Raw genomic sequence first — 107,754 nt, 5'->3', positions numbered from 1 at the left:
CCATGTCCTCCGGCAGGATCATCTCGTTCTCCATGTCGAAGGGCGTGGAGAAGTCGATGTACTTGGGGTCCAGCGGGTCCCAGAAGTGGTCGTGGGTGGCGCTGATGATCTTGTCGAAGGCCGTGGAGCGCGCGTTGTAGCGGTCCAGCTCCAGCATCGACTCGAAGTCGTCGGGGGCGACGGCGTCGTAGATGATGTCCTTGGTGATGTTGCCGTCCGCGGCCATGGCTTCTCCTCCGTCGGGCGCTCTGATGCCGCCCCGTCTGTCAGCCGGCAAGGATGGCGGCTGAACGGCGATCAGTCAATTAAAATGACGGCGGCGTCACTTTCCTTTCCTCCCCCTTCATGGGGGAGGGGGACCGCGAAGCGGTGGAGGGGGGCGGCCGCTATTCCGCCGCCTCGATGGCGTCGATGTCGCCGTCCGAGAGGCCGAAGTGGTGGCCGATCTCGTGGACCAGCACGTGGGTCACCAGCTCCTCCAGGGTCACGTCGCCCCGCTCGGCCCATTCGTCCAGGATCGGGCGGCGGTAGAGGAACACCCGGCTGGGCTGGGGCGCGTCGAACACCGACCGGCGCGTCAGGTCGACGCCCTGGTACAGGCCCGTCAGGCCGAAGGCGTCCTCGATCCCCAGCTCGTCCAGCACCTCGTCGGGCGGGAAGTCGTCCACGCGGAACACCACCTCGCCGGCCAGCCGGCGGAAGCCCTCGGGCAGCTCGGCGAAGGCCCGCTCGGCGATGAGGGCCAGGTCGTCCAGGCTGGGCGCGCGGCCGAAGGAGCCTTCACTCATCGGGCATCACGATGTGCGGCGCCTCGGGCGGGCGGGTCTCGAAGAGGCCGGTGTCCAGCGGCTGCTGCGGCTTCACGGGCCGCAAGGGCGCCCGCGCGATGGCCCGGAGCGTCTCGGTCTCCAGCGCCTGTTTCGCCCGCCTCGCCTGGCGGGCCTGCGGCGGGTCGAGCGGCCGCTCGGCCGTGGGGATGCGCCAGTACGACACCGTGAGGCGCCACACCGTCTTGGGCCTGGGCGGCGGGGCGGGCCAGCGGCGGCCGTTCTCGCAGGTGGCCTCGGCCGGGGCCGGGACGCGGCCGGCTTCCGCCGCCACCTGCTCCACGAGCTGGCAGTAGCGGTCCTCCGGCCCGGCGTCCTCCAGCCGCTCGCCATAGGCCGCCAGCGCCGCCTCGCGGGTCGGGAAGGCCGGGCCCGCCGGATCGGTCGTGAACGCCACCGCCCCGCCGGCCCGGCGGCGCGCCTCGCTCTCGCGCGCGGCCCGGCCCAGGGGCCGCGACAGGGCCTGCTCGGCGTTTACGGCGACGGGGTAGAGGATGGTCATGCGGCCGCCATCCTAGCCGCCCCGGCCCCGGCGGAACACCTCCTCCGCCCCCCGCCCGTCATGCCGTAAGCTCCGGCAGGAGTGATTCGCCGGGGCGTCGATGAGCGCGGACCAACTGATCCTGGCGGCGGCGGCCGGCGCGGTGTCCCTGGCCATCTCCGCGGTGCTGTGGGCGCTGGCGCAGCGGCGCCAGAACCAGGCGCGGGTCGACGACCTCGCCGCCCAGGTCCGCGCCCTGGAGGCCCGCGCCGAGGCCGCCACCGCCTCGGCCGAGGCCTTCGATTCCGCCCTGCTCGCCGTCGAGGACGGCCACGCCCTGCTGGCCTCGGGCGAGGAAAGCCTGGCCGCCTGCGCCGAGGCGCTCGGCGTGCCCCTGGAGGGTCCCGAATCCGGGTCCCCGAACGCTCCCCAGAACGCCCCCCCGAACGCCCCCCAGGCCCTGCTCAACGCCCTCATGCGGGCCGACCCGGACCACACGCGCCGCCTGCGCGCCCTCTTCGAGCGCGGCGAGCCCTGCGCCTTCGAGGTCCAGGGCCCGGGCGGGGCGGTCACCGTCGAGGGCCGGGCGGCGGGCGCGCTCGCCTGGCTGCGCCTCTCGGCCGTGCTGGGCGAGGACGCGGGCCTGCCCACCGCGCCCCGCTTCGCCGCCTTCCTGCACGCGCGCGCCTGCCCGGCCTGGATCGCCGCCGCCGACGGCTCGCCCATCTGGGTCAACGCCGCCTGGCTGAAGGCGGTGGACGCCGCCAGCCTCGACGAGGCGGCCCAGCGGGGGCTTTCCTTCGACCGCGGCGCCGACGCCCTGGCCAGCGAGGCCGCCAACCTGGGCCAGCGGCGCGAGGCCCTGCGCTGGCTCAGCCTGGAGGGCCGCCGGCGCGCCTTCCAGATCGCCGCCCAGCCCATCGAGGGCGGCGGCGTCGCCGTCTGGACCGACGACGTCACCGAGGTCGAGGAGCTGCGCGAACAGCTCCGCCGCAACATCGAGGCCCACGACCAGACGCTGAACCGCCTGGACGACGCCGTGGCCATCTTCGGCGAGGGCAAGCGGCTGATCTTCCACAACACCGCCTTCGCCGACCTCTGGGGCCTGGAGCCCGCCTGGCTGGAGGAGCGGCCCACCCACGGCGAGGTGCTGGACCGCCTGCGCCAGCGCCGCCGCCTGCCCGAGACCGCCGACTACGCCAGATGGAAGGCCGCCGAGCTCGACCGCTACGAGAAGCTCGGCGCCGAGCCGGACGACCTCTGGAGCCTGCCCGACGGCCGCACCCTGCGCGTGGTGCGCCAGCCGCACCCCATGGGCGGCATGCTGGTGCTGTTCGCCGACATCACCGGCGAGCTGAAGCTGAAGGCCCAGTACAACGCCCTCATCCAGGTCCAGCAGGCCACCCTCGACAAGCTGTCCGACGCCGTGGCCGTGTTCGGCTCGGATGGCCGGCTTCGCCTGCACAACGAGAGCTTCGAGCGCTTCTGGGGCATCGGCCCCGACGCCCTGGAGGCGGCCGGCGGCTTCGAGGGCGTGGTCGAGCTCTGCGTGCCCAAGCTGCACGACATGGGCTTCTGGCGCGAGCTGAAGGGCCGCGTCGCCGACCCCGACCCCAAGGCCCGCACGCCCATGACCGGCGAGACCCGGACCTCGGACGACCGCATCGTCGAGTACCGCTCGCGCCCCCTGCCCGACGGGGCGACCCTGATCGCCTTCACCGACGTCACCGACACCCGCCGGCTGGAGACGGCCCTGGCCGACCGCGAGGCCGCGCTCTCCGAGGCCGAGCGGCTGAAGCGCGACTTCGTGGGCAACGTCTCCTACGAGCTGCGCACCCCGCTCACCACCATCATCGGCTACTCCGAGCTGCTGGAGCATTCCGGCGACGCCCTGCCCGACCGGGCCAAGGGCCACGCCGCCGCGGTCAAGGCCGCCGCCACCCAGCTCGCCCGCTCGATCGACGACGTGCTCGACATGGCCCAGATCGACGCCGAGGAGATGGCCCTGGACCTGGCCGACGTGAACGTGGCCGACCTCCTGATCGGGGTCGCCGGCCGCTGGATGAAGCAGGCCGAGGCCGCCAAGGTCTCCATCGTCGTCGAGCGCCCCGACGACCTGGGCCTGATCCGCGGCGACGCCAGGCGCCTGGCCCAGGTGCTGGACCATCTCGTCGAGAACGCCATGGCCCAGACCCCGCCCGGCGGCACGATCACGCTGGCCGCCCGCAAGGCCCTGGGCGAGATCCAGCTCCAGGTGTCCGACACCGGGCGCGGCATCCCCTTCCACGTCCAGGCCCACATCTTCGACCGCTTCATCGGCCGCGAGCGCGGCGGCCCGGGCCTGGGCCTGGCGCTCGTCAAGGCGCTGACCGAGCTGCACGGCGGCTGGGTCGCCCTCGAAAGCGAACCCGGCGCCGGCGCCACCTTCACCTGCCACCTGCCCGAAGGCGCCGAACCCGTCGCCGCCCAGCGGGAGCTGGCGCTGTAGGGCGCTTGCGCCGACCTTCGCCGGAACATATCATGAACACCCATTTCCCTCCCCCTCCGTGGGGAGGGCGACTCGCCAAAGGCGAGCGGGGTGGGGGAAAGGGCGAGCGAGGGCAAACGGCCAATGACCTCCCAAGTCCAACGCGCCCGCGCGTTCCGCCAGGCGATGAGCGAACCCGAGGTGATGCTGTGGGCGCGGCTCAAGCAGCTCCGGGCCCAGGGCCACCACATCCGCCGCCAGGCGCCCTTCCGCGGCTACTACCTGGACTTCGTCTGCTACGCGCGGCGGCTCGCCATCGAGGTGGACGGCGGCCAGCACGGCCATGACGGCCAGGCGCGGCACGACGCCGTCCGCGACCAGGTCCTCGCCCGCCACGGCTTCCGCGTGCTCCGCTTCGCGACCAGCGATGTGCGCCGGGACATCGGCTGGGTGATGGACACGATCGTCCAGGCGCTGGAGGCGGCCCCACCCGTCTCGCGCCAGCGGCGCGATCCACCCTCCCCATGAAGGGGAGGGAAAAAATCGGCCCCGCCCCTTTCCCACCCCCTCGTGGGGAGGGCGACTCGCCAAAGGCGAGCGGGGTGGGGGGAGGAATATCTCGCCCGCTTCCGTGGTCAGGCCTGCCCCTTCACGCCGGCATAAGCTCCCGCGCCTCCTCCACCTCCGTTTCCGCCGGCCCCACCCCTGAGGCCACCTCCCACCCCAGACAGGCCAGCAGCACATGGCGGGGGACCGGTTTCTCGCCGCTCGAATAGTAGGCGACTATCCGGCGGGAGAGGCCTAGCGCCTTGGCCGCCTCGGTGAGCGACAGGCCATGGCGCTGACGCCAGTCCAGGAACGTCCGCGCGTCCTCATGTCCCGTGGCCGACAACGTCTCCAGCCATAGACTATCGGCGCCCGCCTCGACGCCGGACGGCCATTCGACGCTGTGCCCCCAGTCGCCGACACGGACCTGCTCGAACGCCCGCTCGTCCGCCAGCGCCCGGAAGGCGCGTCGGCGGAGGAAGGGCCGGAAGTCGATCTCGGCCTCGGGCCCGTCCGTCCAGCGGACGCGGAGCCGGTGGCCGGCCTCCGCCCTCACCGCCTCGATCCGCCGCAGCCGCTCGCCGAACTTCCGGTCCGCCGTCATGGGTTCAACTCCTTCCACGTCGCGCGAAGCTCGTCCTGGTGCGCCGCCGCCCAGGCCAGGGCTTCCTTCAGGACGCCCTTCGGCACGCCGCCGGCGATCTCGGACAGGCCCTCGATCGTCACGCTGCTGCGGTGCTCCGGGCATTCGATGTGGAAGTGCGGCAGCGCGTGGTTCTGCTCGGCATAGACCGCGATCTTCCACTTCGCACCCCGGTGAAGGGTCACCATGGAACACCCATATTAGTGCAATAGTTGCATCATAACAAACACCCCCTCACCCCTCCCACATCCGCCGGAGCTGCCGCGGCGTCGGCTCCTTCCCCTGCAGGAAGTCCCGCTGCTCGCAGGCCCAGCGGACCTCGGCGGCGAACGTGGGGTCGCGCTTCATCCAGCCGTAGAGCGTGGGGTGGCGGGGCATGCCGGGCCGCAGGGACAGGCTGTGCAGGGTCTCCCCGCAGAAGAGCGCCTTCAGGACCGCCTCGCGCCGGTCCGTCAGTTCCCCGCGCCGCCGCTTCATGCGCACCCGGTGGCCCCAGCGGATGGCGGTGCGCACCGCGTGGTCGAACTCGGGATGCGCGCGCCGCCAGGCCCTCAGCACCGGCTTGCTGGGCAGGCCGGCCACGCGATGCAGGTCGGGCAGGGGCGTCCCCTTCACCAGGGCCAGGATCACCTTGTCGGCGACCTCCTCCGAATAGGTGGAGACGGGCCGGCGCCCGAACCGCGCCCGGCGCGCGGCCTCGGCCAGGGCCTGGGCGAACTCGGGATGCTCGGCCTTCCAGCGGTTCAGGGCGTCCCGGTGGGGCATCCCTTCCGTCCGCACCAGGTCGCGCACCGTCTCCCCGGCCCGCACGCGGGCCAGGAACGCCTCGGCCTGGGCCGGATGCCAGGCGTGGCCCCGGCGGTAGGCGCGCCGCACCACCTTGCCTTCCATCTGGGCCTGCACGAGGTGGAAGCGGAAGTTCTCGTCGGCCCGGCCCCAGCGGAAGATGGTCTGGCGCGAGGGGAACTCGGGATCCGCGTCGAGCCGGGCCATGGTCGAGCCCTTCGACAGGCGGTCCAGGATGCGCGCCTTCAGGCGCGGCCGGTCGGCATAGGCGGGGCGCATCGCCCGAACCTAGCCCGGAAACTAGCACAAAGCAAGAACAATGAGCTCCGCGCGGCCTTGAGCCATGTCATGGTCCCGCCCCCGCCGCCGGGCCAGGATGGCGCCGTTCAGACGCGGGGACCGCCGATGCTGGAATACGAGGTCACGGCCCGGCGGATCGACGCCCATGGCGGCGTCGCCGCCTGCAAGGCGGCCGAGGTCGTGCTCGACACCGACGTGAAGGGCCGCCCCGACGCCTTCAACCCGGCCGAGCTGTTCCTGGCCAGCGTCGCCGCCTGCATGATCAAGGGCATCGAGCGCGTGGCCCCGATGCTGGACTTCCGGTTCCGCGGCGTCGGCGTGCGCCTGAAGGCGGTGCGCCAGGACGCCCCGCCGCTGATCCTCACCATCGACTACGAGCTGACGGTCGACACCGACGAGCCCGACCGCCGGCTGGAGCTGCTGCACACCAACGTGCGCAAGTACGGCACCATCTCGAACACGGTCGCCAAGGCTGTGACCCTGACCGGCGTGATCCGCCGCGGAGCCTGAGCTGGTCCGGAAAGGCCGCGATGCGGCTCTAGGAAACCGCGGATTTCACCGATTTCACGGATGATCGAGCCCAGCGCCCATCCGTGCAATCCGTGTCATCCGTGGTTCTCTCGAAAGCACGCCGCCGCTCGCGCGGCGGCCGGAGCCCTACGGCCCTTTCGTGCCTTTCGTGGTTCCCGAGAACCTAGTGCTGGCTTTCCGGCATGGTCACGACCAGGCCGTCCAGCTCGTCGGTCACCTTGATCTGGCACGACAGGCGGCTGTTCTCCTCGACGCCCTCGGCGAAGTCGAGCATCGACTCCTCCATGGCCGAGCGCGTGCCGGTCTTGGCCAGCCAGGCGGGGTCCACATAGACGTGGCAGGTGGCGCAGGCGCAGGCGCCGCCGCAGTCGGCGTCGATGCCCGGGATGTTGTTCTTCACCGCGCCTTCCATGACCGACAGGCCCGGCTTCACGTCGATGACGTGCTCGGTGCCGTTGTGCTCGACGTACGTAATCTTGGCCATGGCGCTCCTCGTGAGCCGCGCTTAAGCGGCGACCTCTTTCATTGAAACGGCGGGGTCGGCAAGCTTGGCCTTGTCGACCGGCTTGCGGTTCAGGATGAGCTGCTTGCCCATCATGAATTCGGGCGGGGCGTTGATCGCCTCGACGGCCTGCACCTGGTTCCCCTTCAGGTGGAACACGGCGAACCTGGCCGTGGCCGGGTCGCCCCGCACCACGATCTGGTCGGCGTCGAAGGGATAGCCCGCGATCTGGAGCTTCAGGTCGTACTGGTCCGACCATTGCCAGGGGCACTCGCCCGGCGGGCGGGGCCGGCCGGTGATGGCGGCGGCGGCCTGCTTGGCCTGCTCCAGCGCGTTCGGCACGCTCTCCATGCGGAACATGCGCTCGTAGATCGGCATGGGCCTGTGCGCCACGTCGCCGATGGCGAAGATGCTGGGGTCCGAGGTGCGGGCGTCCAGGTCCACCACCACGCCCCGGGCGCACTCCAGGCCCGCGTCCTTGGCGATCTCGTCGTTGGGCGCCGCGCCCACGCCCACCACCGCGGCGTCGCAGGGCAGGGTCCGGCCGTCGGCCAGGGTGACGCCGGTGACGTGGCCGCCTTCGCCCGTGAAGCCCGTCACCGTGCAGCCCAGCTCGAAGGCGACGCCGTGCTTCTCGTGGTAGTCGCGGAAGAAGGTCGAGAGCTGTTCGCAGGCCACCCGGGCGAGCAGGCGGGCCTCGCGCTCCAGCACCGTCACCTCGGCGCCCAGGGCCCGGCCCGAGGCGGCCACCTCCAGCCCGATGTAGCCGCCGCCCACCACGGCGAGCTTCTTGCCGGGACTCACGGCGGCCTTGAGCTGTTCGGCGTCGGCCGCCGTGCGCAGCGCCATGACGCCCTTCAGGTCCGCGCCGGGGATCGGGAGCGCGATGGCGCGCGCGCCGGTCGCCAGGATCAGGATGTCGTAGGAAAGCGTCGAGCCGTCCGACAGCGCCACCGTCTTGTCGCCGCGCTTCAGCGAGAGCGCCTTCACGCCGGGCCGGAAGTCGATGCCGTTCTCGGCGTAGAACTCCAGCGGCTTCAGGGCCAGCGAGTCGGCGTCGGCCTCGCCCTTCAGCCAGGCCTTGGAAAGCGGGGGCCGCTGGTAGGGCGGGATCGGCTCCTCGCCCACCAGGGTGATCGGGCCCTCATGGCCGTACTGGCGCAGCAGCGCGGCGGCCGTGCCGCCGGCATGGCCCGCGCCCAGGATCACGACATGCGCCGCCGGGTTGCTCATACCTACCCCCGATGCCGAAAAGTGACGGCGGCGTCAACTTATCAAAGCGCCGCTAGAGAACCCGGTCCGCCAGCATCTTCTTCACCTCGGCGATGGCCTTGGCGGGGTTGAGCCCCTTCGGGCACACCTGGGCGCAGTTCATGATGGTGTGGCAGCGGTAGAGCTTGAAGGGGTCTTCCAGGTCGTCCAGGCGCTCGCCGGTGGCCTCGTCGCGGGAATCGATGATCCAGCGGTAGGCGTGCAGCAGGGCGGCCGGGCCCAGGTACTTTTCCTGGTTCCACCAGTAGCTCGGGCAGCTCGTCGAGCAGCAGGCGCAGAGGATGCACTCGTAGAGGCCGTCCAGCTTCTCGCGGTCCTCGGGGCTCTGGCGCCACTCGGTCTGCGGCTCGGGCGTCTCGGTGTGCAGCCAGGGCTCGATCGAGGCGTACTGGGCGTAGAACAGGGTCAGGTCCGGGACCAGGTCCTTGACCACCGGCATGTGCGGCAGGGGGCTGATCTGCACCTGCTGGCCGGGAACCTCCTCCCAGCCGTGGGTGCAGGCCAGGGTGTTGCGGCCGCCGATGTTCATGGCGCACGAGCCGCAGACGCCCTCCCGGCACGAGCGCCGGAAGGTCAGCGTCGGGTCCATGGTGTTCTTGATGTGGATGAGGACGTCCAGGACCATCGGGCCGCAGGCGTCCACGTCCACCTCGTAGGTGTCCCAACGCGGGTTGGCGGAGTCCTCGGGGTCGTAGCGGTAGACCTTGAAGGTCTTCGTGCGCCCCGCGCCCTCGGGGGCCGGGTGGTGCCGGCCGCCGGTGATGCGGGAGTTCTTGGGGAGCCGGAATTCGGCCATGTGAGCAGCTCCTTCCGGTCCTAGTACACCCGCGCCTTCGGCGGGATGTAGGCGATGTCGTTGGTCATGGTGAAGCTGTGCACCGGCCGGTAGTCGATCTTCACCTTCCCGGTCGCGTCGTCAAACCAGCTGAGGGTGTGCTTCATCCACTTCGAGTCCAGGCGGTCCGGGAAATCCTCGCGGGCGTGGGCGCCGCGGCTCTCGGTGCGGTTGGCCGCGCTGTTCACCGTGACCGCCGCCTGGCCGACCAGGTTCTCCAGCTCCAGCGTCTCCATGAGGTCGCTGTTCCAGATCATCGTGCGGTCGGTGACCTTCAGGTCCTTGCGGCCCTCGTGGACCTTCTGCAGGCGCTTGACGCCCGACTTGAGGCTCTCGCCGGTGCGGAAGACCGCGGCGTCCTCCTGCATGGCGCGCTGCATCTCGAGACGCAGCTCGGCCGTCGGGGTGCCGCCGTTCGCGTTTCGCAGGCGGTCGAAACGGGCCAGGTGGCCCTCGGTCATGTGCGGCTTCAGCTCGGGCTGGCTCGCGCCCGGCGTCAGGATCTCGGCCGCCCGCAGCGCCGCCGAGCGGCCGAACACCACGAGGTCGATCAGGCTGTTGGAGCCCAGGCGGTTGGCGCCGTGCACGCTCACGCACGCCGCCTCGCCCACGGCCATCAGCCCCGGCACCACCTTGTCCGGGTCCTTGCCGGCCTTGGTGACGACCTCCGAATAGAAGTTCGTCGGGATCCCGCCCATGTTATAGTGAACCGTCGGGAGCACCGGTATCGGCTCTTTAGTGACGTCGACGCCCGCGAACACCTTGGCGCTTTCCGAGATGCCGGGCAGGCGCTCGGCCAGAATCTTGGGATCCAGGTGGTCGAGGTGCAGGAAGATGTGGTCCTTCTTGGGCCCGACGCCGCGGCCTTCGCGGATCTCGATGGTCATGGCCCGGCTGACCATGTCGCGCGGCGCGAGGTCCTTCACGGACGGGGCGTAGCGCTCCATGAAGCGCTCGCCCTCGGAATTGGTCAGATAGCCGCCCTCGCCGCGGGCGCCCTCGGTGATCAGGCAGCCGGCGCCGTAGATGCCGGTGGGGTGGAACTGCACGAACTCCATGTCCTGCAGGGGCAGGCCGGCGCGCAGCGCCATGCCGCCGCCGTCGCCGGTGCAGGTGTGGGCGCTGGTGCAGGAGAAGTAGGCGCGGCCGTAGCCGCCGGTGGCCAGGATCACCATCTGGGCCTGGAACCGGTGCAGGGTGCCGTCGTCCAGCTTCCAGGCGGTGACGCCCCGGCAGACGCCCTCGTCGTCCATGATCAGGTCGAGGGCGAAGTACTCGATGAAGAACTCGGTGTCGTGCGCCAGGCTCTGCCCGTACATGGTGTGCAGCATGGCGTGGCCGGTCCGGTCGGCCGCGGCGCAGGTGCGCTGGATCGGAGCCTCGCCGTAGTTGCGGGTCATGCCGCCGAAGGCGCGCTGGTAGATCTTGCCGTCGGCCGTGCGGCTGAACGGCACGCCCCAATGCTCAAGCTCGTATACCGCCGCCGGCGCGTTGCGGCAGAGGTATTCGATGGCGTCCTGGTCGCCCAGCCAGTCCGACCCCTTGACGGTGTCGTACATGTGCCAGCGCCAGTCGTCCTCGCCCATGTTGCCCAGGGAGGCGGAGATTCCGCCTTGAGCAGCAACCGTGTGCGAGCGGGTCGGGAAGACCTTGGTCACGCAGGCCGTCTTCAGCCCCGCCTGGGCGCAGCCCAGGGCGGCCCGGAGGCCCGAACCGCCGGCGCCGACGACGACGACGTCGAACTTGTGGTCGATGAATTCGTAAGCCGCCATGGGGTCTCTCACGCGCCTCCCAGCGCGACCTTGAGGACGGAGAGGACGGCGAGCGCGCCGGCCAGTCCGCAGACGAAGAGGTTGAGCAGCAGCAGCGCCGTCTTGGAGAGGGTCTTGTGGATGTAGTCCTCCACCACGACCCGCAGGCCGGCGTGCATGTGCCAGAAGCTGATGGCGATGGTCAGGACCATCAGCGTCATGTTGAGCGGGCTCGCGATCCAGGCGACCGCGCCGTAGTAGTCGAGCGCCGCCAGGCGGATCACGGCGTAGATGGCCCAGAGCGTCAGCGGGATCAGGGCGACGGCGCCGACGCGCTCGCCGATCCAGTGGCCGACGCCGTGCTTGGCGGCGCCGAGGCCGCGGGCGCGGGAGAGGGGCGTGCGGTAGCTGGCCATCAGAGCGCTCCCGTCATGCCGGCGATGACCCAGACGGCCAGGGTGGCCGCCACGGTGAAGGCGAAGACGCCGACCGCCGAGGCGTTGGCGCTCTTCACGTCCAGGCCGTGGCCCAGATCCCAAGTCAGGTGCCGGACGCCGTTGCCCAGGTGGTAGAAGGCCGAGACCGTCAGGCCGAACAGCACGAACTTGCCGAGCGGCGAGCCCATCAGCGCCTTGAAGCCGGCGTAGGCCTCGGGCCCGCCGGCCAGCGACAGCGCCCAGGCCGCGGCGATCAGCGCGCCGACGTAGAGCGCCACGCCGGTGGCGCGGTGGAGGATGGAGGTGGCCATGGTGATGTGCCATCGCCAGACCTGAAGGTGCGGCGACATCGGCCGCTCTCTAAGACCCTTCGATACCTCAGCCATCAGCCCTGCCCGCTCGTGCGTCGTGTCGGAAGAGAAGGCCGCTTGTAAGCCTGCCCCGCCGGGTGTCAACGAAGGCTGCGGCCCCGCGGGACCTTCCTTCGCAGCCGCCGAAGTTCAAGCTCCACGAGCTTACGCGCAAGTCGTCTTTCCTGTAGTCTTCCTTCGTGAAAGGCGAAGGATGCGGTTTGACCTGACGGATCTGCGGCTGTTCTGCGAGGTGGTTGACGCGGGGTCCATCACCGCCGGCGCCGAGCGCTGCGCCCTCGCCCTGGCCGCCGCCTCCACCCGTATCCGCAACATGGAGGCCGCCCTGGGCGCGGGCCTGCTGTCGCGCTCGCGCCAGGGCGTCACGCCGACGCCGGCCGGCCGAATGCTGCTGAAGCACGCCCGGGCGATCATCGCCCAGTCGGCCCGCATGCGGGAGGACCTCTCGGCCTACGCCGGGGGCCTGTCGGGCGAGGTGAAGCTGCTCGCCAACACCAACGCCCTCACCGAGTTCCTGCCCGAGGCGCTCTCCAGCTTCCTGGCCGACCATCCGCACGTCAGCGTCGACCTCGAGGAGCGCCTGTCGGACGAGATCGTGGGCCTGATCGCCGAGGGCGTGGGTGACATCGGCATCGTGGCCGGCACCGTCGAGGTGGGGGCCTTGCAGACCTATCCCTTCCGCTCGGACCGCTTCGTGGTGGTGACGGCGAAGGACCATCCGCTGGCGGCCCGCCGGGACGTGGCCTTCGGCGAGGTGCTGGACTTCGATTTCGTGGGCCTGGAGCGGTCGAGCTCGCTGCAGCGGTTCCTTACCGCCAAGGCGGCGCGCGAGGGCCGGCCGCTGAAGCTGCGCGTGCAACTGCGCAGCTTCGACGCCGTCTGCCGCCTGGTGGAATGCGGCGTCGGCGTCGGGGTGGTGCCGGAGACGACGGCGGCCCGGGCGGCGCGGACCATGGCGCTCTCGGTCGTGGCGCTCGCCGACGACTGGGCGCTGCGCGAGCTGAAGATCGTGATCCGGGCCGAAGACGAACTGCGCCCCTATGCCCGCGAACTGGTCGAGACATTGCGGGCGTCGCAGGCCGGCAAAACCACATCGGCGAGCGTGGGGGATATTCACAACCTTGACGCGAATACGTCCTAGTGTTCGGTATCGTCGGGTTCAGACGGCCTGCGACGCGACCGCGACATCGGTCGCGGCGTTCGCCCCAGGATGAGGAGGAAGACTCCATGACTCCGAGAGACCTGACCGCCATGGCGGTCTTCGCGGTGTTCGCCGCCGGCCCGGCGGCGGCCCAGACTGTAGTTTCGACCGGCGTCGTCGTGCGCGGCGTGACGGTGCCCGGCGCCGGGGTGCCGGGGATGAAGGTGCCCGGCCGGACCTGCGACTTCAGCGGCGAGGAAACCTATCCGAACGGGCGAATGACGGGCGCCAGCGTGCAGTGCCGCGCCGGCGGGAACCTCGCCAACACCATTCCGGGCCTGCCCCAGCGATTCAACGCCTACTGCGTCATCGACGCCAGCACGCTGAAGGGCGCGCCGCGGCTGATCACGGCCCCGATCCCCGGCGACGCCAACCATTGCGACCTCTCCGGCATCACCCCGAAGGACGCGACGGGGCGGTTCGGCGGCGCCATCTGGCGCTAGGCCGAGATCGGCGGACTGGCCGGAGGCTTCACCCTCGCTGTTCCAGCCAGTCCGCCGAGCGCATCTCCTGGAGGCGCGAGGCGGTGCGCTCGAACTCGAAGGCGCCCTCCCCCTCCGGATAGAGCTTCACGGGCTCGGCCTCCGCCAGCACGATCAGCTTGGTGCGGGCCTCGTAGAGAGCGTCGACCAGGATCACGAGCCGCCTGGCCTCCTCCCGTCGCGCGGGCGTCAGCTTCGGCACGTGTTCCAGGAAGACCGTGTGGAAGCGCTCGGCCAGCGCCAGGTAGTCGTTGGGGCCCAGCGCCACCGCGCACAGGCTGGCGAAACTGGCCCGCAGCAGGCCGCCGCAGGCGTGCGGGAAGGTGATCCGGCGGCCCAGCACCTCCAGGGTCTCGCCGCTCTCCTCCCCGTCCGGCCCCAGCATTTCGCGCCACAGGGCGTCGAAGGACCGCTCGTTGTCGGGATCGACGGGGGAGAACCAGGTCCCCGTCGCGCGCAGGCGATCGAGGCGATAGTCGTGCGGTCCCGCCACCGAGATCACTTCCACCTTCGACTTCAGGAGGTCGATGAAGGGCAGGAAGAGCTGGCGGTTGATGCCGTCCTTGTAGAGCTCCTCCGGCCGCCGGTTCGACGTGGCGACCAGGGTCACGCCACGCGCGAACAGCGCCTCGAACAGCCGCCCCAGGATCATGGCGTCGGCGATGTCGGTGACCTGGAACTCGTCGAAGCACAGCAGCAGCGCCCGCTCGGCCACGACATCGGCCACGGGCGGGATGGGATCGTCGCCTTTCGCCTGACCGAAGCGGGCCTTGCGGGCCGCGGCGTCGCCCTTGCGCCAAGCGTCGATGAGGCGATGGACCTCACCCATGAAGACGTGGAAATGGGTCCGGCGCTTCTTCGCGACCGGCGCGGTCTCGAAGAAGAGGTCCATCAGCATGGACTTGCCCCGGCCCACCGGCCCCACGAGATAGACGCCGCGCCGGCCCTCGGGGGCCGTCTTGCGGAACAGGGCCTTCAGGCCGCCGTTGGCGGGCGCCGCGGCGAGGTCGCCCTCCAGCCGGACGAGGGCCGCGAGCGCCGCCGCCTGGGCCGGATCCGGACGGATGGCGCCTTCGGCCAGACGGGCGTCGTAGGCGGCTTGCAGGACGGACGGCATCGTTTCCGCCTAGCGGGCCGCACCGTCCGGCGCAAGAAACGGACGCCGCCAGGGACCGAGGCGGCTCACTTCATCGTCGGGATGACGAAGGCTGAGTCCTCGACGGCGCCTTCCGGCCAGCGGGCGGTGATGGTCTTCACCTTGGTGTAGAACTTCACGCCCTCCATGCCGTGCTGGTTGGTGTCGCCGAAGGCGCTGCGCTTCCAGCCGCCGAAGGTGTGGTAGGCCACCGGCACCGGGATCGGCACGTTGATGCCCACCATGCCGACGTTGACGCGGGCGGCGAACTCCCGCGCGGCGCGGCCGTTGCGGGTGAAGATGGCCACGCCGTTTCCGTACTGGTGGGAGGACGGCAGGTCGAGCGCCTCCTCGAAGGTCTCGGCCCGGACGATCTGCAGGACCGGCCCGAAGATCTCCTCGTTGTAGGTCTTCATGCCCTTCTTCACGCCGTCGAACAGCGAGGGGCCGATGAAGAAGCCCTTCTCGTAGCCCTGCATCTGGAAGCCACGACCGTCGACCACCAGCTCGGCGCCTTCGTCGACGCCGGCCTGGATGTAGCCGGCGACCTTCTCCTTGTGCGCCTGGCTGACCACCGGGCCGTACTGGGCGGCGGGGTCGGTGGAGAGGCCGACCTTCAGGGTGTCGATCTCGGCCAGCACGCGCTCGCGCAGCTCGTCGGCGGTCTTCTTGCCGACCGGCACGACCACCGGCAGCGCCATGCAGCGCTCGCCGGCCGAGCCGTAGGCGGCCCCGATCAGGTCCTTGGTCGCCTGCTCCAGATCGGCGTCGGGCAGGATGATCCCGTGGTTCTTGGCCCCGCCCATGGCCTGGACGCGCTTACCGTTCGCCGTGCCGCGCGAGTAGACGTAAGAGGCGATGTCGGACGAGCCCACGAAGCTGACCGCCTTGATGTCCGGGTGGTCGAGGATGGCGTCGACCGCGACCTTGTCGCCATGGACCACGTTCAGCACGCCCGAGGGCGCCCCGGCCTCCATCATCAGCTCGGCCAGGCGCACGGGAACGCTGGGGTCCTTCTCGGACGGCTTCAGGATGAAGCTGTTGCCCACCGCGATGGCGATGCCGAACATCCACATCGGGATCATGGCCGGGAAGTTGAACGGCGTGATGCCCGCGCAGACGCCCAGCGGCTGGCGCATGGAATAGACGTCGATGCCCGGGCCGGCACCCTCGGTGTATTCGCCCTTCAGGACGTGGGGGATGCCGCAGGCGAACTCGATCACCTCCAGGCCCCGCTGGATGTCGCCCTTGCTGTCGGCGATCACCTTGCCGTGCTCGGACGACAGGAGCTCGGCCAGCTCGTCCATGCGGGCCTCGACCAGCCGCTTGAACTCGAACATCACCCGCGCCCGTCGCTGGGGGTTCACCTGGGCCCAGCCCGCCTGCGCGCGCAGCGCGGACTGGACGGCCCGGTCGAGCTCGGCCTCGGTGGCGAGCTGCACGCGGGCCTGGACCTCGCCGGTGTTGGGATTGAACACGTCGCCGTAGCGGCCGGACGCGCCCTGGACGGCGGCGCCGTCGATGAAGTGGGTGATCTCACGCATGGGCCGGGTTTCTACGCCCAACCCCCGGGCGCGCCTAGCTCCCGTTGGGGCAGGGTCCGGGGTCGAGGGGGCGCTTGCCCGGACGGGGCGCAGCGTCGCATGTTCGGCCCCATGACCGCGCTGTCGCACGCCCAGGCCCTGGCCCCCGCGGGAGGCGCCGACCACATCGTGGACGTGCTGCTCGCCGAGCGCGCGCCCAAGCTGTCGGGCTCGTCCCTGTGGCCGCTGGCCCGGCCGCTGCTCTACGCCCTCCTGGACTACGCCAAGGCGCGCGCGATGGCCGACGCCATCGCCCCCCTGCCCGGGCGCGCGGCGCTGGAATTCGTCTCGGACCTCCTGTCGGTGAAGGTCGAGGCGCGCGGGCTGGAGCGCGTGCCGGCGTCGGGCAGGGCGATCGTGGTCTGCAACCACCCCACCGGCATCGCCGACGGCGTGGCGGTCTATGACGCGCTGAAGGGCCTTCGGCCCGACATCTGCTTCTACGCCAACGCCGACGCCCACCGGGTCTCGCCCCGCTTCGACGAGGTGCTGATCCCGGTGGAGTGGGTGGAGGCCAAGCGCACCCGCGAACGCACCCGACTCACCCTGCAGCTCACCAGGGAGGCCATGGAGGCCGAGCGCTGCCTGGTCGTCTTCCCGGCCGGCCGGCTGGCCAGGCGCGGCGCCGACGGCGTGCTGGCCGATCCGCCGTGGATGCCCACGGCCGTCTCCCTGGCCCGCAGGTACGAGGCGCCGGTGATCCCGATCCACGTGGCCGGGCCGTGGTCGACGCTGTTCCACTTCTTCAACAGCTTCTCGCAGGAACTTCGCGACATCACCCTCTTCCACGAGCTGCTCAACAAGCGCGGCCGGCGTTTCGACCTCATCGTGGGGCGGCCGATCGGCCCCGGGGCGCTGGCGGGCGACTCGGCCGAGGTCACCGGCCGGCTGAAGCACCATGTGGAACGCGTCCTGATGGACGATCCGGACCGGGCCTTCGCATGATCCTGGAGGCCGAGGGCGACTTCCGTCTCGACGACGAGGCGGCCACGCAGCGCCTGGGCGCGGCGATCGCGGCCGAGCTGAGGTCCGGCGAGGCGGTGTGCCTGACCGGCCCGCTCGGAGCGGGCAAGTCGAGCCTGGCGCGCGCCCTGGTCCGGGCCCTGACGACGCCCGACGAGGATGTGCCGTCGCCGACCTTCACCCTGGTGCAGTTCTACGAGGGGCCGCGACTGAAGGTCGCCCACTTCGACCTCTATCGCCTCTCGAACCCCGACGAGGCCTATGAGATCGGTCTGGACGAGGCGCTGGGCGAGGGCGCGGCGGTGATCGAGTGGCCGCAACGGCTGGAGGGCCGCCTGCCGCCGGACCGACTCGATATAGAGATCGCCTTTTTAGGTGACGACGCAGACGGCAGGCGCGTGCGGCTCACCCCCCACGGCGCCTGGGAAGGACGAGGGCTTGAGTTCCGCGCCTGAGATTTCCGAACGCGAGGCCCTGAAGGTGGGTTTCCTCGAGGCCGCCGGCTTCGGCGACGTGCGCCGCCAGCCGCTGGGCGGCGACGCCTCGACGCGCAGCTACGAGCGCCTGCATCGGGCCGATGGGACCAGCTTCATCTTCATGGACCAGCCGCCGTCGATGGAGAGCGTCGTCTGCCCGCCCAAGGCCACGCCCGAACAGCGGATCGCCCTGGGCTACAACGCCGCCGCCCGTCTGGCGGGGGGGTCGGTGGCCGCCTTCGTCACCACCGCCGCCTATCTGCGCGACCAGGGGCTTTCGGCGCCGCGCATCTTCGCCCACGACGTCGGCGCAGGCCTCGCCGTGCTGGAGGACCTGGGCGACGGGCTCTTCGCCACCCTGATCGCCGGGGGCCAGGACGAGGCGCCGCTCTACGAGGCCGCAATCGACGTGCAGGTCGCCATGCAGTCGCGGACGCCGCCGGACGTGCTGAAGGCCGAGGGCTGCGAGTGGCCGCTGCTGACCTACGACACCCTCGCCCTGAAGATCGCCACCGACACCTTCCTGGAGTTCTGGCCGAAGTTCGCGGGCCTGCCGGACTTCGGGGCGGAGGCCGTGGCCGAATGGGAGGCGCTTTGGGCGCCCGTGTGGGCCTGGGGCGAGGCGGGCGCCTCGGTGTTCACCCATCGCGACTACCACGCCCAGAATCTGCTGTGGCTGCCCGAGCGGGCTGGCGTGGCGCGGGTCGGATTGCTCGACTTCCAGGACGCCCTGAAGGCCCACCCGGCCTGGGACCTCCTGCACCTGCTGCAGGACGCCCGCCGAGACGTCTCGCCCGAACTCGAGGCCGCCATGCTGGACCGGTACCTGGGCGCGAAGCCCGAGATCGAGCGCGACCGCTTCACCTCCGAGTACCGGGCGCTGGCGGCCTCGAACGCCGCCCGCATCCTGGGCCGGGTGTTCGCCCGGCAGGCGCTGCTGGGCCGGCCTCAGTACAAGGCCTACATGCCGCGCACCTGGCGCTATCTGGAACGGAACCTCGCCGACCCGGAGCTCGCTCCGCTGAAGGCCTGGTTCGACCGCCACATGCCGCCGGAGGCGCGGGCGTGAGCGCCTCCCCCAAGACCGCGATGGTGCTGGCCGCAGGGCTCGGCACCCGCATGCGGCCGCTGACCGAGACCCTGCCCAAGGCCCTGGTGCCGGTCGCCGGCAAGCCCTTGATCGACCATGTGCTGGACCGCCTGCGCGAGGCCGGGATCGAGCGGGCCGTGGTCAACGTCCACCATCTGGCCGACCAGATGGAGGCCCACCTCGCCGGCCGGAAGGACCTGGAGATCCTGATCTCGGACGAACGCGCCGAGCTGCTGGACTCCGGCGGCGGCATCCGCCGCGCCCTGCCCAAGCTGGGCTCCGATCCGGTTATGCTGGCGAACATCGACTCCCTCTGGATCGAGGGCGAGCGCCCGGCGCTGGAGACGCTCAAGGCGGCCTGGAATCCCGACCTGATGGACATCCTGCTGCTGCTGGTGAAGCGGGGCCAGGGGCTCGGCTTCGAGGGGCCCCAGGGCTTCTTCATGGATGAGGCCGGCCGCCTCACCCATTCGGTCGCGCCCGACGTGGTGACGCCCTTCGCCAACATCGGCTTCGGAATCCTGAAACCGCAGGTGCTGGAGGGCGAGCCGGACGCGGCCTTCCCGATCCAGCCCATCTGGCGCCGGCTCCAGGCCCAGGGACGCCTGCACGGCGTGCTCATGGACGCCTTCTGGATGCACGTCGGCGATCCCGCCGCGCGCGAGGCGGCGGAAAAGAGGCTCTCGTGACCGCCTTCTTCGAACGGCCCGGACCCCGCTGGTTCAACATCCCGGCGCACCGGCCGTTCGCGGACGACCTGGCCCAGGGCCTCTACGACGCGTTATCGCCGCTCGGACCGGAGGCGCTCTCCGACGCCCTGGTGCTGGTGCCGACGCGGCGCGGCGCCCGGGCGCTGGCCGACGCCTTCGTGCGGGCCGCCGGAGGCCGGGCGGTCCTGCCGCCGCAGATGCGCCCCCTGGGGGACCTGGAGGCGGGCGAGCCGCCGTTCGAGCCGGGCGACCTCGCCCTGGATCTGCCCGCCGCCATCGAGCCGCTGCGCCGCCGCTTCGAGCTGGCCGGCGTGGTGGCCACGCAGGCGCACCTGCTGGACGGCCACAGCCTGACCGCCGCCTCGACCCTCGAACTGGCCGACGCGCTGGGCGGCTTCTTCGACAGCGTGCAGATCGAGGAGATCGAGATCGAGGGCCGCCTCGAAACCCTCGTCGAGGGCGAACTCGCCGAGCACTGGCAGGTCTCGCGCCGGTTCCTGGAGGCCGCCGCCGCGCGCTGGCGGCGGCGCCTGGACGAGCTGGGCGTCGTGGACGTCAGCGAGCGGCGGGTCCGGCTGCTGCGGCGCCTCGCCGAGGCCTGGACCCTGAAGCCGCCGCAAGGGGTGCTGGTGGCCGCCGGCTCCACCGGCACGGCGCCCGCCACCCGCGCCCTGCTGATCGCCGCGGCCCAGGCGCCGCGCGGCTGCGTCGTCCTGCCAGGGTTGGACGCCAATCTGGCGTTCGAAGCCTGGCAGGACGTGGACGTCCAGCATCCCCAAGGAGCCCTGAAGACGCTGCTGGCTCAGGCTGGGGTCGAGCACGCGGACGTCGCCGTATGGCCCGCATCGGGAGCCGTCGACATGCGGGGCCACTGGCGCCAGCGCGTGATCAACGAGGCCTTACGGCCAGCGGACAGAACCGCCGACTGGCTCCAGGTGATCAAGACCCTGCGCGGGCTGGATCCCGATGGCGATCCGGTGGCGGCGGGCCTCGAGGGCCTTTCCCTGGTCAGCGCGCGGACCGAGGAGGAGGCCGCCACCGTCGCGGCGCTGCTGCTGCGCGAGGCGCTGGAGACGCCCGAGCGCACGGCCGCCCTCGTCACGCCCGACCAGGCCCTGGCCCGGCGCGTCGTCGCCAAGCTCGCCCGCTGGGGGGTCATCCCGGATTCCTCGGCGGGCGAGAGCCTGGCCGGCAGTCCGTGCGGGGTGCTGGCGGGCCTCCTCGCGCAGCTCGCCGCCGACCCGCTGAACCCGGTGCTGCTGCTGGCCATCCTGAAGCACCCTCACGTCCGCCTGGGCCGCGAGCCGCAGGACCTGGCCGCCACTCGGGAGGCCCTGGAGCGCCACGGCCTGCGCGGCCCCCGGCCGCAGGACTGGAGCCGCCTGAAGGGCAAGCTCGGCAAGCATCCCGAGGCCGCCGCCCTGGCGAGCGAACTCGAAACGCTGGTCGATGGGCTGCGGGCGCCGTTCGCGGACGGGGAGGCCGCCCCCCCTCAGGCCGCCAGGGCGCTCACCGAGGCCATGGAGCGCCTGGCCGCCGATGCTGCGGGCGACCTGGGCGGCCTCTGGGCCGGGCACGGCGGCGAGGCGATGAGCCGCCTGCTCGCCGCCCTCGTCCACGAGGCCGACGGCCTGCCGCCCGCGACCCCGCGCGGCTTCGCCGACCTGCTGTCCCGGCTGGTCGAGGGCGAGACGGTCCGCTCGGGCGGGGCCACTCATCCGCGCCTGCGCATCCTGGGCGCCATCGAGGCCCGGCTGGTGCGCGCCGACCGGCTGGTGGTGGCGGGCCTGGAGGAGGGCGTCTGGCCGAGGGGCGCGCCGCTCGATCCCTTCCTTTCGCGGCCGATGCGCGAGCGCCTGGGCCTGCCCAGTCCCGAGCGCCGCATCGGTCTGGCCGCCCACGACTTCGCCCAGGCCGCCTGCGCCCCCGAGGTCGTCCTGCTGCACACCGAGCGCCGGGAGGGCGCGCCGTCGGTGAAATCCCGCTGGCTCTGGCGGCTGCAGACCCTGGCGCGCGGGGCGGACACCGAAGAAGCGCCGGTCACGATCGCGCGGCGCGATGACGTGCTGGCCTGGGCCCGCGCCCTGGATGAGCCCGGCGCGTCCGCCCCGGCCAAGCGCCCCGCCCCGGTCCCGCCGGTGGCCGACCGGCCCCGGGAGATGGCCGTCACCCGGGTCGAGACCCTGACCCGCGACCCCTACGCCGTCTGGGCCCGCGACATCCTGCGGCTCTATCCTCTGAACCCGCCGGACAAGGCAGTGGACGCCCGCGAGCGCGGCACGGCCATCCACGCCGCCTTCGAGGCCTTCGCCCGCGACCACGCCGATCCCCTGCCGCCCGACGCCGCCGAGGTCTTCCAGCGCCTCTACCTCGAGGCTCTGCACGAGGCGGGCCTGCCCGAGGCCGCCCTGGCGCGGGAGGCGGTCCTAGCCCGCGAGATGGGCGCCTGGGTGGTGGAGCTGGAGCGCGAGCGCCGCGCCGACGGCCGCAAGGTGCATGTGGAGCTGAAGGGCGAGCTTACGTTCTCGGCCCCCGCCGGGCCCTTCACCGTCACCGCGCGCGCGGACCGCATCGAGGCCACGCCCGACGGCTTCGGCCACATCCTCGACTACAAGACCGGCAAGGCGCCCTCGAAGAAGGAAGTCGACACCGGCTTCTCGCCCCAGCTCACCCTGACGGCGGCGATCCTGGAGGCGGGCGGCTTCAAGGACATCGGCCCCTTGAAGCCGGGCGACCTGACCTACCTGGAAGTCACCGGCCGCAGGCCCGCCGGCAAGGTCGAGATCCGCGCCGAGGCGGGTGAGGTGAGCGCGTTGGCCGCGTCCTGGGCGCTGGAGGGGCTGCAGACCCTGGTCGGGCGCTACGACCGTCCCGACCAGGCCTACGTCTCGCGCACGGCGCCGCAGTTCGTGAAGGCCCGGGTCTCGGACTACGACCACCTGGCCCGCGTCTTCGAATGGTCCACCAGCGGCGAGGAGGGCGACGAATGAGCATCGACCTCGACACCCGTCCGGTCGATCCGCAGCAACGCGCCGCCGACCCGCGCCTGTCGGCCTTCGTCACCGCCAACGCCGGCTCGGGCAAGACCAAGACTCTGATCGACCGGGTGGCGCGCCTGCTGCTGGCCGGCGCCAGCCCTGAGACCATCCTCTGCGTCACCTACACCAAGGCCGCCGCCGCCGAGATGCAGCGGCGGCTCTACGACCTGCTCGGCCGCTGGTCGGTGATGGGCGACGACGCCCTGCGCGCGGCCCTGGCCAGGCTGGAGGACCGGCGGCCCGCCGCCTACGACGGCGAGGGGCTGTCCAAGGCCCGCGCCCTCTTCGCCCGGGCGCTGGAGACGCCGGGCGGCCTGAAGATCCAGACCATCCATGCCTTTTGCGAAAAGCTCCTGCGGCGCTTCCCGCTGGAGGCGGGCGTGTCGCCCGGCTTTAGGGTCATCGACGACGCGGCCGCCGCCTTCCTGAGCGGCGAGGCCCGCGCGGCCGTGGCCCGCCACGCCATGGCCGGCGAGGGCGCCGTCGCCGAGGCCTACGCCCGCTTCTCGGTGGCGCTCGACCACCAGGGCTTCCAGGGCATGTTCGGCGACTTCGAGACGCGCCGCGGCGCCCTTCGGGCCTTCATCGATGGCGTCGGCGGATTCGAGGGCGCCCGCGCCTGGGTCTGGACCACCTGCGGCTTCGCGGCCGAGACCTCGCCCGAGGCCGAAGCGGCCGAGGCCATGGCGCGGCTGGACCGGGGGCTGTGGCGGGCCGCCGCCGCGGTCCTGGCCCAGGGCGGCAAGACCGACCAGGCCTGCGCGGCGCAGATGGCCGCCGTGGCCGCCGATCCCGAAGCGTCGTTCGACCAGGCGCTGGGCCCCTTCTTCACCAAGGCGGGCGATCCGGCGACGTGGGTCGGCCGCACCAGCGCGCTCAAGGCCCGCGAGGAGCTGAGGGTTCAGCTCCTGTCCGAGCAGGCCCGGCTGGCCGCCGCCCGCGACCGCGTGCGCGCCGCCCAGGTGGCCGCGGACACGGTGGGCGCGCTCGCGCTCGCCAACGCCTACCTCGCCGCCTACCGCCTGGAGAAGCAGGCCTCGGGCGCCCTCGACTTCGCCGACCTGATCGAGAAGACCTGCGCCCTGCTGCACAGCCGCCCGGCCGCCGCCTGGGTGCTCTACAAGCTGGACGGCGGCATCGACCACATCCTGGTGGACGAGGCCCAGGACACCGCGCCCGACCAGTGGCGCATCGTGCGCGCCCTGACCGAGGAGTTCTTCTCAGGCGAAGGCGTGGACCCCGGGGCCGCCCGCACCCGCAACATGTTCGTCGTGGGCGACCAGAAGCAGTCGATCTATTCGTTCCAGGGCGCCCAGCCCGAGCTGCTGAACCACGAGTTCGCCTTCCACCGCGACCGCGCGACCGGCGCGGGCTACCGCTTCGAGAAGGTGGACCTGCTGACTTCGTGGCGCTCCACGCCCCAGGTGCTGAGCTTCGTGGACGCCGTCTTCTCGTCGCCCGAGCTGGCCCAGGCCGTGCAGCCGGGCCTGGAAGGCGCCTCGGTCGAGCATGTGGTGGCCAAGGCCCGGGCCGGTCATGACGGCTGCGTGGACATCTGGCCCCTGGTGCTGGAGGCGAAGGGCGAGGAGCGCACCGCCTGGGACGCGCCGCTCGACGCAGAATCCGAACAGAGCGCCAACAAGCGCCTGGCCCGCGCCATCGCCCGGGAGGTCCGCGACCTCGTCGCGCGCGGCGAGGCGGTGTTCGACAAGGAACTGGGCGAGTCGGGCGCGTGGCGGCCGGCCGACCCCGGCGACGTGCTGATCCTGGTCCGCCGACGCGGCGCGCTGTTCGAGGAGATCCTGCGGGCGCTCAAGCACGAGGGCGTGCCGGTGGCCGGCGCCGACCGGCTGGCGCTGTCCGAGCACATCGTCTTCGACGACCTGCTGGCGCTGGCGCGCTTCGTCCTCTTCCCCGGCGATGAGCTCAATCTGGCGGCCCTGCTGAAGAGCCCCTTCTGCGGGCTGACGGACGACAGCCTCTACGCCCTGGCCTTCGGGCGCGGGAAGGAGCCGCTCTGGGACCGGCTGACGCGGCGCGCGTCCGAACAGGCCGACTGGACCTCGGCGCTGGCGATGCTGGAGCGGGCGCTGGAGGCGGCCGGCGGGCGGCCCTTCGAGTTCTACGCCCGGCTGCTGGGCCTGACCGACGGCGAGGGGCGCTCGCTGCGCTGGAAGCTGCTGAAGCGCCTGGGGGCGGAGGCGCAGGACGCCCTGGACGAGTTCCTGGCCCAGGTGCTCGCCGCCGAGGGCCGCGGGGTCCACGACCTGGAGAGCCTGGTCGCCGCCTTCGCCGGCCTCGACATCACCGTGAAGCGTGAGATGGAAGCGCCTGCCGGCCAGGTGCGGGTGATGACCGCCCACGGCGCCAAGGGCCTGGAGGCCCCGATCGTCTTCCTGCCCGAGACGACCATGACCCGCACGGCGCGGGGCTCGCCGCTGATGGAGACCGACGCCGATGCCAGGGGGATCAGCGGGTTCCTGTGGTGCGCGTCCAAGGATCGCGATTGCCCCGCCTCCGCCGCCGCCCGCGAGCGCCGCGCCCGGCGGGAGGATGAGGAGGCGCTCCGTCTGCTCTATGTGGCGCTCACCCGGGCGCGCGACCGGCTGGTGCTGTGCGGCCGGGCCAGGGCCGGCGCCGACGAGGCCAGGATCGAGGGTTGGTGGGGCGCCGTCTATCGCGCCTTCGCCCACGAAAGCATCGCCCCGCATGTGCGGCCCGCCGCCAGCGGCGAGCTGGAGATCCGCCGCTATGGGCCGGACCCGAAGCCGCTGGGCCGCGCCGCCGGGAAGGCCGCCGCCGCCGAGGTCCTGCCCGCCTGGGCGCGCGCGGTCGCGACCCCGGAAGCCTTCGCCCGCTACGCCTCGCCGTCGGACCTGGGCGAAGACGCCAAGGTCCCGGCCCCATCGCCGCTGGCCGCCGCGCAAGGGCTCGGCCGGTTCCGGCGCGGCGACCTGATCCACCGCCTGCTGCAGCTCCTGCCCGACCTGCCGCCCACCGAACGGGCCGAGGGCGCCAGGGCCCTGCTCTCCCGCGAGCGGGACCTGACCCCCGCCCAGGCCGCCGAGATGGCGACCGCCGCGCTCGCGGTGCTGGAGGACGCCCGCTTCGCCGAGGTGTTCGGGCCCGGCTCGCGCGCCGAGGTCGCCGTGGCCGGGACGGCGGCCGCCCTGCCGCCGTCCTTGCGCATCTCGGGCCGGATCGACCGGCTGGTGGTGCTTGAGGACCGGGTGCTGGTGGCCGACTTCAAGACCAACCGGCCCTCGCCGGACCGGATCGAGGACGCCGATCCCGCCTATCTGCGCCAGATGGCGCTCTACGCCGCTGTGCTGGGCGAGGTCTTCCCCGGCCGGCGCATCGAGGCGGCGCTGGTTTGGACCGACGGGCCGAAGCTGATGCCCGTTCCAGAAAACCTGGTGGCCCAGACCCTTGCCGAGCTCCGCCGTGGCGGTTGATACCAGGACAAGGCCCGCCTACATCGGCGGATCAGAGAGGCGCGCGGCGACGTTCTGATTCCCGTGCGCGAGAGGAGCTTCCTATGAGCACCGTGAAGGTCACCGACGAATCTTTCGAGGCCGACGTCCTGCAGGCCGAGCGCCCCGTGCTCGTCGACTTCTGGGCGGAATGGTGCGGCCCGTGCAAGCAGATCGCCCCCGCCCTGGAGCAGCTCTCGGACGAGCTGGCCGACAAGGTGACGATCGCCAAGCTGAACATCGAGGAGAGCCCGACCACGCCCTCCCGCTACGGCGTGCGCGGCATCCCCACCATGATGCTGTTCAAGGGCGGCCAGATGGCCTCGATGAAGGTCGGCGCCATGCCCAAGCAGAAGATCCTGGAGTGGCTGACCGAGGCCGGCGTCGCCGCCTGAGAAGTACTAGATCCGGGTTAGTTTTCAGGGCCGCCTTCGGGCGGCCCTTCTCTTTTGGGCCTGCGCCGCAGCACGAACCAGCGCACCACGCGGGTCGCGATCAGGAAGCCCGCGACCCAGCCGATCAGAACCACGTCGGTGCGGCCGAACACCTCCACCAGCCCCCACAGGACCACCAGCGCCACGGCAAGCGTGATCAGGTAATGGCGCGGCAGGGCGAAGCGCAGGCTGTAGGGTTTGGCGGGCATCTAGGTCGGCCAGGTCTCGCGGCTCATCGCCAGCACCTCGCCGGCGAAATGGAGGCCTCCACAGACCAGTACGTGCGGCGCGGGTCCCTCAGACGCAAGGGCGCGGCGCACGGCGTCCTCGACGTTGGGCGACATCTCGGCCGGCAGGCCCGCCTGGACGGCGGCCACGGCGATCTCCTCGGCGCTGGCGGCCTGGGGCGAGTCGAAGGTCGTGGCGATGACGCGGGGCCGCATTTCGGCGAAGGGGCGGAAGAAGCCCTCGGCGTCCTTGCGGGCGAACATGCCGGTGACCAGCGTCAGCGGCCGGGGATCGCGGTCCACCAGGCGCGAGGCGGCCTCGGCCAGGGCCCGGCCGGCATGGGGATTGTGGCCGCCGTCCAGCCAGATGTCGGACCCGCGCTTGCGGGCGAGCTCGGCCAGCGGCCCCGCCGTCAGCCGCTGCATCCGCGCCGGCCACACCGCCGAGGCGACGCCCTGGCCCAGCACCTCGTCGGACAGGCCGTGGTCGAAGGTGAGCGCCGCGGCCACCGCCAGGCCCGCATTGGCGAACTGGTAGCCCCCGAACAGGCTGGGCGCGGGCAGGTCCAGCAGGCGTTCAGGCATCTGGACCAGCAGCCGGCCGCGCTCCTCCCAGGCGTCGAAGTCGCGGCCCATCAGCAGCATGGGAGCCATGCGGTCGTCGGCCTCGCGCTCGATCATCTCCAGCGCCTCGTCGAGCTGCCGGGCGACCACCACCGGACGGCCGCGCTTGATGATCCCGGCCTTCTCCCAGGCGATCTTGGCGAGCCCGGGGCCCAGCATCTCCAGGTGGTCGTAGTCGACGGGCGTGATCACGCTGACCGCGGGCGCCTCGAAGACGTTGGTGGCGTCGAACCGACCCCCTAGGCCCACCTCCACGACGCACAGGTCGGCGGGCGTCTCGGCGAAGGCCAGCAGCGCCAGCACGGTGGTGATCTCGAAGAAGCTGATGTCCTGGCCGGCGTTGGCGGCCTCGACGCGCTCGGTCAGCGCCAGGAGCTGTTCGTCGCTGATCAGGCTCCCGGCCAGGCGGATGCGCTCGGCGAAGCGCACCAGGTGTGGCGAAGTCAGCGTGTGGACGCGCAGGCCCGCCGCCTCGGCGATGGCGCGCAGGTAGGCGACGGTCGAGCCCTTGCCGTTGGTGCCGGCCACGTGGATCACCGGGGGAAGGCGGCTCTCGGGATGGTCGAGCGCCGCCAGCAGGCGCTCCACCCGTCCCGTCGTCAGGTCGATCAGCGTCGGGTGGTTGGCGCGCAGCCGCTGGATCACCGCGTCGGAGGCGCGGATCGGGTCGAAGCCGGGATCAGACTTCAGATCAGGCGGCGGAGGAAAGGCGCTCACGCCCCATCATAAGCGTCTTCAGGATCGAACCCAGCACTTCCGGGATGTCGGCGCGGGCGACGACCTGATCGATCATCCCGCGCTCCACCAGGAACTCCGACTTCTGGAAGCCGGGGGGCAGGGTTTCGCGGATGGTCTGCTCGATCACGCGGCGGCCCGAGAAGCCGATGGTGGCGTTGGGCTCGGCCAGGTGCACGTCGCCCAGCATGGCGTAGGAGGCGAGCACCCCGCCGGTCGTGGGATCGGTCAGCACCACCACGTAGGGAAGGCCCGCGTCCTTGACCTCGTTCAGGGCCAGCGTCGTGCGGGCCATCTGCATGAGGGACAGCGTACCCTCCTGCATGCGCGCGCCGCCCGAGGCGGTGAAGATCACCAGGGGGACCCCACGCTTCACGGCTTCCTTGGCCGCGGCGATGAACGCCTCGCCGGCGCCCATGCCCAGCGAGCCGCCCATGAAATGGAAATCCTGGACCATGACCACCGCGGGCTGGCCCTTGATGTGGCCGTAGGCGGCGGCGATGGAATCCTGTTCGCCCGTCTGCTTGCGGGCCGCCTTCAGGCGGTCGGGATAAGAGCGGTCGTCCGGGAAGCCGTGCGGGTCCTCGACGACGGACGGCCAGTCGATCTTCTCGTACTTGCCCTCGTCGAAGGTGATCGCCAGCCGCTGGGCCGAGCCGATCCGCATGTGGTGGCCCGAAGGCGTGACCCACAGCGCCGCCTCGAGGTCGGGCCGGTAGATCATCTCGCCCGTCTCGGGGCATTTCACCCAGAGGTTCTCGGGCGTCTCGCGCTTGGCGAAGTTGCGCACGCCGGGCGCGATCCGGGACAGCCAGCCTCGGCGCTCCCGCGGGGCGGCCGGACGGCCGGCCTTGTCGTTACGCTGATCAGCCATAGCCATGGTTTTCAGACCGCCTCGCGGCTCCGCCGGGCAAGGCGCACAGCCTTAGCCAAGGATTCGACTTTGGAAAGAACCCGCGAGGTCACGTCTTCGTTCATCTCCACCGCTTCCGCCACTTCATCCACAAGCGCGGAACCCACCACGACCGCGTCGGCGACCTGGGCTATTTGAGTCGCCCTTTCCGGAGTCTTGATGCCGAAGCCCACTGCAACGGGCATGCCAGAGGCCTTGCGCACGCGCTCCACCTGGGGCGCGACGGCGGCCGCGTCGGCCTCCTTAACACCCGTCACGCCGGCGACGGAGACATAATAGACGAAGCCCGAGGTGCGGCGGACCACCACCTGCAGGCGGGCGTCGTCGGTGGTGGGCGTGGCCAGCCGGATCAGGGAGACGCCGGCGGCGTCCAGGGCGTCGGCCAGGGGTTCGGCCTCCTCGGGCGGGCAGTCCACGACGATCAGCCCGTCCACGCCGGCCTCGGCGCAGTCGCGGGCGAAGGCCTCGAAGCCCCAGGTGACCAGGGGGTTCATGTAGCCCATCAGGATCAGGGGCGTGGTCTGGTCGCCCTGACGGAAGGCCCGCACCAGGTCGAGCGTCCCATGCAGGGTCATCCCCTTGGCGAGCGCCCGCTGGGCGGCGCGCTGGATCGGCGGACCCTCGGCCATGGGGTCCGAGAACGGAAAGCCCAGTTCGATCAGGTCGGCGCCGGCCGCCGGCAGGCGCTTGAGGATCGCCAGCGCCGTCTCCCGGTCCGGATCGCCCGCCATGACATACGGAATGAAGGCCGCGCGGCCTTCCGCCTTCAGCGCTGCGAAACGGGCGTCGATACGGGCCGTGGTCAAATCTGGCGTCCCAGGAAGTTGGCGACGGTGTTCACGTCCTTGTCGCCGCGGCCCGAGAGGTTGAGCACCACCACCCCGTCCTTGCCGACCTCCTTGGCCACGTCGCCGATGCGGGCGATGGCGTGGGCGCTCTCGATGGCCGGCAGGATGCCTTCCAGCTTCGAGAGCAGCATGAAGGCGTCCAGCGACTCCCGGTCGGTCGCCGTAAGGTAGGTCGCCCGGCCCACGTCGTGCAGCCAGGCGTGCTCGGGCCCGATGCCGGGATAGTCGAGGCCGGCCGAGATGGAGTGGGCCTCCTCGATCTGGCCTTCGCGGTCCTGCAGCAGGTAGGTCATGTTCCCATGCAGCACGCCGGGGCGGCCGCCGTTGATGGCCGCGGCGTGGCGGTGGGTGTCCACGCCCTCGCCCGCCGCCTCGACGCCGATCAGCTTCACGCCGGCGTCGTTGAGGAAGGGGTGGAAGATGCCGATGGCGTTCGAGCCTCCGCCCACGCAGGCGACCACGGCGTCGGGCAGGCGGCCTTCGGCCTCCAGGATCTGCTCGCGCACCTCGCGGCCGATCACCGCCTGGAAGTCGCGGACCATCTCCGGATAGGGGTGCATGCCGGCGGCGGTGCCGATCAGGTAGTAGGTGTCGTGGACGTTGGTGACCCAGTCGCGGAGCGCCTCGTTCATGGCGTCCTTCAGGGTCGCCGAGCCCGAGGTCACGGGGCGGACTTCCGCGCCCAGCAGGTTCATCCGGAAGACGTTGGGCTTCTGCCGCTCCACGTCCACCGCGCCCATGTAGACGACGCAGGGCAGGCCGAAGCGCGCGCAGACGGTGGCCGTGGCCACGCCGTGCTGGCCGGCGCCGGTCTCGGCGATGATGCGGGTCTTGCCCATCCGCATGGCCAGCAGGATCTGGCCCATGCAGTTGTTGATCTTGTGGGAGCCGGTGTGGTTCAGCTCCTCGCGCTTCAGATAGATGCGCGCGCCGCCGAAGTGCTCGGTCAGCCGTTCGGCGAAATAGAGCGGGCTGGGACGGCCGACATAGTGGGTCAGGTAGCCGGAAAGCTCGCCCTGGAACGCCGGATCGGCCTTGGCCGCCTCGTAGGCCGCGGTCAGCTCATGGACCAGCGGCATGAGCGTCTCGGGCACGTACTGGCCGCCGTAATCGCCGAACCGGCCATGGGCGTCCGGATAGGCGGAATAGTCGTTGGGACGGATCGGGGCGTTCAAAACCGCCTCTTCAAGCGCGTCTGACGGCGTCGAGGAACGCCTGGATCAAGGCCGGGTCCTTTAGTCCGGGACCGCGCTCCACGCCAGAGGAAACGTCCACGAGGGGCGCGCCCGAGGCGGCGACGGCCTCGGCCACGTTCCACGGATCGAGCCCGCCGGCCAGGAACCAGGGCCGCGCGAATCGGCGACCCTCCATGAGCGTCCAGTCGAAGGCGACGCCCAGGCCGCCCGGCCGGTCGGCGTCCTTCGGCGGCTTGGTCTCGAACATCAGGTGCTCGACCAGGGGCTCGTAGGACGACGCCGCGGCGAAGTCCGTGGGGTCGGCCACAGGCAACACCTTGACGATCCCCCGCCCCGAGCGGGCCGCGATCTCGCGCACCCGCCCCGGGCTCTCCTTGCCATGGAGCTGGATCAGGTCGGGCGCCAGGCCCGCCACGATGGCGTCCACCTCGTTGTCGGAGGGATCGACGGCCACCGCCACGATCTTGACGCCCTTCGCGCGCGCCGGCGGGGTCAGCCGGCCGGCGGCCTCGGGCGCGATGTTCCGCGGGCTTCTCGGGAAGAACATGAAGCCGAGGTAGGCCGCCCCGCCGTCCACCGCCGCGCGCACCGCCTCTGGCGTCGTGACTCCGCAGATCTTCGCCTTGGCCGTCATGGTTCGGGATTAGGGGCGCCGAGGGGCCCGCCGCAAGTGCGACGTGGCGGAACAGGCGCGGCCCGGGCGGGTTCTTCGCCCGGCTCCAGGAGCACGTCCGCGAGGAGGAAGAGGATAACTCCGGGCTGACCCGGGTGATGAACTGGGAAGGCTTCAAGGCGGCCTAAGGGCCGCTACTTCGCCTTCTGCGCCTTCAGGAGGTCCCGGATTTCAGTGAGCAGCGTTTCCTGCGGCGTGGGCGCGGGGGCCGGGGCGGGCTTCTCGGCCTCGCTGCGGCGGATGACGTTCACCAGCTTGACCAGCATGAACACCGCCCAGGCGACGATCAGGAAGCGGATGCAGGCGTTGATGAAGAGCCCGTACTGGATCGCCACCGCGTCCGCCGCGGCCGTGGCGGGATTGTCCGCCTTCAGCACCCACTGAAGGTCCGAGAAGTCGACGCCCGACAGCATCAGGCCGATCGGCGGCATGATGACGTTGTCGACCAGGCTCTTGACGATGTCGTTGAACGCCGCGCCGACGATGACGCCGACCGCCAGGTCGATGACGTTGCCCCGGGCGATGAACTCGCGGAACTCGGAGATGATGCTCATCGCCTCACCCCTAGGCTTGAGGATCAGGATTCGTCGACGTTGAGCCGCTCGCGCAGCTCCTTGCCGCTCTTGAAGAAGGGCACGTGCTTGGCCCGCACGTTCACCGGCTCGCCGGTGCGCGGGTTGCGGCCCGCGCGGGCGTCGCGCGAGCGCACCGAAAGCGCCCCGAAGCCGCGCAGCTCGACCCGGCCACCCTCCTCGAGGGCCTCGATCATCCGCTCCAGAATCACGCCCACCACGCGCTCGATGTCCCGCTGGGTGAGGTGCGGATTCTCTTCGGCGAGTTTCGCGATCAGCTCTGACTTGATCATGAGGCCCCTCGAACCGGCGCGACCATGGGCGACTCCGCCAATCCGTTCAAGGCGGAAAAAGGGTTAGCGGCCGGCGACGGCCAAGCCTGCGCAAGCATTTGGCGGCAGGTGGGCGGGAGGGGCGGCTGGAAAGGAAAAAGCCCCGCCCGGGGTCCGGGCGGGGCCTGATCCTCTGACCATCCGGCGAACCGGAAATGGTCTTACTCCTTCTGGGCCTTCTCGCGGAGAGCCGCGCCCAGGATGTCGCCCAGCGAGGCGCCGCTGTCCGACGAGCCGAACTGCTCGATGGCTTCCTTCTCCTCGGCCATTTCGAGCGCCTTGATCGACAGCGAGACGCGGCGCGCGGCCTTGTCCACGTTGGTGATCTGGGCGTCGACGCGATCGCCCACGGCGAAGCGCTCGGGGCGCTGGTCGGCGCGGTCGCGGCTCAGGTCCGACTTGCGGATGAAGGCCGTCATCGGCGCGTCGTCCTCGCCGAACTTCACCTCGATGCCGCCCGAGGTGACCTCGGTGACGGTGCAGGTGACGGTCTGGCCCTTGCGGAAGACGTCGCCCTGCATCGGGTCGCCGCTGAGCTGCTTGATGCCCAGCGAGATCCGCTCCTTCTCGACGTCGACGTCGAGGACGCGGGCCTTGACCACGTCGCCCTTGTTGTAGCGGGCCATGGCCTCTTCACCCGACACCGCCCAGTCGAGGTCGGACAGATGCACCATGCCGTCGATGTCGTTGTCGAGGCCGATGAACAGGCCGAACTCGGTGGCGTTCTTGACCTCGCCTTCCACGGTCGAACCGACCGGGTGGGCCTCCAGGAAGGCCTCCCACGGATTGGCCATGGCCTGCTTGAGGCCGAGCGACACGCGGCGCTTGGACGGATCGACGTCGAGGACGACGACTTCCACCTCCTGCGAGGTGGAGACGATCTTGCCGGGGTGGACGTTCTTCTTGGTCCACGACATCTCCGAGACGTGCACCAGGCCTTCCACGCCCGGCTCCAGCTCCACGAAGGCGCCGTAGTCGGTGATGTTGGTGATGCGGCCGGTGAACTTCGCGCCCACCGGGTACTTGGCTTCCACGCCGTCCCACGGGTCGGACTGGAGCTGCTTCATGCCGAGCGAGATGCGCTGGGTCTCGGGGTTGATCTTGACGATCTGCACCTTGACCGTGTCGCCCACCGCCAGCACCTGGCTCGGGTGGTTGACGCGCTTCCAGCTCATGTCGGTGACGTGCAGCAGGCCGTCGATGCCGCCCAGGTCCACGAACGCGCCGTAGTCGGTGATGTTCTTGACCACGCCTTCGCGGACTTCACCCTCTTGCAGCTGCGACACCAGCTCGGTGCGCTGCTCGGCGCGGGCTTCTTCCAGGATGGCGCGGCGCGAGACCACGATGTTGCCGCGCGGGCGGTCCATCTTGAGGATGGCGAACGGCTGCTCGCGGCCCATGAGCGGGCCGACGTCGCGCACCGGGCGGATGTCCACCTGCGAACCCGGCAGGAACGCCGAGGCGCCGCCCAGGTCGACGGTGAAGCCGCCCTTCACGCGGCCCACGATGACGCCCATGACGGGCTCGTTGCGCTCGTAGACGGCTTCCAGGCGCGTCCAGGCTTCCTCGCGGCGGGCCTTCTCGCGGCTGATCACCGCCTCGCCCATGGCGTTCTCGACGCGCTCCAGGAACACCTCGACGGTGTCGCCGGGCTTCAGGGCGGGCTTGTCCTCGCCGGGAGCCGAGAATTCCTTCAGGGCCACGCGGCCTTCGGTCTTCAGACCGACGTCGACGATGGCGAAGTCCTTCTCGATGCCCACGACGGTGCCGCGCACCACCTGGCCTTCCATGATGTCGCGCCCGCCGAGGGACTCGTTGAGCAGCGCGGCGAAGTCGTCGCGCGAGGGGTTCAGGCTAAGATCGTCAGCCATGGGTGTCTTTCGTACTTCAATGACCTAAGGGGCCCGCGCGCCGAGGCGCCGGGCGGATCCCGTTCAGTCGGGTTAGGGGTTGCAACCGAAGGCGCGAGGGATACCCCGCGCGGTGAGTTCTGCCCGCGGCGATCGAGGGAATGGCGCGGTTGGATTTGCCTTACCGGGAGTTTTCCCAGCGGGCGCGCGCCGCCTCGACGATGCGGCGGGCCGCATCGGCGGCCTGTTCTATAGTCATTCCGGACGTGTCCAGCAAGACGGCGTCCTCGGCGGGCCGCATGGGCGAATCGGCGCGGCCGCCGTCGCGCGCGTCGCGCCTGGCGATGTCGGCGAGGATCTCGTCGTAGGTCACGGCCTCGCCCTGGGCCTGGAGCTGCTTCCAGCGGCGCTCGGCGCGCACCTCCGGACTGGCGGTCACATAGAGCTTGGCGGGCGCCTCGGGACAGATGACCGTACCCTGGTCGCGGCCGTCCAGCACCGCCCCGCCGGGGCGTCGGGCGAAGGCGAGCTGCAGGTCCCGAAGCGCCAGGCGCACCGGCGTGTGCACCGCCACCCGGCTCGCGGCCTCGCCGGCGCCCCGGGTCCGGAACTCCGGGTCGCCCAGGTGTTCCACCTGAATGCCGCGGGCGACCCGCGCCACCGCCTCGCCGTCGTCGAGGTCGACGCCGGCCCGCCCGGCCAGCACGCCGGCCGCCCGGTACAGCAGGCCGGAATCCAGCATCGGCAGGTCGTACTCCCGGGCCAGGCGGCTCGCGATGGTCCCCTTGCCCGAGGCCGCGGGCCCATCGACGGTGATGACGAACGGAACCCTCATGCCGCCGCCGGCGCGTCCTCGGCGATCTCGCCGCCCAGGCCGCGCATCAGGGCCACGAAGCCCGGGAAGCTGGTGGCGATCATGCCGGGTTCGTCCACGGTCACCGGCTCGCGCGCCGCCAGGCCGAGCACCAGGTGGGACATGGCGATCCGGTGGTCGCCGTGGGTGGTCACCCGACCGCCGCCCCGCACCTCGCCCACGCCCGAGACGATCAGTCCCTCGGGCTCCTCCTCGACCTCCACGCCACAGGCCGAAAGACCCGCCGCCATCAGGGCGATCCGGTCGCTCTCCTTGACCCGCATCTCGCCGATGCCGCGCATGACCGTGCGGCCCTTGGCGAAGGCCGCCGCCACCGCCAGGATCGGGTACTCGTCGATCATCGACGGCGCCCGCTCGGGCGGGACCTCCACCCCTTCCAGCTCGGAGTGGCGGGCGGTGACGTCGGCCACCGTCTCGCCGCCCTCGTCACGGACGTTGGCGACCGAAAGGTCGGCCCCCATCTCGCCCAGCGTGTCCAGGAGGCCGATGCGCAGGGGGTTGAGCAGCATGTTCTCGACCGTCACCTCCGAGCCCGGGACGATCAGGGCCGCCACCAGCGGGAAGGCCGCCGAGGACGGGTCGCCTGGCACCCGGATGCGCGTCCCGGACAACTTCTGGCCGCCCGGCAGGACGATCCGCCGGCCGCCGGCCTCCTCGAAGACCTCCACCTGGGCGCCGAAGCCCCGCAGCATGCGCTCGGTGTGGTCGCGGGTCGCTTCGGGCTCGAAGACCTCTGCGCCGCCTTGGGCGTTCAGGCCCGCCAGCAGCACCGCCGACTTCACCTGGGCCGAGGGCTCGGGCAGGCGGTAGGCGACGCGCTTCAGGTTCCCGCCCTTCAGCGTCAGCGGCAGCCGGCCGCCGGCGCGGCAGATCCACGTCGCACCCATCTCGCCCAGCGGCTTCAGCACGCGGTTCATCGGCCGCCCGCGCAGGGAGCCGTCGCCGGTGAAGGTTGAAGCGATGTCGAAGCCCGCCGCCGCCCCCATGATGAGCCGCACGCCGGTGCCCGCGTTGCCGCAGTCCACGACGTCGGAGGGCTCGGCGAACCCGCCCTTGCCCTCGACGCGCCACGCGCCCTCGCCGGTGCGCAGGACGCCCGCGCCGAACGCCTGCATCGCCCCGGCCGTGCGCCGGACATCGTCGCCCTCGAGCAGGCCCTCGACCTCGGTCACGCCGCTGGCGAGCGCGCCCAGGATGAGGGCGCGGTGGCTGATGGATTTATCCCCCGGGGCCCGCACGGTCCCCTTCAGGGACCCCGCGCGCCTGGCGGTCAGATGCGCCGCCGTCATATGCCGAAACCGAGCCTCCGGGCTGTGCTGGAAATCACGAGGGGGATTGCTTTGACAGCGGCGTTCGCGCGTGGCAAGGGAGCCCGCTTTTTCCGAGCAACCACCTACAATTCAGAGGGTCGCCACCTTTGGCCAATCCCGAGCTGGGCACGAAGCAAATCTGCCCCCATTGCCAGGCGAAATTCTACGACCTGGGCAAGCGCCCCGCGCACTGTCCCAAGTGCCACACCGAGTTCGACCCTGACGAGGCGGTCCGCAACCGCCGCGTCCGCGCCCGCGCCGTGACCCCGGACACCGAGGCCGACGAGGAGCGCGAGGATCAGGTCCTGGAGGACGCCGAGCGCGACGAGGACGAGGAAGAGGAAGCGGCGACCCCCGAGCTGGACGAGGTCACCGACGAGCCGCCGCTCACCTCGGACGAGGACGAGGACGCCGCCGAGCCCGGCGTGGGCCCGGTTTCGGACGACCTGGGCGAATTCGCCGACGACGAAGAGGTCGAGGACGACGCCGACGTGCCCTTCCTCGAGGACGAGGAAGAGGACGACTTCGACGAGTCCGAGATCGAGGGCCTGCCGGACGGCGACGAGGACTGATCCGGGGGTGCGATAAAAAAGCCTGAAAACCGGGCTTGATCACGGAAACCTCATTGAATAGGTTCCGCGCCTTCCCGGGGGGGGGCCAGCCTCTCCGGGAAGGACAAGACCTCGGGGCTATAGCTCAGTTGGTAGAGCGCTTGAATGGCATTCAAGAGGTCAGCGGTTCGACTCCGCTTAGCTCCACCATGAAGGCCCGCCGGTAACGCCGGCGGGCCTTCGCCTTTTCCAACCCCTTTCCTGGCCCCCGTTGCGCGGGCCGCGCGGCCCCGGCTAACTGTCGCCGCGCAATTCGGGGAGCCGCCGTGAAAAGACCTGCCGTCGCCATGCTCTCGCTCGCGGTCCTCGCGGCCTGCGACCAGCCGAAGGTCCGCGACCAGGGCCCGACCGCGACCGCGTCGGTCCCCGTGGCGGCCGAGCCGCTGCCGGCCATGCCCGAGTGGGCGGCCGCCTACATGGGCAAGGGCCTGCGCGACGTCTTCCCAGAGACCGGGGAGTGCGTGGGCAACACCGACACGGTGAAGACGCGCTACGCCGGGCCGCCGGCGGGCGTGGCGATCATCGGCTGGGGATGGAACGTGACCGAGAAGGCCCCGGTCGCGCGCATCGTCGTCGTCGACAAGGAATTCACCATCATCGGAGCCGGCGAGACGGGGCTCGAGCGCCCGGACGTGCCGAAGGCCCGGTCGGACGTCACATCCAGCACCACCGGCTGGCGGGCGGTCACCACCGCCACGTCGGGCGGCCTCGACGCCTATGGCGTCACCAACGGAGGCAGGGGCGTCTGCAAGCTCGGCCACCTCGACCTGTAGCCCGCCCCATGCGCCAAGCCCTCGGACTGCTCGGCCGCGGGCCGGCCCTCCATGATCCCCGCTGGCTGGAGGCGGCGCTCTATGGGGCGCTCGCGACGGCGGCGATCTGCTGGATCGCCTGGCCCGGCTTCATGTCCTTCGACAGCCTGCTGGCCTACGAGCAGACCTTCACCGGCGTCCAGACCATGACCTGGCCGCCGATGCACACCTACCTCCTCTGGCTCAGCCGCAGCACCGGCCTGGGTCCCGGCGGCCTGCTCGCGGCCCAGACCTTCCTGCTGTTCTTCGGCGCCGCCTTGGCGCTGAACCTGCTCGCGCCGAACCGCTGGCTGGCGCTCCTCGCCCAGATCGTCTTCGCCGGTGGCTTCATCTACGCGCCGCCCCTGCTGGGCTCGCTGCTGGCCCAGTGGCGGGACGTGCCGACCGCGAGCTTCGCCGTCCTGGCCGTGGCGCTGTGGCTCGCCGCCGCCCGCTACCGTTCGGTCCCGCTTCTGGTCGCCGCGGCGGTCGCGATCGGCCTGGGGGTCTCGCTGCGCTACAACGCCATCCTGCTCGTGGTGGGGATCGTGCCCTTGATGGTGGCGCAGCCCTACCTCGGCCAGCGGGCTTCGGCCTGGGTCCGCGTGGCGGCCGTCCTGGCGCTCGCGGCCAGCCTGGGCCTGGCCTGGGCCTCCACCCGCTGGCGGCTGCCCGACCTGGCCCGGCCCGACAAGGCCGACAACTTCGCCGGGACCCAGCTCTTCGACCTGTTCGGCATATCGGCCTGCGCGGGGCGCGACTACCTGCCCGGCGCCGTCACCGAAGGGGCCACGGTCACCGGCGAACAGATCCGGCAGGCCTATGATCCGAAGCACCTGCAGCGGACGCTGGCGCCCAGGCCCGGGCTGCCGCGCTTCTACGAGACCGACGGCCGCGGCACGGTCCAGGCGGCGTGGTGGTCGACCGTGCCCAAGGAGCCCGGCTGCTACCTCGTCCACCGGCTGCGGGTGTTCCGCCGCCAGATGGGCATGGCCGCCGAGGACGTCTTCTATCCGGTGCACGGGGGCATCGACGAGAACCGCTTCGGCCTCACGCTCGCCCATCCCGACGCGTCGCTCGCGGTCAGCACCTATATCGAGGACAACGCGTCCGAGCCCTGGCGGCGTCCGGGCCTGCTCTACCTCGCCGCGGCGGCCGCAGGCCTGCTGGCGATCTGGCGGTCGCGGGACGTGTCGAGCCTCGTCCTGGTCCTGCTGGCCGGCTGCGCGGCCTATCCCCTGGCGCTGTTCGTCGCGGGACCGGCCGCCGACGCACGCTATGTCTTCCCCTCGAATGTGTTCTGCGTTCTCGTGATCGCCGCGGCGTTCACCACGCTCCTTTCTTCGACAGCCCGGGCCGCCCGACGCCGATGACCAGTCCTCCCCCCGCCGGCGCGCCGCGATCCCGCAGGGGCCGCACGCTGTCGCTCGTGGCGCCGATGCACAACGAGGCGGCCGGACTGGACGCCCTGTTCGCCCGGATCGACATGGCGCTGAGCGGCCTGGGCGTGGCCCTGGAGATCGTCTGCGTCGACGACGGCAGCCGCGACGAGACCCTGGCGCGACTGAGGGACCGCGCCGCCGCCGACCCTCGGGTGAAGGTCATCGCGCTCACCCGCAACTTCGGCAAGGAGGCCGCGCTGAGCGCGGGACTGGACGCCGCCACCGGCGACATGGTCGTGCCCATCGACGCCGACCTGCAGGACCCGCCCGAGCTGATCGCCGAGTTCCTGGCGCTCTGGGAGCAGGGCTACGACGTGGTCTACGGCGTGCGTTCGGATCGGACCAGCGACACGGCCCTGAAGCGGACCACGGCTGGCCTCTTCTACCGCGTCTTCAACCTGCTCTCGGACTACCCGATCCCGGCCAGCACCGGCGACTTCCGGCTGATGGACCGGGCCGTGGTCGAGGCCGTGAAGGCTCTGCCCGAGCGCAACCGGTTCATGAAGGGCCTGTTCGCCTGGGTGGGCTTCCGCCAGGCCGGGGTGCCCTACGCGCGCCCCCCGCGCGAGGCGGGCGAGACGTCCTGGGGCTATGTGAAGCTGTGGCGCTTCGCGGTGGACGGCCTGACCGCCTTCACCACCCTGCCGCTCAGGGTCTGGACAGGGGTGGGAGTCGTCACGGCCCTGCTGGCCGTGGCGGGCGGCGTGGGGCTGATCGTGCGGGTGCTGGTAGCGGGCCGCGACGTGCCCGGCTACGCCTCGCTGATGGTCGTGCTGCTGTTCGGCTTCGCCCTGCAGCTCATCGCGCTTGGCGTGCTGGGCGAATACATCGGGCGCATGTACCACGAGGTGAAGGGCCGGCCGCTCTATCTGGTGCGCGAGCGCCTGGGCTTCGACCGCTAGCGTCATGGACCGCGAAACCTACGACCGGATGCGGGTCCTGCAGCAGACCCACTGGTGGTTCGTCGCCCGGCGGAGGATCCTGGCCGATCAGATAGCCCGCCTGCCGCTGCCCGCAGACCCCCGCATCCTGGAGGTCGGCTGCGGGCCTGGCGGCAACCTCGACATGCTGAAGCGCTTCGGCCGCGTGGAGGCGATCGAACCCGACGCGGAGTCGCGGGAGTACGCCGCCGCCCGCGCCGGCGTGAAGGTGCGCGGGGGCCTGCTGCCCGACGGACTGCCCGCCTTCGAGGCGCCGTTCGACATGGTCGCCGCCTTCGACGTGATCGAGCACGTGGACGACGACGCCGGCACGGTGCGGACCTTGGGCGGCCTCATGAAGCCCCGCGGCTTCCTGGTCACCACCGTCCCGGCCGGCGCCTGGATGTGGAGCCGCCACGACGAGCACCACCACCACAAGCGCCGCTACGCCCTGCCCGCCTACCGCCGCCTGTTCGAGACGGCGGGCCTCAAGGTCCGGCGGGCGACGCACTTCAACACCCTGCTCTTCCCCCCCATCGCCGCCGTGCGCCTGGCGCAGAAGCTGACCGGCCGCGAGGGCGGGAACGACGAGGCCCTGCCGGCGCCGCCCGTCAACGCGGCCCTGACCCGGCTGTTCGCCGCCGAGGCCGGCCTGCTGCGGGCGATGGACCTGCCGTTCGGGGTTTCCATCCTGCTGATCGCCGAGCGTCCGGCATGAGCGTCCGCCTGGTGGCGCGCCAGGGGCTGGTGTTCGGCCTGGTCGGCGTCGCCGCCACCCTGACCCATGTGGCCGCCGCGTTCGGCGCCCGGGCGACCTTCGACGCCTCGGCCATGGCGGCCAACTTCGTCGGCTACGTCTGCGCGGTCGGGGTCTCGTACCTCGGCAACGCCCGGCTGACCTTCGGCCAGCCGGCGCTCAGCGGGACCCGCTTCGCCCGCTTTCTCGTGGTGTCGCTGGCGGGACTGGGCGCCAACCAGGCGATCACCTGGCTGCTGGTCGAGCGCCTGGGCTGGCCGTTCCGCTGGGGCCTGGCCGTGGTGGTGGTGGTCGTGCCCCTGCTGTCGTTCGCCGCCGCCAGGCTCTGGGCGTTCCGCGACCGCGCCTCGGGTCAGGCCAACGGCCCCTCGTAGAGCACGCCCGGCAGACCGCTGGAGTCGTAATAGACCACCGAGCCCTGCGCGAAATAGTGACCGACGATCGAGCGGCGCGACTTCGACAGGTCCTTCCGGGGCGACCCGGCGTGCATCAGGTTCTCGTGCCAGATCAGCACCGTGCCCGCCTTGGGCCGGTAGACCTCGCGCCCAAGCCTGTTCTGCACGATGAGGTCGGTCCAGTAGGACACCACCTTCTGCTGGAACGGCCCCCAGTCCTCGCCGACCTTGGACAGGCCCACCGAGCTCATGTAGACGCGCGGCAGCTTGTGGCTCTTGGGGAAGACGATCAGTTCGCCCGAGTCCGGCTGCACGTCCTCCAGCGCCGTCCAGACCCCGCACATCCGCCCGGCCGGGAAGGGCGTCAGGTGGACCGTGTCCTGGTGATGCTCCTGCTGCGAGCCGAAGACATAGGTCAGCGACTGGCAGGGCCGGGCCGGCTCGCCGAAGATGAGGCCGAGCAGGCGCATGACCTTCGGATGCAGCCACAGCTCCCGGATCGCCGGGTACTGGAGGTGGAGGTTGTGGAGCCGCTGGCTGGAGCCCCACTCGTAGCCCTCGACCTTCTTCTCGACGGCGTCGTCCAGGGCCGCGTTCAGGCGCTTCAGGTGGTCGGGGGCGATGAGGTCCTCGACGACGAGGTAGCCGTTCTCGACGAAATGGCGCAGGGCCTCGATCTCGTCCGGCGTGGCCTTGCCGCTCGCCGCGAGCTCGGCCAGATGCGTCTCGACGGCCGCCGGCTCCCGGTCGAACCATGCCGTCAGGGTGGGGTCGCCATAGTCGTACATGCGGCTGTCGCAGGCGCCGTCCACCACAAGGGGCACGCCCGAGGCGCGCAGGCTCTCGGCCACCTGGCGGGCGAGCTCGCCCTCGTTGCGGACCTTCAGGGTCAGCGTCCGCTCGGCCAGGACCGCGCCGCCGCGGCCGACGAGTTCGAGCCGGACCTTGGCGGGACCGTTGGGCAGCAGGTGGCCGTGGAGCGCGATCCACGGCGTCTGGGCGGTGGGCGAGAGGCGGACGGGCTTCTCCAGCGCCGGCTTCGTCTGGTCTCCCACGAACGCCTTGAGCGTCGCGTCGGTCTCGACCTCGGCCTGGAGGATCGTCTCGATGACCAGCAGCCCGCCGGTGGGCTGACCCTCGGCCGGTGAACTGGCCTTGAGCACGGCCTCGGCCGCGGGGGGTTTGCGGAACAGATTCAACAGCGCGCGGACCACGGCCAACACTCTCGGGATCGAAGGAAAACGGGGCGCCTACGGAGCCTTGCGCCGAAGGCGAGGTCAACCCCGGCGCGACGGGCGGCGCGCACATTGCAACGAACGCCCGCCGTCCCCAAATATCCATAGTCCGGCCAAGCCGCGCCGATGCCGGGCGGCGGGGCCGGAGAGTCGCTTCACGTGAGGACTCTTCGAGGCATGAACCGGTCCCTGATCTTCGACAGCCCCTTCCTGCTGGGTTTCGAGCACACGCGCAGCCTGATCGAGCGGGCGGCCAAGGCGGCGGCGGAAAGCTATCCGCCCTACAACGTCGAGGACCGCGGCGCGGGCGGCCTGCGCATCACGCTGGCGGTCGCGGGCTTCTCCCCCGACCAGCTGCAGGTCACCGTCGAGGATCGCCAGCTCGTCATAGCCGGCAAGCGCGACGGGGCCGGGTCCAGGTCCGAAGACTCCTATCTCCACCGCGGCATCGCCGCCCGGGGCTTCATCCGAAGCTTCGTGCTGGCCGACGGCATGGTGGTCGAGGGCGCGACCCTGGAGCACGGTCTGCTCCACATCGACCTCGCGAGGCCGGAGCCGGAAAACCGGGTGCAAAGCATCCCGATCCGCACTCCCGGCCAAGCTTAGTCGAAGTGTTGTTTCCGAGGTCGCTGGATGAACCGGGGCCTCACCCTAAACGAACGGCCGGCTGAACCGGCGACCGTTCGGAGCGTTGAGTTTCATGGAGGTGGTCATGATGACGCCTGTTCTTTCGACTGAGGCCTTTGCGGCGCTGGGCGCCCCGCATCTGGTCTATGTGCGCCCGGTGAAGGCGGCCGAGATCCTGGCCAGCGTGCCTTCCGCCCAGGTCCAGGGCTTCGAGCTCGATCCCGAGCAGACCCTCTACGCCGTCCACCGCGCCGACGGCGAACGCCTCGCCGTCCTCACCGACCGCGAGTCGGCGGTGGCCGCCGCGCTCGCCCACGAGCTGGCGCCGGTGTCGGTGCACTAAGCAGATCCGTCCCGACGGAACCCTCAGGCCGGCGGAAACGCCGGCCTCTTTGGAGGCATAGAGGGGCCGGCGGAAACGCCGGCCTTTTTCATGGGGTCACGCCGCCGAGCGCGAGGCGTCCTGCACCAGCAGGGCGTAGATGGCGTCGACGGTGCGGGCCTTGCGGAGCTGCTCGCGCAGCTCGGCCTGGCGCAGCAGGCGCGAGACCCGGGCGAGCGCCCGCAGGTGATCGGCCCCCGCGTCCTTGGGGGCGAAGAGGGCGAAGATCAGGTCCACCGGCTGGTCGTCGACGGACTCGAACTCCACCGGCTGTTCCAGGCGCACGAAGACGCCGCGCATGCGCGTGAGGCCCTCCAGGCGGGCATGCGGCGCGGCCACGCCGTAGCCGACGCCGGTCGACCCGGCCGCCTCGCGCTCGCTCAGCGCGTCGAGGATGTCGCCGGCGTCGAGGTCCAGCTTCCGGGCGGCGATTTCGGCGACCACGGCGAGCGCCTGGCGCTTGCTGGACGCGCTGACGCGCAGGGAGATCGCGGAGCGATCGAGGAGGTCGCCGATTTGCATGCTTGTTCGATACTCACTCTGACCGCGCCGCCTCTAACGGGCGGATGTGACGGCCGTTCGAAAGTGTCTGTGTCCAGTGGACCCGTGCTTGGTGGACCCGCTCAGTGAGCCGAGGCGGTTCCTTCCCCATCCGCCCCGTCCCCGTTACGCGTCCGCTCCGGGTCGATCCAGCCGATATTCCCGTCGGGGCGGCGATATACCACCGACAAACCGCCGTGCGCAGCGTTCCTGAACACAATTGTTTGAGCCTCGGTCAGATCCAGCTCCATGACCGCCATCGAAACGGTCATTTTCCGGATCGGCTTCTCGGTCTCGGCGATGATCATGGGCTCGGGGAAGGCCTGGGCGCCCCCGTGGGCCTCGCCGAGATCCTCGTCCTCTTCCTCCTCCAACTCCGGCGAGCGGATGACGAAATAAGCGGCGCTTTCGGCCTGTTTGGCCGCCGCCTGCGGCGAGTGGTCCTTGAGCCGGCGCTTATAGCGGCGGATGCGCTTGGCCATCTTCTCGAGGGCCACGTCGAAGGCCATGTGGGCGTCGCCGCCGACCCCGTGGGTGGTGAGCTGCTGGCCTGAGGCGAGGGTGACGGCGCAGTCCACCTTGAAGGCGGCGCCCTCGCGGCTGATCACGACGTCGGCGGCGCCGCCGCGGTCGAAGTACTTCGCGATGCTGGAGGAAAGTTCGTCGGCGACCCGCGACCGCAGAGCCTCGCCGACATCGACATGTTTGCCGGTGACCTGGACTTGCATGGAATGATCAACGCGCCCCGCGCCGGTTGGTGTCAAGCGCCCGAAACGACGGCCCACGCATGCTCCAGCATGGCCACGATGACCGAGGCCGCGAGCGCCAGCACCGCCCCGCTCACCGCCACCAGCGCATACCCCGCCAGCGCCAGGACGCCGTCCTTCAGGATCAGCGCCAGCGATAGCGCGCTCACCGCCAGGGCCGGCAGCATGTTGCCGCCCCAGATCGGCAGGATGAGAACCAAGGCCAGCGCGGTGCAGACCACGCCGATGAGCCGCTCGCCCACGGGCCCGAACAGGAAGGTGAGCCTGGGCTGGGAAATCGCCTCGATGCGCCGGAGCCAGCGGATCAGCCTGGGCAGGCGGGCCCGCATGTCGTCCAGCGGCACCTGGCGCAGCCTGAGCCGCTGGGGCAGCCAAGGCGCGTGGCGTCCGATCACCAGCTGGGGCGCGAGCAGCAGCAGCGGCAGGCCAAAGATGGTGGTGCCGCCAGGCGGCAGGGGCAGCAGGCAGAGCAGGCCGAACACCAGCAAGAGGGCGCCCATGGCCCGCCCGCCGAACCGCTCCACCAGCTCGGCCACGGTGATGCGCTCCGACGGGAGGTCGGCCACTTCCTGCAGCACCTCGGAGAGAGGCTGGTGATAGTCCGCCAGAAGCGTCATGTCCCCTCATCTGGCGCTTCACCGAAGCCGCGCCAAGAGGGGAACCCCAAAGTGGGTTAGACGGCTTCCTTCAGCATGCGCCGGCGCTCCACCGACGAGGGGATGCGCATGGCCTCCCGGTACTTCGCCACGGTGCGCCGGGCGATGTCGACGCCGGCCTCCTTCAGGATCTCGACGATGCGGTCGTCCGAGTGGACGTCCTCCTCGCGGGCCTCGGCGTCGATGAGCTGTCGGATCTTGTGGCGCACGCTCTCGGCCGAGTGCGCCTCGCCGCCTTCGGTGGCGGCGATGGCCGAGGTGAAGAAGAACTTCATCTCGAACAGGCCCCGCGGCGTGGCGATGTATTTGTTCGAGGTCACCCGGCTGACGGTGCTCTCGTGCATGCCGATGGCGTCGGCGACGGTCTTCAGGTTCAGCGGCCGCAGGTGCTCGACGCCGAAGGCCAGGAAGCCGTCCTGCTGGCGCACGATCTCGGACGAGACTTTCAGGATGGTCCGGGCCCGCTGGTCCAGGCTCTTCACCAGCCAGCTCGCCTGGGCCATGCAGTCGGCGACGAAGGTCTTCTCCTCGTCTGTGCGCGCCTTGCCGCTGACGTGGGCGTGGTAGCGCTGGTCCACCAGCAGCCGGGGCAGGGTGTCGGAGTTGAGCTCCACGTGCCAGAGGCCGCCCGGGCCCTCCCGCACGAAGACGTCGGGGCTGACCGGCTGGGCGGGCTCGCCCCCGAAGGCCGCGCCGGGCCGGGGCGTCAGGCCGCGCAGCTCGGCGATCATGTCGCGCAGGTCCTCGTCGTCCACCCCGCAGGCGCGCTTCAGCGCGGCCATGTCGCGCCGGGCCAGCAGGGGCAGGTTGTCGAGCAGGGCCGCCATCGCCGGGTCGTACCGGTTGCGGTCCTTGAGCTGCAGCATCAGGCACTCGCGCACGTCGCGGGCGCAAACCCCGACCGGCTCGAAGCCCTGGAGCACCCCCAGCACGCGCTCCACGAGGTCCAGTCCGCAGCCCAGCCGCTCGGCGATCTCGTCGAGGTCACAGCGCAGGTATCCGCCCTCGTCCACCGAATCGATCAGCACGCTGGCGACCCCGGCCTCGGCGGGCGTCAGGCCCGCGACCGCCACCTGGTCGTGCAGGTGCTCGGTCAGGTTCTTCTCGTGGGCCAGCGCGCCTTGCAGCGCCTCGGGATCGCCGTCGAAGCCGCCGCCCTTGCCGGCCCGTGACCAGTCCACCGCCCCGCCCGCGTCGCCGGCGGGCTCGGGGGCGTCGCCGGTGGCGCGTTCGCCGGGAGAGCCCTCGTCGTGGGCGGCGTCGAGGTCGGCGCGGGCGTCCGCATCGTCGACGCGGTCGGCGGCCGCGTCGGCCGGCGGGGCCTCGGCGGGCGCCTCCTCCGGCTCGTGGTCCCGCTCGTCCCGCTGCAGGAGCGGATTGCGCTCCAGTTCGGCCTCGACGAACGCCTCCAGCTCAAGGTTGGACATCTGCAGCAGCTTGATCGCCTGCTGCAGCTGGGGCGTGATGACCAGCCCCTGTCCCTGCCTTAGCTCCAGTCGCGCGCCGAGCGCCAAGGTCGAGCCCCCTCGTGGCCTGTTTCTTGCTGGAGGCTAAGGGCGCGATCCCTCCTGAGTGGTTAATGGCGAAACGATCTCAGGCCGCCACCGGCGCGCGGACGGCGCCCAGGTCCCACTCGAACTCCGGATAGAACCGGGCCATCAGGCGGTCGACATAGGCCACCAGGGTCCCGAAACCCTCCGCCCGTCGCCGCAGCTCGCCCGAGAAGAAGGGCGTCAGCGTCGCCGCCAGCAGGGCGAACACCGTGGCGTCCGCCCCGCACGGCCGGCGGCCGAACAGGAAGGGCTTGTCGCCGAGCAAGGCCGCCACCGCGGCCAGCGACCGGACGCCCAGCGCCACCTGCTCCACATGCGCGTGGCGGCCGATCCCGACGGCCCGGATGTTGGCCCGGACCTGGGCCTGCGCCGCCTCGCGCACGCCCTCGGGCGCACCGTCGAAGAAGTGGGCCGGCCCCTTGGCGAAGTTCTCGGGCGAGAGCCAGCGCTCGGCGGCGTTCACCCAGCCGAAGTGGTTCTCCATCATCCGCTCGACCGCCCATGCCGTGGCCCGCTCCTCGGGCGTGAGCCCTTCGTCGAAGTCCAGGCCGAAGGCGCGCTCGAGATAGCCCCGGATGAAGGTCGAGTCCGAGACCCGCGCGCCGGCCACGTCTATGTATGGAAGCTGGCCCTTGGGGCTGTCCTCGCGGGCGCCCGTCCGCTTCTCGTAGGCCAGGCCCGCCATGCGGAGCTGCACCTCGGTCTTCATGACGTAGGGACTGATCTCCGGGAGGCCGAACCCCTCGCCGATGCCGTAAAGGGTGATCATCGCGACCTCCATCTGCGGTTGACAGGAGGACCCTACGCCCGCCTTGCTGCCAGCATTCTGTCAGCAGCTTGGCGGGAGGCCGACATGCGCCGCGCGGACCGGCTTTTCCAGATCATCCAGATCCTGCGCCGCAGCCGCCGGCCGGTGACGGCGGACGCCATCGCCGAGGAGCTGGAGACCTCCAAGCGCACCGTCTACCGCGACATCGCCGACCTGATCGGCCAGCAGGCGCCCATCCGGGGCGAGGCGGGCGTGGGCTACATCCTGGAGGACGGTTTCGACATGCCGCCCCTCATGCTGACGCCCGAGGAGGTGGAGGCGGCGGTGCTGGGCGCCCAGATGGTGGCCGCGCGGGGAGATCCCGCCCTGAAGCGCGCCGCCGAGGACCTGATGGCCAAGATCGCCGCGGTGATCCCGGAGAACCTGCGGCCGCTGGTGCTGGAACCGGCCACGCGCGCCGCGCCGAGCTGGAAGACCCTGCCCGACAACCTGGACATGGCCGAGGTGCGCCGGGCCATCCGCGGCGGGCGCAAGATCACGCTGACCTACCGCGACGAACAGGAGCGGGAGACGCGGCGCACGGTCTGGCCCTTCGCGATCGGCTATTACGAGACGAGCCGCCTCTTGGTCTGCTGGTGCGAGCTGCGCGCGGGCTTCCGCAGCTTCCGCACCGACCGGGTCTCCTCGGCCGACTTCCACGAGGAACGCTATCCCGAGCGGCCGTCCATGCTGCGCGCCCGCTGGCGGCGGCTGCGCGAGGAGGAATGGTCGAAGATGAAGGCTGGCTGAACCCTTCCCTCCCCCTTGTGGGGAGGGTGGCGACCCCGGACTTGGTCCGGGGGAGACGGGTGGGGGAGTATGGATCAGACGGTGAGCTCGCCGCCCGGTCATGGCCTCCCCACCCTGGCCGCTGACGCGGCCTGTCCCTCCCCATCAAGGGAGGGAACGGTTAGCTGAACCGGTCGCCCAGATAGACCCGGCGGACTTCCGGATCGTCGACGATCTCGTCGGGCCCGCCCTCGAACAGAACCTCGCCGCCGGCGATGATCGACGCGCGGTCGATGATGTCGAGCGTCTCGCGGACGTTGTGGTCGGTGATCAGGATGCCGATCCCGCGCTGCTTCAGGTAGCTGATGACCTCGCGGATGTCGGCGATGGCCAGGGGGTCGATGCCCGCGAAGGGCTCGTCCAGCAACATGAACGACGGTTCGGACGCCAACGCCCGGGCGATCTCCACGCGCCGCCGCTCACCGCCGGAAAGGGACACGGCCGGGGCGTTGCGCAGGTGCTCGATATGCAGCTCTTCCAGCAGCTCGGTGACGGTGGCCCGGGCCTGCTTCTGGTCGCGCTGGCGAAGCTCGACCACCGCCATGACGTTCTCCCACACGGTCATTCCGCGGAAGATCGACGTCTCCTGGGGCAGGTAGCCCACGCCCATGCGGGCGCGCTGGTACATCGGCTGGGCGGTGATGTTCTCGCCGTCGAGGTAGATCGCGCCGTAGTCGGCCGGGATCAGGCCGGTGATCATGTAGAAGCACGTGGTCTTGCCAGCCCCGTTCGGCCCGAGCAGGCCCGCCACCTCGCCGCGCGCCAGGCGCAGGGACACGCCCTTGACCACCGGCCGGCCGCGGAACGACTTGCCGATGTTGTCGACGACGAGGCCTTCGGCCGGCAGGGCCGAGCGGGTCATGGTCTGCTCTGGCGCCACGCGGTTCACTTGGAGGGGCTCTGCGTCTTCTTGCTGGGGTAGAAGACCGCGCGCGGCCGTCCAGTTTGGTTCGGGCCCGCGGCCGTCCCCACCATCCGGCCCTCGCCCGTCTCGGCGTTGATCACCATGCGGCTGCCGCGCAGCACGTTCTGGCCCTGCACGGCCACGACATCGCCGGTCATCACGATCGTCTCGGTCTTGGCCTCATAGGTGGCGGCGTCGCTGCGGACGCGGCGGTCGGGGGTTACGTAGTAGACGCTCCCCTCGGCCTCCAGGCGGGTGAGGTCGCCGCAGTCGTTGCTGGCGCCGCCCGGCTTCTTGGGCTTGGCCTCGAAGAAGGCCCGGATCACGTCGGCGCGCAGGCGCGCGTCGCCCTGCAGCGCCTCGGCGTTGCCGCGCCAGGTGGAGCTGCACGCGCTCTGGGCCACCTCCGCCACATCGGCCGCGATGTCGATCGGCCCGTCCGACTTGGGAGAGAGCTGTGCGGCGGCGGGCGCGGCCGCCAGCAGCGTCGCGATCATGGCGATCGGCAGGGCCGTGGGGAGGACGAGAGCTTTCATGGGCCAGCTGTTCTTCTACTTCTTCGGGTTCACGCGGGCGCGGACCCCGCCCTTGAAGACCATGCGATCACCTTCGCCGTAAACGCCATAGGACTCCGCGGTGATTTCTCCAAGACCGCCAGACCCCTGAATGGGGCCTGAACCGACCAGTTCGCCGGTCTTGGTGTCGAACAGCGAGGACGCCGTCTGGAAGGTGTTCTTCAGGTCGGCCATCTGCACGCCGCCCGAGAGCGCGAGCTTGCCCGTGGCCTCGTGGAACACGCCGTCCACGCCGCGCAGGCGCAACTGATCGGGCCCGCCCTCGTCGAGGACCAGGGCGGGGTTCTTGAGCAGCACCCGCTGGTAGTCCTGGCGGTCGCGTACGGCCGATTCGGCGGTCAGCACGAACGCACGGCCCTTGCTGTCGCGACCGACGAAGCGGGGGTTGATGAGGCGGATGGGCTCGTCCTCGCCCTGCGCCTGCCGGGGCTGGGCGCTGAAGGTGGACCAGGCGACGCTTCCCGCCAGGCCCAGGAAGATCAGCACGATCAGCGCCGGCAGCAGGACCCTGAGCAACCGGATCGTGCGCGAGCGGCGGCGCCAGCGCTCGAAATCGGCGCGCCGGGCGACGGTCTGGACGGGAATGGAAGCCTCTGTCGCCGTCATGGCAGGCCTCACGAATGGGCGAAGATGTCGACGTCCTCCCAACCCGCGACGTCGAGGACCGCGCGGTGCGGAAGGAATTCGAAACAGGCGCGCGCGAGCTGGTCGCGGCCCTCGCGGACCAGCATCTCCTGGAGCCGGTCGCGCAGCGCGTGCAGGTGAAGCACGTCCGAAGCGGCGTAGGCCACCTGGTCGTCGGAAAGCTTGGCCGAGCCCCAGTCCGAGCTCTGCTGGGCCTTGGACAGGTCGACGCCCAGGAGCTCCCTGGTGATGTCCTTCAGGCCGTGCCGGTCGGTGTAGGTGCGGGCGATCTTCGAGGCGATCTTGGTGCAGTAGACCGGGGCGGTGAGCACGCCCAGGTGCAGCCAGAACATGGCGATGTCGAAGCGGCCGAAGTGGAAGATCTTGGTGACTGCCGGGTCGGTCAGCAGGCGCTTCAGGTTAGGCGCGTCGTAGGTGGTCCGGTCCAGCTTCACGACGTGGGCGTCGCCACCCCCGTCCGAGAGCTGCACGACGCACAGCGGGTCGCGGCCCAGCCTGAGGCCCATGGTCTCGGAATCGATGGCGACGGACGAGGCCCTGGCCAGGACGTCGGCCGGCAAGTCTCCCTCATGAACGAAAGTGGTCACGTCGCCTCAGACTCCGGCGCCGGCCGCCCGAACGGCGACGGCTTCAATCGCACTGGCTCCCGCGCCGACGCCGGAGGCCCGAAGGGGCCGATCTAGGATCGCGGTCCCCAAGGTTCAACCCGGGCGCGTCGCGCCGCCGGACGCCCCGGCCAAGCTGCGGCGCCAGTCCCGTCTTTAGATGATCCGGCGGAAGGGAGCCAGCGCCGAGGCGCCGGTCTCGGAGGCGGGGCCTCAGATCTCGATCATGTCGAAGTCGCTCTTGGGCGTCCCGCAGAGGGGGCAGCGCCAGTCGTCCGGCAGATCGGCCCAGCGCGTGCCGGGCGCCAGACCCTCGCCCGGATCGCCGTCGGCCTCGCTGTAGAGGTAGCCGCAGGTGCGGCACTGCCAGGTCTTGTAGGGCTCGTCGCTCACGGAAGGCGCTCCGCCTGGCCGCCAGGCGCGAAGGCCAGGCGAAGGGTCTCGAGGCTGGTCCGGCGGATGGCGTCGAGGTCGATGTGGGGGTCCACCAGCCACTGGACGGAGAGGCCGAGCAGCAGGCTTCCCACCATCAGGGCCGCCGATTGGGGATCGATCTCCCGCCGGACGCCGCCCTCGGCCTGGCCGCGGACCACCAGCTCGGCGAGCCTGGCCTTGATGGACTCGTGCGTGCGCGCGAAGGCGGCCCGGAGCGCCGAGGCGTCGGCCACCGCTCCGGCCAGCAGCATGAAGTAGGCGCGCGTCGCCTGCTCGTCGCCGAGGTGCCGGAGATAGAGGTCGACATAGGCCAGGACCGCCTCGATCCCGGCGAGGTCGTCGATGTGATGCAACGCCAGCATCTCGGCCTGGCGCTCCTGGAGGTCGGCGATCAGCGCCTCGATGAGCCCATCCTTGGAACCGAACTTCTGGGTCGCCAAGCCCCGGCTGTAGCCGGCGCTGCGGCCGATGGCCTCGAAGGTGGCGGCCGAGACGCCCTGCTCGGCCACGACGCGGGCGGTGGCCTCAAGCAGGCGCCGCTCGGATTCGTCGCGCCGTTCGGCCTGGCTGCGGCGTACGGGGGCGCGGGGGCTGGGAGCCTGCAGGGTCTCGCTCATGGACCCTTGGTACTTATTTGTTGAACGTATAGCAAGTTGCGCCTATGCCTTGCGGTGAAGCCCGCGGCCAGAGCCGGGCCGCCCGGAGGAACACCCCATGATCCCGCAGGACATCGCCAACACCATTGTCGACCCCAAGGCCTACGCGGCCTGGACGCCCGTCGACGAGGCCTTCCGCTACCTGCGCCGCGAGGCGCCGCTGGAGCAGGCCCAGCCCGAGGGCTTCGATCCGTTCTGGGTGGTCACCCGCCAGGACGACATCCGCGAGGTCGAGCTGAAGAACGAGCTGTTCCACAACGGCGACCGCTCGACCGTGGTCACCACCATCGAGGCCGACAAGAAGGTGCGCGCGCTGATGGGGGGATCGCCGCACCTCGTCCGCTCGCTGGTCCAGATGGACAACCCCGACCACGGGAACTACCGCCGGCTCACCCAGGGCTGGTTCCAGCCGCAGAACCTGCGCGCCCTGGAGGACCGCATCCGGGTGATCGCCCGCGGCTTCGTCGACCGCATGGCCGCCCACGGCGACCGCTGCGACTTCGCCAAGGACGTGGCCTTCCTCTATCCCCTGCACGTGATCATGGAGGTCCTGGGGGTCCCCGAGGTGGACGAGCCCCGCATGCTGAAGCTCACCCAGGAGCTGTTCGGCAACGCCGACCCCGAGCTGAACCGCAGCGCCGGCCAGCTGCAGGACGTCGACCAGGCCCTGCTCGCCCTGCAGGGCACGATCGCGGACTTCATCGCCTACTTCAACGAGATGACCGAGGACCGCCGGGCCAAGCCCCGGCAGGACGTGGCCAGCATCATCGCCAACGGCATGATCGAGGGCCAGCCGCTGGGGCACCTGGAGGCCATGAGCTACTACATCATCGTCGCCACCGCCGGCCACGACACCACCTCGTCCACGACCGCCGGCGCGCTCTGGGCCCTGGCCGAGAACCCGGAGCAGTTCCGGGCGGTCAAGAACGACATGTCGCTGGTGAAGGGGCTGATCGAGGAATCGATCCGCTGGGAGACGCCGGTGAAGCACTTCATGCGCACCGCCACCGAGGACGCCGAGCTGGCAGGCAGGAAGATCGCCAAGGGCGACTGGATGATGCTGAGCTACCCCTCGGGGAACCGCGACGAGGCGGTGTTCGAGGATCCCTTCAAGTTCGACGTGACGCGGACGCCCAACAGGCACGTGGCCTTCGGCTACGGCGCCCACGTCTGCCTCGGCCAGCACCTGGCGCGGATGGAGATGCGGGTGCTGTGGGAGGAGCTGCTGCCGCGGCTCCAGTCGGTGGAGCTCGACGGCCAGCCCCGGCGCATGGAGGCGAGCTTCGTCTGCGGCCCGAAGTCGGTGCCGATCCGATTCAAGATGAACTGAGGACGCGGGCCCAGGGCGGTTGGGACTTCGGCGAAGACCCAACCCGCCCGACGGGTGGTGCCCAGGAAAGGACTCGAACCTTCACGGCCGTTAAGCCACTGGCACCTGAAGCCAGCGCGTCTACCAATTCCGCCACCTGGGCCCGTTCCGTCGGATCGGGAGGCGGCTACATATGGCGCCGGCCGCAGCCGGTCAACACAGCGCGGACGTTCGTCGCAGATCGGTGGATGATGGCCTCTCGCCGCGCTTAGGGTCGAGTTCGCCTTCAGCCCGATCCGGAGCCCGCCATGTCCACCGCCGCCGCCCTGCTCGCCATCCTGGGCGCCCTGCTCCTGGGGGCCATGAGCCCAGGGCCAAGCTTCGTCCTCGTCTCGCGCACGGCGGTGACCCGGTCCCGGGCCGATGGCCTGGCGGCGGCGCTGGGGATGGGCTTGGGCGCGGCCCTCTTCGCGCTGCTGGCCATAGGGGGCCTCGTCGCCGTGCTGCGCCAGGCGCCCTGGCTCTACGCGGCCCTCAAGGCGGGAGGCGGCCTCTACCTCCTCTACATCGCGATCCGCATCTGGCGCGGCGCGGCGGAACCGCTCGACACCGGCGAGGCGGGCGTCCGCTCGCAAGGGTCGCTGACCCGCTCCCTGGGCTTGGCGTTCGTCACCCAGGTGAGCAACCCCAAGGCCGCCGTCGTGTACGGCTCCATCTTCGCCGCCCTCCTGCCGGCCCATGCGCCGGCCGGCCTGCTCGTCGCCCTGCCGCCGCTCGTCCTGCTGCTGGAGACCGGCTGGTACGCCATCGTGGCGCTCGTCTTCTCGGCTCGCGGCCCCCGGGCGGTCTATGCCGGGTGGAAGGCCTGGGTCGACCGCGCCGCCGCCCTGGTCATGGGCGCCCTGGGCGTCCGGCTGGCCCAGGAGGCCCTCTTCGCGCGGGCCTGATCGCGGCCCCGATTGCGGGAGGGGGCCGCATCGTCTAATCCGCTGGCTTCCGCGGACCCGACAACTCGAGCAGGAACCGGCCGGCCCATCATGCAGAACCTCGTCACCGTCTTCGGCGGATCAGGCTTCATCGGGACCCAGGTCGTACGGCAACTGGCCAAGGCCGGCTGGCGCATCCGGGTCGCGGTGCGCAACCCGAGCCTCGCCTACGCCATGCGCCTGCACGGCGACGTGGGCCAGATCGACGTGGTCCAGGCCAACATCCGCGACGCCGCCTCGGTGCGCCGCGCGCTGGAGGGCGCGACCGCCTCGATCAACCTCGTGGGCGTGCTCTACGAGGCGGGCCGCCAGGGCTTCCAGGCCGTCCACGTGATGGGCGCCAGGACCGTCGCCGAGGCCGCCCAGGCGCAGGGCGTGGCCCGCGTGGTCCAGATGTCGGCCCTCGGCGCCGATCCCGCGAGCCCGTCGAAGTACGCCCGCACCAAGGCCGAGGGCGAGGCCGCCGTGCGCCAGATCCGCCCCGACGCCGTGATCGTGCGGCCCTCGGTCGTGTTCGGCCCCGAGGACGGCTTCTTCAACAAGTTCGCCGCCATGGCGTCCATGAGCCCGGCCCTGCCGCTGGTCGGCGGCGGCCTGACGAAGTTCCAGCCGGTGTTCGTGGGCGACGTGGGCAAGGCGATCGCCCGGGCGACGGCCGAGGCGGACGCGGCCGGCCGGACCTATGAGCTGGGCGGGCCCGCCGTCCTCACCTTCCGCGAGCTCATGGAGCTGATGCTGGCCGAGACCGGCCAGAAGCGCCTGCTGCTCCCCGTGCCGTTCCCGGTCGCCGGCATGCTCGGAGCCCTGGGCGACCTGGTCGCCGGAATCATCCCGCCGCCGATCACCTCCGACCAGGTGAAGCTCCTGAAGGCCGACAACGTGGTCAGCGGCGCCCATCCGGGCCTGGCGGAACTCGGGGTCACGGCCACGACCCTGGAAGCGGTGCTGCCGACCTACCTCTACCGCTACCGCAAGGGCGGCCAATACGCCGACCAGGACGCCCGCGCGCTGGCCGGCGGCCGGGCGTAGGCCTCAGGGGGCGTAGGCCTCAGGTCAGCGCCAGGACGGCGAGCCCCAGGCCGCCGATCGCGATCCGGAACCAGCCGAAGGGCGCGAAGCCCCGGCGGGTGACGATGGCCAGCATGGCCTTGATCACCACCATGGCCGCCAGGAAGGCCGTGACGAAGCCGATGCCCAGCAGTTCCGCGCGTCCGGCGGCGGCGAGCTGGTCCCGGCTCTCCCAGGCGTCGAGCACGAACGCCCCCGCCATGGTCGGGATCGCCAGGAAGAAGGTGAACTCGGCCGCGGCCCGCTTCTCGACCTTCATCAGCATGCCGCCCACGATGGTCGAGCCCGAACGGGAAACGCCGGGCATCATCGAGAGCACCTGGTAGCAGCCGATGAAGAAGGCGGTCTTGAGCGGCAGCCGCATGGCGTCGTCATGCACCGGCGCCGGCGCCTTGCGGTCGATGAACAGCAGGATCACGCCGCCCAGGATCAGGGAGACGCACTGGACGGCCGGGCTGTCGAAAAGCACCGCCTTGATGAAGTCGTGCAGCAGGAGCCCCAGCACGACGGACGGCAGGAAGGCCGCGATCACGCTGAGCGCGAAGCGGCGGCTGTCCGGACTGGTGGGCAGGGTGACCACCGCGCCCCACAGCTTCTGGAAATAGAGAACCACCACGGCCAGGATCGCACCCAGCTGGATCATCACGGCGAAGGTGTTCCAGAAGGGGTCCGTCAGGCCCATGGCCTGCTTGGCCAGGAGCATCATGCCCGTCGACGAGACCGGGATGAACTCGGTCAGCCCCTCGATGATCCCGAGGACGACGGCATAGACCCAATCCGGCATCGCGGCTCCGTGAGGCGAGAGAATTCAGGGGCTGAAAGGGCGGTCACTATGGTGAAGAAGAGGTTCATCTCAAAATTGGACTAATGGAGTCCGCGAACGCCAGCTTGACCGAGCCGCGACGCCGCGACGCGATTCTGATGGTCCCATTATTGGATCAATGGGTTTTCCGGCCACGCCTGGGCCTCTAAATGCCGCCCACGACGGGAGGAGCCCCCATGGCCGAGAAGATGCTGAAGTTCACGACGACGCCGCGCGCGACGCCGGAGAAGCGTCCGGCCGGGGCGCGCACGCACGACTTCCACGAGATCTACAAGGACTTCATCGACGCCAAGGCGGCCGAGCAGGCCTCGCGCTGCTCCCAATGCGGCGTGCCGTTCTGCCAATCGCACTGCCCGCTGCACAACAACATCCCCGACTGGCTGCGGATGACGGCCGAGGGCCGGCTGGAGGAAGCCTACGCGCTGTCCCAGGCCACCAACTCCATGCCCGAGGTCTGCGGCCGCATCTGCCCGCAGGACCGGCTGTGCGAGGGCAACTGCGTCATCGAGCAGTCGGGCCACGGCACGGTGACCATCGGCGCCGTCGAGCGCTACCTGACCGACAAGGCCTGGGACATGGGCTGGGTGAAGCCGCTGGTCCCGGGCGAGGCCCGCGGCCAGTCGGTGGGGATCGTGGGCGCCGGTCCCGCGGGCCTGGCCGCCGCCGAACGCCTGCGCGAGCTGGGCTACGCCGTCACCGTCTACGACCGCCACGACCGCGCCGGCGGCCTGCTGATCTACGGCATCCCCGGCTTCAAGCTGGAGAAGGACGTCGTCGAACGCCGGACGAAGCGGCTGGCCGACGGCGGCGTCGAGTTCAGGCTGGGCTTCGAGGTCGGCCGCGACGCCACCCTGGCCGAGCTGCGCCAGAAGCACGACAGCGTGCTCCTGGCCACCGGCGTCTACGCCGCCCGCGACCTGACCGTCCCCGGCGCGGGTTCGGAGGGCGTCGTCCCGGCGCTGGAGTACCTGATCGCGTCCAACCGCAAGAACCTCGGCGACGAGGTCCCCGACTACGACTCCGGCCGGCTGAACGCCGAGGGCAAGCATGTGGTCGTGGTGGGCGGCGGCGACACGGCCATGGACTGCGTCCGCACGGCGATCCGCCAGGGCGCGGCCTCGGTCACCTGCCTCTACCGCCGCGACCGGGCCAACATGCCCGGGTCGGCCCGCGAGACGGCCCACGCCGAGGAGGAAGGCGTGATCTTCGAATGGCTGGCCGCGCCCAAGTCCATCACCGGCGAGGCCCTGAAGGCCGCCGGGGTGCGGGCCGCCCGCATGCGCCTGGGCCCGCCCGACGCCTCGGGCCGCCAGAGCCCGGAGGAGATCGAGGGCGCCGACTTCGAGCTGAAGGCCGACCTCGTCATCAAGGCCCTGGGCTTCGACCCCGAGGACCTGCCGAAGGCGTTCTCGGCCGAGGACCTGGCGGTCACCCGCTGGGGCACGGTGAAGGCCGACTTCCGCACCATGATGACCTCGATTCCGGGCGTGTTCGCCGGCGGCGACATCGTCCGCGGCGCGAGCCTGGTGGTGTGGGCGATCCGTGACGGACGCGACGCCGCCGACGCCATCCACCGCTACCTGACCGCCCACGCTGGGGCCGCCCTGATGGCGGCGGAGTGACGCCGATGACCGACATCCTGACCCGCTACGAACGCGACCGGCAGCGCCTGCTGGAGGCCAACGGCGGCTACGACATCACCGCCCAGCACGACGCCTGCGGCGTGGGCCTGGTCTGCGCCATCGACGGCAAGCCGCGCCGCGAGGTGGTCGAGCTCGCCATCCGTGCGCTGAAGGCCGTCTGGCACCGCGGCGCCGTGGACGCCGACGGCAAGACCGGCGACGGCGCCGGCGTCCTGGTCAGCGTTCCGCAGGACTTCTTCGCCGCCCATGTCGAGGCCATCGGCCACGAGGTGCGCCCGGGCCCGATCGCCGTCGGCCAGGTCTTCCTGCCGCGCACCGACCTCGGCGCCCAGGAAGCCGCCCGGACCATCGTGGAGAGCGAGGCCCTGCGCTTCGGCTTCTACATCTACGGCTGGCGCCAGGTGCCGGTGAACACCTCGGTCATCGGCGAAAAGGCCAACGCCACCCGTCCCGAGATCGAGCAGATCATGCTATCGCCGCCCAAGGGCATGGACGGCGAGGCGCTGGAGCGCGCCCTGTTCCTGTGCCGCAAGCGGATCGAGAAGCGCGTCGCCGCCGCCAACATCCAGCACTTCTACATCTGCTCGCTGTCGGCCCGCAGCCTGATCTACAAGGGCATGTTCCTCGCCGAGCACATCGACGAGTTCTACCCGGACCTCAAGGACCCGCGGTTCATGGCCGCGGTGGCGATCTTCCATCAGCGCTACTCGACCAACACCTTCCCCGAGTGGCGCCTGGCCCAGCCGTTCCGCATGCTCGCCCACAACGGCGAGATCAACACGCTGAAGGGCAACACCAACTGGATGAAGTCGCACGAGATCCGCATGGCGGCTTCTGCGTTCGGCGACTACCAGGACGACATCAAGCCGGTGATCCAGCCGGGCGGCTCGGATAGCGCCGCGCTCGACAACACCTTCGAGGTGCTGGTGCGCGCGGGCCGCGACGCGCCCATGGCCAAGACGCTGCTCATCCCCGAGGCGTGGAACACCCGCTCGGACGCGCAGATGAAGGCCAGCCACCGGGCCCTCTACGCCTACTGCAACGCGGTGATGGAGCCCTGGGACGGCCCGGCCGCCGTCTGCGCCACCGACGGCCGCTGGGTCGTGGCCGGCAAGGACCGCAACGGCCTGCGCCCCCTGCGCGTGGCCGAGACCAGCGACGGCCTGCTGATCGTGGGCTCCGAGGCCGGCATGTGCCGCGTCGAGGAGGCGCGCATCGTGCGCAAGTCGCACATCCAGCCCGGCCGAATGCTGGCCGTCGACCTGGTGGGCGGCCGCCTCTACGACGAGGACGGCATCATCGACCGGCTGGCGGGCCAGCACCCCTACGACCGCTGGCTCGGCAACATGGTCGAGCTTGAGGAGAAGATCGGCCCCGGGCCCGAGCCGCGCCTCTACGCGCGTGAGGAGCTGGTCCGCCGCCAGGCCGCCGCCGGCATGACGCTGGAGGATCTGGAGCTGATCCTGGCCCCCATGGTCGAGGAGGCCAAGGAGGCCGTCGGCTCCATGGGCGACGACGCGCCGCTGGCGGTGCTGTCCGACCAGTACCGGCCGCTCAGCCACTACTTCCGGCAGAACTTCAGCCAGGTGACCAACCCGCCGATCGACTCCCTGCGCGAGACGGCGGTCATGAGCCTCAAGACCCGGTTCAAGAACCTGGGCAATGTGCTGGCCGAGGACGAGGCCCAGACGGACGTGTTCGTCATGAACTCGCCCGTGCTGACCAACGGCATGTACGAGCGCCTGGTCGGCGTGATCGGCGAGAAGAACATCGCCGTGATCGACTGCACCATGCCGATCCCGGCGGCGGACGCGCGGCCCGGCGACGCGCTGCGCGCCAACCTCGAGCGCATCCGCGCCGAGGCGGAGGAGGCGGCCCTGCGCGGCTGCTCGACCATCGTGCTGTCCGACGTCGGCACGGGTCCCGAGCGGGTCGCCCTGCCGATGATCCTGGCCACCGGCGGCGTCCACGCCTGGCTCGTGGCCAAGGGCCTGCGCTCGTACGTCTCGATCATCGTCCGCTCGGCCGAGTGCCTGGACACCCACTACTTCGCGGTGCTGGTCGGCGTGGGCGCCACGGCGGTCAACGCCTACCTGGCCCAGGAAAGCTTCCTGGACCGCCAGGAGCGCGGCCTGACGGGCGAGCTCACGCTCCGCGACCTTTGCCTGAACCACAAGAAGGCCATCGAGGGCGGCCTCCTGAAGATCATCTCCAAGATGGGCATCAGCGTCATCTCCTCGTACCGGGGCGGCTACAACTTCGAGGCCGTTGGCCTGTCCCGCAGCCTGGTGGCCGAGTTCTTCCCCGGCATGCCATCGCGCATCTCGGGCATCGGCCTGGCGGGCCTGGAGGCCAAGGCCGTCGAGCTGCACCGCCGGGCCTGGAACCCGGCGGCCGTCAGCCTGCCGGTGGGCGGCTTCTACAAGTCGCGCCGCTCGGGCGAGGCGCACGCCTTCGAGGCGCGCTCGATCCACACCCTGCAGAGCGCCTGCGACCGCGGCGACTACCAGCTCTACAAGCGCTACTCCGACGCCCTGAAGGCCATGCCGCAGATCCAGCTGCGCGACCTGCTGGAATGGCGCGCCGACGGCAAGCCGGTGGCCATCGACGAGGTCGAGAGCGTCAACGAGATCCGCAAGCGGTTCGTCACGCCGGGGATGAGCCTGGGCGCCCTGTCGCCCGAGGCCCATGGCGTGCTCAACATCGCCATGAACCGCATCGGCGCGAAGTCCGTGTCGGGCGAGGGCGGCGAGGACCGCGCGCGCTACCGGCCGCTGCCGAACGGGGACAACCCCAACTCGGCGGTGAAGCAGGTCGCCTCGGGCCGGTTCGGCGTGACCGCCGAGTACCTGAACCAGTGCCGCGAGATCGAGATCAAGGTCAGCCAGGGCGCCAAGCCCGGCGAGGGCGGCCAGCTTCCCGGCTTCAAGGTCACCGAGATGATCGCCCGGCTGCGGCACGCCACCCCCGGCGTGATGCTGATCAGCCCGCCGCCGCACCACGACATCTATTCGATCGAGGACCTGGCTCAGCTCATCTACGACCTGAAGCAGATCAACCCCGACGCCAAGGTGACGGTGAAGCTCGTCGCCATGACCGGCATCGGCGCGATCGCGGCGGGCGTGGCCAAGGCCAAGGCCGACATCATCCTGATCTCGGGCAACGTCGGCGGCACCGGCGCCTCGCCCCAGACCTCGATCAAGTACGCCGGCGGCCCGTGGGAGATGGGTCTGTCCGAAGCCCACCAGGTGCTGACGCTCAACAACCTGCGCCACTTCGTGCGGCTCAGGACCGACGGCGGCATCCGCACCGGCCGCGACGTGGTGATCGCCGCCATGCTGGGGGCCGAGGAGTACGGCATCGGCACCGCCAGCCTGATCGCCATGGGCTGCATCATGGTGCGCCAGTGCCATTCCAACACCTGCCCGGTGGGAGTCTGCACCCAGGACGAGGCGCTGCGCGCCAAGTTCACCGGCAGCCCGGAGAAGGTGATCAACCTCTTCACCTTCATCGCCGAGGAGGTGCGCGAGATCCTCAGCGAGCTGGGCGTGCGCAGCCTTCAGGAGATCGTGGGCCGCACCGACCTGCTCATGCAGGTCAGCCGCGGCGGCGAGCACCTGGACGACCTCGACCTCAACCCGCTGCTGGTCAAGGCCGACCCCGGCCAGAACAAGCCCTACTGCACGATCGAGGGCCGCAACCCGGTTCCCGACACGCTGGACGCCCAGATCGTCCGTGACGCCGCCCCGGTCTTCGACCGCGGCGAGAAGATGCAGCTCACCTACACGGTGGCGAACACCGCGCGGGCCATCGGCGCCCGGACGTCGTCGCACATCGTGCGCAAGTTCGGCATGGACGGCCTGGCGCCCGGCCACCTGACGGTCCAGCTCAAGGGCTCGGCCGGCCAGAGCCTGGGGGCCTTCGCGGTTCAGGGGCTGCGCCTGGAAGTGACCGGCGAGGCCAACGACTACGTGGGCAAGGGGCTTTCGGGCGCCACCATCGTGGTCCGGCCGTCCCCGCACCTGGAGCGGCAGGCCAGCGCCAACGCCATCATCGGCAACACGGTGCTCTACGGCGCGACCTCGGGCCGGCTGTTCGCCGCCGGCCTGGCGGGCGAGCGCTTCGCGGTCCGCAACTCGGGCGCCACGGCGGTGGTCGAGGGCTGCGGCGCCAACGGCTGCGAGTACATGACGGGCGGGACCGTCGTGGTCCTGGGCAAGGTGGGTTTCAACTTCGCGGCCGGCATGACCGGCGGCATGGCCTTCGTCTACGACGCCAGGGAGACCCTGCTTGACTGGCTCAACCCCGAGAGCGTGGTCACCTGCCGGGTGGAGAACGCCCACTGGCGGGGGGTGCTGAAGGGCCTCGTGGAGGAGCACGCCCGCGAGACGGGGTCGGCGCTCGCCCGCGACCTGCTGCGCAACTGGGACGAGGCGCTCGGCCGCTTCTGGCAGGTCTGCCCGAAGGAGATGGTGGGCCGCCTCGACCACGGCCTGGAAGCCGAGGAGGCCGTGCACAGGCGGGCGTAGCCCCCTCCCCTTCATGGGGAGGGACAGGCCCCGCAGGGGCCAGGGTGGGGAAGCCAATCCCTGGGCTCGGCGCCCGGTCGAGACTCCCCCACCCGTCTCGCTACGCTCGCCACCCTCCCCATTAAGGGAGGGATTCCGGCTCCGGTCCGACGTAGCGCGCTCGTGGACGAATGAGCGCGTCGGATTGCCCCTGTTCGATGGCGTGGGCGATCCAGCCGGCGCAGCGGGCCACGCTGAAGATGGCGAAGGGCGCGTCCGCCGGCAGCCTCAGCGCCTCGCAGGCCGCGAGCAGGGCGAAGTCGATGTTGGGCGCCTGGCCCGCGACCGCGTCCACCTGCCGCTGGAGCTCGCCAAGGGCGTCCGGCGGCGTGAAGCGCTGCAGCAGCGCGGCGGCGCGCGGATCGCCTTCCGGATAGAGGGGGTGGCCGAAGCCGGGGAGCGCCCGGTCGTCGTCCAGCCGCCGCAGGATCGCCTCGCGAGGACCTGCCTGGGCCGCCTCGGCCGTGAACGCCCGCACCGCCGCCGTGGCCCCGCCGTGGCGGGGGCCGGAGAGGGTCGCGAGCCCCGCCAGCGCCGCCGCCGACAGGGACGCGCCGGTGGACGCCGCCACCCGCGCGGCGAAGGCCGAGGCGTTCAGCTCATGGTCGGCCACAAGCACCAGCATCCGCCGGATCAGGTCCGCGCCCGGGCCGCCCGGCCCCTGACCCCAGGCCAGCGCCAGGCGATTGTGGATCGCGCCCCCGCCCACCTCGCCGGCCACGGCGTCGGTCAGGATGTCGAGCAGCGTGGCCGCCTCCACCGCCAGGGTCAGCGGTGCCCGGCCCCGGGCCGGCGGATCGATCGCGGCGCGGGCGGCGAGCGCCAGGAAGGCCCGCGCGCGCATGTCGGGGGCTTCCGGCGGCAGGGGCCGGTCCGTGCGCTTAAGCGCCGCGCCGTGGCCGCCGCGCAGCAGGCGCGCGACCGATTCCAGGGTCTCGGTCTCCGCCAGGCGGATGGCGTCCCGGCCCCGGTAGTAGAGCCGCCCGCCCGCGACGGTGGTGATCGCCGAGGCCAGCACCGGCTCGCCCCAGCTGATGGCGCCGGCCGCCACGTCAGAGACCTTGCGGCTGCGGGACTTCCGTTCGGCCAGGGCGGCGATGTCGGCGGCCCGGTAGAGGCTGCGCCGGGGGTCGTGCGGGTCGGGCCGCACCTGCACCCGGCCGCGGCTCACGTAGGCGTAGAGGGTCTGCGGCCGGACCCCCAGGCGGGTCTGCGCCTCCTCGGCGGGAATCCAGTCGCGATGCGGCATCTATATATTGATCATATTGATCAAGATTGACGATCAGAGCCTGAAGGCAAATCTGCCGTCCGGCAAGAGCTTTTGGAGGCCGTCATGTCGGATGGATTGGAAGGCGTCGTCGCGGCGCACACGGTGCTGTCGGAGGTGGACGGCCAGGCCGGGCGCCTGATCATCCGCGGGCGCTCGCTGGACGAGCTCGCGGGGCGGACGGCGTTCGAGCAGCTCGTGGCCCTGTTGTTCGAGGGCTTCTATCCGGATCTGCCCGACGACCTTCGGGGCGCCCTCGGGCGGGCGCGCGCCGAGGTGTTCGCCGAGGTCGCCGCGCTCGACACCGGCCTGCTGGACCGGACGCCCGTCGAGGCGGTGCGGGCGCTGATGGCCCGGCTCGCCGACGGCGACGATGTGGAGACCGCGCTTCGCCTGCTGGCCGCGCCGGCGGTGTTCACGGCGGCCGTGGTCCGGGCCCAGGCGGGCGAGGCGCCGGTGGCGCCCGACCCGGCTCTGTCACATGCGGCCGACACCCTGCGGATGCTGCGCGGCGCGCCGGCGACGAAGGCCGAGGCCGACGCGCTCGACACCTACCTCGTCACGGTCAGCGACCATGGCCTCAACGCCTCGACTTTCGCGGCCCGCGTGGTGGCGTCCACGCGGGCGGGGCTGACCTCCGCGGTTCTGGCGGGGATCAGCGCGCTCAAGGGGCCCCTGCACGGCGGGGCGCCCGGCCCGGTGATCGAGATGCTGGACGCCATCGGCGAGCCGGCGAACGCCCGGGCCTGGATCGAAGGGGCGCTCGCCCGGGGCGAACGGCTGATGGGCTTCGGCCACCGCATCTACCGGGTCCGCGACCCGCGCGCCGATGCGCTGAAGCAGGCCGTTCGCTGGCTCGACGCCCGTCAGGGCCGGATCGAGTTCGCCGAGGCGGTGGAGGCCGCCGCGCTCGCCATCCTGCGCGAGAAGAAGCCCGACCGGCCGCTGGACACCAATGTGGAGTTCTACACGGCCCTGCTGCTGGAGGCGCTTCAGTTCCCGCCGTCGGCCTTCACCTGCGTCTTCGCCATGGGCCGCGTCGCCGGCTGGCTGGCGCACGCCCGCGAACAGCTCGCCGGCGGCCGGCTGATCCGCCCGCAGTCGGTCTATGTGGGGCCCATGCCGAAGAAGGCGGCTTAGCCTTCCCTCCCCCTCGTGGGGAGGGTCGACTCGCCGCAGGCGAGCGGGGTGGGGAGTCGCGACCGGACGCCGAGCCCAGGGATCGGCCTCCCCACCCTGGCCGCTTGCGCGGCCTGTCCCTCCCCATGAAGGGGAGGGAAGAACGCTAGACGTCCAGCAGCAGGCGCTGCGGGTCCTCGATGGCTTCCTTGACGTGGACCAGGAAGGTCACCGCGCCCTTGCCGTCGACGATGCGGTGATCGTAGCTCAGCGCCAGGTACATCATCGGACGGGCCACGATCTGACCGTTCACGACCATCGGCCGCTCCTGGATCTTGTGCATGCCCAGGATGCCCGACTGCGGCGCGTTCAGGATCGGCGTCGACATCAGCGAACCGTACACGCCGCCGTTCGAGATGGTGAAGGTGCCGCCCTGCAGGTCCTCGAGCGCGAGCTGGCCGTCGCGGGCCTTCTTGCCGAGGTTCCCGATCTCCTTCTCGATGTCCGCCAGGCTCATCAGGTCGGCGTCGCGGACGACCGGCGTGACCAGGCCCCGCTCGGTGCCGACGGCGACCGAGATGTCGTAGTGGTTCTTGTAGATGATGTCCGTGCCGTCGATCTCGGCGTTGACCTCGGGCACCTGCTTCAGGGCGTGAATGCAGGCGCGGACGAAGAAGCTCATGAAGCCCAGCTTCACGCCGTGCTTCTTCTCGAACACGTCCTTGTACTGGTTCCGGAGCGCCATGACGTTCGTCATGTCCACCTCGTTGAAGGTGGTCAGCATGGCCGCGGCGTTCTGGGCCTCCTTCAGCCGGCGCGCGATGGTCTGGCGCAGGCGGGTCATCTTCACCCGCTCCTCGCGCTCGTGCAGCGCGCGCGGCGCGGCCGGAGCGGCGGGAGCCGGCGGGGCCTTGGCCCGGGCGTCGAGGGCGGCGAGCGCGTCGGCCTTGGTCACCCGGCCGTCCTTGCCGGTGCCGGCGATCGAAGCCGCATCCAGCTTGTTCTCGCCGACGATCCGCTGGGCGGAGGGGGCCAGCACCTTCTCGGCGGCGGCCGGCGCCTTGGCGGCGGGAGCGGGGGCCGGGGCGGGCGCGGGCTCCGCCTTGGGCGCGGGGGCGGCCGGGGCGGCGGTCGCGGCGGCGCCTTCGGCGATGCGGCCCAGGACCGCGCCGGGCTCGACCGTGGCGCCTTCCGCCGCGGCGATCTCCGAGAGCACACCGTCGGCCGGAGCGGCCACCTCGAGGCTCACCTTGTCGGTCTCGAGCTCGACCAGGATCTCGTCCTTGCGCACCGCGTCCCCGGCCTTCTTGGTCCACCGCGCGACGGTGGCCTCGGTGACGGACTCGCCCAGCGCCGGCGTCATGATGTCGGCCATTTCGGGATGCGCTCCTTGCTAGATCTCGGACACAAACAAGAGTGGGTTAGGCGAAGTTCGGCTAGGCGAAGGCTTCGGTGAGGAAGGCCTCGAGTTCCTTCAGGTGTCGGCTCATCAGGCCGGCGGCCGTGGACGCCGAGGCCGGGCGGCCGACGTAGCGGGCCCGCTTGGCCTTCACGTTCAGGCGCTCCAGGGTGAGCTCCAGCCAGGGGTCGACGAAGGTCCAGCCGCCCATGTTCTTGGGCTCCTCCTGGCACCAGACGAGCTCGGCGTTCCTGAACCGCTTCAGCTCGTTCGAAAGCGACTTCAGCGGCCACGGATAGAACTGCTCCAGGCGCAGCAGGTAGATGTCGTCGCGGCCGGTCTTGGCGCGATGCTCCACGAGGTCGAAGTAGACCTTGCCCGAGCACAGGATCACGCGGGTGATCTTGTCGTCCGGCTTCAGGGTCACGCCGCCCACGTCGCAGCCGGCCTCGGCCCCGTCGATCAGCACCCGGTGGAAGCTCGACCCCTCGGCCATGTCGGAGAGGTTCGACACCGCCCGCTTGTGGCGCAGCAGGCTCTTGGGCGTCATGACGATCAGCGGCTTGCGGAACTCGCGCAGCATCTGCCGGCGCAGCAGGTGGAAGTAGTTGGCCGGCGTGGTCGGATAGACGACCTGCAGGTTGTCCTCGGCGCAAAGCTGGAGGTAGCGCTCCAGGCGGGCCGAGGAGTGCTCGGGCCCCTGGCCCTCGTAACCGTGCGGCAGCAGCATCACGAGGCCGCTCATCCGCAGCCACTTGCGCTCGCCCGAAGAGATGAACTGGTCGACCACCACCTGTGCGCCGTTGGCGAAGTCGCCGAACTGGGCCTCCCACATGACGAGGGTGTCGGGATCGGTCAGCGAGAAGCCGTACTCGAAGCCCAGCACCGCCTCTTCCGACAGGGCGGAGTCCAGCACCTCGAAGTGCGCCTGGTTGGGACCCAGGTTGCGGAGCGGGAAATAGACCTCCTCGGTCTTCTGGTCGATGAAGCCCGAGTGGCGCTGGCTGAAGGTGCCGCGCACGCTGTCCTGGCCGGAGAGGCGCACCGGATAGCCCTGGTCCAGCAGGGTCGCGAAGGCCAGGTGCTCGCCGGTCGCCCAGTCGATGCCCTCGCCCTTCTCGATCGCCTCGCGGCGGCCCGCGACGACCCGCTCGACGGTCTTGTGGACGCTGATCCGCTCGGGGATCGTGGTCATCTTGCGGCCGAGGTCCAGCAGCTTCTGCTTGGCCACGCCGGTGGCGTACTTCTCCTCGCCCGAGGGCTTGCGGCCCGACCACTTGCCGTCCAGCCAGTCGGCCTTGTTCGGCTTGTAGGCCTTGCCCGAGTCGAACTCCGCGTCGAGGAAGCGATCGAACTCGGCGATCCAGCCGTCCACGTCGCCCTGGCTCGCCACGCCCTCGGCCACGAGGCGCTGGGCGTAGAGGTCGCGAACCGAGGGGTGCCCCTTGATCTTCGCGTACATCAGGGGCTGGGTCATCGTGGGGTCGTCGCCCTCGTTGTGACCGAACCTGCGATAGCAGAACATGTCGACGACCACGTCCTTGCCGAAGAGCTGGCGGTATTCGGTGGCCACCTTGGCCGCGAACACCACCGCCTCCGGATCGTCGCCGTTCACGTGGAAGATCGGCGCCTCGACCATCAGCGCCACGTCGGACGGATAGGGCGAGGAACGCGAATTCTTTGGACTGGTGGTGAAGCCGATCTGATTGTTCACCACGAAGTGCATGGTGCCGCCCACGCCGTAGCCCTTCAGGCCCGACAGCGCGAAACATTCGGCCACCACGCCCTGGCCGGCGAAGGCGGCGTCGCCGTGCAGCAGCAGCGGCAGCACGTGGCTGCGGCCGGCCTGCGGATTGTCGCGCAGGGTGAAGGCCTGCTTGGCGCGGGCCTTGCCGATGACCACCGGGTTGACGATCTCGAGGTGCGACGGGTTGGCGGTGAGCGAGAGGTGGACGCTGTTGCCGTCGAACTCGCGGTCCGAGCTGGCGCCCAGGTGGTACTTCACGTCGCCCGAGCCCTCCACGTCGGACGGTACCGACGAGCCGCCCTGGAACTCGTGGAAGATCACCTGGTAGGGCTTGCCCATCACGGCGGCCAGCACGTTCAGGCGGCCGCGGTGCGGCATGCCGATGACGATGTCCTTCACGCCCAGCGCGCCGCCGCGCTTGATGATCTGTTCAAGCGCCGGGACCATGGCCTCGCCGCCATCCAGGCCGAAGCGCTTGGTGCCGGGGAAGCGGCGGTGGAGGAAGCGCTCGAAGCCCTCGGCCTCGATCAGCTTCTTCAGGATCGCGACCTTCCCCTCCTTGGTGAAGGTGATCTCCTTGTCGCGGCCCTCGATCCGCTCCTGCAGCCAGGCCTTCTCCTTGGGGTCGGAGATGTGCATGTACTGCACGCCGACGTTGCCGCAGTAGGTGCGGCGCAGGATCGCCAGGATCTCGCGCAGGGTCGCGGTCTCGAGGCCCAGCACATAGTCCAGGAAGATCGGGCGGTCGAAGTCGGCCTCGGCGAAGCCGTAGGTGGCCGGATCGAGCTCGGAGGCGTCGCCGGGCGTGGTGGCGATCTGCAGGGGGTCGAGGTTGGCCTTCAGATGGCCGCGCATCCGGTAGGCCCGGATCATCATGATGGCGCGAAGCGAATCCAGCGTGGCCGCGCGGACCTCGTCCTGGCTGGCGGCGGGCTTGCGCTCGGCGATCTTCTGCCCGACCTTGGCCTCCACCGCGGGCCAGAGGCCGTCGATGGCCGACAGCCAGTCGGGCCGGGCCTGCGGCGCGGAGGGCTTGGTCCAGGCGGGCTTGCGGGCGGCGGCGGCCACCTCGTCGGCGCGGTCGGCCAGCGAGGCGAAGAACGCCCGCCAGGACGGCTCCACCGACTCCGGGTTGGCCGCCCATTTGGCGTAGAGGTCCTCCACGAACGTGGCGTTGCCGCCGTAGAGGAATGAGGTCTCGGCCAGAACTTCGTTGATCAGGCCCGCATCGTCCGCCATGTCTTCGCCTTCCGGGGCCGGTCCGCGGACCTTTTCAAGAAGGCGCCGGCGCGAACCGCCCTTACCTAACAATACAGTCCTCAGGCGCCCTTCAGCACCTCGACCAAGGTCTCGCCGAGTTTCGCCGGCGACGGGGAGACGCGGATGCCCGCGGCTTCCATCGCGGCGATCTTGTCCTCGGCTCCGCCCTTGCCGCCGGAGATGATCGCGCCCGCGTGGCCCATCCGGCGGCCCGGAGGCGCCGTCCGGCCCGCGATGAAGCCGACCATAGGCTTCTTGATAGCTGAATTCTTGATGAACTCGGCCGCGTCTTCCTCGGCCGACCCGCCGATCTCGCCGATCATGATGATCGACTCGGTCTCGGGGTCCTTCAGGAACATGTCGAGCACGTCGATGAACTCGGTCCCCTTGACGGGGTCGCCGCCGATGCCGACGGCGGTCGTCTGGCCGAGGCCCACCTGCGAGGTCTGGAACACGGCCTCATAGGTAAGCGTGCCCGAGCGGGAAACAACGCCCACCGAGCCGCGCTTGAAGATGTTGCCCGGCATGATGCCGATCTTGCACTCGCCCGGCGTCAGCACGCCCGGGCAGTTCGGCCCGATCAGGCGCGACTTCGAGCCGGACAGCGCGCGCTTCACCTTGATCATGTCGGTCACCGGGATGCCCTCGGTGATGCAGACGATCAGGGGGACCTCGGCGTCGATGGCCTCCAGGATGGAGTCGGCGGCGAACGGCGGCGGCACATAGATGACCGAGGCCTCGGCGCCGGTCTGCTTCACCGCCTCCTCGACCGTGTCGAAGACGGGCAGGCCGACATGGGTCTGGCCGCCTTTGCCGGGGGTGACCCCGCCGACCATCTTGGTGCCGTAGGCGATGGCCTGTTCGGTGTGGAAGGTGCCCTGGCTGCCGGTGATGCCCTGGCAGATGACGCGGGTGTCTTTGTTGATCAGGATCGACATGTCTTACGCAGCGCCCCGCACGGCCTTGACGATCTTCTCGGCGCCGTCCGAGAGATCGTTCGCGGCGATCACGTTCAGGCCGCTCTCGTTGATGATCTTCTTGCCCAGCTCGACGTTGGTGCCCTCGAGGCGAACCACCAGCGGGACCTTCAGGCCCACTTCCTTGACCGCGGCCACCACGCCCTCGGCGATGATGTCGCAGCGCATGATGCCGCCGAAGATGTTCACCAGGATGCCCTTCACGTTGGGGTCCGCGGTGATGATCTTGAAGGCCGCCGTCACCTTCTCCTTGCTGGCGCCGCCGCCGACGTCCAGGAAGTTGGCGGGCTCGGCGCCGTAGAGCTTGATGATGTCCATGGTGGCCATGGCCAGGCCCGCGCCGTTGACCATGCAGCCGATCTCGCCGTCGAGGGCGATGTAGGAAAGGTCGTACTTGGAGGCCTCGATCTCCTTCGGGTCCTCCTCGCTCTCGTCGCGCAGCGCCACCACGTCGGGGTGGCGGAACAGGGCGTTCGAGTCGAACGACACCTTGGCGTCCAGGACGCGGAGATGGTCGTCGCCGGTGACGATCAGCGGGTTGATCTCCAGCATCGACATGTCCTTGGCCAGGAACGCCGTGTAGAGCTGGGTCAGCAGGGTGGCGGCCTCCTTGGCGAGGCCCCCGGTCAGGCCCAGCGCCTTGGCCAGGCGGCGGCCGTGATGCGGGAAGACGCCCGTGGCCGGGTCGATGGAGAAGGTCACGATCTTCTCGGGCGTGGCGTGGGCCACGTCCTCGATGTCCATGCCGCCCTCGGTGGAGGCCACGACCGAGACCCGGCTCGTCTCGCGGTCCACCAGCAGCGACAGGTAGAATTCCTTGGCGATCTGGGCGCCTTCCTCGATGTAGAGGCGGTTCACCTGCTTGCCGGCGGGGCCCGTCTGGTGGGTCACCAGCACCCGGCCCAGCATCTCGGCTGCGTTGGCCTTCACGTCCTCGACGCTCTTGACCACCCGGACGCCGCCCTTGGCGTCGGGACCCAGGCCCTGGAACTTGCCCTTGCCGCGTCCGCCGGCGTGGATCTGCGACTTCACCACAAAGACAGGGCCGCCGAGCTTCTCGGCGGCCTGGACGGCGTCATCGACGGAAAAGGCGGGGTATCCGCGCGGGACCGCCACGCCGAACTCTGCGAGGACGGCTTTGGCTTGGTGTTCGTGGATGTTCATGAGGCCTTGGAGCGCACTTGCGAAGGGCTCGCCTCTGCGGGCGAGTGACGGGGCTTATAGGCGCCGCGTTCCGCGATGACAACCGCGTGAGGGCCCATTGTTAGCGATCCCGCGCACACGCCTGCCCTTGGGGCGCCCGCTCAGCCGAAGAACACCCGCCAGAGCGCGCGCCCGGGGATGAAGGCGATGAACAGATTGATGGCGAAGCCGCCGTAGAACAGGCCCATCATGTGCCGGCGGTGTTTCATCACCTGATGCCGCCTTGCCCAGAAAACCGCCAGCGGCAGCACGATAAGCGTCCAGCCGGTGAACAGGTGCAGCAGCGACCAGCGGCCGTGGTTGAGGCTGGTGATGAACAGGGTCGAGCCCGCCGTGACGGCGACGAGGGCCACCCAGGCCCAGCCGGCCGTCCGGTGGAAGGTCCGGCCCTTGCGCGCCGCCATCAGCACCGCGCCCAGGACCAGGGCCGCCAGCGCCGCGGCCAGGTGCACCTTGATGGCGGGAGACAGTCCGGCCAGGAACGCCAGGTCGGGTGCGTGCAGCCGACCCGACCGCGCCGCGCGGAAAACCAGCTCCCGCGCCGGCGTCATGACGATCAGCAGGATCGCGGCGGTGAACCCGAAGGCCAGCGCCCATCGGCTGGCGTCGCGCCCCCGCGCCGGCGTTTGCGAAACAGGCGACATCCTTTATCTCCGTCTGCGATGGGCCGGCGATGGTGCGCCGGCGTCCTGACGGGGCTCTTGGGGGCGGGCGGGGCGATGCGCGACCGCGGATGCGTCGAATGACGGCGCCGGTTCGCGAACGGCCGGTGGGCGCCGTTCACGCTTCGCCGACGGCGGGCCAAGCCCGACGCGAGGCGGCGCGGCGGGTGCTCGCCAGCCTGCTGATCCCGGCCGTGCTGGTGGGGGCGTTCCTCAGCTTCGTGGGGGCGTTCGGCACGCGGGACATGCCGCTGCCCCTGCGGACTCTCTTCATGGTCGCCATCTCCGCGGTGGCCACGCTCCTGGGCTTCCTGACCTTCCGGGTCACCGGGCGGCTGGCGTGGACGCGCGGCGCCTACTGGCGTCACGGCCTGGCGGCCGCCGTGGTGATGGCCGTTCCCATGGGCCTCGTCGTCTGGAGCGCGGTGAACCTGGTCGCGCCGGCAGGACATGGGCCGGCCATCCGGAACATCCCCGACTATCTCGTGGTCTCGCTGATCACCTCGGCGTTCTTCTGCCTGTTCGTCGCCTGGGCCCGGCGCAACGATGGCCGCGCCGCCCAGCCGGACGCGCCGGTTCCGCCCAGGTTCCTGGAGCGCCTGCCCCTGAAGCTGCGCGGGGCGGAGGTCTGGGCCGTCGAGGCCGAGGACCACTACCTTCGGCTCCACACCTCCAAGGGCCAGGACCTGATCCTCATGCGCCTGGCCGACGCCGTGGCCGAGCTGGAGGGGATCGAGGGCCTGCAGGTCCACCGCTCGTGGTGGGTCGCCCGCGAGGCCATCGTCGACGCCCGCCGGGGCGACGGCCGGGCCACGCTGACCCTGAAGGACGGCGCCCAGGTCCCGGTCAGCCGCACCTACGCCGGCGAACTGCGGGCCAGGGGCTGGATCTAGGCCCGCCCCCGCCGGGCCATCCACTGGTCGCGGCTCTGGCCCCAGGCGTCGATGGTCATCTCGAACGGCGGCGGCATGGGCGCGGGGCGCAGGATCGTCGACGCCAGGCCACCGGCCGGAGCTGGACGCCGCCGATGTGGCGCATCACCTCCTCGTCGGCGGCGAAACCGGCACAGGCCTCGAAATCCCCGGCCGAGGGGGCGCGCAGAATGAGGCGTTCTGTCTCAAGCCTAGGTATTGGATTCGTCACCGTTTTCGGCCTCTACTGGCGGTCGGGAGAGAGTTCGGGGATAGGGCCGCCGGAGCTGCGCATGCAGCTTCGCCTTTCCATCCATGCGCGTCGAGGGACCCGTATCACGAGGGGTCGCCGATGGCGCACGACCAGTTCGAGGATCAGCAGCAGACCACCGGAGACCAGGCGGCGCGGCCACGCAGCCGCTTCGTCATGGCCGGCGTGATCGGCGCCTGCGCCCTGGGCGTGGGGCCGGGCCGTGGAGCGCGCCCCCAAGGCCATCAAGGCGAAGGTGGAGACGGCGACGCCCAAGCCGAAGCCCAAGCCCGCGCCTGTTCGGAAGGCCGTGGTCCGTCCGAAGCCGCCTGCGCCACGCGGCCAAGGGCCCATGCGGGTGGCCCGCGACGGCTCGTGGGCGGTGGAGGAGGTCTATGAAGCCCGGATCGCCGAGCTGAAGGACCTGGCCCGCGACGCCCGGGACTATTGAGCCCCGGGACTACCGAGCGGGGCCGCGGGTCGCGGGGTCCTAGCCCAGCATGTCCTTCACCGTGTCGCGCTCGGCGACCAGCTCGTCGTTGGTGATCTTGATCTTCGACTTGGCGAAGTCGTCCATCTCGTAGCTGGTCACGACCTCGTAGGCGCCCGGCGCCGTGGTCTTCACCGGCATGCCCGCCCACACGCCCTCGGCGAAGCCGTAGCGGCCTTCGGAATTGACCGCCACCGAGTGGATCGCGCCGGGGGTCGACAGGTCGCGGACGTGGTCGATCAGGGCGTTGGCCGCCGAGGCCGCCGAGCTCTGGCCGCGGGCGTCGATGATGGCCGCGCCGCGCTTGCCGACGGTGGGCAGGTACTCGGTCTCGAGCCAGGCGCGGTCGTTGATCACGTCAGCCGCCGCCTTGCCGCCGATCTTGGCGTGGGTGAAGTCGGCGAACATCGTCGGGCTGTGGTTGCCGTAGATGAAGAGCTCGCTGACGTCGTTGATCGACACGCCGGCCTTCTTGGCGAGCTGGGCGCGGCCGCGGTTCTCGTCCAGGCGCACCATGGCGGTGAAGCGGTCCGGCGTCAGGCGCTTGGCCTGGCTGGCGGCGATCATGACGTTGGTGTTGCAGGGATTGCCCACCACCGCGACGCGGGCGTTGTCGGCGGCGACGGCGTCGATGGCCTTGCCCTGGGCGATGAAGATCTTGCCGTTGTCCTTCAGCAGGTCGGCGCGCTCCATGCCGGGGCCGCGGGGCTTGGAGCCCACCAGCAGGCACCAGTTGGCGTCCTTGAAGGCGACGTTGGCGTCGTCGGTCAGGACCATGTCCTGCAGCAGCGGGAACGCGCAGTCCTCGAGCTCCATGGCCACGCCCTTCAGGGCCTTCTGCGGACCTTCGGCGGGGATTTCGAGGAGCTGCAGGATGACCGGCTGGTCCTTGCCCAGCATCTCGCCCGAGGCGATGCGGAAGAGCAGGGCGTAGCCGATGTTGCCGGCGGCTCCGGTGACGGCGACGCGGATGGGCGGCTTAGAGGCCATGGGACTGCTCCTTGATGTGCTGTGCTGCGCGCCGGGTCCGTAGCCAATTGACGGCGTTGCTGCAATGCCGCACGCAGGTCCCGCCGCCATGTTCCGCATCGACCCCGCCTTCGAGAGCACCTCGCTCACCCTCGGCGAGCTTCCCCTCTGCCATGTCCGGTTGCAGGCCGACGCCCGTTTCCCGTGGATCGTGCTGATCCCGCGCGTCACGGGCGCGCGGGAGATCGAGGACCTGCCGCCCGGCGACCGCGCCCGGCTGATGGATGAGATCCTGCTGGCCGGGACCGCCGTCCGGGCGGTGGGCGACGCCCTCGGGCGGCCGGTGGAGAAACTGAACGTCGGCGCGCTCGGCAACGTCACGCCCCAGCTCCACGTCCACGTCGTCGGCCGTCGCGCGGACGATCCCGCCTGGCCGGGGCCGGTGTGGGGGTTCGGCGCAGCCCAGGCCTACGCCGAGGCGGACCAGGCCGCCGCCCTTGTCATGGCCCGGGCGGCGCTGGAGATCCGGATCTAGGGGGCCCGGGCGAGGGTCACGGCGCGGCGGGCGCCCGCCTCGTCGAGTTCGCCGCTCCAGCGGCCGTCGCCGCCGGACCGCAGGGTCGCGACCCGCCCGCCGTCGAAGCGCAGCACCACCTCGCCGCCGAGCTGTTCGACCGCGTCCACGAAGCCCGAGGCGTCCAGGGCGCCCGGGCGGCGCAGGTCGCGCCAGGCGCCTTCCACGGCGCCGGTCCCCCGGTCCACGAGCTGGAAGGCGTAGAGCGGACCCTCGGGGGAGGTCAGCGTCCAGCCGCCGTCGAGCGGGCCCTGGAAGCCTTGCGCCGAAACCATAGAGGCCCGGATGCGGGAATCGTAGGCGACGCCGCTCAGCGCGCCATCCTGGGGCGGGATGTACGGCCTGGGGGCCTCGGGCGTGACCGTCACGGGCGCGCCGGCGGGCGGCGCCTGGACCGGGGCGGCTCCGGTTGCGGCGGCTTCCTCGTCGGGCGGCGGGGCTTGAGCCAGCAGGGCGCCGATCGGGTCGACCGCCGGCGCCGCAACGTTCTGGGCGAGCGCGGGCGCGCCGGCCGACAGGACCAGGATCAGGATCAGAGCCAGCGACCCCGCACCGAACCTCATCTCGTCTTCACCTCGCACAGCGGCGGAATTCCACCTTCCGATCAGCGCCCAAGCTCGGCCTCAAGGCAAGGCCCCTGCGCGGGCGCCGGAAGACCTGAACGCGCGGGCGGGCGGATCGGCGCATCCGGCCTTGGCGGGGCCGCGGAGTTGGCGTTTAGGATGGCGCATGGCCCTCCGCCCCCTTCGCTACGACGCCGGCGCCCGCAACGTCCTGGGGACCGAGCTGCAGCCCTGCTCGCTGGACCCGGTGACGGGCTTCTTCCGCAACGGCTGCTGCGAGACGGGCCCCCACGACGTCGGCATGCACACGGTCTGCGCGGTGATGACGGCCGAGTTCCTGGCGTTCTCGAAGTCGGTGGGCAACGACCTCTCCACCCCCCGGCCCGACCTCGCCTTCGACGGCCTCAAGCCCGGCGACCGCTGGTGCCTGTGCGCGCCCCGCTGGAAGGAGGCCCTCGACGCCGGGGCCGCGCCCCAGGTGGTGCTGGAGGCCACCCACGAGGAGACCCTGGCCATCGTGCCGCTGGGAGTTCTCAAGGACCACGCGGTGGAGACCTAGAAGGCCTCTCCCCCGGACGGAGCCCGAGAGGGAGAGGAGATCACCCCAGCAGGTATTCCGCCTCGATGCGGTAGTGCGACCCCTCGCCACCCAGCACGCTGGAATAGAGGGCGAAGCGGTCCACGGCGAAGGCCGGCGACTTCAGCAGGTTGTTGGCCTGGATCCAGGCGGCCACCTGGGCGGGGTCGGCCTGGCGCAGGTAGGCCAGCGTCACATGGGGCCTGTAGCGGCGCTTCTCGGGCTTGAGCCCGACGCGGCGGGCGGCCGTCTCGCAGGCGTCGGCCAGGCGGCGCAGCGGGAGGCTTTCCTCGACCCCGGCCCAGATGGCGTGGATGTCGCGTCCCTCGCCGAACGCGCCCGCGCCCTCCAGCATGATCTCGAACGGCGGGGCGTCGATAGCCGCCAGCTCGGCGTCCAGGTCGCGGGCCACGTCCTCGCGGACCTCGCCGAAGAACCGCAGGGTGAGGTGCAGGCTCTCGGGCGGCCGCCAGCGGGCGGCTTCCACCCCGGCCTGGCGGCCGACGAGGCCCTGGACGATGTCCGCGGGCAGCGGCAGGGCGGCGAAGAGGCGGATCATGCGACCCGTTTAGCGCGCCGCCGCCCCCCGGGCCACATGGGGGCCACGCGTCCGTTTTGGAGCCGCCCGGTCCGGAAACGCTTGCTTAGCCCAGGCGCCCACCCGATATTTCCCCTGCGTCCGACTGGGACGCGCGACTTAAGAAGGGCTTTGCCTCTCATGAGCGACTTCAACCGCGGCTACGCGCGCACGGTCCCCGCGGACCGCGCCGACATGTCGGTGGACGCGGGACTTCGCAGCTTCATGCTCGGCGTCTACAACAAGGTGGCCCTGGGCCTGGTGGTGTCCGCCGCCCTGGCGTTCCTGACCGGCCAGTACGCGCCGGTCCGCGACCTGATGTATGTCGTCACGCCCGAAGGCCGTCTGGCCGGCATGACGATCCTGGGCACTGTGGTGGCCTTCGCCCCCCTGGCGGTGATGCTGTTCGGCATGTTCGCCCTGCGCAACGCCACGCCCCGCAGCTCGGGCGTCCTCTACTGGACGATCGTCGCGCTGATCGGCGCGGGCCTGGGCGTCTGGACCCTGCTCTATACGGGCGCTTCGATCGCTCAGACCTTCCTGATCACGGCGGCGGCCTTCGGCGGCCTGAGCCTCTTCGGCTACACGACCAAGAAGGACCTGACCGGCTTCGGCAGCTTCCTGATCGTCGGCCTGATCGGACTGATCATCGCCGGCCTGGTGAACATCTTCCTGCAGAACTCGATGCTGAACTTCATCATCAGCGCTCTGGGCGTGTTCATCTTCGCGGGCCTGATCGCCTACGACACCCAGCGCCTGAAGATGACCTACTACGATCTGGGCGGGAACCAGGCCGCCATGGGCGTGGCCACCAACTATGGCGCGCTCAGCCTCTACATCAACTTCATCAACCTGTTCCAATTCCTGCTGCAGTTCTTCGGCCAACGCCGCTAGGCGCGCAGCAGATCCGGACACGGGAGAGCCCCGGCGGACCCCGCCGGGGTTTTTTCGTTGGGGGCTTTTTCGTTGGGGGTCAGTCCACGACCTTGAAGCGGCCCTTGTCGAAGAAGCGCAGCACCTGCTCGAGTTCGTGCCCGCGCCGCAGGATGTGGCCGCCTTCGCCCACGATCGCCCAGGCGCCCTGGCGCCTGGCCAGGGCCGGACGCTTCTCGATGCGGTAGAGCGGGGCCTCGGCGGTCCGGCGGAAGACGGAGAACACCGCCGCGTCGGGCAGGCTGTCCATGCCGTAGTCGCGCCATTCGCCGGCGGCGACCATGCGGCCGTAGAGACGGAGCAGCCGCTCCAGTTCGCGCCTTTCGAAGAAGACGCCGGCCTGGCGCGGGGCCGCGTAGCTCGGGTCGAAAGCCATCGAGGAGGCAGCCTGACGCAATTCTCGGGGATCGGCCACCCGAAATAGGCGCCCCTTCGCGGGCCGCAAGCGCGGGCCGGCGCGCCCCGAAATGACCTTATTTCGGTCCCGCGAGCGTCAGATGACGCTTCGATATTGGCCTCGTCGGTTGGTCGGAACCTGGCGGTCCCGGATCCTGAACAGCCCCCCCAGCCCCCCTGGATCGGCGGAACTGGCCAACCGACGCTCTCTCCCCTCCAAGCGTAAGCCCGCGCGGTTCCCCTCTCTCCAGCCGCGTGGGTTTGCCTGTGCGCGCCGGAAGACGCCAGTCCGCCGGCCAGTCGCCTCGGGTCAGTCGCCCCGGTCGGTCACGCCCAGCACGCGCCCGCCCCGCGTCGCCTGGACGATCACCGCGGTCCGCAGCCCCTCGTCCTCGGCCCTGGGCAGCCGGTAGGCCTGGGGCCGGCCGCGCCAAGCGCCCAACCGCCGGATCTCCCGGACGACGTTCTTCTGCACCACGGTCTCGCCGCGGTTGTCGCCGCCCTTGACCGTCACCTCTACCGCCTTCGGATCGTAGCGGACCAGCCACACCTCGGCGCCGCCCGGGGGGACGCGCCCCGAGCCCACGTCGACCCGGCGAGGGCCGATGAACTTCATGTCGGGCGGGTCGCGCTGCGCCTCGGCCGCGGCCCGCACGAGGCGGTCCACCTCGGCCGTCTTGAGGCCCGCCACCTCATGCCGGCCGTCCACGACGACCTGGGGCGTGTAGGGCTCGCGCAGCTTCAGCCGGGTGACATAGGCGTGCTGGCGCTCGGCGAACTCGGGCCTGGCGAAGGTATCCGTCCAGCCGAGATAGTCCCAGTAGTCCACGGAATAGGTGAGGGCGAGCACGCCCTTGCGCTCGGCGAGCTGATTCACATGCTCCGAGGCCTCGGTGCACGAGCGGCAACCCTGGGCCGTGAACAGCTCCACCAGGACAGGGGATGATCTGGCGGCCGCGAAGCTCGGCGCGGCGACGAGGATCAGACTGACGAGCGCCGCTTTCCGCATCGCACGGTGTTTAGCCGGAGTTCTGGGGCCAGGGGTGGTCAAGATGGCGTGAGGATCGGCGGGCGGCTCGACGCGCGTCAAGCCGCCCCGGAGACCCCCGCTTACGCCGCCGGCTTCGCCAGGCTGCGCAGCACGTAGTTCAGGACGCCGCCCTGCTTGAAGTATTCGAGCTCGGTCGGCGTATCGATCCGGCAGCGGACCGGGAAGCGCGCGATGCGGCCGTCGCTCGGACGGTACATCTCGACGATGAGCTGCTTGCGCGGCGCGAGGTCGGTGAGGCCGCGGATGGTCACGATCTCCTCGCCGGTCAGGCCCAGCTTGTGCCAGCCTTCCTGCAGGAACTGCAGCGGCAGCACGCCCATGCCGACCAGGTTCGAGCGGTGGATGCGCTCGAAGCTCTCGGCCACCACGGCCCGGACGCCCAGCAGCTTGGTGCCCTTGGCCGCCCAGTCGCGCGACGAGCCGGTGCCGTATTCCTTGCCCGCGAACACCACCAGCGGCCGGCCCTCGCCCTGGTAGCGCATGGCCGCGTCGTAGATGGACATCTGGTCGCCCGACGGGAAGTGCTTGGTCACCCCGCCTTCGATGTCGGGCGTGATGCGGTTGCGGATGCGGATGTTGGCGAAGGTGCCGCGCATCATGACTTCGTGGTTGCCGCGGCGCGCGCCGTACGAGTTGAACTCGGACTGCGGCACCTGGCGCTCACGCAGGTAGACGCCGGCCGGCGAGGTGGCCTTGATCGAGCCGGCCGGGCTGATGTGGTCGGTGGTGATCGAGTCGCCGAACACGCCCAGGACCCGGGCCTCGACGATGTCGGTGACCGGCGCCGGCTCCATGCTCATGCCCTGGAAGTAGGGCGGGTTCTGCACGTAGGTCGAGCCGATGTCCCAGGTGTAGGTCTGGCCGCCGGCGACCTTGATGGCCTGCCAGTGCTTGTCGCCCTTGAAGACGTCGGCGTAGCGGGTGGCGAACATCTTGTTCGTCACGTGCTTGCGCTGGAGCGCGGCGATCTCGGCGGTCGTGGGCCAGATGTCCTTGAGGTACACCGGCTTGCCGTCCTTGCCCTCGCCCAGCGGATCGTTGGCCAGGTCGATCAGCATGTTGCCGGCCAGCGCATAGGCCACCACCAGCGGCGGCGAGGCCAGGTAGTTGGCCCGCACGTCGGGGTTCACGCGGCCCTCGAAGTTGCGGTTGCCCGAGAGCACGCTGACGGCCACCAGGTCGTTCTTCTGCACGGTTTCCGAGATCGCCTCGGGCAGCGGGCCCGAATTGCCGATGCAGGTGGTGCAGCCGTAGCCCACCAGGTTGAAGCCCAGCGCGTCCAGCGACTTGTCCAGCTTCGCGGCCTTCAGATAGTCGGTGACCACCTGGGAGCCGGGGGCCAGCGAGGTCTTCACCCAAGGCTTCACCTTCAGGCCCTTCTCGACCGCCTTCTTGGCGACCAGGCCCGCGGCGATCAGCACGCTCGGGTTCGACGTGTTTGTGCACGAGGTGATGGCGGCGATCACCACGTCCCCGTTGCCCAGGTCGAAGTTCTCGCCCTGCACCGCGAAGCGCTCGGCGTAGCCGTCGGCCTTGCCGAAGTCGTTGGCCAGGGCGGCCTTGAACTCGGACGCCGCGTCGGTCAGCAGCACGCGGTCCTGCGGACGCTTCGGGCCGGCCAGCGAGGCGGCGACCGTGCCGAGGTCCAGTTCGAGCGTGTCGGTGAACACCGGGTCCGGATCGGCCGGATCGCGCCACAGACCCTGCTCCTTGGCGTAGGCCTCGACGAGGGCCACGCGGGCCGGGTCGCGGCCGGTGGCGGCCAGGTAGTCCAGGGTCGCCTGGGTGACCGGGAAGAAGCCGCAGGTGGCGCCGTATTCCGGAGCCATGTTGGCGATGGTCGCCTGGTCTTCCAGGGTCAGGTGCTGCAGGCCCGGGCCATAGAATTCGACGAACTTGCCGACCACGCCCTTCTTGCGGAGCATCTGGGTGACGGTCAGCACCAGGTCGGTGGCCGTGGTGCCATCGGGCAGGACGCCGTCCAGGCGGAAGCCGATGACTTCCGGGATCAGCATCGGGATCGGCTGGCCCAGCATGGCGGCCTCCGCCTCGATGCCGCCCACGCCCCAACCCAGGACCGACAGGCCGTTGACCATGGTCGTGTGGCTGTCGGTGCCGACGACGGTGTCGGGATAGGCGACTTCCTGGCCGTCGTCCGAATTCGTCCAGACGGTCTGGGCCAGGTACTCCAGGTTCACCTGGTGGCAGATGCCGGTGCCGGGGGGCACCACGCGGAAGTTGTTGAAGGCCGACGAGCCCCAGCGCAGGAAGCGGTAGCGCTCCATGTTGCGCTCGTACTCGCGCTCGACGTTGTTCTGGAACGCCTTGGCGTTGCCGAAGTAGTCCACCATCACCGAGTGGTCGATCACGAGGTCGACGGGGTTCAGCGGGTTGATCTTCTCAGGGTCGCCGCCGAGCGCCGTCATGGCGTCGCGCATCGCGGCCAGGTCCACCACCGCCGGCACGCCGGTGAAGTCCTGCATCAGCACGCGGGCGGGGCGGAAGCTGATCTCGTGCTCGACGGAGCCCTTGTTCTCCAGCCAGGCGGCCAGCGCCTTCAGGTCGTCCACGCCGACCGACTGGCCATCCTCGTTGCGCAGCAGGTTCTCGAGAAGGACCTTCATCGAGATCGGCAGGCGCGAAACGCCCGAAAGTCCGGCTTCCTCGGCGGCGCGAAGGCTGTAGTAAGCGTAGGTCTTGTCGCCCACCACGAGTTCGCGGCGGGTTTTCAGGCTGTCGACAGACGCCATTGTGGGAGATCCTTTCTCTGTTCCCGGCCGCCCAACGACCACCCCAGGGATCGCGCGCTCTGGAGGGACGGACACACAGCGTTCGTCCCCGCGCGGCGTTGCCCCCCTGGGGCTGCGGCGGCCGGCCGCTTCATAGCCCCGGGCCGCGCGCCCGTCCATGCGCTGAAAGTCCTGCGAATCGTTCGCAAAATCCGGCGTCTAGGCGGACCGGCGGAGACGCCCGCGCATGATCGCCGAACTGCTGATTTCAGAGGCGTCGGTGCGGCGGGGCGGACGCGTGCTGTTCGAGGGCCTCTCCTTCGCCCTGCTGCCCGGCGAGGCCTGCGCGCTGGCGGGGCCCAACGGCTCGGGCAAGACCAGCCTGCTGCGCGCCATCGCCGGCCTCGTGCGGCTGGAGGCGGGCGAGATCGGCTTCGGCGGCGCCGACCCGGCCGAGGCGCGGGCGTCGGGCCTCCACTTCGTGGGCCACCAGGACGGGCTGAAACCCGCCCGCACGGTGCGCGAGGAGCTGGACTTCTGGGGGCGCTGGGCCGGCGGCGACCCGGCCGCCATCGCCCGGGCCGCCGAGGCCTACGACCTCGTCCGTCTGCTGGATCTGGAGGTCCGCCGCCTGTCGGCCGGCCAGCGCCGGCGTCTGGCCCTGTCGCGCACGGCGGCGGCCGAGCGGCCGCTCTGGCTGCTGGACGAGCCTCTGAGCCCCCTCGACGCCCAGTGGCGCGAGCGGATGGGCCAGGCCATGGCCCGCCACCTCGACGCCGGCGGCATGATCCTGGCCGCCGTGCACGATCCGCTGCCGATCCCGGCCAAGACCCTGGACCTCGGCGCATGAGCCGCCTCCTCGCCCTCCTCGTCCGCGAGACGGCGCTGGCCTGGGGCCGGGGCGGCGGCCCGCTGGTGGCCGTGGGCTTCTATGCGGGCGTGGCGACCCTCATCCCGCTGGCCATCGGTCCGGAACCCGAGCGGCTGGCCGCCATCGCGCCGGGGGCCGCCTGGGTCGCGCTCGCGCTGGCGTCCCTGCTGTCGCTCGACCGGCTGTTCGAGCGCGACTACGAGGACGGCGCCCTCGACCTCCTGGTCCTCTCGCCCGTCCCCCTGGAGCTGGTCTGCGCCGTCAAGTGCCTGGGCCAGTGGCTGGCGACGGGCGCGCCGCTGGCGCTCGCCGCCCCGGTCGCCGCCATCGCCCTGGGCGCCGACCCGGCGCTGGCGCCCCTGATCTTCGCCTGCGCGCTGGCGGGAGGCCTGGCGTTCGCGTTCGTGGGCGGGATCGGAGCCGCGCTCAGCCTCGGCGCGCGGCGGGGCGGCCTGCTCACCGCCGTGATCGTCCTGCCGCTCTTCGTGCCGCCGGTGATCTTCGGCGGCGGCGCCCTGGACGCCTTCGCCGGCGGCCTGCCGTGGAAGGCGGGGTTCTCGCTGCTGGCGGCCTACGCGGCGGGCGCGGCGGCGCTCGGCCCCCTGGCCATGGCCGGCGCGTGCCGCAACGCGCTGTCCTGACGGATCAGTTCGCCGCCGCCGGACGCGCCTTGGGCTGCCACATGGCGTTGACGATCACCCACCGGTCGCCGAACCGGCCCAGATGGAAGAAGTCGGTGAACCAGGGCGTCTCGACCCGGGCCACGGCCACGTCGCCGGCGATGTCCAGCACCTTCACCGAACGGCTCCACTGGTCCTTCGGGGTCTTCAGCACGCCCTGTTTCGTCAGGTCCACCAGCTCCTCCTTGGTCATGCGGCGCAGGCCCAGCATCTCGTCCGGATTGGGACGCACCGCGCGCTTGGCGAGGTCCGGGTGCAGCGAGCGGGCGACGCGGGCGGCGTCGCCTTCGAGCTGGCCGTCCACATAGTCGTAGGCCACGGCCTCCACGGCCTTCACCTGCGCCGGGTCCAGGGCCGTAACAGGCGCGGACGCCACGACGGCGGCGGCGAGAAACGAAGCGAACATGCAATATCCCCCAAGGTCTGTTGCGGCGCCGTATGCCGCCCGTAACCCCTTTTGACACATGAACAATTCTTCATTCCGCCCGCCGCTTTTTCGCCTCAAGCGGACGGTTGAGCTTGTTAGGAAAGATCACCCGCCACAGGAGACGATAGAGATGTCCAAGCCCAAGACCTGGCTCCTCGCCGGAGCCGCCCTGGCGCTGCTCGCCGGGGCCGGCGCGGCCGCGGCCCAGCCCGACGGAGACGGCAAGGCCGGGGCGCAACCCCGGCGCCACGTCCACATGCGCCACGGCGACCCCGCCCAGCACCTCAGGGACATCCTGCAACTGCGCCCCGACCAGGAGCCGGCGCTGAAGGCCTTCCTCGAGGCGACCAAGGCCGGACACGACCGCGGCGGGGCCCGCTTCGAGCGCGACGAGACGAAGACCACGCTGGAGCGCCTGAACGACATGGAAGCCCGAATGGCGAGGCATCAGGCCGCCATGAAGACGCGCATCGACGCGACGCGGACCTTCTACGGCCAGCTCGACGCCAAGCAGAAGAAGGCGTTCGACGCCATGCCGATGCTGATGTTCGCGGGTCCGGGCTTCGGCCCCGTGCCGATGCCGCATATGGCTCTCCGCATGCCGATGCCCCCCATGCCGCCGGCGCCGCCCGCGCCCCCGGCCCCGCCGTCGCCGCCCGGGGAGTAAGCGCGGCAGCCGCTTGCGAGGCGGCCCGCCGGGCCTTAAGCGAAGGCCGATGATCCCGGCGCCCGCCTTTCTCGCCAATCCCGAGCGCTTCATGGCGTTCTCGCGCTGGGCCGCCCCGCTGTTCGGCGTGATCGCGGTCGCGCTGGCCGCCGCCGGCCTGTGGCTGGGCTTCACCGCGCCCGAGGACTACCAGCAGGGCCTGACGGTCCGGATCATGTTCATCCACGTCCCCGCCGCCTGGATGAGCATGTTCGTCTATTCATGCCTAGGGATCGCCAGCCTGCTCGCCCTGGTCTTCCGCCACGTGCTGGCCGACGCCGCGGCCCAGGCCGCCGCCCCGCTGGGCGCCGCCTTCACCTTCCTCGCCCTGGTCACCGGCTCGCTATGGGGCCGGCCCATGTGGGGCGCCTGGTGGGTGTGGGACGCGCGGCTCACCTCGGTGCTGGTGCTGTTCCTCTTCTATCTCGCCTACATCGCCCTCCGCGCCTCGCTGGACGACGAGACCAAGGCCGCCCGCGCCGCGGCGATCCTCGCCCTGGTGGGCCTCGTGAACCTGCCGGTCGTCCACTGGAGCGTGGAGTGGTGGAATTCGCTCCACCAGGGCGCCTCGGTGTTCCGGGGCGAGGGTCCGGCCATGCCGCCGGTCTACCTCTGGCCGCTGGGGCTGATGGCGCTGGCCTACATGGCCGCCTTCGGGTCGCTGTGGCTGGTGCGGATCCGCGGCGAGGTCTGGCGCCGCCGGGCCGAGGCCGCCGCCCTGCGTGCGGCGAGGGCTTAAGACCATGCCCGACTATTCCGCCTACATCTGGCCGTCGTTCATCGTCACAGGCGTGGTCTTCGCCGGGATGGTCTGGACGTCGCTGGCGCACGCCCGCCGCTGGAAGCGCCGCTTCCAGGAGCTGAACGGCAAATGAGCCGCTGGCTGGCCCTCGCCCCGCTGATCGTGCTGGTCGCGCTGGGCCTGCTGTTCGGGCTCTACGCGCTGAACCGCAATCCGCAGGTGCAGCCCCAGGCCCTGGTCGGCAAGCCGGCCCCGGCCATCGCCCTGCCCACCCTCGCCGAGGGCCAGCCGGTCTCGATCCGCGAGGCGGCCTCGGAAGGCCCGATCCTGGTCAACTTCTTCGCCTCCTGGTGTGCGCCCTGCGAGATCGAGCATCCCGTCATCATGGGCCTGAAGGGCCAGCCCGTCCGCGTGGTGGGGGTCGCCTACAAGGACGCGCCCCAGAACACGGCGGCCTTCCTCGACCGGCTGGGGAACCCCTACGCCGAGGTGCTGGTGGACCGGGACGGCCGGGCCGGGGTCGAGTTCGGCGTCACCGGGGTGCCCGAGACCTATGTGGTGGGCCGCGACGGCCTGGTGATCGCCAAGCACACCGGACCCCTCACCGAGACCGACGCCCAGCGCCTGGCGAAGCTCGCCCGTTAACCCGCCGTTGACCGGCGCGCGGCCAAGTCTTGCGGGCGCGTTAACCATGTTCGGGCCCCGCTCGTGACCGCTATCCGCCCAGGCCTTTCCTCCCAGGTTCCGCCACAGCCCGCGACGCGGCCCCTCGACCCGGGCCGGGCGGCGGCCCAGCGGGCGTTCTTCGCCGCGGCTCTTGGTCAGGCGACCGCCGCACCCGGTTCCGCGCCCAAGCCAACTCTGGCCGCCCCCACGCCGGGCCGCATCCCTGATCCCGCGCCCAGTCCGGCCGGCGAGCCGCCCAAGCGGATTCTGCGCCCCGGATCGCTGCTGGACATCCGCGTCTGACCGCCAGGTTCCACGGCTAAGCCCCCTGCCGCCGCCCTCTGGCGCGAGCTTTATGGCGAGCCCCCGCCCGCGACGGGAACGGGGCCGGCGGACGGCGCCCTGATGCTTGGGATGATCATGGGGAGGCTGCCCGAGGTCGGCTACGAGCGCCTGCGCACCCCGCACCTGCGGCCGTCGGCCGACGTCGTGATGCCGAAGCCGCCCCGGGCCTAGGCCGCCTTCTTGACCTTCTTCTTGGCCTTGGGAGCCTTCGCGGCCTTGGCCGGTTTGGGGGCCTTCGGCGCCTTGGCCTTCTTGGCGGGTTTTTCCTCGCCGCCCTCCAGGGCCTCGCCGGCCCGCACCAGTTCCTTCAGCAGGCGCACGAAGGTCTCGCGCTTGACCCGGCCCGTGATCAGCTTCAGGAGCTTGGCGTCGGCGGCGGCCATCTTCGGCTGGGCCTCGGCCAGCGTCGCCTGCCCCTCGGACGTCAGGCGCACGGCATTGGCCCGGGCGTCCGACGAGGACCGTTCCCGGGCCAGCAGGCCCTTGGCGATCATCCGCGCGGCCATGTCCGCCAGGGTGGAGCGGTCGATGCCGGTGGCGCGGACGAGGTCGGTCTGGGTCGCGCCCTCGTGGGCGGCGACGGCGGCCAGGACGGCGTACTGGCGCTGGGTGATCCCGCCGGGGCCGAACTCGGCGGCGTAGCCGTCCAGCGCCTGCTGCACGGCGCGATGGAGGAGATGGCTGGGCGACTGGTCCAGGGCGGCCACCGCGGCCTTCGCCCGGGTCTTGCCTTTGGCCATGTCGCACCGTCCCCCAACTGGCTTGGACCGCCGGAGGATTAGCCGTTCAATGCGACGGTTTGACGACGGACGATCTGTCTCGGGGGAGCCTGTGCCGCGGCCCTATTCCGTGGGCACGTCCGGCGGCGGCGGCGGGACCTCGCTCGCCTTCATGTATCGCATCAGCAGCGGCGCCTGGGCCAGGCCGAAGAGGGCGCTCAGCACCCGGATGCCGATGGTGTCCCAGGTGACCCAGGTCGCCTCGGGCTGGGTCTTCCAGATGACGAAGTTCGCCACCCCGATCCCCAGGCAGAAGAACCCGTAGCGCAGGCCCAGCGTCCGCCAGGCCTCGTCCGGCAGGGAGAGCGCCCAGCCCATCACGGCCTTGATCGGATTTCGCTTCAGCGCCACCCCGCCCAGCAGCAGGGCCGAGAGGAACAGGTTCACGAAGGTGGGCCGGTTCTTCAGGATCCAGTCCTGCTTGAAGTAGAGCGTCAGCCCGCCGAACACGATGCCCAGGACCGCCACGAACAGCGGCAGCCAGGCGATGCGGCGCTCGACCACCAGGCCGACGACGAGGGCGATCAGCCCCACGACGATCGACACGCCGGTGGCCTTCATGAAGTCGCGCCCGCCGAGGAAGTAGGCCAGCAGGAACGAGACGGGCGCCGAGAAGTCGACGAAGTAGCGGATCCAGTCGCGGGTGCGTTGGGTCATCGGACGGGCTCCGAAAGGCCCACGAGGCTGCGGGCGAAGGCGCGCGCGTCGAACGCCTGCAGGTCCTCGATCCCCTCGCCGACGCCGACCAGCTTGATGGGGCTGTCCGAGGCCTGCGCCACGGGCACCAGCACCCCGCCGCGCGCGGTGCCGTCCAGCTTGGTCATGACGATGCCCGAGACGCCGATCTGGTTGCCGAAGATGTTCTCCTGGGCCAGCGCGTTGCGGCCCACCGTGGCGTCCAGCACCAGCAGGGTTTCGTGCGGGGCGTCGGGATCGACCTTCTTCACCACCCGGATGACCTTGGTGAGTTCGTCCATCAGGCCCTGCTTGTTCTGGAGGCGGCCGGCGGTGTCGATCAGCACCACGTCATAGCCCTGGGCCTTGGCCCGCTCCACGGCGTCGAAGGCCAGGCCCGCCGCGTCCGAGCCCGTGGGCCTCGACATGAAGTCGGCCTTCGCCCGTTCGGCCCAGACCTTGAGCTGTTCCACGGCGGCGGCGCGGAAGGTGTCGCCGGCCACCACCAGCACCTTGGCCCCCCGGCCGGTGAGGTCGGCGGCGATCTTGCCCAGGGTCGTGGTCTTGCCCGAGCCGTTCACGCCGATGAACAGGACCACATAGGGCTTCGGGCCCGACAGCGGGTCGAAGGTCCCCTGGCGGCCGGAGAGCTCGTCGCCGATGGCCTGGGCCAGCGCCTCCTTGATCTCGGCCTCGCCCACGTCCTTGCCGAACTTCTCCTTGGCGAAGCGCTCGGTGATGCGGGCGGCGGAATGGGGGCCGAGGTCCGCCTCGATGAGCATCTCCTCGAGCTCGTCGAGCTTGGCCTGGTCGAGGGGCTCCTTGGCCGTGAAGACCTGGGCGATCTGCTCGCCCATCTGCTTCGAGGACTTCGTGAGCCCCTGGGTGAGCCGCTGGAACCAGCCGCGTTTCGGTTCGGACATGGGTTGGGCTTCTAGCCGGGAGCTTGCCGCGCGTCACCTGGGACCGCATGAGTGGGGCATGGACGCGCTCGCCGCCAGCCTCACCGTGCTCGACTACGCCGCCGTCGCCGTGTTCGGCGCCTCCGGGGCGCTGGCCGCCGCGCGAGCCAAGCACGACATCATCACCTTCGGCTTCTTCGCCGCCGTCACCGGGGTGGGCGGAGGGACGCTGCGCGACCTGCTGATCGACGCGCCGGTCTTCTGGGTGCAGCGGCCGGAGTACCTCGTCGTCTGCCTGGCGGCGGCGGTGGCGGTCTGGATCTTCGGCTGGGGCCAGGGGCGCGAGCGCCTGCTGCTGTGGCTGGATGCGCTGGGCATGGCCGCCTACGCCATCGTGGGCGCCCTGAAGGCCATCTCGCTGGGCGTCTCGCCGCTGGCCTCCGTCGTCATGGGCGTGCTCACCGCCACTTTCGGCGGGGTGCTGCGCGACGTCCTGGCCCATGAGCCGTCGGTGCTGCTGCGGCGCGAGCTCTACGTCACGCCAGCCCTGCTGGGCGCGGCGGCCTTCGTGGCGCTCGACGCGGCCGGCGTCCCGCTGCTGGCGGCCCAGGTCGCGGGCTTCCTCACCGCCTTCGCGGTACGGGCGGGCGCGATCCTGTTCGGCTGGCAGATGCCGGGGTTCCCGGGGCGCGCCCCGCCCGCCTAGGCGTCGCGGTCGGGGTGCTGGTAGCTGGTGATCGTCTCGTAGTAGCCGGGCGGCGGCTCCAGCACCTCCAGCTCGGTGACGTGGGCCACCCAGCCGGGCATGCTCTGGGGCTCGAGCTGGATCACGGGGACGATCTCGGCCGCGCGGTCGAAGGCGAAGATCGTCAGGTCGATGGTCTTGTCGGTCTCGAAGGTCAGCGGCGTGCCGCATCCCGGGCAGAAGCCCCGGCGGACCTTGTTCGAGCTCTGGAAGCGGCTGGGCTCGTCGCCCGTCCAGGTGAGGTCCTGCGCCTTCACCGTCACGAAGGCGCCGAACGGCCCGGCGAGCGCCTTCTGGCACATGCGGCAGTGGCAGATGCTGGGCCGCCCCAGCTCGCCGTCCACCCGGAAGCGGACCTTCCCGCACTGGCAACCGCCCGACCAGCTCATGCCGCGACCCTCTCCTCGACGTGGGCGATGGCCCGCTTGCCGTCGTGGCCGGTGACCACGAGGTCGGCGAGGCCGCCCACCGCCGCCTCGCCGGTGAAGGCGATCTCGGTGAAATCCGGAGCGCGCGCCACGCCCGGACGTTCCACCAGGCCGCTCAGCGTTCGGCCCACCTGACGCTCCAGGTGGCGGACGAGCGCCGCCTCGCCCGCCGCGCGCAGCCGCGCGGCCCGGGCCTTCACCACCTCGCGGGGAAGCTGCGGCATCCGCGCCGCCGGCGTGCCGGGCCGGGGGCTGAAGGGGAAGACGTGCAGGAAGGAGAGCCCCGCCGCTTCCACCAGCTTCAGCGTGTTCTCGAACATCTCGTCCGTCTCGGTCGGGAAACCCGCGATCAGGTCGGCGCCGAAGGCGGTGTCGGGCCGCACGGCGCGCACGCTCTCGACCAGCTTCAGGGCGTCCGCCCGGAGGTGCCGGCGCTTCATGCGCTTCAGGATCATGTCGTCCCCGGCCTGCAGGCTGAGGTGCAGGTAGGGCATGAGCCGGGGTTCCTCGCCCAGGCAGCGCAGCAGGTCTGCGTCGATCTCGGCCGCATCGATCGAGGACAGGCGCAGGCGGGGCAGCTCGGGGACGAGCTTGAGGATGCGCGCGACGAGCTGGCCCAGCGTCGGCTGGCCCGGCAGGTCGGCGCCCCAGCTCGTCACGTCGACGCCGGTGAGCACCACTTCCTGGTAGCCTTCGGCCGCCAGCCGGCGAACCTGCTCGACCACCTCGCCCGCCGCGGCCGAACGCGAGTTCCCGCGGCCATAGGGGATGATGCAGAAGGTGCAGCGGTGGTCGCAGCCGTTCTGGACCTCGACATAGGCCCGGGCGCGATCCTTCAGGCCGTCGATCAGGTGCCCGGCGGTCTCGCGCACGCTCATGATGTCGTTGACGCGCACGCGGCCCTCGGCCGTCGGCGCATAGGCCCCGGCCTGGCTCTTCTCGGCGTTGCCCAGCACGAGGTCGACCTCGTCCATGGCCGCGAAGGCGGCGGGGTCGATCTGGGCCGCGCAGCCGGTGACGATCACCTTGGCGCCAGGCCGCTCGCGGCGGGCCTTGCGGATCGCCTGCCGCGCCTGGCGCACGGCCTCGCCCGTCACCGCGCAGGTGTTGAAGACGATGGCGTCGGTGAGCCCGTCCTCGGCCGCCCGCTTGCGGATGACCTCGCTCTCGTAGGCGTTCAGCCGGCAGCCGAACGTGACGATGTCGACGTCCGCTCCTCCCCCATCGGGGGAGGGGGACCGCGAAGCGGTGGAGGGGGCCGGCCCCCCGCGCGGCGCTTCAGGCAAGCCCCCTCCACCCTGCTGCGCAGGGTCCCCCTCCCCCGATGGGGGAGGAGAAAAGGCGAGGGCCCGACCGCTCACGGCAGCTCGCCCTGGAAGTCGACGGCCGCGGGGCCGGTCATGATCACGTGGCCGTCGGCGCGCCACTCGATGAACAGCTCCCCGCCGTCCAGCTCCATCGTCGCGTGGCGGCCGATCAGGTCGCGGCGGGAAGCCGCCACCATGGCCGCGCAGGCGCCGGTGCCGCAGGCCTTGGTCAGGCCGGCGCCCCGCTCCCAGACCCGAAGGCGGATGCGGTCGCGGCCCTTGATCTGGGCGAAGCCGACGTTGACGTGCTCGGGGAACAGCGGGTGCTTCTCGATGACGGGCCCGGCCTCGGCGGCCGGGGCAGCCTCGGCGTCCGGCACGAAGAACACCACGTGCGGATTGCCCATGGAGACGCACCCCGGCGGGGCCATCAGGTCGGCGTGGTGGTAGAGCACGACGTCGAGGGCGCGGGTGTCGTGCTCCTCGGAGAGCGGGATCTCGCGCCAGTCGAGGCGCGGCTCGCCCATGTCGACGCTGACCAGCCGGTCGCCGGCGCGGGTGGCGGTCAGCCGTCCCGCCCTGGTCTCGATGACCGCCTCGTCCCTGCCGCTCGCCTGCATCAGCAGCCAGCCGACGCAGCGCGTGCCGTTGCCGCAGGCCCCGACCTCCTCGCCGTCGGCGTTCCAGAACCGCACGCGGGCGTCGGCGCCCTCGACGGGCTCGATGGCGATGAGCTGGTCGCAGCCGATCCCGCTCGCGCGGTCGGCGATCGCGCGCACCTCCTCCGCGGTGGGGGCGAAGGGAGCGGAGCGGGTCTCGACCACGACGAAGTCGTTGCCGAGCCCGTTCATCTTGAGGAACGGACGGCCCATGGCGGCGGACATATAGGCGAGAAGCGGCCCAAAGGCACGCCGGGGGCAGACAATCGCGGCGAAGCCCGGCTAGATCGGGGCATGAAGATGCTCGCCGGCGCGCTCGCCGCCCTCCTGCTCACCGCCCCCTCCGCTATTGCTCAGGACGATCCCTACCTCTGGCTCGAGGAGGTCGAGAGCCCCAGGGCGCTCGCCTGGGCCGAGGCCGAGAACGCCCGCACCGCCGGGGTGCTGGAGACCGACCCGCGCTACCAGCCGATGCTGGCCGAGGCGCGCGCCATCTTCACCGCCAGGGACCGCATCCCGACGCCGCGCTTCCGGGCCGGCGGGATCGACAACCTGTGGCAGGACGCCGAGCATCCGCACGGCCTGTGGCGGCACGCGAGCGAGGCCTCGTACCGCACCGCCGACCCGGCCTGGGAGACTCTGATCGACGTCGACGCGCTGTCCAAGGCCGAGGGCAGGAACTGGTTCTTCAAGGGCGCGACCTGCCTGAAGCCGCAGGAAACGCTCTGCCTCGTCCGCCTCTCCGACGGGGGCGGCGACGCCGTCGAGCTCCGCGAGTTCGACACCAGCACCAAGGCCTTCGTCGCGGGCGGCTTTCGCTTCGCCGAGGCCAAGCAGTACGTCGAGTGGCTGGACCGCGACACCCTGGTGGTCGGCCGCGAGTGGACGCCCGGCGAGGTCACCGAGTCCGGCTATCCCTATGTGCTGAAGATCGTCGGCCGCGACGGCGCCGCGCGCGAGATCTTCCGGGGGCGCAAGACCGACGTCTGGGCCCAGCCCGTCGTGCTGCGCGGCGAGGGCGGGCGGGCCGACGGCCTGATCGTCGACCGGGGTCTCTCCTTCTTCGAGGCCGAGTTCAGCCTCGTGACCGACAAGGGCCTCGTCCCCATCGCCCTGCCGAAGAAGACCCGGGAAGAGGCCTATGTGGACGGCCAAGTCTTGTTCAGCCTGCAGGAGGCCTGGGGCGGCTTCCAGCCGGGCGCCGTCGTCGCCTACGACCTCGCGGCCCTCAAGGCCGACGCGGCCAAGGCCCGACCCACGCTGGTCTTCCAGCCCGGCCCGCGCCAGGCGGTGCAGCAGGTGGCCGCCACCGACGGACGGCTGATCGTCACCCTGCTCGAGGACGTGAAGGGCGCGGTCGACGCCTACGACTTCGCGGACGGCCGCTGGAGCGGCAAGCGCCTGCCGTTGCCGGCGGACGCCAATATCCAGCTCGTGGACACGGCCGGGAGCGACGACGAGCTGTTCGTCACCGTCGAGGGCTTCCTGACCCCCACCAGCCTGTGGCTGGCTGATGCGGCGTCGGGCGAGGCGGCGCAGGTCAAGGCCCTGCCGGCCCGCTTCGACGCCTCGACCCATGTGGTGGAACAGTTCTGGGCGACCTCGTCCGACGGAGCCAAGATCCCCTACTTCTTGGTGCGCCCGAAGGCGGCGAAGCTCGACGGCTCGCTGCCGACGCTGATGTACGGCTACGGCGGCTTCCAGCTCGCCAAGCCGCCGATCTACATGCCCGAGGCCGGCAAGCTCTGGATGGAGCGCGGCGGCGCCTACGTCATCGCCAACATCCGGGGCGGCGGCGAGTTCGGCCCGGCCTGGCACCAGGCGGTGCTGCGCGAGAAACGGCAACTGGCCTTCGACGACTTCGCCGCCGTGGCCCGCGACCTCGCCGCCCGCAGGATCACCTCGGCCCGCAGGCTGGGCATCTACGGCCGCTCGAACGGCGGCGTGCTGACCACCGTCTCCATGACCCAGCACCCCGAGCTCTGGAACGCCGTCGTGGTGGAAAGCCCGCTGATCGACATGCTGCGCTACCACAAGCTGTCGGCGGGCGCGTCCTGGGTCGGCGAATACGGGAACCCGGACGTGCCGGAAGACCGCGCCTTCATCGCCAAATACTCCGGCTACCAGAACCTCAAGCCGGGCGTGCGGTACCCGCTGGCCTACATCACGACCAACACGCGGGACGACCGGGTCCACCCGGGCCACGCCCGCAAGTTCGCCGCGCGGCTGAAGGAACTGGGCGTCCCCTACCTCTACTACGAGCAGACGTTCGGCGGGCACGCCAACGACGCCGACCCCGAGCTGAACGCCCGCCGGTGGGCCCGGCACTACGTGTACCTGGCCCAGCGGCTGATGGACTGATCACACCCGCTCGATGGCGGCGGCCGTGTCGTCGATCATGCCGACGATGCGGTCGAGTTCGTCCTCGGTGACCGGCCGCGACAGCCGCGTCTTAAGCGCCATGCCGAGGTTCATCATGGCCCGTCCCACCCGCGGCCGGACGGGACCGGCGCTCCGTGCGGCCTCCTCCATGCGGGCGAATACGGCCTCGACGCCCGTGCGGTTGGCGTCCAGCGCCGCGCGGCCCTGGTCGGTGATCTCGTAGAGCTTGCGGCCGGTCTCGCCGCCGGCCAGGGCGACCAGGCCCTCGTCCTCCAGCAGGGCGAGCGTCGGATAGATGACCCCGGCGCTCGGGCGGTAGGCGCCGCCGGTGCGCTCCTCCAGCTCCTTGATCAGTTCGTAGCCGTGGCGCGGCTGCTCCTCGAGCAGCGCCAGGATCACGAAGCGCAGGTCGCCGTGCTCGAAGAACCGGCCGAAGCGGCGGCCGCGCCGGTGCTGATGGTGCTCGTGATGGTGGCCCATGCGGCCGAAGCCGCGCCCGCCACGTCCGGGATGATGTGCAAATCGCATGTGTTCAGACCCTATTTAGATATGTCTTATTGTTCGATACATCGAAACCGTATCGTCGCGCAAGCTATTTCGATTGTGTCGAATCAGGTCGGCCGCTTCAGGCATCCCCTTCAGGCGTCCTTGAGCACCTCGGCCAGCAGGCGGCCCTCGGCGCGGCGGTTCGAACCCGCCCGCCAGGCCACCACGATCTCGCGCGCCGGATGGTCGGCGGCGATCGGGCGGACGGCCACCGGCGCGGACTCGGTCAGGCCCGACGCCACCGCCATCCGGGGAATGAAGGTGACCCCCAGGCCCGATCCCACCATCTGGACCACGGTCGGCAGGGACGTGGCCGCGAACGGCTCCTCCCCGGCTCCGGCGCGGGGCGGATTGAGACGGCAGGCCGACAACGCGTGCTCGCGCAGGCAGTGGCCGTCCTCCAGCAGGATCAGGTTCTCGCGTTCCAGGTCGTCCGGGTTCGTCGCCTTCTGGGCGGCCAGCGGATGGTTGGCCGGAAGGGCCGCCAGCAGTTCGTCGTCCGCCACATGCGCCCATTCGAGGCCCGCCATGTCGAAGGGCAGGGCGATCAGCGCGGCGTCCAGCCGCCCGGCCTTGAGCTGGGCGATCAGGCGCTGGGTCAGGTCCTCGCGCAGATAGAGCTTCAGCTTCGGGAACCGCTCGCGCAGCAGCGGCAGGGCCCGGGGCAGCAGGAAGGGCGCGATGGTCGGGATGACGCCCAGCCGGAAGCGGCCGGTGAGCGGCTGGCCGGCGTTCTTGGCCGCCTCCACCAGCTCCTCGGCCTCGTTCAGGATCACCGTCGCCCGGCGCAGCGCCTCCTCGCCCACCGGCGTCAGGATGACGCCCGAGCGGGCCCGATCGACCACCGGCGCGCCGAGGGTCCGCTCCAGCTCCTGGATGCCGGCGGACAGCGTGGGCTGGGTGACGTGGGCGGCCTCGGCCGCACGCCCGAAGGCGCCGTGTTCGGCGAGCAGCTTCAGGTACTGGAGCTGGCGGATGGTGGGCAGCATGGGCGATCCTTCCGGCCGGATCATAGTTCCGTTCTATGCGACTTCCAAAAACAATCGATTGGTCAGTTGAACGGGCGATCCCTATCTCAAAGGGCGGCGGGACGTCTCTCCCACCCCCGCCGATCCTGCCGACGCCGCGCCGCACACACCCGCGGCTTCGGTCAAGGTCCGGGCGGCGCCCTCTCCCCCCTGCGCCGCCCGGGCGCCCCCCTTCAGTCCAGATCCGCCAAGGCCTCGGCCAGCCGGGCGACGCCGGCGGCCATGCCGCGCGCCGGGAAGCCCGAGAATCCGAGCAGCAGGCCGGGCCGCGCCGGGGCCTTCCGGTAGAGCGGGCTGATCGCCCGGGCGTAGAGCCCCCGCCGCGCCGCCGCCTCCTGCACCGCCAGGTCGTCCTGGCCGTCCCTCAGGAAGGCCATCAGGTGCAGGCCCTGGTCGGGAACGTCCACCTCCACCCGGTCGCCGAGGCGGGCTCGCAGGGCCTGCGCCAGGGCGTCGCGCTGGGCGCGGTAGGCCAGGCGCCGCCGGCGGATGTGGGCCGCGAACTGGCCGCTCTCCATGAAGTCGAGCACGATGGCCTGGGTCACCGTCGGCGGCTGGCGGTCGGTCAGCGCGCGCGCCTTGGCCAGCGCCGCCACGAGAGACCTGGGGGCGACCATGTAACCGAGCCTCAGGCCCGGGAAGAGCGCCTTGTTGAGGGTGCCGACGTAGATCACCCGCTCGCCGCCATCGAGCCCCTGCAGCGAGGCGAGCGGCGGGCCCGAGTAGCGGAACTCGGCCGAATAGTCGTCCTCGACGATCCAGGCCCCGGCCGCCCGCGCCCAGGCCAGCAGCTCCAGCCTGCGGCCCATGGTGAGGGTGACGCCCAGCGGGTACTGGTGCGACGGCGTGACGAAGGCCAGCCGGGCCCGGGGCGCGGCGGCGACGCCCGCGGCCACGTCCAGGCCCGAGGCGTCCACCGGGATCGCATGGGTCTGGGCGCCGGCGGCGTCCAGGGCGTGCCAGGTCGGCTGGTAGCCGGGGTCCTCCATCCACACCGGATCGCCGGGCGCCAGCAGGACCCGAAGCGCGATGTCCACCGCGTGCTGCGCCCCGGCGGTCACGATCACCTGGTCCGGTTCGCACACCACGCCGCGCGCGGCCCGCAGGTAGTCGGCCACCGCCGCCCGCAGCCGGGGCTCGCCGCGCGGGTCCGAGTAGCCGAAATGGACAGGGTCCAGCGTGCGCAGCGCGCGGCGCGTGGACTTCGCCCAGGCGTCCAGCGCCCGGGCGTCCATCAGGGTGCGGCCGTTGGAGAACATCCGCGCCTCGGGCGCCGTGGGCGGCGGGAAGGCCAGGCCGTCGAGTTCGCGGGCCCTCGACGGCAGTTCGGGCGGCGGCTCCGGCGCGGGCTCGGCCCGGGGCGCCTTCAGGTCCAGCACCCCCGAGAGATCCCCCGAGACGTAGGCCCCCGAACCCCGGCGCGCCGTCACATAGCCCTCGGCCGACAGGAGCTCGTAGGCCGCCACCACCGAGGCCCGCGCCACGCCCAGGCGGGCGGCGAGGTCGCGGCTGGACGGCAGGCGCCCGCCAGGTTTCAGGGCGCCCGCGTGGATGGCGCCGCGCACCTGGTCATAGACGTGGCGGGTCACCGGCCCGCCCGCCGCCGGCGGCTCCCAGGGATAGATGTCGGCCCAGCTCATGGCGCCTCAAGTGGTCTGTCCAGAAGTCCGGAACTGGACCTGCCCTCTAGACCACACATGGCCTAGGTGCGGAACCCTTCGAGACTGGAGTTCCGCCGATGGACGACGCCACGGGTCATCCCGCCTTCTCCCCGACCGAGCGCTCCCGCGTGCGCCGGCGGCCTCAGCGGGCGCGCTACGACGAGGCTGCGGTGTTCGAGGTGCTCGACGCCGGGCTGATGGCCCATGTGGGCTACGTGATCGACGGCCAGCCCTTCGTCACCCCGACCGCCTACTGGCGCGAGGGCCGCCGCCTCTACTGGCACGGCGCGGCGGCCAGCCGGATGCTGAGGGTCGTGGGCGAGGGCGCGCCGGTCTGCGTGACGGTGAGCTTCCTGGACGGCCTGATCGTCGGGCGGACCGGGATCACGCACTCGCTGAACTACCGTTCGGTCATGGCCTTCGGCCGGGCCCGGATCGTCGAGGACGCGGAGGCCAAGCGGGCCGCCATGGACGCCTTCATCGACCGGCTCTATGCGGGCCGCCCCCTCAAGCTGCGCCCAACGACGGATGAGGAGCTCGCCCGCATCGTCCTCGTGGAAATGGAGATCGAGGAGGCCTCGGCGAAGACCCGCCGGTCCGACGGATCGGACCTCGTGGCCGAGGAGGGCTGGGCGGCCTGGTGCGGCGTGCTGCCCGTGGAGACGCGGATCGGCGCACCCCTGCCCGCGCCGGCGATGGCGGGCGAGCGCCCGGCGAGCGCCGACCTCGCCCCCTATGCGGAAGGGGCGCCGCTCGACGCGGCGCTGGCCGAGGCCAGCCGGGCGGCGGCCTCAGGCCGGCTCGAAGCTTAAGGGGCCTCCCCAGAAGGTCTCGACCAGGCTGTTCTGGGCGCCCGGCTCGCCGGTGGTCAGGAACCGGCGCAGGCCCGAGCGGCCGGGGTCGAATTCCGGATGCCGCTCCAGGTAGCGCGCGAGCGCGTCGGCCGTCGCCTCGGGCTGGCGGATCAGGGGCGTGCCGGGCGGCAGCGCGGCCTGGAAGATGTCCGCCACGATCTCGTAGTGGGTGCAGCCCAGGATGGCCCGGTCGGGGGCCCGGCCGATGCGGGTCTTCAGCGCCTGGACGTGGCCCTGGATCACCTGCGCCAGCTCGTCGCGCGCGGCGCCGGCCTCGATCATCCGGGCCAGTTCCGGGCAGGGCTCGGAGAAGACGGCCACGTCCTGGCGGCGCTTGTCGATCTCGATCTCATAGACCCGGCTCCTGGCCGTCGCGGGCGTCGAGAAGACGCCCAGCACGTCCAGCTTCTCCACCTTGTCGCCCCGGCGCTCGGCCTCGTGCTCCCAGGGAAGGCCGGTGGCCGCCTCGATGGTCGGCACCACGATGCCGAGCACGTTGAGGGCGCGGCCCGTCTCGCGCCGGTAGTCGGGCAGCCAGGTCTGCTGCAGGCGGCGCAGCGCCACGCTGGCGGCGGTGTTGCAGGCCAGGACCACGAGGTCGCAGCCTTCCTCGAACAGCCGGATGCAGCCCGCCTTGGTGAGCGCCACGATCTCCTCGCCGGGCCGCCCGCCGTAAGGCGCGTTCGCCTGGTCGGCGAGATAGACGAAGTCGGCGTCGGGGAAGCGCTCCACGAGCCTGTGGTGGACGGTCAGGCCGCCCACGCCGGAATCGAAGACACCAATGGCCATGACCGGTGCTTAAACGGCGTCGCGCGGCGCCGCCAGCGGCCTATGGGGCCGACGGCGCCTGCAGGCAGATGACCGCGCAGCTCGCCGCGGAGGCGACGCACGTGGGATTGCCGGCTTCGGGATATCGCCACGCGGCGGAGTCCACCGGCCGGCACCAGCTCTCGCCGCCGGCGACGCGCCAGAGCTTCTGCCCGTAGGCGTCGTGGTAGTGGCAGACCAGCCCGGTGTGGAGAAGCTCCGCGCCATCGAACGGGATCGGCAGGGTCGGGTCCGGCTCGGTCGCGCGGCTCTGGGGGTAGAACGGGCCCGGCGTGCGGAAGTCGGCGGTGCAGGCGACCTGCACCGGGGTGGCGTTCGGCGGCGGCGGCGTCTGCGCCCCGGCCGCCGCGCCCCAGACGATCAGCGCGCCCGCGCCGGCGATGGCCATCCCGGGTTTCATGACCGCCCCGCCGCCTACAGGCAGCTCACGTAGCAGGTCGGGTCCGAGCCCACGATCACGCCGGCCGGGACGGGATAGCAGTTGCCGTCCGGGTTCCAGAAGCCCGTGCTCTTGGTGCAGTTCTTGGCCGTCGGGATGGTATAGGAGAAGCTCCCGTACCGGCAGATGAGCTGGCCGCCGTCCACGGTCACCAGGGTCAGCTTGAGCTCGGCGCCGTTCTGGTCGACCCGGCTGTAGCCGGCCGGCGTCGTCACCGTGGCCGGGATGGATGGCGGGCAGGTGAGCTTCTGGGGCGCCGCCGGCGGAGCGGGCGCCTTGCCGGCCGGCGAGGGCTGCGGGATCTGGGCCAGGGCCGCGGCGGGCGCGATCGCCAGGACGGCGGCGAGGACGGCGGGGACGAGCTTGGGCATGGGACCTCCCACGTTGATCATTGGCAGCGGGCGTAGCAAGGGCCGGGCGAGGGAATGCCCGGCGGCGCGATGAAGCAGGTCCCGTCCGACTGCCGCCAGGGACCGGAGGCCCGGACGCAGCCGGTCGCGGTCGAGCGCACGGTGATGCTGCCGTAGCTGCAGTAGAGCTGCCCGCCGTCGACCTCCATGTAGTCCAGGTCGATCGTGGTGCTCGTCGGATTGACCCGCGAGAAGCCGGCGGGCGCCGGCGGGTTGGCCGGAAGGGTCTTCGGACAGGTGATCGTCTGGCCTGCGGGCGGCGCATTGGCCGGCGGCGCCTGAGACGCCTGGGCCAGGGCCGCCGTCGCGGTGAACAGGACGGCGGCCAGCGCCCCGCCGGAAATCGTCTTCAGCATCATGCGAACCCCCGATTCGCGAACAAGCTAGACCAGGGACCGGGGTCGCGCGACGCCGTTATGCGGCGGTCCTCAGGCGAAGAGGTCGCCTTGGGCGACGGCCTTGGGCGTCACGACGGCCGCGCCCTCCATGGCCAGCAGCTTCAGCTTGGTGTCGACGCCGCCGCGGGCCGAGAAGCCGCCGGGCTTGCCGCCGGCCGCCGTCACCCGATGGCAGGGCACGACGATCGGCCATGGGTTCTTGCCGAGCGCCTGGCCGACGTCGCGGGCGAGCAGCTTGTCGCCCAGCTTCTCGGCGATCTGGCCGTAGGTGAGGGTCTCGCCGGGCGGGATGGCGCGGGCGATCTCGTAGACGCGGGCGTGGAACTGCGGCGTGCGCGACAGGTCGAGCGGCGCGTCCGTCAGGTCGGCCTTCTCGCCGCGCATCAGCGCCTGGACCCCCTCGATCGTCGGCGAAAGCGAGGCCGGCGGCGGGACCTCCACGGCGTCCGGGAAGCGGCGCAGGAAGCTCCGGCGGGCGGTGTCCTTCTCGCGCTCGGGCAGGTGACAGGCGACGAGGCCCGCGTCGTTCCACGCGATCCCGGCGAAGCCGATGGCGGTTTCGAAGAGGGCGTATCGGGTCATGGCGGGAAGATAGTGCGTCGCGCCGAAAGCCGCTGGCGGCTTTCGGACATGCTAGGCCAGGGTCTTCTGGGCGCGCGTCCGCTGATTTCTTGACTCGAAGTTCTCCACGGGCGCATAAGCGCGCCCTTCCGGCCCTGATCTCGGTCAGCGCCCTCCACCGCCACGACCCCCATCACCATATGGGACGAGGGCGGCGAGGCCCCCCGTCGACGCAATCGTCCACGGGGGTCGATCGCGTTTGGGGCCATAGGAGTGAGCTTTGTTCGACGCGCTTTCTGATCGGCTGACATCCGTCTTCGACCGGCTTTCCGGTCGCGGCGTGCTGTCCGAGAAGGACATCGACGAGGCGATGCGCGAGGTCCGCGTCGCCCTGCTCGAGGCCGACGTCGCCCTGCCGGTCGTGCGGGCGTTCATCGAGAAGGCCAAGGAGCGCGCCACCGGCGAGGCGGTGATCCGCGCGGTCAAGCCGGCCGACCAGGTCATCAAGATCACCTACGACGGCCTCGTCGAGATGCTGGGCGGCGAGGGCGAGCCCGAGGGCCTGCGCCTCTCGCAGAATCCGCCGACCGTGATCCTGATGTCGGGCCTCCAGGGCTCGGGCAAGACCACCACCGCCGGCAAGCTCGCGCTGCGCCTCGCCAAGGAACGCAAGAAGGTCCTGCTGGCCTCGCTCGACACGCGGCGCCCGGCGGCCATGGAGCAGCTCGCCCTGCTGGCCGCCCAGGCGGGCGTGGACAGCCTGCCGATCGTGCCCGGCCAGGCCGCGCCCGACATCACCCGGCGCGCGCTGTCGGCCGCCAAGCTGCAGGGCTACGACGTCCTCATCCTCGACACCGCCGGCCGTACGACGCTGGACGAGGCGATGATGGCCGAGGCGGCCGAGATCGCGAGGATCTCGAACCCGTCCGAGACCCTGCTGGTCGCCGACGCGCTCACCGGCCAGGACGCGGTGCGCACCGCCAAGGCCTTCCACGAGCGCCTGCCGCTGACCGGCCTGGTGCTGACCCGGGCCGACGGCGACGGCCGCGGCGGCGCGGCGCTGTCCATGCGGGCCGTCACCGGCCTGCCGATCAAGTTCCTCGGCGTCTCCGAGAAGATCGACGGCCTCGACGCCTTCGACGCCCACCGGGTGGCCGGCCGCATCCTGGGCCGGGGCGACGTGGTCGCCCTCGTCGAGAAGGCCGCCCAGGACCTCGACGTGGCCAAGGCCGAGGCCATGGCCAAGAAGCTGGCCAAGGGCCAGTTCGACCTCGACATGATGGCCGAGCAGCTCCGCCAGATGAAGCGCATGGGCGGCATGGAAGGCCTGATGGGCCTGCTCCCCGGCGTCCAGAAGATGAAGAAGCAGATCGCCGAGAGCGGGATCAGCGACAAGACCTTCGACCGCCAGATCGCGATCATCTCCTCGATGACCAAGGCCGAGCGCCGGAAGCCCGACATCCTGGCCGCCTCCCGCAAGCGGCGCGTCGCGGCCGGCGCCGGCGTCGACGTGGCCGAGGTGAACCGGCTGCTCAAGCAGCACCGCCAGATGGCCGACGCCTTCAAGGCGCTCTCCAAGAACGGCGGCAAGGGCTTCGGCCAGATGGCCAAGATGCTCGGCGGCGGGAACATGGACATGGGCGAGCTCGCCCAGATGACCGGCCAGCCCGCGCCCACCCCCGAACAGATGGAGGAGATGGCCGCCAAGCTGAAAGGCCTCGGCGGTCCCGGTCTCCCGAAACTTCCCGGCCTCGGCGGCGGCCTGCCGCCGGGCTTCAATCCCTTCAAGAAATAGATTTCAGACCAAGGACTTACGACAATGCTGAAGATCCGTCTCGCCCGTGGCGGCGCCAAGAAGCGCCCCTACTACTCGATCGTCGTCGCCGACAGCCATTCGCCCCGCGACGGCCGCTTCATCGAGAAGGTGGGTTCCTACAACCCGCTCCTGAAGAAGGACGACCCGAACCGCGTCGTGCTGAAGGCCGAGCGCATCCAGGAGTGGCTGAAGAAGGGCGCCCAGCCCACCGACCGCGTCGCCCGCGAACTCGCCAAGCTGAGCCTGGTCAAGTGGGAAGCCGGCAACAACCCGAAGAAGGGCGAGCCCGGCCAGAAGGCCAAGGAACGCGCCGAGGAGCGCGCCCAGCGCGAGGCCGACCGCGCCGCCGCCGCCGAGGAAGCCAAGAACGCCCCGGCGCCCGAGCCCGAGCCCGTCGCCGAGGAAGCCGCTCCTGAGGCGGCTCCGGCCGAAGAGGCTCCGGCCGCGGAAGCCGCCGCCGAAGAAGCCGCCCCCGAAGCGGCTCCGGCCGAAGGCGAAGAGCAAGCCTAAGCTATCCGGGTGGGCGACAGCCTCATCCTCGTGGGCCGCGTCGCGGGCGCCTTCGGCGTCCGCGGCGAGGTCCGCATCACCAGCTTCACGGCCGATCCCCTGGCCCTGCTGGACTACCGCGAGCTGAAGCGCGAGGACGGCTCACCCGGTCTCACGCTGCTGTCCGGCCGCCCCGCCAAGGGCGGCCTCGTCGTGCGCGCCCGGGAAGTCGAGACCCGTGAACAGGCGGAAGGCCTGCGTGGCCTGCGCCTCTACATCCCGCGCGACATCCTGCCCGAGCCAGACGAGGACGAGTTCTACGTCACCGACCTGATCGGCCTGTCCGTGGAGACGCCCGAGGGCGAGCCCCTGGGCCGCGTGAAGCACGTCCAGGACTTCGGGGCCGGCGACCTGCTCGAGATCGAGCCCCCCGAGGGCGCCTCCTGGTACCTGCCCTTCACCCGCGAGGCCGTGCCCGAGGTGCGCATCGCCGAGGGCCGGATCGTGGCCGTCCGGCCCGAAGAGGTGGAGTAGCCCCCTTCCCTCCCCATCATGGGGAGGGTGGCGACCCCGGACCTGGTCCGGGGGAGACGGGTGGGGGAGCGGCGTTCAAGCGTCGAGCTCGCCACCCGGTCATGACCTCCCCACCCTCGCTCGCCTCCCGGCGAGCGTTTCCCTCCCCATCAAGGGAGGGAAGGCCCTACGTCTTCCGCATCCGCATCAGGCCTTCCTGGGCGCAGGAGGCCACCAGGGCCCCGTCCGAGGCGCGGTAGATCTGGCCCAGGTTGAAGCCCCGGCCGCCCGAGGCCGACGGGCTCTCCTGGACGTACAGGTGCCATTCGTTGAAGTCGGTCGGCCGGTGGAACCACATGGCGTGGTCCAGGCTCGCCGTCTGCATCCCCGGCGTCTGCCAGTTGACCCCGTGCGGCCGAAGACCGGTGCCGAGCAGGCTCATGTCCGAGGCGTAGGCCAGGATCACCTGCTGCATGCGCGGGTCGTCGCCGATGGCGTCCTTGGCCCGGAACCAGACGAGCTGGCGGGGCTCGACCTTGGGCGGGTTCGGCGTGTCGAACCGGCCGCCCACGGTGCGCATCTCGATCGGCTGCGGCCGGTCGAGCCATTCCTTCATGCGCGCCGGCGCATCCTTCAGCAGGCGGCGCTGGACCTCGCGGTCGTCCTCAACCGTGTCCCAGTGCGGCGCCTCCGGCATCTGCGCCTGGTGCTCGTAGCCTTCTTCGGCGACCTGGAAGGAGGCGGCGAGGTTGAAGATCTGCTGGCCGTGCTGGACCGCGATCACCCGGCGCGTCGTGAAGCTGCCGCCGTCGCGGGAGCGGTCCACGTCGAAGATGATCGGCACGTTCGGGTCGCCGGGCCGGATGAAGTAGCAGTGCAGCGAGTGGCAGAGCCGGTCCTCGACCGTCTCATAGGCCGCCAGCAGCGACTGGGCGATCACCTGGCCGCCATAGATGCGGATGCGCGACTCCTCGTCGGGCGTCACGCCCCGGAAGAGGTTCACCTCCAGACGCTCCAGCTTCAGCGTCTGCATGAGGGTCTGGGTGTCCATCGGCAAGTCGGGCTTTGCTGCAAGTGCGAAGGCGGACGCCTTACGCGCGGGCGGCGGACGCCGCAAGGCTTGACGCGGCGACGTTTGCGGCGCCCTAGCAGCGTCCATGTCCTTCGACTGCACCGTGCTGACCATGTTCCCCGAGGCCTTTCCCGGGCCGCTGGGCGTCTCGCTCATCGGCACGGCCTGGCGCGAGCAGGGCCTTTGGTCATTGGAAACAGTGGACATTCGGGCCTTTTCCAAGGATAAGCGCGGCTTCCTCGACGACACCCCCGCGGGTGGCGGCCCGGGGCAGGTCATGCGGGCGGACGTCATCGCCTCCGCGCTGGACAGCGTGGATCGGCGCGGGCGGCCGCTTTTGTACATGTCCGCCCGGGGGAGGCCCCTGACCCAGGCCCGCGTGCGGGAATGGGCCAAGGGTCCCGGCCTGATCGTCCTGTGCGGGCGGTTCGAGGGCGTGGACCAGCGGGTGCTCGACGCCCGGGGGTTCGAGGAGGTCGCGGTCGGCGACGCGGTGCTTGCCGGCGGCGAGTCCGCGGCGATGGTGGCGATCGAGGCGTGCGTACGGCTCGTGCCCGGTGTGTTGGGCCAGGCCGAGAGTTTGAGTGAAGAGAGTTTCGAGGACGGGCTCCTCGAGCATCCGCAGTACACCAGGCCGCGGACGTTCGAAGGGCTCGACATCCCCGAGGTGCTCCTGTCGGGCCACCATGCCGAAGTGCGGAAGTGGCGCGAGAAGCAGCGCGAAGACGTCACGCGGGAGCGGCGGCCGGACCTCTGGGCGCAGCGTACCGCCAATCAACAGGCAAAGGGCGAGTAAAGCCCAGTAAGGACAGACGACGATGAACGTGATCGAACAGCTCCGCAAGGAAGAGGCCGACCGCCTCCTGGAGAAGCGCAAGATCCCCGAGTTCCGCCCGGGCGACACCGTGCGCGTGAACGTGCGGATCAAGGAAGGCGACCGTGAGCGCGTGCAGGCCTACGAAGGCGTGTGCATCGCCCGGTCCGGCCAGGGCGTGGACGAGAGCTTCACCGTCCGCAAGATTTCGTTCGGGGAAGGCGTGGAGCGCCTGTTCCCCGTGATGTCGCCGATGATCGAGTCGATCGAGGTGAAGCGCCGCGGCGTCGTCCGTCGCGCCAAGCTCTATTACCTGCGCGACCGCCGCGGCAAGTCGGCCCGGATCGCCGAACGCCAGATGACGGCGGCGTCCAAGGACGAGGCCCCGGAAGCCTAGGGCCTTCCGCGCGTTGGAATTCAAGGCGGCGGCCGCAGCGATGCGGCCGCCGTTTCGCTGTGAGGGCGGCCATGGGCGACCTTAGGCAGTACGAGACCCGCGACGGCCCCATGCTGGGCTTCGCCAGCGACGTCTATGTCGCCCGCTCCCTCGAGCTCTACGGGGAGTACTGCCCGGGCGAACGCCGGCTGTTCGATCAGCTGGTCAGGCCGGGCCACGCCGTCGTCGAGATCGGCGCGAACATCGGCAGCCACACCGTCGCCCTGGCGCGGGCCTGCGCGCCCGGGACGCTCTACGCCTTCGAACCCCAGCAACGGGTGTTCCAGGTCTTGTGCGCCAATCTGGCCCTCAATGGCGTGACGAATGCGCTCGCCTATCCCCAGGCGTGCGGCGAGGCCCCCGGCTGGGCCGTCGTGCCGCCGGTCGACTACGCCTTGACCCGGAACCCCGGCGGAGTCTCGCTCCAGGCCGATGGCGCGGACGGAGTGCGGACCCAGGTCGTGGCCCTCGACGACCTGGAGCTTCCCGCCTGCGACCTTATCAAGGTCGATGTCGAGGGCTTCGAACCCGCCGTCCTGCGGGGCGCGGCCCGCACCATCGCCCGCCACCGGCCCATTCTTTACGTCGAGAACGATCGCGCCCGGAACCAGCAGACGGTCCTCGACCTGATCCACGGCCACGGGTACCGGATGCACTGGTACATGCCGAAGCTCTTCGACGCCGACAACTTCCGCGGCAATCCCGAGAACGTCTTCTCGGGGATCGTCTCGCTGAACGTGCTGGCCATCCCCGCCGAGCGCCCGAGCAACATCCCCACCGCCCCGATCGACCCGGCGAACTGGCGCTCGCCGATCCCCCTGAGCTAGGACCAATCCACATTCAGGATTCCCATGCCTGAAAGGTGCTGAATCAATCGGTCTCCGGGTTTGTGATTCGGAGCGGGTTGATGAGCGTGAAGCGCTACGAGCTGAGCGGGAAGCAA

General features: G+C 71.0%; 113 protein-coding genes and 2 tRNA genes (1 of these 115 only partly in view). 48 read left to right on the top strand and 67 right to left on the bottom strand.

Annotated elements, in window-relative coordinates:
• The 3 genes from ACK4TT_RS06330 to ACK4TT_RS06320 form a co-directional block, all read right to left on the bottom strand.
• On the bottom strand, positions 1 to 226 hold the 5' end (the start) of the coding sequence (locus tag ACK4TT_RS06330; RefSeq protein WP_409637948.1) for a ferritin-like domain-containing protein. It extends 902 nt beyond the left edge of the window; only the first 226 of its 1,128 coding nucleotides appear in the window; its start codon is at positions 224 to 226; its stop codon lies beyond the left edge, outside the window.
• Positions 227 to 386: 160 nt separating this feature from the next.
• Entirely contained in the window at positions 387 to 788 is a 402-nt protein-coding gene (locus ACK4TT_RS06325; protein WP_409637951.1) for a metallopeptidase family protein, read from the bottom strand.
• Positions 781 to 1,329: a hypothetical protein gene (locus ACK4TT_RS06320; protein WP_409637953.1), complete on the bottom strand. Its 549-nt coding sequence runs from the start codon at positions 1,327 to 1,329 to the stop codon at positions 781 to 783. The genes ACK4TT_RS06325 and ACK4TT_RS06320 overlap by 8 nt, the downstream gene beginning before the upstream one ends.
• 100 nt (positions 1,330 to 1,429) lie before the next feature.
• Here ACK4TT_RS06320 and ACK4TT_RS06315 point away from each other — a divergent pair, with 100 nt between their 5' ends.
• Both ACK4TT_RS06315 and ACK4TT_RS06310 read left to right on the top strand, forming a co-directional pair.
• Complete coding sequence (locus tag ACK4TT_RS06315) at positions 1,430 to 3,796, top strand: ATP-binding protein (protein ID WP_409637956.1); 2,367 nt, start codon at positions 1,430 to 1,432, stop codon at positions 3,794 to 3,796.
• Positions 3,797 to 3,919: 123 nt separating this feature from the next.
• Positions 3,920 to 4,303: an endonuclease domain-containing protein gene (locus tag ACK4TT_RS06310; protein ID WP_410212653.1), complete on the top strand. Its 384-nt coding sequence runs from the start codon at positions 3,920 to 3,922 to the stop codon at positions 4,301 to 4,303.
• Between the two features lie 121 nt (positions 4,304 to 4,424).
• On the opposite strand, the gene ACK4TT_RS06305 is transcribed toward ACK4TT_RS06310, so the two are convergent.
• The 3 genes from ACK4TT_RS06305 to ACK4TT_RS06295 are packed head-to-tail and all read right to left on the bottom strand — an operon-like array spanning position 4,425 to position 6,029.
• On the bottom strand, positions 4,425 to 4,925 hold the full coding sequence (locus ACK4TT_RS06305) for a DUF2442 domain-containing protein (RefSeq protein WP_410212652.1): 501 nt from the start codon (positions 4,923 to 4,925) through the stop codon (positions 4,425 to 4,427).
• Positions 4,922 to 5,152: a DUF4160 domain-containing protein gene (locus ACK4TT_RS06300; protein ID WP_410212651.1), complete on the bottom strand. Its 231-nt coding sequence runs from the start codon at positions 5,150 to 5,152 to the stop codon at positions 4,922 to 4,924. The genes ACK4TT_RS06305 and ACK4TT_RS06300 overlap by 4 nt, the downstream gene beginning before the upstream one ends.
• A 46-nt stretch (positions 5,153 to 5,198) precedes the next feature.
• Positions 5,199 to 6,029, bottom strand: coding sequence for a hypothetical protein (locus ACK4TT_RS06295; protein WP_410212650.1), 831 nt, complete (start codon positions 6,027 to 6,029; stop codon positions 5,199 to 5,201).
• 57 nt (positions 6,030 to 6,086) lie between these two features.
• Between ACK4TT_RS06295 and ACK4TT_RS06290 the strand changes: the two genes are divergently transcribed.
• Entirely contained in the window at positions 6,087 to 6,560 is a 474-nt protein-coding gene (locus ACK4TT_RS06290; RefSeq protein ID WP_410212649.1) for an OsmC family protein, read from the top strand.
• Between the two features lie 184 nt (positions 6,561 to 6,744).
• On the opposite strand, the gene ACK4TT_RS06285 is transcribed toward ACK4TT_RS06290, so the two are convergent.
• The 6 genes from ACK4TT_RS06285 to sdhC are packed head-to-tail and all read right to left on the bottom strand — an operon-like array spanning position 6,745 to position 11,728.
• On the bottom strand, positions 6,745 to 7,065 hold the full coding sequence (locus ACK4TT_RS06285; RefSeq protein WP_409641718.1) for a 2Fe-2S iron-sulfur cluster-binding protein: 321 nt from the start codon (positions 7,063 to 7,065) through the stop codon (positions 6,745 to 6,747).
• A 21-nt stretch (positions 7,066 to 7,086) separates the two neighbouring features.
• Positions 7,087 to 8,316 carry an NAD(P)/FAD-dependent oxidoreductase gene (locus tag ACK4TT_RS06280; protein ID WP_410212648.1) on the bottom strand — a complete coding sequence of 410 codons (1,230 nt, stop codon included), beginning with the start codon at positions 8,314 to 8,316 and terminating at the stop codon, positions 7,087 to 7,089.
• Positions 8,317 to 8,368: 52 nt separating this feature from the next.
• Positions 8,369 to 9,151, bottom strand: a complete 783-nt coding sequence (locus ACK4TT_RS06275) for a succinate dehydrogenase iron-sulfur subunit (protein ID WP_409641712.1) — start codon at positions 9,149 to 9,151, stop codon at positions 8,369 to 8,371.
• 20 nt (positions 9,152 to 9,171) lie between these two features.
• A complete protein-coding gene (sdhA, locus tag ACK4TT_RS06270) occupies positions 9,172 to 10,962 on the bottom strand; it encodes a succinate dehydrogenase flavoprotein subunit (protein WP_409641709.1) in 1,791 nt (596 codons plus the stop codon).
• A gap of 8 nt (positions 10,963 to 10,970) precedes the next feature.
• Positions 10,971 to 11,357, bottom strand: coding sequence for a succinate dehydrogenase, hydrophobic membrane anchor protein (gene sdhD / locus ACK4TT_RS06265; RefSeq protein ID WP_409641706.1), 387 nt, complete (start codon positions 11,355 to 11,357; stop codon positions 10,971 to 10,973).
• Positions 11,357 to 11,728 carry a succinate dehydrogenase, cytochrome b556 subunit gene (gene sdhC, locus ACK4TT_RS06260; protein WP_409641704.1) on the bottom strand — a complete coding sequence of 124 codons (372 nt, stop codon included), beginning with the start codon at positions 11,726 to 11,728 and terminating at the stop codon, positions 11,357 to 11,359. The genes sdhD and sdhC overlap by 1 nt, the downstream gene beginning before the upstream one ends.
• Positions 11,729 to 11,942: 214 nt before the next feature.
• Here sdhC and ACK4TT_RS06255 point away from each other — a divergent pair, with 214 nt between their 5' ends.
• Together ACK4TT_RS06255 and ACK4TT_RS06250 are read left to right on the top strand one after the other, a co-directional pair.
• Positions 11,943 to 12,890, top strand: a complete 948-nt coding sequence (locus ACK4TT_RS06255; RefSeq protein ID WP_410212647.1) for a LysR substrate-binding domain-containing protein — start codon at positions 11,943 to 11,945, stop codon at positions 12,888 to 12,890.
• 86 nt (positions 12,891 to 12,976) lie between these two features.
• The gene (locus tag ACK4TT_RS06250) at positions 12,977 to 13,393 is read left to right on the top strand and encodes a hypothetical protein (protein ID WP_409641699.1); all 417 of its coding nucleotides are present in this window, start codon (positions 12,977 to 12,979) and stop codon (positions 13,391 to 13,393) included.
• A 28-nt stretch (positions 13,394 to 13,421) separates the two neighbouring features.
• On the opposite strand, the gene zapE is transcribed toward ACK4TT_RS06250, so the two are convergent.
• Positions 13,422 to 14,549 carry a cell division protein ZapE gene (gene zapE / locus ACK4TT_RS06245; RefSeq protein ID WP_409641696.1) on the bottom strand — a complete coding sequence of 376 codons (1,128 nt, stop codon included), beginning with the start codon at positions 14,547 to 14,549 and terminating at the stop codon, positions 13,422 to 13,424.
• A gap of 65 nt (positions 14,550 to 14,614) precedes the next feature.
• Complete coding sequence (locus ACK4TT_RS06240) at positions 14,615 to 16,111, bottom strand: CoA-acylating methylmalonate-semialdehyde dehydrogenase (protein ID WP_410212646.1); 1,497 nt, start codon at positions 16,109 to 16,111, stop codon at positions 14,615 to 14,617.
• A gap of 99 nt (positions 16,112 to 16,210) precedes the next feature.
• Here ACK4TT_RS06240 and ACK4TT_RS06235 point away from each other — a divergent pair, with 99 nt between their 5' ends.
• From ACK4TT_RS06235 to trxA, 7 genes are all read left to right on the top strand, one after another.
• Positions 16,211 to 17,095 (top strand): GNAT family N-acetyltransferase, encoded by an 885-nt coding sequence (locus ACK4TT_RS06235; protein WP_409641690.1) that lies wholly within the window; start codon positions 16,211 to 16,213, stop codon positions 17,093 to 17,095.
• Positions 17,092 to 17,568 carry a tRNA (adenosine(37)-N6)-threonylcarbamoyltransferase complex ATPase subunit type 1 TsaE gene (gene tsaE, locus ACK4TT_RS06230; protein ID WP_409641687.1) on the top strand — a complete coding sequence of 159 codons (477 nt, stop codon included), beginning with the start codon at positions 17,092 to 17,094 and terminating at the stop codon, positions 17,566 to 17,568. The genes ACK4TT_RS06235 and tsaE overlap by 4 nt, the downstream gene beginning before the upstream one ends.
• A complete protein-coding gene (amgK, locus tag ACK4TT_RS06225; RefSeq protein WP_410212645.1) occupies positions 17,552 to 18,658 on the top strand; it encodes an N-acetylmuramate/N-acetylglucosamine kinase AmgK in 1,107 nt (368 codons plus the stop codon). Before tsaE ends, amgK begins: the two co-directional genes overlap by 17 nt.
• A complete protein-coding gene (locus ACK4TT_RS06220) occupies positions 18,655 to 19,368 on the top strand; it encodes a nucleotidyltransferase family protein (RefSeq protein WP_409641681.1) in 714 nt (237 codons plus the stop codon). The genes amgK and ACK4TT_RS06220 overlap by 4 nt, the downstream gene beginning before the upstream one ends.
• Positions 19,365 to 22,379 (top strand): double-strand break repair protein AddB, encoded by a 3,015-nt coding sequence (addB, locus tag ACK4TT_RS06215; protein WP_410212644.1) that lies wholly within the window; start codon positions 19,365 to 19,367, stop codon positions 22,377 to 22,379. Before ACK4TT_RS06220 ends, addB begins: the two co-directional genes overlap by 4 nt.
• Positions 22,376 to 25,882: a double-strand break repair helicase AddA gene (gene addA / locus ACK4TT_RS06210; protein ID WP_410212643.1), complete on the top strand. Its 3,507-nt coding sequence runs from the start codon at positions 22,376 to 22,378 to the stop codon at positions 25,880 to 25,882. The genes addB and addA overlap by 4 nt, the downstream gene beginning before the upstream one ends.
• 83 nt (positions 25,883 to 25,965) lie before the next feature.
• Positions 25,966 to 26,295 carry a thioredoxin gene (gene trxA, locus ACK4TT_RS06205; RefSeq protein WP_409641672.1) on the top strand — a complete coding sequence of 110 codons (330 nt, stop codon included), beginning with the start codon at positions 25,966 to 25,968 and terminating at the stop codon, positions 26,293 to 26,295.
• Positions 26,296 to 26,312: 17 nt separating this feature from the next.
• Here trxA and ACK4TT_RS06200 read toward each other — a convergent pair whose 3' ends face one another.
• The 11 genes from ACK4TT_RS06200 to aroA all read right to left on the bottom strand — a co-directional run bounded on the left by ACK4TT_RS06200 (position 26,313) and on the right by aroA (position 36,467).
• Entirely contained in the window at positions 26,313 to 26,543 is a 231-nt protein-coding gene (locus ACK4TT_RS06200; protein WP_409641669.1) for a hypothetical protein, read from the bottom strand.
• Entirely contained in the window at positions 26,544 to 27,902 is a 1,359-nt protein-coding gene (locus ACK4TT_RS06195) for a bifunctional folylpolyglutamate synthase/dihydrofolate synthase (protein ID WP_410212642.1), read from the bottom strand.
• Positions 27,877 to 28,800: an acetyl-CoA carboxylase, carboxyltransferase subunit beta gene (accD, locus tag ACK4TT_RS06190; protein ID WP_409641663.1), complete on the bottom strand. Its 924-nt coding sequence runs from the start codon at positions 28,798 to 28,800 to the stop codon at positions 27,877 to 27,879. The genes ACK4TT_RS06195 and accD overlap by 26 nt, the downstream gene beginning before the upstream one ends.
• A 5-nt stretch (positions 28,801 to 28,805) precedes the next feature.
• Positions 28,806 to 29,639 carry a tryptophan synthase subunit alpha gene (gene trpA / locus ACK4TT_RS06185; protein ID WP_409641660.1) on the bottom strand — a complete coding sequence of 278 codons (834 nt, stop codon included), beginning with the start codon at positions 29,637 to 29,639 and terminating at the stop codon, positions 28,806 to 28,808.
• Positions 29,636 to 30,856, bottom strand: coding sequence for a tryptophan synthase subunit beta (trpB, locus tag ACK4TT_RS06180; protein ID WP_410212641.1), 1,221 nt, complete (start codon positions 30,854 to 30,856; stop codon positions 29,636 to 29,638). The genes trpA and trpB overlap by 4 nt, the downstream gene beginning before the upstream one ends.
• A 10-nt stretch (positions 30,857 to 30,866) precedes the next feature.
• Entirely contained in the window at positions 30,867 to 31,511 is a 645-nt protein-coding gene (locus ACK4TT_RS06175) for a phosphoribosylanthranilate isomerase (protein ID WP_409641654.1), read from the bottom strand.
• Positions 31,512 to 31,684: 173 nt separating this feature from the next.
• Entirely contained in the window at positions 31,685 to 32,104 is a 420-nt protein-coding gene (mscL, locus tag ACK4TT_RS06170) for a large-conductance mechanosensitive channel protein MscL (RefSeq protein WP_409641651.1), read from the bottom strand.
• Positions 32,105 to 32,127: 23 nt separating this feature from the next.
• Positions 32,128 to 32,415, bottom strand: coding sequence for an integration host factor subunit beta (locus ACK4TT_RS06165; protein ID WP_409641648.1), 288 nt, complete (start codon positions 32,413 to 32,415; stop codon positions 32,128 to 32,130).
• A 200-nt stretch (positions 32,416 to 32,615) separates the two neighbouring features.
• Positions 32,616 to 34,325 carry a 30S ribosomal protein S1 gene (gene rpsA / locus ACK4TT_RS06160; RefSeq protein WP_409641645.1) on the bottom strand — a complete coding sequence of 570 codons (1,710 nt, stop codon included), beginning with the start codon at positions 34,323 to 34,325 and terminating at the stop codon, positions 32,616 to 32,618.
• 160 nt (positions 34,326 to 34,485) lie between these two features.
• A complete protein-coding gene (gene cmk, locus ACK4TT_RS06155) occupies positions 34,486 to 35,139 on the bottom strand; it encodes a (d)CMP kinase (RefSeq protein WP_409641643.1) in 654 nt (217 codons plus the stop codon).
• Entirely contained in the window at positions 35,136 to 36,467 is a 1,332-nt protein-coding gene (gene aroA, locus ACK4TT_RS06150; protein WP_409641640.1) for a 3-phosphoshikimate 1-carboxyvinyltransferase, read from the bottom strand. The genes cmk and aroA overlap by 4 nt, the downstream gene beginning before the upstream one ends.
• A gap of 128 nt (positions 36,468 to 36,595) precedes the next feature.
• Between aroA and ACK4TT_RS06145 the strand changes: the two genes are divergently transcribed.
• The 7 genes from ACK4TT_RS06145 to ACK4TT_RS06115 all read left to right on the top strand — a co-directional run bounded on the left by ACK4TT_RS06145 (position 36,596) and on the right by ACK4TT_RS06115 (position 41,383).
• Positions 36,596 to 37,060 (top strand): TIGR02300 family protein, encoded by a 465-nt coding sequence (locus tag ACK4TT_RS06145; protein WP_409641637.1) that lies wholly within the window; start codon positions 36,596 to 36,598, stop codon positions 37,058 to 37,060.
• Positions 37,061 to 37,173: 113 nt separating this feature from the next.
• Positions 37,174 to 37,249: transfer RNA gene (locus tag ACK4TT_RS06140), tRNA-Ala, on the top strand.
• Between the two features lie 116 nt (positions 37,250 to 37,365).
• Positions 37,366 to 37,872 carry a hypothetical protein gene (locus tag ACK4TT_RS06135; RefSeq protein WP_409633686.1) on the top strand — a complete coding sequence of 169 codons (507 nt, stop codon included), beginning with the start codon at positions 37,366 to 37,368 and terminating at the stop codon, positions 37,870 to 37,872.
• A gap of 8 nt (positions 37,873 to 37,880) precedes the next feature.
• A complete protein-coding gene (locus ACK4TT_RS06130) occupies positions 37,881 to 39,263 on the top strand; it encodes a hypothetical protein (RefSeq protein WP_409633684.1) in 1,383 nt (460 codons plus the stop codon).
• A complete protein-coding gene (locus ACK4TT_RS06125) occupies positions 39,260 to 40,234 on the top strand; it encodes a glycosyltransferase family 2 protein (RefSeq protein ID WP_410212640.1) in 975 nt (324 codons plus the stop codon). Before ACK4TT_RS06130 ends, ACK4TT_RS06125 begins: the two co-directional genes overlap by 4 nt.
• 4 nt (positions 40,235 to 40,238) lie before the next feature.
• On the top strand, positions 40,239 to 40,970 hold the full coding sequence (locus tag ACK4TT_RS06120; protein WP_409633680.1) for a class I SAM-dependent methyltransferase: 732 nt from the start codon (positions 40,239 to 40,241) through the stop codon (positions 40,968 to 40,970).
• Positions 40,967 to 41,383 (top strand): GtrA family protein, encoded by a 417-nt coding sequence (locus ACK4TT_RS06115; RefSeq protein ID WP_409633678.1) that lies wholly within the window; start codon positions 40,967 to 40,969, stop codon positions 41,381 to 41,383. Before ACK4TT_RS06120 ends, ACK4TT_RS06115 begins: the two co-directional genes overlap by 4 nt.
• Here the strand turns inward: ACK4TT_RS06115 and ACK4TT_RS06110 are convergent.
• Positions 41,362 to 42,618 (bottom strand): phytanoyl-CoA dioxygenase family protein, encoded by a 1,257-nt coding sequence (locus tag ACK4TT_RS06110; protein WP_409633676.1) that lies wholly within the window; start codon positions 42,616 to 42,618, stop codon positions 41,362 to 41,364. The two genes, ACK4TT_RS06115 and ACK4TT_RS06110, sit on opposite strands and share 22 nt — an antisense overlap.
• Positions 42,619 to 42,816: 198 nt before the next feature.
• On the opposite strand from ACK4TT_RS06110, the gene ACK4TT_RS06105 reads away from it, so the two are divergent.
• Positions 42,817 to 43,245, top strand: coding sequence for an Hsp20 family protein (locus ACK4TT_RS06105; RefSeq protein WP_409633674.1), 429 nt, complete (start codon positions 42,817 to 42,819; stop codon positions 43,243 to 43,245).
• Between the two features lie 94 nt (positions 43,246 to 43,339).
• Positions 43,340 to 43,609 carry a DUF1150 family protein gene (locus tag ACK4TT_RS06100; protein ID WP_409633672.1) on the top strand — a complete coding sequence of 90 codons (270 nt, stop codon included), beginning with the start codon at positions 43,340 to 43,342 and terminating at the stop codon, positions 43,607 to 43,609.
• Between the two features lie 96 nt (positions 43,610 to 43,705).
• Here the strand turns inward: ACK4TT_RS06100 and ptsN are convergent, their stop codons facing one another.
• The 5 genes from ptsN to ACK4TT_RS06075 all read right to left on the bottom strand — a co-directional run bounded on the left by ptsN (position 43,706) and on the right by ACK4TT_RS06075 (position 47,933).
• Positions 43,706 to 44,170: a PTS IIA-like nitrogen regulatory protein PtsN gene (ptsN, locus tag ACK4TT_RS06095; RefSeq protein WP_409633670.1), complete on the bottom strand. Its 465-nt coding sequence runs from the start codon at positions 44,168 to 44,170 to the stop codon at positions 43,706 to 43,708.
• A 101-nt stretch (positions 44,171 to 44,271) separates the two neighbouring features.
• Positions 44,272 to 44,916 carry a ribosome hibernation-promoting factor, HPF/YfiA family gene (hpf, locus tag ACK4TT_RS06090; RefSeq protein WP_409633806.1) on the bottom strand — a complete coding sequence of 215 codons (645 nt, stop codon included), beginning with the start codon at positions 44,914 to 44,916 and terminating at the stop codon, positions 44,272 to 44,274.
• Positions 44,917 to 44,948: 32 nt separating this feature from the next.
• The gene (locus tag ACK4TT_RS06085) at positions 44,949 to 45,572 is read right to left on the bottom strand and encodes an exopolysaccharide biosynthesis protein (protein WP_409633668.1); all 624 of its coding nucleotides are present in this window, start codon (positions 45,570 to 45,572) and stop codon (positions 44,949 to 44,951) included.
• Positions 45,573 to 45,628: 56 nt separating this feature from the next.
• The gene (gene rpoN / locus ACK4TT_RS06080) at positions 45,629 to 47,125 is read right to left on the bottom strand and encodes an RNA polymerase factor sigma-54 (protein ID WP_410212639.1); all 1,497 of its coding nucleotides are present in this window, start codon (positions 47,123 to 47,125) and stop codon (positions 45,629 to 45,631) included.
• Positions 47,126 to 47,204: 79 nt separating this feature from the next.
• Positions 47,205 to 47,933 (bottom strand): glutathione S-transferase family protein, encoded by a 729-nt coding sequence (locus ACK4TT_RS06075; protein WP_409633664.1) that lies wholly within the window; start codon positions 47,931 to 47,933, stop codon positions 47,205 to 47,207.
• Between the two features lie 84 nt (positions 47,934 to 48,017).
• On the opposite strand from ACK4TT_RS06075, the gene ACK4TT_RS06070 reads away from it, so the two are divergent.
• Positions 48,018 to 48,722, top strand: coding sequence for a helix-turn-helix transcriptional regulator (locus ACK4TT_RS06070; protein ID WP_409633662.1), 705 nt, complete (start codon positions 48,018 to 48,020; stop codon positions 48,720 to 48,722).
• Positions 48,723 to 48,882: 160 nt separating this feature from the next.
• Here the strand turns inward: ACK4TT_RS06070 and lptB are convergent, their stop codons facing one another.
• The 6 genes from lptB to ACK4TT_RS06040 all read right to left on the bottom strand — a co-directional run bounded on the left by lptB (position 48,883) and on the right by ACK4TT_RS06040 (position 52,542).
• A complete protein-coding gene (gene lptB / locus ACK4TT_RS06065; RefSeq protein WP_409633660.1) occupies positions 48,883 to 49,623 on the bottom strand; it encodes an LPS export ABC transporter ATP-binding protein in 741 nt (246 codons plus the stop codon).
• Positions 49,624 to 49,646: 23 nt separating this feature from the next.
• Positions 49,647 to 50,201 carry an LptA/OstA family protein gene (locus tag ACK4TT_RS06060; RefSeq protein ID WP_409633658.1) on the bottom strand — a complete coding sequence of 185 codons (555 nt, stop codon included), beginning with the start codon at positions 50,199 to 50,201 and terminating at the stop codon, positions 49,647 to 49,649.
• Between the two features lie 15 nt (positions 50,202 to 50,216).
• On the bottom strand, positions 50,217 to 50,846 hold the full coding sequence (lptC, locus tag ACK4TT_RS06055; protein WP_409633656.1) for an LPS export ABC transporter periplasmic protein LptC: 630 nt from the start codon (positions 50,844 to 50,846) through the stop codon (positions 50,217 to 50,219).
• A gap of 8 nt (positions 50,847 to 50,854) precedes the next feature.
• Positions 50,855 to 51,472, bottom strand: coding sequence for a ribonuclease D (locus tag ACK4TT_RS06050; RefSeq protein ID WP_409633654.1), 618 nt, complete (start codon positions 51,470 to 51,472; stop codon positions 50,855 to 50,857).
• A 231-nt stretch (positions 51,473 to 51,703) separates the two neighbouring features.
• On the bottom strand, positions 51,704 to 51,883 hold the full coding sequence (locus tag ACK4TT_RS06045) for a rubredoxin (RefSeq protein ID WP_409633652.1): 180 nt from the start codon (positions 51,881 to 51,883) through the stop codon (positions 51,704 to 51,706).
• On the bottom strand, positions 51,880 to 52,542 hold the full coding sequence (locus ACK4TT_RS06040) for a TetR/AcrR family transcriptional regulator (protein WP_410212638.1): 663 nt from the start codon (positions 52,540 to 52,542) through the stop codon (positions 51,880 to 51,882). Before ACK4TT_RS06040 ends, ACK4TT_RS06045 begins: the two co-directional genes overlap by 4 nt.
• A 97-nt stretch (positions 52,543 to 52,639) precedes the next feature.
• Between ACK4TT_RS06040 and ACK4TT_RS06035 the strand changes: the two genes are divergently transcribed.
• Positions 52,640 to 53,911: a cytochrome P450 gene (locus tag ACK4TT_RS06035; protein ID WP_410212637.1), complete on the top strand. Its 1,272-nt coding sequence runs from the start codon at positions 52,640 to 52,642 to the stop codon at positions 53,909 to 53,911.
• 55 nt (positions 53,912 to 53,966) lie between these two features.
• Here the strand turns inward: ACK4TT_RS06035 and ACK4TT_RS06030 are convergent.
• Positions 53,967 to 54,053 (bottom strand) — tRNA-Leu (locus ACK4TT_RS06030).
• Between the two features lie 145 nt (positions 54,054 to 54,198).
• On the opposite strand from ACK4TT_RS06030, the gene ACK4TT_RS06025 reads away from it, so the two are divergent.
• Positions 54,199 to 54,837 carry a LysE family translocator gene (locus tag ACK4TT_RS06025; RefSeq protein ID WP_410212636.1) on the top strand — a complete coding sequence of 213 codons (639 nt, stop codon included), beginning with the start codon at positions 54,199 to 54,201 and terminating at the stop codon, positions 54,835 to 54,837.
• A 90-nt stretch (positions 54,838 to 54,927) separates the two neighbouring features.
• Positions 54,928 to 55,905 carry a complex I NDUFA9 subunit family protein gene (locus tag ACK4TT_RS06020; protein WP_409633644.1) on the top strand — a complete coding sequence of 326 codons (978 nt, stop codon included), beginning with the start codon at positions 54,928 to 54,930 and terminating at the stop codon, positions 55,903 to 55,905.
• A gap of 19 nt (positions 55,906 to 55,924) precedes the next feature.
• On the opposite strand, the gene ACK4TT_RS06015 is transcribed toward ACK4TT_RS06020, so the two are convergent.
• On the bottom strand, positions 55,925 to 56,728 hold the full coding sequence (locus tag ACK4TT_RS06015) for an undecaprenyl-diphosphate phosphatase (protein ID WP_409633642.1): 804 nt from the start codon (positions 56,726 to 56,728) through the stop codon (positions 55,925 to 55,927).
• A 215-nt stretch (positions 56,729 to 56,943) separates the two neighbouring features.
• Between ACK4TT_RS06015 and ACK4TT_RS06010 the strand changes: the two genes are divergently transcribed.
• Both ACK4TT_RS06010 and gltB read left to right on the top strand, forming a co-directional pair.
• Positions 56,944 to 58,389: an NAD(P)-dependent oxidoreductase gene (locus ACK4TT_RS06010; RefSeq protein ID WP_409633640.1), complete on the top strand. Its 1,446-nt coding sequence runs from the start codon at positions 56,944 to 56,946 to the stop codon at positions 58,387 to 58,389.
• A 5-nt stretch (positions 58,390 to 58,394) separates the two neighbouring features.
• A complete protein-coding gene (gltB, locus tag ACK4TT_RS06005; RefSeq protein ID WP_409633638.1) occupies positions 58,395 to 62,939 on the top strand; it encodes a glutamate synthase large subunit in 4,545 nt (1,514 codons plus the stop codon).
• A 121-nt stretch (positions 62,940 to 63,060) separates the two neighbouring features.
• Here the strand turns inward: gltB and ACK4TT_RS06000 are convergent, their stop codons facing one another.
• Positions 63,061 to 64,227 (bottom strand): citrate/2-methylcitrate synthase, encoded by a 1,167-nt coding sequence (locus ACK4TT_RS06000; RefSeq protein ID WP_410212635.1) that lies wholly within the window; start codon positions 64,225 to 64,227, stop codon positions 63,061 to 63,063.
• Between the two features lie 84 nt (positions 64,228 to 64,311).
• Here ACK4TT_RS06000 and ACK4TT_RS05995 point away from each other — a divergent pair, with 84 nt between their 5' ends.
• On the top strand, positions 64,312 to 65,385 hold the full coding sequence (locus ACK4TT_RS05995) for a citrate synthase/methylcitrate synthase (RefSeq protein WP_409633634.1): 1,074 nt from the start codon (positions 64,312 to 64,314) through the stop codon (positions 65,383 to 65,385).
• Positions 65,386 to 65,530: 145 nt separating this feature from the next.
• Here the strand turns inward: ACK4TT_RS05995 and odhB are convergent, their stop codons facing one another.
• The 5 genes from odhB to ACK4TT_RS05970 all read right to left on the bottom strand — a co-directional run bounded on the left by odhB (position 65,531) and on the right by ACK4TT_RS05970 (position 72,594).
• The gene (gene odhB / locus ACK4TT_RS05990; protein WP_410212634.1) at positions 65,531 to 66,739 is read right to left on the bottom strand and encodes a 2-oxoglutarate dehydrogenase complex dihydrolipoyllysine-residue succinyltransferase; all 1,209 of its coding nucleotides are present in this window, start codon (positions 66,737 to 66,739) and stop codon (positions 65,531 to 65,533) included.
• Positions 66,740 to 66,800: 61 nt separating this feature from the next.
• Complete coding sequence (locus tag ACK4TT_RS05985; RefSeq protein WP_410212633.1) at positions 66,801 to 69,749, bottom strand: 2-oxoglutarate dehydrogenase E1 component; 2,949 nt, start codon at positions 69,747 to 69,749, stop codon at positions 66,801 to 66,803.
• Between the two features lie 80 nt (positions 69,750 to 69,829).
• Positions 69,830 to 70,708 carry a succinate--CoA ligase subunit alpha gene (gene sucD, locus ACK4TT_RS05980; protein ID WP_409633628.1) on the bottom strand — a complete coding sequence of 293 codons (879 nt, stop codon included), beginning with the start codon at positions 70,706 to 70,708 and terminating at the stop codon, positions 69,830 to 69,832.
• 3 nt (positions 70,709 to 70,711) lie between these two features.
• Positions 70,712 to 71,911, bottom strand: coding sequence for an ADP-forming succinate--CoA ligase subunit beta (gene sucC, locus ACK4TT_RS05975; RefSeq protein WP_409633626.1), 1,200 nt, complete (start codon positions 71,909 to 71,911; stop codon positions 70,712 to 70,714).
• Between the two features lie 140 nt (positions 71,912 to 72,051).
• Positions 72,052 to 72,594, bottom strand: coding sequence for a DUF2306 domain-containing protein (locus tag ACK4TT_RS05970; RefSeq protein WP_409633624.1), 543 nt, complete (start codon positions 72,592 to 72,594; stop codon positions 72,052 to 72,054).
• 98 nt (positions 72,595 to 72,692) lie between these two features.
• On the opposite strand from ACK4TT_RS05970, the gene ACK4TT_RS05965 reads away from it, so the two are divergent.
• Entirely contained in the window at positions 72,693 to 73,505 is an 813-nt protein-coding gene (locus ACK4TT_RS05965) for a LytTR family DNA-binding domain-containing protein (RefSeq protein ID WP_409633622.1), read from the top strand.
• Positions 73,506 to 73,996: 491 nt separating this feature from the next.
• Entirely contained in the window at positions 73,997 to 74,224 is a 228-nt protein-coding gene (locus ACK4TT_RS05960; RefSeq protein ID WP_409633620.1) for a hypothetical protein, read from the top strand.
• Between the two features lie 39 nt (positions 74,225 to 74,263).
• On the opposite strand, the gene ACK4TT_RS05955 is transcribed toward ACK4TT_RS05960, so the two are convergent.
• Positions 74,264 to 75,253: a malate dehydrogenase gene (locus tag ACK4TT_RS05955; RefSeq protein ID WP_409633618.1), complete on the bottom strand. Its 990-nt coding sequence runs from the start codon at positions 75,251 to 75,253 to the stop codon at positions 74,264 to 74,266.
• Between the two features lie 64 nt (positions 75,254 to 75,317).
• Between ACK4TT_RS05955 and ACK4TT_RS05950 the strand changes: the two genes are divergently transcribed.
• Positions 75,318 to 75,767, top strand: a complete 450-nt coding sequence (locus ACK4TT_RS05950; RefSeq protein ID WP_410212632.1) for an HIT domain-containing protein — start codon at positions 75,318 to 75,320, stop codon at positions 75,765 to 75,767.
• On the opposite strand, the gene ACK4TT_RS05945 is transcribed toward ACK4TT_RS05950, so the two are convergent.
• Positions 75,764 to 76,369: a hypothetical protein gene (locus ACK4TT_RS05945; RefSeq protein ID WP_410212631.1), complete on the bottom strand. Its 606-nt coding sequence runs from the start codon at positions 76,367 to 76,369 to the stop codon at positions 75,764 to 75,766. The genes ACK4TT_RS05950 and ACK4TT_RS05945 overlap by 4 nt on opposite strands.
• A gap of 166 nt (positions 76,370 to 76,535) precedes the next feature.
• Here ACK4TT_RS05945 and ACK4TT_RS05940 point away from each other — a divergent pair, with 166 nt between their 5' ends.
• On the top strand, positions 76,536 to 76,928 hold the full coding sequence (locus ACK4TT_RS05940; protein ID WP_409633612.1) for a DUF2237 family protein: 393 nt from the start codon (positions 76,536 to 76,538) through the stop codon (positions 76,926 to 76,928).
• Positions 76,929 to 76,968: 40 nt separating this feature from the next.
• Here the strand turns inward: ACK4TT_RS05940 and thpR are convergent, their stop codons facing one another.
• Positions 76,969 to 77,505, bottom strand: coding sequence for an RNA 2',3'-cyclic phosphodiesterase (thpR, locus tag ACK4TT_RS05935; protein ID WP_409633610.1), 537 nt, complete (start codon positions 77,503 to 77,505; stop codon positions 76,969 to 76,971).
• 159 nt (positions 77,506 to 77,664) lie between these two features.
• On the opposite strand from thpR, the gene ACK4TT_RS05930 reads away from it, so the two are divergent.
• Complete coding sequence (locus ACK4TT_RS05930) at positions 77,665 to 78,417, top strand: Bax inhibitor-1/YccA family protein (RefSeq protein WP_409633608.1); 753 nt, start codon at positions 77,665 to 77,667, stop codon at positions 78,415 to 78,417.
• A 79-nt stretch (positions 78,418 to 78,496) separates the two neighbouring features.
• On the opposite strand, the gene ACK4TT_RS05925 is transcribed toward ACK4TT_RS05930, so the two are convergent.
• The 3 genes from ACK4TT_RS05925 to acnA all read right to left on the bottom strand — a co-directional run bounded on the left by ACK4TT_RS05925 (position 78,497) and on the right by acnA (position 82,653).
• Positions 78,497 to 78,832, bottom strand: coding sequence for a DUF2794 domain-containing protein (locus tag ACK4TT_RS05925; RefSeq protein WP_409633606.1), 336 nt, complete (start codon positions 78,830 to 78,832; stop codon positions 78,497 to 78,499).
• A gap of 330 nt (positions 78,833 to 79,162) precedes the next feature.
• On the bottom strand, positions 79,163 to 79,861 hold the full coding sequence (locus tag ACK4TT_RS05920) for a DUF1223 domain-containing protein (protein WP_409633604.1): 699 nt from the start codon (positions 79,859 to 79,861) through the stop codon (positions 79,163 to 79,165).
• 101 nt (positions 79,862 to 79,962) lie between these two features.
• Positions 79,963 to 82,653 (bottom strand): aconitate hydratase AcnA, encoded by a 2,691-nt coding sequence (gene acnA / locus ACK4TT_RS05915; protein ID WP_409633602.1) that lies wholly within the window; start codon positions 82,651 to 82,653, stop codon positions 79,963 to 79,965.
• A 226-nt stretch (positions 82,654 to 82,879) separates the two neighbouring features.
• Here acnA and ccmA point away from each other — a divergent pair, with 226 nt between their 5' ends.
• Both ccmA and ccmB read left to right on the top strand, forming a co-directional pair.
• Positions 82,880 to 83,482 carry a heme ABC exporter ATP-binding protein CcmA gene (gene ccmA / locus ACK4TT_RS05910; protein ID WP_409633600.1) on the top strand — a complete coding sequence of 201 codons (603 nt, stop codon included), beginning with the start codon at positions 82,880 to 82,882 and terminating at the stop codon, positions 83,480 to 83,482.
• A complete protein-coding gene (ccmB, locus tag ACK4TT_RS05905; protein ID WP_409633598.1) occupies positions 83,479 to 84,144 on the top strand; it encodes a heme exporter protein CcmB in 666 nt (221 codons plus the stop codon). The genes ccmA and ccmB overlap by 4 nt, the downstream gene beginning before the upstream one ends.
• A gap of 4 nt (positions 84,145 to 84,148) precedes the next feature.
• On the opposite strand, the gene ACK4TT_RS05900 is transcribed toward ccmB, so the two are convergent.
• Positions 84,149 to 84,589, bottom strand: coding sequence for a nuclear transport factor 2 family protein (locus ACK4TT_RS05900; RefSeq protein ID WP_410212630.1), 441 nt, complete (start codon positions 84,587 to 84,589; stop codon positions 84,149 to 84,151).
• A gap of 151 nt (positions 84,590 to 84,740) precedes the next feature.
• Here ACK4TT_RS05900 and ACK4TT_RS05895 point away from each other — a divergent pair, with 151 nt between their 5' ends.
• From ACK4TT_RS05895 to ACK4TT_RS05880, 4 genes are read left to right on the top strand one after another with little or no spacing between them, the layout of a single operon-like run.
• On the top strand, positions 84,741 to 85,277 hold the full coding sequence (locus ACK4TT_RS05895) for a Spy/CpxP family protein refolding chaperone (RefSeq protein WP_409633594.1): 537 nt from the start codon (positions 84,741 to 84,743) through the stop codon (positions 85,275 to 85,277).
• 49 nt (positions 85,278 to 85,326) lie between these two features.
• Complete coding sequence (ccmC, locus tag ACK4TT_RS05890; RefSeq protein WP_409633592.1) at positions 85,327 to 86,055, top strand: heme ABC transporter permease CcmC; 729 nt, start codon at positions 85,327 to 85,329, stop codon at positions 86,053 to 86,055.
• A gap of 4 nt (positions 86,056 to 86,059) precedes the next feature.
• A complete protein-coding gene (gene ccmD, locus ACK4TT_RS05885; protein ID WP_409633590.1) occupies positions 86,060 to 86,191 on the top strand; it encodes a heme exporter protein CcmD in 132 nt (43 codons plus the stop codon).
• Positions 86,188 to 86,703 (top strand): DsbE family thiol:disulfide interchange protein, encoded by a 516-nt coding sequence (locus ACK4TT_RS05880; protein ID WP_410212629.1) that lies wholly within the window; start codon positions 86,188 to 86,190, stop codon positions 86,701 to 86,703. The genes ccmD and ACK4TT_RS05880 overlap by 4 nt, the downstream gene beginning before the upstream one ends.
• 533 nt (positions 86,704 to 87,236) lie before the next feature.
• On the opposite strand, the gene ACK4TT_RS05875 is transcribed toward ACK4TT_RS05880, so the two are convergent.
• The 3 genes from ACK4TT_RS05875 to ftsY form a co-directional block, all read right to left on the bottom strand.
• Entirely contained in the window at positions 87,237 to 87,809 is a 573-nt protein-coding gene (locus tag ACK4TT_RS05875; RefSeq protein WP_410212628.1) for a MarR family winged helix-turn-helix transcriptional regulator, read from the bottom strand.
• Between the two features lie 102 nt (positions 87,810 to 87,911).
• Positions 87,912 to 88,505: an inner membrane-spanning protein YciB gene (locus ACK4TT_RS05870; protein ID WP_409633582.1), complete on the bottom strand. Its 594-nt coding sequence runs from the start codon at positions 88,503 to 88,505 to the stop codon at positions 87,912 to 87,914.
• On the bottom strand, positions 88,502 to 89,446 hold the full coding sequence (ftsY, locus tag ACK4TT_RS05865) for a signal recognition particle-docking protein FtsY (RefSeq protein ID WP_409633580.1): 945 nt from the start codon (positions 89,444 to 89,446) through the stop codon (positions 88,502 to 88,504). The genes ACK4TT_RS05870 and ftsY overlap by 4 nt, the downstream gene beginning before the upstream one ends.
• A gap of 58 nt (positions 89,447 to 89,504) precedes the next feature.
• Between ftsY and ACK4TT_RS05860 the strand changes: the two genes are divergently transcribed.
• Positions 89,505 to 90,131 carry a trimeric intracellular cation channel family protein gene (locus ACK4TT_RS05860; RefSeq protein WP_409633578.1) on the top strand — a complete coding sequence of 209 codons (627 nt, stop codon included), beginning with the start codon at positions 89,505 to 89,507 and terminating at the stop codon, positions 90,129 to 90,131.
• Here the strand turns inward: ACK4TT_RS05860 and ACK4TT_RS05855 are convergent.
• Genes ACK4TT_RS05855 through dapF form a run of 3 tightly spaced genes read right to left on the bottom strand, consistent with a single transcriptional unit; the run spans position 90,128 to position 92,777 of the window.
• Positions 90,128 to 90,559: a GFA family protein gene (locus ACK4TT_RS05855; RefSeq protein WP_409633576.1), complete on the bottom strand. Its 432-nt coding sequence runs from the start codon at positions 90,557 to 90,559 to the stop codon at positions 90,128 to 90,130. The two genes, ACK4TT_RS05860 and ACK4TT_RS05855, sit on opposite strands and share 4 nt — an antisense overlap.
• Positions 90,556 to 91,959, bottom strand: coding sequence for a tRNA (N(6)-L-threonylcarbamoyladenosine(37)-C(2))-methylthiotransferase MtaB (gene mtaB, locus ACK4TT_RS05850; protein WP_410212627.1), 1,404 nt, complete (start codon positions 91,957 to 91,959; stop codon positions 90,556 to 90,558). Before mtaB ends, ACK4TT_RS05855 begins: the two co-directional genes overlap by 4 nt.
• Entirely contained in the window at positions 91,956 to 92,777 is an 822-nt protein-coding gene (dapF, locus tag ACK4TT_RS05845) for a diaminopimelate epimerase (RefSeq protein ID WP_410212626.1), read from the bottom strand. The genes mtaB and dapF overlap by 4 nt, the downstream gene beginning before the upstream one ends.
• A gap of 81 nt (positions 92,778 to 92,858) precedes the next feature.
• Between dapF and ACK4TT_RS05840 the strand changes: the two genes are divergently transcribed.
• Entirely contained in the window at positions 92,859 to 94,925 is a 2,067-nt protein-coding gene (locus ACK4TT_RS05840) for a prolyl oligopeptidase family serine peptidase (protein ID WP_410212625.1), read from the top strand.
• Here ACK4TT_RS05840 and ACK4TT_RS05835 read toward each other — a convergent pair whose 3' ends face one another.
• From ACK4TT_RS05835 to ACK4TT_RS05825, 3 genes are all read right to left on the bottom strand, one after another.
• Positions 94,926 to 95,474, bottom strand: a complete 549-nt coding sequence (locus tag ACK4TT_RS05835; protein WP_410212624.1) for a PadR family transcriptional regulator — start codon at positions 95,472 to 95,474, stop codon at positions 94,926 to 94,928.
• Positions 95,475 to 95,584: 110 nt separating this feature from the next.
• Positions 95,585 to 96,481: a hydrogen peroxide-inducible genes activator gene (locus tag ACK4TT_RS05830; protein ID WP_409633566.1), complete on the bottom strand. Its 897-nt coding sequence runs from the start codon at positions 96,479 to 96,481 to the stop codon at positions 95,585 to 95,587.
• Positions 96,482 to 96,693: 212 nt separating this feature from the next.
• Positions 96,694 to 98,160, bottom strand: a complete 1,467-nt coding sequence (locus ACK4TT_RS05825; protein ID WP_409633564.1) for a PLP-dependent aminotransferase family protein — start codon at positions 98,158 to 98,160, stop codon at positions 96,694 to 96,696.
• Between the two features lie 98 nt (positions 98,161 to 98,258).
• Here ACK4TT_RS05825 and ACK4TT_RS05820 point away from each other — a divergent pair, with 98 nt between their 5' ends.
• On the top strand, positions 98,259 to 98,993 hold the full coding sequence (locus ACK4TT_RS05820; protein WP_409633562.1) for a pyridoxamine 5'-phosphate oxidase family protein: 735 nt from the start codon (positions 98,259 to 98,261) through the stop codon (positions 98,991 to 98,993).
• Here ACK4TT_RS05820 and ACK4TT_RS05815 read toward each other — a convergent pair.
• From ACK4TT_RS05815 to ACK4TT_RS05795, 5 genes are all read right to left on the bottom strand, one after another.
• A complete protein-coding gene (locus tag ACK4TT_RS05815) occupies positions 98,973 to 99,824 on the bottom strand; it encodes a glutamate racemase (protein WP_409633560.1) in 852 nt (283 codons plus the stop codon). The two genes, ACK4TT_RS05820 and ACK4TT_RS05815, sit on opposite strands and share 21 nt — an antisense overlap.
• A 40-nt stretch (positions 99,825 to 99,864) precedes the next feature.
• Positions 99,865 to 100,263: a hypothetical protein gene (locus ACK4TT_RS05810; protein WP_409633558.1), complete on the bottom strand. Its 399-nt coding sequence runs from the start codon at positions 100,261 to 100,263 to the stop codon at positions 99,865 to 99,867.
• Positions 100,264 to 100,277: 14 nt separating this feature from the next.
• Complete coding sequence (locus ACK4TT_RS05805) at positions 100,278 to 100,673, bottom strand: hypothetical protein (RefSeq protein WP_409633556.1); 396 nt, start codon at positions 100,671 to 100,673, stop codon at positions 100,278 to 100,280.
• A 17-nt stretch (positions 100,674 to 100,690) separates the two neighbouring features.
• Positions 100,691 to 101,068, bottom strand: a complete 378-nt coding sequence (locus tag ACK4TT_RS05800; protein WP_410212623.1) for a hypothetical protein — start codon at positions 101,066 to 101,068, stop codon at positions 100,691 to 100,693.
• Between the two features lie 72 nt (positions 101,069 to 101,140).
• Positions 101,141 to 101,692, bottom strand: coding sequence for a methylated-DNA--[protein]-cysteine S-methyltransferase (locus ACK4TT_RS05795; RefSeq protein ID WP_410212622.1), 552 nt, complete (start codon positions 101,690 to 101,692; stop codon positions 101,141 to 101,143).
• Positions 101,693 to 101,951: 259 nt separating this feature from the next.
• On the opposite strand from ACK4TT_RS05795, the gene ffh reads away from it, so the two are divergent.
• The 3 genes from ffh to rimM are packed head-to-tail and all read left to right on the top strand — an operon-like array spanning position 101,952 to position 104,510.
• Complete coding sequence (gene ffh, locus ACK4TT_RS05790; RefSeq protein WP_409633550.1) at positions 101,952 to 103,466, top strand: signal recognition particle protein; 1,515 nt, start codon at positions 101,952 to 101,954, stop codon at positions 103,464 to 103,466.
• 24 nt (positions 103,467 to 103,490) lie between these two features.
• Positions 103,491 to 103,997 (top strand): 30S ribosomal protein S16, encoded by a 507-nt coding sequence (gene rpsP / locus ACK4TT_RS05785; RefSeq protein WP_410212621.1) that lies wholly within the window; start codon positions 103,491 to 103,493, stop codon positions 103,995 to 103,997.
• A 9-nt stretch (positions 103,998 to 104,006) separates the two neighbouring features.
• Positions 104,007 to 104,510, top strand: coding sequence for a ribosome maturation factor RimM (rimM, locus tag ACK4TT_RS05780; RefSeq protein ID WP_409633546.1), 504 nt, complete (start codon positions 104,007 to 104,009; stop codon positions 104,508 to 104,510).
• Positions 104,511 to 104,676: 166 nt separating this feature from the next.
• On the opposite strand, the gene ACK4TT_RS05775 is transcribed toward rimM, so the two are convergent.
• Complete coding sequence (locus ACK4TT_RS05775) at positions 104,677 to 105,540, bottom strand: acyl-CoA thioesterase (protein WP_409633544.1); 864 nt, start codon at positions 105,538 to 105,540, stop codon at positions 104,677 to 104,679.
• Positions 105,541 to 105,646: 106 nt separating this feature from the next.
• Here ACK4TT_RS05775 and trmD point away from each other — a divergent pair, with 106 nt between their 5' ends.
• The 3 genes from trmD (at position 105,647) to ACK4TT_RS05760 (ending at position 107,638) form a co-directional block, all read left to right on the top strand.
• Entirely contained in the window at positions 105,647 to 106,357 is a 711-nt protein-coding gene (trmD, locus tag ACK4TT_RS05770; RefSeq protein ID WP_409633542.1) for a tRNA (guanosine(37)-N1)-methyltransferase TrmD, read from the top strand.
• Positions 106,358 to 106,379: 22 nt separating this feature from the next.
• Complete coding sequence (gene rplS, locus ACK4TT_RS05765; protein ID WP_409633540.1) at positions 106,380 to 106,772, top strand: 50S ribosomal protein L19; 393 nt, start codon at positions 106,380 to 106,382, stop codon at positions 106,770 to 106,772.
• A 71-nt stretch (positions 106,773 to 106,843) separates the two neighbouring features.
• Positions 106,844 to 107,638, top strand: coding sequence for an FkbM family methyltransferase (locus ACK4TT_RS05760; protein WP_409633538.1), 795 nt, complete (start codon positions 106,844 to 106,846; stop codon positions 107,636 to 107,638).
• Positions 107,639 to 107,754: the final 116 nt, after the last annotated feature.

The sequence above is a fragment of the Phenylobacterium sp. genome (genome assembly GCF_046463815.1).
Lineage (GTDB): Bacteria > Pseudomonadota > Alphaproteobacteria > Caulobacterales > Caulobacteraceae > Phenylobacterium.
The sequence above is the reverse complement of the archived record's forward strand: the minus strand, read 5'-3'. Positions and strand labels throughout refer to the sequence as shown.

Bases quoted from the DNA above. Each gene is read 5' to 3' on its own strand.
- rpsP (WP_410212621.1), top strand. From the start codon at position 103,491: ATGCTGAAGATCCGTCTCGCCCGTGGCGGCGCCAAGAAGCGCCCCTAC.
- rpsA (WP_409641645.1), bottom strand. From the start codon at position 34,325: ATGGCTGACGATCTTAGCCTGAACCCCTCGCGCGACGACTTCGCCGCG.
- acnA (WP_409633602.1), bottom strand. From the start codon at position 82,653: ATGGCGTCTGTCGACAGCCTGAAAACCCGCCGCGAACTCGTGGTGGGC.
- ACK4TT_RS06175 (WP_409641654.1), bottom strand. From the start codon at position 31,511: ATGACGGCCAAGGCGAAGATCTGCGGAGTCACGACGCCAGAGGCGGTG.
- ACK4TT_RS05815 (WP_409633560.1), bottom strand. From the start codon at position 99,824: ATGGCCATTGGTGTCTTCGATTCCGGCGTGGGCGGCCTGACCGTCCAC.
- ACK4TT_RS05855 (WP_409633576.1), bottom strand. From the start codon at position 90,559: ATGAGCTGGTCGGGCGGTTGCCAGTGCGGGAAGGTCCGCTTCCGGGTG.
- ACK4TT_RS05920 (WP_409633604.1), bottom strand. From the start codon at position 79,861: ATGCGGAAAGCGGCGCTCGTCAGTCTGATCCTCGTCGCCGCGCCGAGC.
- ACK4TT_RS06255 (WP_410212647.1), top strand. From the start codon at position 11,943: ATGCGGTTTGACCTGACGGATCTGCGGCTGTTCTGCGAGGTGGTTGAC.
- ACK4TT_RS05940 (WP_409633612.1), top strand. From the start codon at position 76,536: ATGGCCCTCCGCCCCCTTCGCTACGACGCCGGCGCCCGCAACGTCCTG.
- dapF (WP_410212626.1), bottom strand. From the start codon at position 92,777: ATGGGCCGTCCGTTCCTCAAGATGAACGGGCTCGGCAACGACTTCGTC.
- odhB (WP_410212634.1), bottom strand. From the start codon at position 66,739: ATGGCCGACATCATGACGCCGGCGCTGGGCGAGTCCGTCACCGAGGCC.
- ccmD (WP_409633590.1), top strand. From the start codon at position 86,060: ATGCCCGACTATTCCGCCTACATCTGGCCGTCGTTCATCGTCACAGGC.
- ACK4TT_RS06305 (WP_410212652.1), bottom strand. From the start codon at position 4,925: ATGACGGCGGACCGGAAGTTCGGCGAGCGGCTGCGGCGGATCGAGGCG.
- ACK4TT_RS06285 (WP_409641718.1), bottom strand. From the start codon at position 7,065: ATGGCCAAGATTACGTACGTCGAGCACAACGGCACCGAGCACGTCATC.
- ACK4TT_RS05875 (WP_410212628.1), bottom strand. From the start codon at position 87,809: ATGGCCAAAGGCAAGACCCGGGCGAAGGCCGCGGTGGCCGCCCTGGAC.
- ACK4TT_RS06310 (WP_410212653.1), top strand. From the start codon at position 3,920: ATGACCTCCCAAGTCCAACGCGCCCGCGCGTTCCGCCAGGCGATGAGC.
- ACK4TT_RS05955 (WP_409633618.1), bottom strand. From the start codon at position 75,253: ATGGCCTCTAAGCCGCCCATCCGCGTCGCCGTCACCGGAGCCGCCGGC.
- ACK4TT_RS05840 (WP_410212625.1), top strand. From the start codon at position 92,859: ATGAAGATGCTCGCCGGCGCGCTCGCCGCCCTCCTGCTCACCGCCCCC.
- sdhA (WP_409641709.1), bottom strand. From the start codon at position 10,962: ATGGCGGCTTACGAATTCATCGACCACAAGTTCGACGTCGTCGTCGTC.
- ACK4TT_RS06010 (WP_409633640.1), top strand. From the start codon at position 56,944: ATGGCCGAGAAGATGCTGAAGTTCACGACGACGCCGCGCGCGACGCCG.
- hpf (WP_409633806.1), bottom strand. From the start codon at position 44,916: ATGCAAGTCCAGGTCACCGGCAAACATGTCGATGTCGGCGAGGCTCTG.
- ACK4TT_RS06040 (WP_410212638.1), bottom strand. From the start codon at position 52,542: ATGAGCGAGACCCTGCAGGCTCCCAGCCCCCGCGCCCCCGTACGCCGC.
- ACK4TT_RS06120 (WP_409633680.1), top strand. From the start codon at position 40,239: ATGGACCGCGAAACCTACGACCGGATGCGGGTCCTGCAGCAGACCCAC.
- ACK4TT_RS05810 (WP_409633558.1), bottom strand. From the start codon at position 100,263: ATGAAACCCGGGATGGCCATCGCCGGCGCGGGCGCGCTGATCGTCTGG.
- ACK4TT_RS06300 (WP_410212651.1), bottom strand. From the start codon at position 5,152: ATGGTGACCCTTCACCGGGGTGCGAAGTGGAAGATCGCGGTCTATGCC.
- sucC (WP_409633626.1), bottom strand. From the start codon at position 71,911: ATGAACATCCACGAACACCAAGCCAAAGCCGTCCTCGCAGAGTTCGGC.
- ACK4TT_RS06320 (WP_409637953.1), bottom strand. From the start codon at position 1,329: ATGACCATCCTCTACCCCGTCGCCGTAAACGCCGAGCAGGCCCTGTCG.
- trmD (WP_409633542.1), top strand. From the start codon at position 105,647: ATGTCCTTCGACTGCACCGTGCTGACCATGTTCCCCGAGGCCTTTCCC.
- ACK4TT_RS06105 (WP_409633674.1), top strand. From the start codon at position 42,817: ATGAACCGGTCCCTGATCTTCGACAGCCCCTTCCTGCTGGGTTTCGAG.
- ACK4TT_RS06295 (WP_410212650.1), bottom strand. From the start codon at position 6,029: ATGCGCCCCGCCTATGCCGACCGGCCGCGCCTGAAGGCGCGCATCCTG.
- ACK4TT_RS06070 (WP_409633662.1), top strand. From the start codon at position 48,018: ATGCGCCGCGCGGACCGGCTTTTCCAGATCATCCAGATCCTGCGCCGC.
- thpR (WP_409633610.1), bottom strand. From the start codon at position 77,505: ATGATCCGCCTCTTCGCCGCCCTGCCGCTGCCCGCGGACATCGTCCAG.
- sdhD (WP_409641706.1), bottom strand. From the start codon at position 11,357: ATGGCCAGCTACCGCACGCCCCTCTCCCGCGCCCGCGGCCTCGGCGCC.
- ACK4TT_RS06035 (WP_410212637.1), top strand. From the start codon at position 52,640: ATGATCCCGCAGGACATCGCCAACACCATTGTCGACCCCAAGGCCTAC.
- ACK4TT_RS06275 (WP_409641712.1), bottom strand. From the start codon at position 9,151: ATGGCCGAATTCCGGCTCCCCAAGAACTCCCGCATCACCGGCGGCCGG.
- ccmB (WP_409633598.1), top strand. From the start codon at position 83,479: ATGAGCCGCCTCCTCGCCCTCCTCGTCCGCGAGACGGCGCTGGCCTGG.
- ACK4TT_RS05900 (WP_410212630.1), bottom strand. From the start codon at position 84,589: ATGTTCGCTTCGTTTCTCGCCGCCGCCGTCGTGGCGTCCGCGCCTGTT.
- ACK4TT_RS06115 (WP_409633678.1), top strand. From the start codon at position 40,967: ATGAGCGTCCGCCTGGTGGCGCGCCAGGGGCTGGTGTTCGGCCTGGTC.
- rplS (WP_409633540.1), top strand. From the start codon at position 106,380: ATGAACGTGATCGAACAGCTCCGCAAGGAAGAGGCCGACCGCCTCCTG.
- ccmC (WP_409633592.1), top strand. From the start codon at position 85,327: ATGATCCCGGCGCCCGCCTTTCTCGCCAATCCCGAGCGCTTCATGGCG.
- ACK4TT_RS06280 (WP_410212648.1), bottom strand. From the start codon at position 8,316: ATGAGCAACCCGGCGGCGCATGTCGTGATCCTGGGCGCGGGCCATGCC.
- ACK4TT_RS05825 (WP_409633564.1), bottom strand. From the start codon at position 98,160: ATGAGCTGGGCCGACATCTATCCCTGGGAGCCGCCGGCGGCGGGCGGG.
- ACK4TT_RS05760 (WP_409633538.1), top strand. From the start codon at position 106,844: ATGGGCGACCTTAGGCAGTACGAGACCCGCGACGGCCCCATGCTGGGC.
- ACK4TT_RS05805 (WP_409633556.1), bottom strand. From the start codon at position 100,673: ATGCCCAAGCTCGTCCCCGCCGTCCTCGCCGCCGTCCTGGCGATCGCG.
- ACK4TT_RS06000 (WP_410212635.1), bottom strand. From the start codon at position 64,227: ATGCCGCATCGCGACTGGATTCCCGCCGAGGAGGCGCAGACCCGCCTG.
- ACK4TT_RS06020 (WP_409633644.1), top strand. From the start codon at position 54,928: ATGCAGAACCTCGTCACCGTCTTCGGCGGATCAGGCTTCATCGGGACC.
- ccmA (WP_409633600.1), top strand. From the start codon at position 82,880: ATGATCGCCGAACTGCTGATTTCAGAGGCGTCGGTGCGGCGGGGCGGA.
- ACK4TT_RS05970 (WP_409633624.1), bottom strand. From the start codon at position 72,594: ATGTCGCCTGTTTCGCAAACGCCGGCGCGGGGGCGCGACGCCAGCCGA.
- mscL (WP_409641651.1), bottom strand. From the start codon at position 32,104: ATGAGCATCATCTCCGAGTTCCGCGAGTTCATCGCCCGGGGCAACGTC.
- ACK4TT_RS05930 (WP_409633608.1), top strand. From the start codon at position 77,665: ATGAGCGACTTCAACCGCGGCTACGCGCGCACGGTCCCCGCGGACCGC.
- zapE (WP_409641696.1), bottom strand. From the start codon at position 14,549: ATGCCGTCCGTCCTGCAAGCCGCCTACGACGCCCGTCTGGCCGAAGGC.
- ACK4TT_RS06085 (WP_409633668.1), bottom strand. From the start codon at position 45,572: ATGACGCTTCTGGCGGACTATCACCAGCCTCTCTCCGAGGTGCTGCAG.
- ACK4TT_RS06130 (WP_409633684.1), top strand. From the start codon at position 37,881: ATGCGCCAAGCCCTCGGACTGCTCGGCCGCGGGCCGGCCCTCCATGAT.
- lptB (WP_409633660.1), bottom strand. From the start codon at position 49,623: ATGACCCGCTCGGCCCTGCCGGCCGAAGGCCTCGTCGTCGACAACATC.
- ftsY (WP_409633580.1), bottom strand. From the start codon at position 89,446: ATGTCCGAACCGAAACGCGGCTGGTTCCAGCGGCTCACCCAGGGGCTC.
- ACK4TT_RS06075 (WP_409633664.1), bottom strand. From the start codon at position 47,933: ATGATCACCCTTTACGGCATCGGCGAGGGGTTCGGCCTCCCGGAGATC.
- ACK4TT_RS06240 (WP_410212646.1), bottom strand. From the start codon at position 16,111: ATGCGTGAGATCACCCACTTCATCGACGGCGCCGCCGTCCAGGGCGCG.
- ACK4TT_RS06100 (WP_409633672.1), top strand. From the start codon at position 43,340: ATGGAGGTGGTCATGATGACGCCTGTTCTTTCGACTGAGGCCTTTGCG.
- lptC (WP_409633656.1), bottom strand. From the start codon at position 50,846: ATGACGGCGACAGAGGCTTCCATTCCCGTCCAGACCGTCGCCCGGCGC.
- ACK4TT_RS06325 (WP_409637951.1), bottom strand. From the start codon at position 788: ATGAGTGAAGGCTCCTTCGGCCGCGCGCCCAGCCTGGACGACCTGGCC.
- ACK4TT_RS06125 (WP_410212640.1), top strand. From the start codon at position 39,260: ATGACCAGTCCTCCCCCCGCCGGCGCGCCGCGATCCCGCAGGGGCCGC.
- ACK4TT_RS05820 (WP_409633562.1), top strand. From the start codon at position 98,259: ATGGACGACGCCACGGGTCATCCCGCCTTCTCCCCGACCGAGCGCTCC.
- ACK4TT_RS05870 (WP_409633582.1), bottom strand. From the start codon at position 88,505: ATGACCCAACGCACCCGCGACTGGATCCGCTACTTCGTCGACTTCTCG.
- accD (WP_409641663.1), bottom strand. From the start codon at position 28,800: ATGGCTATGGCTGATCAGCGTAACGACAAGGCCGGCCGTCCGGCCGCC.
- ACK4TT_RS05925 (WP_409633606.1), bottom strand. From the start codon at position 78,832: ATGGCTTTCGACCCGAGCTACGCGGCCCCGCGCCAGGCCGGCGTCTTC.
- ACK4TT_RS06235 (WP_409641690.1), top strand. From the start codon at position 16,211: ATGTTCGGCCCCATGACCGCGCTGTCGCACGCCCAGGCCCTGGCCCCC.
- ACK4TT_RS05995 (WP_409633634.1), top strand. From the start codon at position 64,312: ATGTCGGATGGATTGGAAGGCGTCGTCGCGGCGCACACGGTGCTGTCG.
- ACK4TT_RS06165 (WP_409641648.1), bottom strand. From the start codon at position 32,415: ATGATCAAGTCAGAGCTGATCGCGAAACTCGCCGAAGAGAATCCGCAC.
- aroA (WP_409641640.1), bottom strand. From the start codon at position 36,467: ATGACGGCGGCGCATCTGACCGCCAGGCGCGCGGGGTCCCTGAAGGGG.
- ACK4TT_RS05830 (WP_409633566.1), bottom strand. From the start codon at position 96,481: ATGCTGCCCACCATCCGCCAGCTCCAGTACCTGAAGCTGCTCGCCGAA.
- ACK4TT_RS05795 (WP_410212622.1), bottom strand. From the start codon at position 101,692: ATGACCCGATACGCCCTCTTCGAAACCGCCATCGGCTTCGCCGGGATC.
- addA (WP_410212643.1), top strand. From the start codon at position 22,376: ATGAGCATCGACCTCGACACCCGTCCGGTCGATCCGCAGCAACGCGCC.
- ACK4TT_RS05775 (WP_409633544.1), bottom strand. From the start codon at position 105,540: ATGGACACCCAGACCCTCATGCAGACGCTGAAGCTGGAGCGTCTGGAG.
- ACK4TT_RS05860 (WP_409633578.1), top strand. From the start codon at position 89,505: ATGGACGCGCTCGCCGCCAGCCTCACCGTGCTCGACTACGCCGCCGTC.
- ACK4TT_RS05985 (WP_410212633.1), bottom strand. From the start codon at position 69,749: ATGGCGGACGATGCGGGCCTGATCAACGAAGTTCTGGCCGAGACCTCA.
- ACK4TT_RS05800 (WP_410212623.1), bottom strand. From the start codon at position 101,068: ATGCTGAAGACGATTTCCGGCGGGGCGCTGGCCGCCGTCCTGTTCACC.
- ACK4TT_RS06015 (WP_409633642.1), bottom strand. From the start codon at position 56,728: ATGCCGGATTGGGTCTATGCCGTCGTCCTCGGGATCATCGAGGGGCTG.
- ACK4TT_RS05835 (WP_410212624.1), bottom strand. From the start codon at position 95,474: ATGCGATTTGCACATCATCCCGGACGTGGCGGGCGCGGCTTCGGCCGC.
- ACK4TT_RS06315 (WP_409637956.1), top strand. From the start codon at position 1,430: ATGAGCGCGGACCAACTGATCCTGGCGGCGGCGGCCGGCGCGGTGTCC.
- cmk (WP_409641643.1), bottom strand. From the start codon at position 35,139: ATGAGGGTTCCGTTCGTCATCACCGTCGATGGGCCCGCGGCCTCGGGC.
- ACK4TT_RS05950 (WP_410212632.1), top strand. From the start codon at position 75,318: ATGCCGCACGCAGGTCCCGCCGCCATGTTCCGCATCGACCCCGCCTTC.
- ACK4TT_RS06060 (WP_409633658.1), bottom strand. From the start codon at position 50,201: ATGAAAGCTCTCGTCCTCCCCACGGCCCTGCCGATCGCCATGATCGCG.
- ACK4TT_RS05880 (WP_410212629.1), top strand. From the start codon at position 86,188: ATGAGCCGCTGGCTGGCCCTCGCCCCGCTGATCGTGCTGGTCGCGCTG.
- ACK4TT_RS05965 (WP_409633622.1), top strand. From the start codon at position 72,693: ATGACGGCGCCGGTTCGCGAACGGCCGGTGGGCGCCGTTCACGCTTCG.
- sdhC (WP_409641704.1), bottom strand. From the start codon at position 11,728: ATGTCGCCGCACCTTCAGGTCTGGCGATGGCACATCACCATGGCCACC.
- ACK4TT_RS06250 (WP_409641699.1), top strand. From the start codon at position 12,977: ATGACTCCGAGAGACCTGACCGCCATGGCGGTCTTCGCGGTGTTCGCC.
- sucD (WP_409633628.1), bottom strand. From the start codon at position 70,708: ATGTCGATCCTGATCAACAAAGACACCCGCGTCATCTGCCAGGGCATC.
- tsaE (WP_409641687.1), top strand. From the start codon at position 17,092: ATGATCCTGGAGGCCGAGGGCGACTTCCGTCTCGACGACGAGGCGGCC.
- ACK4TT_RS05895 (WP_409633594.1), top strand. From the start codon at position 84,741: ATGTCCAAGCCCAAGACCTGGCTCCTCGCCGGAGCCGCCCTGGCGCTG.
- gltB (WP_409633638.1), top strand. From the start codon at position 58,395: ATGACCGACATCCTGACCCGCTACGAACGCGACCGGCAGCGCCTGCTG.
- ptsN (WP_409633670.1), bottom strand. From the start codon at position 44,170: ATGCAAATCGGCGACCTCCTCGATCGCTCCGCGATCTCCCTGCGCGTC.
- ACK4TT_RS06200 (WP_409641669.1), bottom strand. From the start codon at position 26,543: ATGCCCGCCAAACCCTACAGCCTGCGCTTCGCCCTGCCGCGCCATTAC.
- trxA (WP_409641672.1), top strand. From the start codon at position 25,966: ATGAGCACCGTGAAGGTCACCGACGAATCTTTCGAGGCCGACGTCCTG.
- ACK4TT_RS06025 (WP_410212636.1), top strand. From the start codon at position 54,199: ATGTCCACCGCCGCCGCCCTGCTCGCCATCCTGGGCGCCCTGCTCCTG.
- ACK4TT_RS05945 (WP_410212631.1), bottom strand. From the start codon at position 76,369: ATGAGGTTCGGTGCGGGGTCGCTGGCTCTGATCCTGATCCTGGTCCTG.